Consider the following 115,343-nt stretch of genomic DNA (forward strand, 5'->3'; position numbering starts at 1 on the left):
CTGCCTTTGGGTGAAGCCTTGCTGATACTGACAGGTAAACGCCCGGCCAGCGATGCTGCTGCCGTACTGGAACGTGTCAGGTCAGAGTCGCCTACCATAGACCGCGCCCTCGCCCTGCTGTGGACTTACCGCGCTCTCGGTGGCAAGTCTGGCAGCAATGATCCTTTGTTGCGCAATAATATGGCCAAGGTAGAACTGGAAGCTGGCTGGTTGCCACGCGAAACCATCACAGGTCAAAGCGTGTATCGCTGGAATACCACAGCCGCGACGCCAGCCCCATCTGTAATCAAAATGGTGTCCAACCCAAGCGCAGGCATGATCGCCATTGCCCAGTTCGACAGCCGCGAGCCAGAAAAATCCAGCCTGCCAGTGAAAGTGGAGCGCCGTATTTACCGCCTGGTACCAGAAGCACTACCAACGCCAAGCAGTGCCAGCAAACCTGCTATCAACCCAGCTACAGGTGCGCCTGTGCAGCCTGTCGCAGGCAAAGCCGGCTTCAAGCTGGAATTGCTCAGTGACGGTGCAGCACTGAAAACAGATGAAGTTTATCTCGATGAAGTGGTACTCACCCGCACATCTGGCCCTGAACTGAACTTTGGCATTGTTGAAGTACCTCTGCCACCCGGCACCTCGGCTGACCGCTCCACTTGGGGTATCAGCCTGCGTTACCCTGGCGGCAAAGATATGGAAGCAATGGAACGTGCAAGCTACGAGCAGACACCACGCGGTTATGCCGTGCCAGTGGATGCACTGGATGGCCAGGTCGTGATACGTCATCTGGTGCGCGCAGCACAAACCGGTAAGTTCGCCCTGCCGCCAGCACGCTACTACCGCATGTACCAGCCAGAGCAGAAAGCCTTTGAGGATAAGCCACGTGCGTTTATGGAAATCCGCTGATTCTGCCTGCAAAGCGATCAGCACCATCATGCTTGCCAGCGCGACAGTAGTCACGCTGGCTGTATCTGCACAAGTTGCGCCAGTTGCTCATGCCGCAGATGCAGCCAGCACAGCCACGGTCGCCTGGCTGCGGGATGGCCAGGTGGAAGTGCGCTCCCTGAATTCTCAAGACAACAAAATCGCAGAACAAAAGATACCCCTAGGTAGCTTGTGGAAGTTATTTGTCTACGCTTACCTGCAGGACAATCATGTGCAGGAAGTTGCCTATACCTGTACAGCAAAAAAATATTTGCGCAAGAATGTACGTGAAGAACAAGAAAAAAACGAAGACCTGTATTGCTGCGAACCCGGTGAACAGGTAGAACGCGACTCTGCCCTGGCACGCTCTTGCGCGCCCTATTTTTCACCAGCACGCTTAGGTGTGAATGACAAGGCATGGAAAAGCTACTGGCAAACCCGCAGTGACGCCAATTGGCTGCAACGTACAGCGCAATTGCAGCCCGACACCCAGGTCAGCGTAAAAGAACTATTGGAAACCCTGAATAAATTCTCACCACAAGCCCGCGCTGCTGCCCGCACAGCCTTGCTGGAAACAGCGGTACAGGGCTATGGCCGCGAAGCCTGGACACAACTGGGTACAGGCATACGTTACAAAACCTATTCCTGGCATTTGCCTGACAACACTGCCTTTGGTGGCGCAGCAGGCTGGCTGGCAGATGGCACGCCGTTCTGGTTTGGTGCCCGTGGTTCCAGCCGCTCTACCCTTACCACCTGGGCCAGTGCGCTGGCAACGACCCTGCCCACTCCTCGCTGGACAGGCATCAATAATATTGACAATGTAGGTGACGAAGCACATTGCGTGGATGTGGACTTTTTTGCGCGCTACCCATTGCGCGAAGTATTGTCTGCAACTGCATTTGCAACAAACACTCCTGCACGTGCAGGTACACTGTCCGGCAAATACAAGCTGCAATTCGTCAACGGCAATGCCCTCGATATCAATAGCAATGGCAGCCTGACACTGCAACGCTTACCCGGAATGGCACCACAGATCACCGGGCGCGTCAGCATCAACGAATATGTCGCCCGCGTCATTGACCGTGAAGGTGACGCCAGCAATATACAAGTCTCCCGCAGTCTGGCGATTGCAGCACGTAGCTATCTGGTACAAAACGCTGCTCTCGATCATGGCTGCTGGCGCATTGCCGACAGCACTACCCGCCAGCGCGTCAGCGCCAATGCACCCAGCGATGCTGCCCTGGCCGCAGCCTGGTTCACTGACGACCTGATACTACAAGGGGCAAACGTGCGCTATCACAATGACAGTGCGGGCAATAACCGCATGTCATTGAAAGAAGCGACTAAGCAGGCAAACCAGGGCTGGAATTTTGAGCGTATTTTAGCCACCAGTTATCCCCAGGCCAACATCGCCAGCTTCAATGGCAAGTCTGATTGCAAGCCACTGGTAGCAGCGCAAACCTGGCTAAGTAATGCCAGCAACAAGTGGCAAAGCGTATTGCGCCGTGAGCCTGGCTTTGAGCATCCAGATACACCGCCAGCCATCTGCTCGCTGACTAGCGGCAATCCCTATTCAGACCAGAAGCGCATGCGCATCTACGCCCGCGGCTGGCGCAGCCTGGATGAGCGCATCACCCTCGCCCATGAGTATCTGCATCTCGCTTTACGATTTCATCCGAACGGAGCCAATGAAGACTATGTAGAAAAACTGGCACGCCGTCTCATAGAAGGAACAACATGATCAAGTTTCCCCCAAAACGACTCACTCTCTGCATGGCCAGCAGCCTGCTCGCTGTTTTCCACATGAGCGCATCGGCAGATTCCAATATAGAACTGCCGCGTGGCGGCTGGCGCAATAGTGGTGGTGAAGCTGCAGGCTTTAAACAGCCTGTGCACTACCCTGCATCTTCAGTCAACGCTGAGGGTCAGAATGAAATGACACTCATCAAAGGCCGTATCAGTACCAACAACAAGAAAAAACCGGGCAAGCTCATCGTCAATGGTGCAGCCATGCCGCTGGCTATTGGTGAAGGTGGCGAATTCTCCCGCCCTTATTCCTTCAGTTCCGGCTCCAATAATGTGGAAGTGCGTAGTCCCGATGGCAGTGAAGTTAAACGCGTACAGTTTTTTGATACCAATACCAGCCGCCCGAATGCGCGCCTGCGTGTAGTCTTGTCCTGGGACAGCGATGGCACAGACCTGGACTTGCACGTCATCTCACCGGATGGCCAGCATGTGTTTTACGGTAACCGCGTCGTGCCAAACGGTGGTGCGCTCGATGTCGATGTCACTACGGGCTATGGACCTGAAATTTATGCCAATACGGCGCCGCCCAAAGGCACTTATCACGTCTACGTGAATTACTATGGCAGCGGCGGCAATGAAAAAGACCTGACCATCGCCAGGGTTGCCATCATCAGCCAGGAAGGCACGCTCTCAGAAAAACAGCAAAGTTTTCAAGTGCCCATGCGCAAGCCTGGTGAGCTGACCCTGGTTAAATCCTTTACCTATCCGTAATGATCATGCAAACGATGTTGAAACCTGCTCTGCTGGCTTGCACGATGTTCGTCGCTGCCGCCAATTGTGTAGCTGAAGACCAGCCCACCATCAACAGCCCGCGTGGCGGCTGGAACTATGGCGGCCTGACTGATAAATCTGGCGATACGCGCGCCTCTTATCCCATGCCACCTATAGACCGTGGTACACAAAAAAACCGTACTCTCATAGAAGGCCATATACGCGATGCTGGCAAACAGCGCAAGCATACCCTCATCGTCAATGGCAACCCCATGGTACTCAACTATGGCACGGATGGCCGCTTTGAACGCCACTATGCTTTTGGCAGTGGTTCGAACAATATGGAGATCAAGGGGCCGGATGGTAAGAGCCTGCAACGTGTGCAATATTATGAAGCCAATACTCAACAGCTATCGCCGCAGTTGCGCATCATCTGCTCATGGGATGCGCCAGAGGCAGAAGTTGACCTGCACATTATCACGCCAGATGGCCAGCATGCTTTCTATGCTGCACCCATACTGAATGGCGGTGGTGGTCTCGATGTGGATAGCGTCGATGGCCCTGGCCCGGAAATGTTCACTACCATCGCCCCGCAGCACGGTGCTTACCATGTCTTCGTCAACTACTGGGGCAATTTTGGCGCAGGCGGATATAACTTTGATGAGGGTCAACGCAAGCAAGCCATCATCACTACCCGCGTCACTCTGGTGTTTTATGAAAACACGGCGAGAGAAAAACGAGAGAGCTTTGTCATTCCTCTGCGCAAGATAGGGGATTTGAATTTGGTGAAGTCATTCATGTTTTAAATAAAGCCAGACGCATCCATTGAACTACCTTGCACATTTATAAATTTCTTCCTTCAAGTTGCGCAGTTTATTCAAGTCGCCAACTTTTTTTTCAGTGATGCTAACGATTTAATCCTCAGGAGTAAATCGATGAAGCAGCTATTCTCTTACTGGTATGCGCCAGTATTTTTCTTTTCTTTTATAGGCCTAGCCACCTGGATGCTGCCAGCCTTTTCCTTGTCCAGCTTTTACCTGATCCCCTTGCTGTTACTGGCGATAGCTATTTCTTTTGTGGCAGAGCTTTATCTCCCTTATGAACAGCAATGGAATCTCGCGCACAATGACAGGAAGCGCGATACCCTGCACGGCCTGGTCAACGAGCTGTTTAACATACTGGGCCTGGCATTGATACCCAGTCTTGGCGGCTTGATACCTGTGCTGAATCTGTGGCCAGGCAACTGGCCACAGGCACTGCAATTAATACTGGCCATCGTCATTGCAGACTGCGGTATTACACTGGCACATTTTTTCAGTCACAAGATAGATTTGCTGTGGCGCTTTCATGCTGTACATCATAGCTGCCTGCGAATGTATGGTTTTAATGGCTTGATGAAACACCCTTTGCATCAGGCGATAGAGGCATTGGCGGGCATTCTGCCCTTGCTCTTGATTGGCATGCCTATGCAGATCACTGTGCTATTGACGTTCGCGATTGCCATACAATTACTGCTCCAGCACTCCAATGTCGATATCCAGATGGGAATGTTCCGCCATGTATTTGCCTGGGCACCATTACATCGTTTTCATCATATGAAGTATGGTGAAGCAGGCAATGTCAATTTCGCTCTGTTTTCTCCCGTATGGGATCAAATGCTGGACACTGCGTTTTATCCAGATTCCCGACTGACTAGCTGCGATCTTGGCATAGGTAGTCAGCCTGATTATCCCGTCGCTTATAGCCAGCAGCTAAAAGAGCCATTCCGCAAGAAGCAAGTGAAAAAGGATGCTGTACTTTCGCCTTCGTTCATGCCGCAACCACGCCATGATGGATGACTTTAATCAATCAGCTGCAAATGCATATGGCTGATGCTGTGATCAGCCCTTACCCCAAACATGCTACGCATGGTACGTGAGAAATGAGCAGAATCAGCAAAACCTGCAGCATGCGCAGCAGTGGTGAGATTCTGGCCTTCCAGAGTAGTCGCAATCGCCAATCGCAAACGCCGCCACAGCACCAGTCTGCGTACTGGCAAGCCCAGTTGCGCACTGAACAGGCGCTCTAACTGGCTCAGCGAGACATGCACATCATCCGCCAGCTTGCTGGCAGAAATCTTGCCAGACAAGAGCCTGTCCACCTGGGCCAGCGCGGTTTCTACCCGTGCATCCAGAACCGGCTTGCGTGTGGCAGTTTGCAAGGCAGCCATCAGTGTCGGCAACGATGGTTCAGTTTTTTCCATACTGGCTAACAATTCCTGCCCATTGTAAGCATAGGGTTCAGCATAGACAGAGTAATGACTGGCCAGTGGTGCCAGGATGGCGTGGCTGCACATGGATTCTATCCAGATACGAGTATCAGTGATGACTCTGGATTCCAGCGCCACACTTGCAGGCATATCCGGCGAGAGTATCAGTTGATGGGCGTGGTGCGCATGTACGGCACTCACGCCCAGGGCGCCATGCAGGACGGCATAGTCTTTCGCCAGCCATAATTCGCCATCCCAGTTACTGTCTTTCATCTGCCAGCTTTCCACAATTGAGCAAACCTGGTGTTCTGCTTTATACCCGGGTCACTTTCCGGAAATCCCGAGGCCGAAAACCCATCAATGCCAGCGCAACAAAATAAGTCACTGCGCAAGAGGTCATCACAAAACCCAGCGCAGCCATGCGCAAAACCGGGGTATGGCGCATCTCCAGCCAATGGAACTGGTCTTTAGTCCATAAGGCAACACCAGCCATCAACATCAACGCAGCAAGCAATTTAAGCAAGAACATGGGCCAGCCTTTTCTGGGCTGGTAAATACCGCGCTTGCGCAAACCTGTGTACAGGAAAGTCGCATTCACACACGCCCCCAGCCCCACAGACAAGGCCAGGCCAGCATGGGCAAAATAAGGAACAAAGACATAGTTCAATGCCTGAGTCACCAGCATGACAACCACAGCAATTTTTACTGGTGTACGTATATCCTGCTTGCCGTAAAACCCAGGAGCCAGGATCTTGACGACAATCAGGCCTAGCAAGCCCACACCGTAGGCGACCAGGGCATTGGAGGTCATTTGTACTGCGTGATCCGTGTATTTACTATAGTGATACAGGGTTGCAGTCAGGGCTTCAGGTATGGTGGCCAGCCCCACTGCCGCTGGCAAGGCCAGCAAGAAAGTTAAACGCAAGCCCCAATCCAGCAAGTCTGAGTACTCTGCGGCATCACCATCAGAATGCGCCTTGGCCAGGCCAGGCAATAAAATCGTCCCCAGGGCCACGCCCAGTAAGGCGGTAGGAAATTCCATCAGGCGATCAGCATTGGCCAGCCAGGTCGTGCTGCCTGTCGTCAGGCTGGAAGCAATGCTGGTATTGATGGCAATGCTGATCTGGGTCGCTGAGACTGCGACTATCGCTGGCACCATATTGCGCACGATACGGCGCACCCCCTCATCCTGCCATGCCGTACCCACGCGAAAGCTGATCTTCGGCAGCATGCCTATCTTGACCAGGGCTGGGACCTGGATGGCCAGTTGCAAAACACCACCGACAAACACTGCAATTGCCAGTGCATAGATGGGTTGAGCCAGATAAGGTGCAAGGAATAAAGAACCTGCAATGGAAGACAGGTTATATAAAACCGGCGTAAATGCAGCCACCTTGAATTCACGCCAGGTATTCAGAATACCGCCCGCCAGCGCCACCATGGACATGAAGCCTATATACGGAAACATGATACGTGTCATGATGATGGCAACATTGAATTCAGTTGCCCGGCCTACATAACCTTTGGCCATGAAGTACAACAATATGGGCGCACCTATGATGCCCAGCACGCAGGTGAGCACCAGTGTCCATGTCATCAGGGTGGCGACATGGTCGATCAGGTCCTTGGTAGCGGCTTCACCCTGTTTATTCTTGTACTCTGCCAGTATGGGCACAAAGGCTTGCGAAAAAGCCCCTTCGGCAAACATGCGCCGCAACAGATTGGGGATGCGGAAAGCAATATTGAATACGTCAGTATAGGCATCGGCACCAAAGCGAGTGGCAATCAATACATCACGGGCCAGGCCAGTGAGGCGTGACAGCATGGTCATGCCACTCATGGCAGCGAGGGTTCTTAATAGATTCATGGTCCGGCATTATACTTTGTCGTGCTGCCAGAGGCATATTTGCAGCACCGGCATCACTCTCCGACGTCAGAAAATTAACATTATTACCATATCAGCTAAAAACCGAGTATTTACTGATAGCTGGCAATTTCATTAATTCATCTTTGATCTCTTGCATGACAGCTGACCAGTCACCCGAGTATTTCTGGCGGAACAAACGCATGACGGCGGGATACCAGAGGCTGTCTGCCCTGTCCTTGAGCCAGCGCCAGTCTGCCTGGTAGGCAGGCAACATGAGCCAGCAAGGCTTGCCTAAGGCACCTGCAAGATGTGCCACGGCAGTATCTACTGTTATCAGCAAATCCAGTTGCATGATGATGGCTGCAGTATCAGCAAAGTCCCTGATATCAGATCCCAAACTAGTCAAGGCCAGGGGCATGTCAGAAGCTGCCCCCACCCCTTCAGCTTTTTGCAGACTGAACCAATGCACACCCGGTATGTCGACCAAGGTTTTGAACACAGCAAGATCATGTATGGAGCGATAGCCATCATTGTCAAAAAGTGGATTACCCTGCCATACCAGGCCTATGCGCAAATGCTTGTCAGGACCTTGCATGCGGGCAGCCCAGTGTTGCACATCCTGTGGATGGGCATGCAAATAAGGTAGCTTGGCAGGAATGCTATCGATTTGCGTATGGAATAATCCCGGCAAGCTGTACATAGGCACCCAATAGTCACAGGCACTGCCAGGGATATTTTCATCATAGGCAAAAACCTCATCCAGCCCTTCCAGGCTGGCAAACAGTCTTTTCAGTGCAGGATGGCAAAGGCAAGTGACGCGCGTGGCACCTGCCTGTTTTAACAGACTGGCGTAGCGGGTGAACTGTATGGTGTCGCCGTGGCCTGATTCAAACAGGATGATGATGGATTTACCGCGCAGTTCTTGCCCTTGCCACCGCAGGGCATGAGGCTGCTGACTCAGGTAATAATCCAGTATGGCAGGCGCCTCACGCGCCTCCAGCATGTGCCAGCCTTCGGCATAATGACCTTGCCGCAGTAACAGATAGGCCAGGTTGAAGGCTGCCTTGCGATACGCCGGGTCCAGTTCCAGAGCCCGGCGATAGCAGGCTTCAGCTTCAGTTTCATGCAGCGTACTGGCCAGCAAGACACCCAGATTACACAACGCAAAGATTGAATCAGGATGTTGCAGCAAGACTTGTCTGTATAACTGCTCAGCCTCAGCAAAACGCCTTTCTTGTGCCAGCATGACACCGTAGTTCAAACTGATTTGCACATTATCCGGGGCAAGCAGGCGGGCGCGCTGATAAGCTGCCCCAGCCTCTGCATACCGTTTTTGCTGCTGCAACAACCAGGCAAGATTGGCATGCACCTCAGCCAGGTCAGGCTCCAGTTGCAAGGCCAGGTGAAAACTGTTTTCGGCGGCATCCCACTGCCCTTGTGCCATCTGGTGATTAGCCTGATAAAACAGGGATTCGGCAGTATCAGTTTTCATGCGCGTAGCAGGGTTGCCTGGAATCTCATTATTATAGGAGCGCTTTAAATCCAGGCTCGCATATTTTTGTTCTACATTTGTTAAACTGTACAGGTAAAAAATTGCACGCCCTTGTCCATGAGTATCCCCACTACTTTTCACGCGGAGCCAGTTATGCCACGATTTAATCTATCAGTTCCAGGTCCCTTGCGATTATTGGCTGTCAGCCTGCTGGCCCTGGGCTTGCAGGCCAATCTCAGTCTGGCTGCCACACCCAAAGCCATCCCCAGCCTGGAAGACGCCGCCAAAAACCTGAAAAACAGTGGCTTTCAAGGTCTGGTCTTTGCCGCCCGTGGCGATAAGGTCTTGCTGGAGAAAGGCCTGGGCAAATTCACCGACACCAGGCAAAGCTTCCGCTTCGCCTCCATCACCAAGCAAATGACGGCCATCCTGGTCATGCAGGAAGTGGAAGCCGGGAAATTGCAACTGGATCAAAGCCTGGGCACTTACTGGCCAGACTACCCCAATGTACAGGCCCGCAGTGCCACCCTGAGGCAATTACTGACCCATTATTCCGGTCTGTATAATGAAATGATCAATCCTGCAGTACACATGATGGATGCCAATAGCGGCGACGACATACAAAATTTTGCCACTGGCCTGTGCGCGGGCCCAGCCAATGCCAAACCAGGCAGCAAATTTGACTATAACAATTGCGATTACATCGTCCTTGGTGCCTTGCTGGAAAAAATCAATAAGCAAAGTTTTTTAAGCTTGCTGCAACAGCGTATTTTTAGCCCGGCTGGCATGCAAAGCGCGGCTTACTATACCGCGGCCCAGCCGGATGTCAAAACCCATGTGCATGGCATCCTGGGTGGCAAGCCTGAACCAGCAGTGAATTTTGCCAGCTATGGCCCGGCTGGTTCCAGCTTTGGCACCCTGGCGGATTTATATGCTTTTGACCTAGCCTTCATGCGCGGCAAATATCTGTCTGCCAAAAGCCGCGACGAGATGGTCAAACCAAATAATGTTGGTGGTGCGATAGGTGTCTGGTCTTATCCCTTCAAGGCCAGCGATACAGGCAACCCGCTCATGATAGTCGAGCGCCAGGGCTGGATAGCCGGGGTACGTATCTTGAACCTGGTGGATTTGCAAAACCAGAATATCCTCATCATCGTCAGTGCCGATGGTGACCTGGATCTCTCGCAAACCTGGGCCAACAAGGGCATTGCCGCCGATTTATTGCGCTCATTAATCAATACACGCCAGCCATAATTAAAAAAACCGGGTGTCGCTTTTTTTGCAGACACCCGGTTTTTAGCTAAATTCCAAGCTTCCCATTAATCAAGGATTTCTTTTCGCCACTTCATTACCAACATAACCACCGCCTACTGCACCGGCAATCGTCGCCAGTGTACGGCCATTGCCATTACCTACCTGGCTACCAATCAAACCACCAAGTACTGCACCTACACCTATGCCCACCGGGCTATTCTGAGCCTGTGCTGGCTGGGTATGATAAGTCCTGGCTGGCTCTGTATAGGTACGCGCAGGCTGATGATGGCTGCTCTGTGCCACTCTGACTGGAGCCGGTGCGACATAGGCATTCTGCGCAGTATTCGCATAATTTACTGCTGGAGGATTCGTATTGTTGACATTATTGGCCAAGGGCAAAGAGGCATTATTGGCTGAATAGCCCAGGTTGGTATTGTTGTCCATGGCTGGCACAGCATTGCCCGCCGGGCTTACCGTACTGTGAGAACTTGGCAACACGCCTGTCAGGGCAGCAGCACCTAATAAGCTGACCAGAATGACAGAACAGGCTGCGCCTGCCACGAGTGGGTGTATGCGCTTGTTGGTAGTGGATACTTCCATGGTGCTCTCCTTCAGTTTAGTGATGACTCATGCACCAATAACGCGCCAAGCTGGCAAAAAGAAGACCCACATTATGTTACGGCGGTAAGCAAATGTAACAGGACAGGCATCCCAGAAGTATTAACAACCTGTACTTTTACGCTTGCTGACGAGTTTCAACAACTCCCCTTTTGCCGCTTGCCCGGATAAATACAAATGTAATTCCGTGACATTGTATTCATTGGATGCGTCTACGATGAAATCAAGCTTGCCATCATGATCAAGATCACCGATCCAGATAAGACGGCCATTATTGTCGCCATCCTGGTTTTCTACATGGTCAAACAAGTATTGTTCCCTGCCCTCATGTCTGAAATAGATTTTACCTTCCCGGTTTTGCAGGCTGTATTCACTGCCCTGTAAATGCATGATTCTTTCCTGCCCCAGCGATGGCAACGTAGTCAACTCAAACTCTTCATCAACAGAGCCGCTAACCAACTTCATTTCATCCGATAAACTAACTCGCCCCGCCTTTAAACCAGGGTCTGACAATAAAATCCTGACATTGGATAAACTCGTACTCACCCGCACACCTGCCCCGGATATGGGATCAGGCACATTTTTGAAGCGAGGTTTGGTCGCGACCAGACGCCACCCTCTACCCATTTGCTGCAAGCCCAGCCACGGCCCATTCTTGTCGACCTGGGCTTCGCTGGCATGGTAGTCTTGAATTTCCAGGATTTCAGAAGCCTGGGCATGCAGGCAGCAAGTAGCAAACAAAAAGGCTGCAGATAATGTTGATGTGCGCATCGCTATCTCCAGAAAAGAGTGGTCGAGATTTTAAGCACTTACTTTTTCGTGTACAGGCCATCGAATGCCACTGACCATATACCCTTGGCGTCAGTGGATTCCCATAACTGCCTTACTGAACCATTTGCATTGGGTGTCCAAGTAATGCGATGCAGGACTCTATGTCCTTCCGCTGCGAGGTTCTGCCCTTCCAGCACCATCTTGCCAGCTTGCAGCCGGCCTTCCAATAAGAGTAGAGTGCCACTATTGTCTACCCAGGTCTGATGCCAAAGCTGGCGCGGCGTGTCGTAGATATTCAGGCTCTCGCCACTATAGCCGCGTCCGGTAGTATATTTTTCATGGATGACGCAGCCATCATATTCACGCTTGATGCTATTCGTCCCCGCCAGTTTACCGTCGGGCGTATGCACATCCCATTCACCCAGCCAAAAATCAAATTCGCGCATGGCAGGATGAGTGCAGGCTGCAGCAGGAGCAGCGGCAACCGTTCCTGCATTCGCCGCTGCGGCACTGACCAGGCACCACCCCAGGCTGGCGACCAGGCGCAACAATGAACGCTGAAAACCCGATAAAATGCGCATGCGCTTCCCCTCTGTCTGTGAGCGTGGATATATCCTGAGTTTAATCCAAGGCACCATAGTTTGCATGAAAAATAAACCACAATCAGCCTTGCCCTATCGGATACGCGCCGACTTGCTCTTGCAACTGTCGGCACTAAGCCACGCCAGCATAGGTCCTTTGCAAGCCTTGCCCATGATCAAGCTGCCTGCGCCCTATCAGGAGCGCATGGTGGCTACCTTGCAAGCTGTCAAACGCGGCAAAAATCTGGCCGATGCAGGCCTGCAAAGCAGCTTATGGACACCCTTGGAAGCAGGTTTGATACAGGCAGCCCTGGCGGCTGGCGACCCGACGCCAACTTATCGCCATCTGGCCAAATATTATGAAGAAAGAGCCCAGCAAATCGCCAGCGTCAAGTCACGCATGATGCTACCGGCCATGATGGCTCTCATGTCGCTCTTCATCAGCCCTTTGCCGCAACTGGTTTCCGGTGCCCTGAGTCTGGGTGCTTATTTGTGGCAAGCATTGCGCAGCATCTTGCTGGCTGTTGGTTTGATAGCAACTGGCATTCACGCTTACCGGCGTTTCCAGATGCGCCCGGCAGATGCACCAGCCTCGGTACTGGATCAAATCCTGCTGGCGCTACCTATCCTGGGAAAGATGCACAAGCGCCGTAATCTCTGCGATTTTTGGCAAAGCATGGCCTTGATGCTGGAAGCAGGGCTGCCCATGTTTGAAGCCCTGCCGCTAGGTCTGCAAGCAGCCAGCAATGTCTTGTTGCGCCGCGAACTAGCCCGCATTTTGCCACTCATGCAAGCCGGATTATCACTGTCTGACGCCGTGCGTGCCATACCAGGCATCAATGACAGTGCACTTTTGGGCATGATACAAACTGGCGAAGGCAGCGGCAGCCTGCCTGAGATGCTGGCCCATTATGCCAGGGCAGAAAATGCCAGCCTGGCCCTGCAGCAAAGACAGGTCGCCGACTGGATACCCAGAATCGCCTATGCCCTGATCGCTGCCGTAATTGCCTATGGCATTATAAAGAGCGGTGCATTTAATCCACATGTACCAGCAGACTTGTAAACTTGTATTACAAGCAGAAAATTTAATCAGACTTTGAGTGGCTGTTCATTTGCCACCCACTATAATTTTTTGCATATCATTCGCAAATAAAATAGTCCCTGCATAATGCTTGCGTATCGCTGCCGTACTTTCCATCTCATGACCAAAGGTACGTTTCATACGGTGTGACAGCACCAGCTTGCCCACCTTGGCCGTACCAGCAATGCGACCTATTTCCGTCGGCATCATATGCAATAAACGGGCGACATTATCCGGATCATTTTCCCGAGCAGCATGATGGGCAATCAACACATCGGTAGCTTGCGCCAATATATCCAATGCCTGGTCAGTATTGCTGGTATCGCCGCTGAAAGTGACACTGCAACCCTGGCTTTCCACCCGCCATGCCAATGAAGGAACAGGGCCGTGCAAGACGCTGATGGCTTTCACAACCAGGCCATCATCCAGGGCATAGCGTTTGACTTCCTTATCCTTGCCTGCGACTTCTTCAATTTCCATTTTAAACTGACTACTGACATCGGGATCAGCATAATCCGCCAGATAGGCATAGGCACCTGTGTCGCGGTTGAACAAGGCATGGATAAATTCCTTGACCCCCGGAAAGACGCCACGCTTGGCAGGACCAAAAACCCGCAACTCTTTGTCGTAACCAGCAAATGGCAAGCCCTTGACCAGGGCAGGGAAATCAGCACTATGATCAACATGAAAATGTGAGAATAATACTGCATCGAGCTCAGCTGGATTGGCACCAGATTTCTCATAGTTCAAAGCAGCACCGCTGCCAAAATCGACTAGCACCCTGGCCTTTTGATTAATCCAGACCAGATAAGAAGTGGAAGCACGCTGATCATTTAGTTCTGGCCCGCCCGAACCCAATACTTGTACCATGATTTTGCCGGGTTGGCAGATGTCGGCAGCCCAAGTACTGTGCGAAAAACCTGCGATACTCAGGTAAAGACTGGCAAGCAGTAAAGGTTTAAGAAAACGATATTGCATGCTAGTTCCTTCAATTTATCCAAGAATTAGATGATAGAGCAGCCTATTATTCGTAACAATGCCGTTTGGCACTGACCAAGAAATTATTTTTTATTATTTAGGACTTACGCAAAACCGCCCCAGCTACGTTGCAGCGCCTGCATTTAGCAAATTAGGTACTAAAGTACCGTCTTCGTCGCTACGGTGTTTTGGGAGTTTCAGACAACATGTTGTCTGCCAACGAAACAAACATCCCCTGCAAGGGATGTTTCCCACAGCGATAGCCTTGCTGGGACAATTTTGCGTAAGTCCTATTATTCAATCTCATGATGCACCCAATGCGGCAAATTAAATTGCTCCGCATTCAGGGCATTTACCAGAAATGAGGGACGAATGTCTATATTACCGAGATCAGGCAGACTGAACCACTCAAATCGCAATTGCAAATGCCCTTCATTTCCCCAATAAGGGCCAAGCGTGTTGAGTAAGCGCGAATCGGGGTGCAAATGGCTTAAAAAATACAAACCCAGCTCATGATGCTTTTGTCCCCGGTATGCAAAGAAATTCTCTACCGTCCACAAGAGCTTTTCGCAAATCACCTGCTCGGATAACTCTTCCTGCATTTCACGCACTATGGTAGCTGCGGCCGACTCACCTGCATCCACACGTCCGCCGGGCACACACCAGAATGCATCACCTTCGATTTGATGCAAGAGCACTCTGCCACTATTGAGAATGATGGCGGCAGCCCGCAAGTTGTAACGATAATCATCAATAGCAAAAGAAATCATGGTCTTAGGCATGGAAATGTTGATCAGACTTGCTCAGACTTATCCGTCCACCAACAGACTTGTGGCAATCTGCTGGGTATCCTTCAGAGTCTGCAAGACTATATTTGAACGGATATCAAGCACACCAGTGGTTTTATACAGTCGTTCCAGCACGAAAGCCGAATAATGCTTGAGATTACGGGCACGCACCCGCAAAAGATAATTGGCATCACCCGTGATGATGTAGGAACCGATGACTTCCGGCCATTGTTGCAAAGCCTGAGAGAAATTTTCATGCCATTGCTCAACATCACGACGCATGGTGACCTGGACAAAAGCATCGACTTCGAGGCCAACAGCAGCCGCATCAATGACAGCGCAATAATGGTGGATGATGCCCGCCTCTTCCAGCATGCGCACACGACGCAGGCAGGATGAGGGTGACAGGAATACTTTGTCTGCCAGTTCCTGATTGCTGATACGGCCATCAGCCTGCAATTGCTGGAGTATCTTAAGATCGGTGGCGTCGAGTTGCATTTGGCAGTCTACTTTATTTGTTTAAGGCAAAACCCCTCAACACAGAGGCGCGAGGATGCGTTGAGAATAGAGAGAGCTAAGACTATTTGCAAGCATCCTTCTTTTCTGCACCGGTGGTGAACCGTTTTTTTAATCTATCATTAGCAAAAGCTTAAAAACAAGTGATTGCAAAAACATAAACAATCTGGTGCCTTTGCGCAATGCACAAACTCATCAATGCATTTTATATCAATATTTAAAATATAAATCGCAGAATATTCTATTAACTCCAATTTTCATACTGCAATTTGCAAGAAAAATTCAGACAATCCGGCATAAAATCTCTGCATGCTTTAAGCGGAGTCAGCATGTCTCTGCCCACCCAGCAAATCCGGGATATCACGCCACCTATATATGAGGAGCTTGTCGCAATGACACAAATGTCACCAACCACCACCATCACCCGCAGCGATTGCGAAAAACTGGATCAGCAAGACCCACTGGCCGTCCTGCGTGAAGAATTTGATTTGCCTGCCGGGGTGATTTACCTGGACGGTAATTCTCTCGGTGCCCGCCCCAAGGCGGCGCTGCAAAGAGCGCAAGACGTCATCACCCGCGAATGGGGAACTGATCTTATCAAGAGCTGGAATACTGCTGGTTGGTTCGATATGCCATCCACACTGGGTAACCAGCTTGCCCGATTGATAGGCGCAGAAGCCAATGAAGTCGTGGTAACCGATACCACTTCGGTCAATCTGTTCAAGGCCATCGCTGCAGCATTGCAGATACAATCAACAGACAGTAAACGCAAGACTATCATTACCGAACGCAGCAATTTTCCTACCGATATCTATATGGCGGAAGGCATCACCCGCTGGCTGGATCGTGGTTATCAAATCCAGTTGATAGACTCGCCGGAAGAACTGCCACAAGTCATCAATGACAGCACGGCGCTGGTGATGCTCACGCATGTGAATTACCGCACCGGCTACCTGCATGACATGGCAGCCGTCACCGCCCTCGCCCATCAACATGGTGCATTGATCTTGTGGGACCTGGCACATTCTGCCGGTGCCGTACCCGTACACCTGAATGTCGCGAATGCCGATTTTGCAGTAGGCTGCACTTACAAATACCTGAATGGCGGCCCGGGCTCACCAGCGTTTATCTGGGTGCCAGCACGTCATCAGGAAGCCTTCCGCCATCCATTATCCGGCTGGTGGGGCCATGCCAGCCCCTTTGCCATGAACCCAAGCTTCACTCCTACCCCAGGCATACGTCGCGCCCTTTGCGGTACCCAGCCTATCACTTCACTGGCCATGGTTGCCTGTGGCCTGGATACCTTTGGCAAGACAGATATGCAGGCGATACGCAAGAAATCACTGGCGCTGACGGACATGTTTATCACCCTGGTAGAGGCACGTTGTGCCACGCATCCACTGGAACTGGTCACGCCGCGCCAGCACCAGCAACGTGGCAGCCAGGCCAGCTTCAAACACCCACATGCCTATGCAGTAATACAGGCGCTGATCAAGCGTGGCATCATCGGTGATTATCGTGAGCCTGCCATCATGCGTTTTGGTTTTACGCCGCTGTACACCAGCTTCGTGGATGTCTGGGACGCCGCCGAAGGCTTGCGCGATATACTCGACAGCAAAGACTACGATGCCAACGCTGAACGCAATGCAGTGACTTAATTTAAAAACCCCTCAACACAGAGACACAGAGGGTCACAGAGAAAACCTCAAAAACAGATGGTGAAGAACATCGTCTCAACTGTAAAAGATTTTCTCTCTTTTATGCTTTTCTCTGTGTCTCTGTGCCTCTATGGTTAATGGTTTTAAGCATTGAAGACATTTAAGGAAACATCATGAGCAATAACGAACAAGCTGGAAAATGCCCTATGTCATGGCATGGCGCACAAATGGATTTCAGTGAATCCATGAGCTATGGCGATTATCTGGGGCTGGACCAGATACTGACGGCGCAGCATCCGCGCTCGCCTAATCATAATGAAATGCTGTTCATCATCCAGCATCAGACCAGTGAATTGTGGATCAAGCTGATGCTGCATGAATTGCATGCCGTGCGTCAGCATATACGCAGCAATGATTTGCCACCAGCTTTCAAGATGCTGTCACGCGTAGCCCGCATCATGGATCAACTGGTGCATGCCTGGGATGTCCTGTCCACCATGACACCTAGCGAATATACGGCGATACGCCCTTACCTGGGTGCGTCATCAGGCTTCCAGTCACATCAATACCGTGAACTGGAATACCTGCTGGGTAATAAGAACGCTACTTTGATGAGCGTGCATGAAAGCAAGCCTGAAGTACATGCCACCCTGGACGCATCCCTGCGCACGCCATCGATTTATGATGAAGCCATCATGCTCTTGTCACGCCAGGGTTTTGTAATTGATGCAGACCGCTTACAACAAGACTGGTCACAAGGCGTGGTCGCCAATGAATCCGTCAAGGCAGCCTGGCTGCAAGTCTATCAGACGCCAGAAAAGTATTGGTCTTTGTATGAACTGGCAGAAAAACTGGTGGACATGGAAACCGCCTTCCGCATCTGGCGCTTCCGCCATGTGACCACGGTAGAGCGTATCATAGGCTTCAAAGTCGGCACGGGTGGCACCGCAGGTGTCAGCTATCTGCGCAAGATGCTGGATGTGGTGCTATTCCCGGAATTGTTTGCTTTGCGGACGGCACTGTAAGTCTGCTTGTTGGTCAAGTCTCTCATAGAGACTTGACCGTAATTTTTCTAAACGTTAAGCTAATCCGCTCACCCACCGCAGCTTCTTTAGGAATGGCATGTAGCCAATCTTCTTGAATGGCGTTCGACATATACAACAGGCTACCTGGTGACAACGGGTAAACAAACTCCTGGCTTTTATCTTTTTTGCTGCGATAAGCAATATGATGCAAGCTGCCAAGTGAAATGATGACTACGCCGCTCCCCTCTGCCAAATTCTCAATAGAATCTGAATGAAAACCTATAGACGAATTGCCATCAGTGTAAAAATTCATTAGGCAATTATTGGGAAGAAACCCCAACTCATTTTCCACGGATTGACAAATCGTTTGCAAAAAATCTGGCATAGTCGTCGGTGCATACAATATTTGAGAATAATCATAGGCAACACCAAAACTTGCTGTTTTTCGGGCTCGCATTCTTTCATCCCAGGTGACCTCATTTTTTATTTTCTTAAATAATTGGTCAGATGCTGAGAGGAAATCCGGCTTCAAATAAACTGCTGGCGCTTGCATTTTATCGTTTTCAATATTAAAGATTTGGCGCTGCATTTGTGTTGCAAACAGCATTTTAAAATGCTGAGACCAATCGCCAAGGTGGATCTCATCTTCCTATCTTTAAGCCCAAGCCCTCGGCAGTCGATGGTTCCACTGCCTGCGTTTTATCTCCGACACGTTCAAGAAAAACGACACGGATATCACTCTTTCCAGCAAGGTAGTGAATCATGAGACTGGCAAAGTCGTCACGGACGAGATATATCTTGCCAATAAACTCAGGCGTAATTTTCCCATCACTGCGTTCAATTATGTCGGCTATCAGTGTATCAGTTTGTTGAACAAGAAATTCACGATATTGGTTTGTAAGAGGCCGCAATGCCACTCTGGTAGAGCGATTGTTTTCAGCGGGCAGTATGGTGCGTGTATAACCGGTCATGAATAGTAATGCGCATGGGCCAATACAAAACCCCCGTGCCGCGGTCGCCAGATGATATTGTTTTATTCTGTCGTGCAAGCCCATGATGGCATCAACATCGATCTCGGGGCCATCCATCACGCCATCAAATTCTAATCCAGTTATCTTGGGCTGAGTTTTGATAGCAAGATCAAATTTCTCCAGCAAAGCTTTATCAATTTTCTTTTCTACACGAAAATACTGGATCGTAGCTGGTGTAGATACACTAACTGGCACTGGTACCTGCGCCACGACTGGATAGAAAGCGGTGGACATGACTATGGCCAGGAATATATAGGCAATGCGCTTAAACATGGGTTGCGAAAAAATTTGACGGTTTTTAAAATGCTTAATCATCGACATTGATTCCTAGATCGGCAGGCGTGGCATCACTCAACTTGACGCGCTTGGCACCATATTGCGCTTGAAAGAAGATATAACCACCATCCACAGGCTTGCGATAAATGTAGATGCCGCCGCTTCTGTCTGTGGTTTCGTACATTTTATTCAGCAACTCCAAGGGAAACTTGCCAATACTGCGTTGATGCACGATAGAGATCAGGTCGTCGTTATAAGTGCGTTGAAATGCACCATCGATACCAGAATGGATGGAGTGCATGAGCAGCACAGTATCTTGCCCGCTCCTGGCAGGTAACAGAGTGCGCTCATGTCCCATCAAGAAAATGTAGGCACAAGTGGAGGCGCATAAACCTCTTGCAAACGTGCGCATTTTGTTTTGATTGATGCGCAATTGAAATTGATAGGCGACATCTGCCGCAATTTTACTTGCGCCAGGTACATCTACTAATTCTATCTCTTTCAAATCCGGATTTGCTTTCAATGCAACATCCAGTGCAACGACATGTTCCATTGTCAAGGCATCTGTCACCAAATGGCGGGTTGACGTCGGAAATTCAGCTGCATTCAATATACTTGTACTGAAACTCAAAACGATAATCGCAGCAATCTGCATAAGAAATTTCCGGCAATATCGCGCCGAGATTGAAGCATGTTTTTTGCTGAAGAGAATATTCATTGAATGTGGCCTATTTGAATGCGCCATATAGTGATTTAATGTAGTTAATTGTTAGTTTCTCATTTTACGACAAAGTAACAAAAGTACATTAAAAAAATTAAAACGCTACTCAGTATGAATTCAACAAAGGAAATGCAAAGTGGAAATTGCCCAGCCATTAGATCTTCATCCAGGTGACCTGATCATTCGTGAGAAAAAAGCCAGGATGGATAGCAATTAAAATTCTCGCCATGGATACTGGGCCTGATGGTGATGCCACAGCGCATTGCCTGACCTATGAATCAGCCTCCGGAAAACCTGATATCACCTCCTTGCAAAAAACCAAGGTGAAAGTATGGCATGCGCCAATCGATGCAAAACTTCGCTACAACTTGGGAACGCATAGGGAATAGTCAGGCAACAGAAGAAGAGTTAATTGGCTTTGTCGAGTACCTGAAACACACTGACTTTCCTCGCTATGCAAGCTTCACGAAACAAGATATATCGACAATCATCCGTCAGGCCAATGAGCATTACCAGCTTGCTCATGCAATGGGTGAGCAAGGAAAAAGAATTGATGCCATCCGTGAATATGGTAAAGCTGTTGATCTTTTTCCCTTGTTCTTTGAGGCAGTTGATAACCGTGCTTTCACCTATATGGAATTAGGCCTGTTTGAACAAGCACTCAGGGATTTTGAAGTTTCTCTCTACCTTAACCCGGATGGCATGAGTGCCTTTTTTTCCAAAGGTGAATGTCTGTTAGGACTGGGTAAATTGACGGCAGCGGAAGATATTTTTTCGGAAGGAATCAAGCGCTTCCCTGAGCATGCTGCATCATTTCAGCAATTTTTGCATCGTGCCAGGGAAATGCAAAAATAATCGAAGTTTTATACGTTTAAATTTGATTCTGCCTTTTCTAGCGAATCAAAAAATGACAGGCACCCAAACGACTTCCTTGCTCTGCTGAGCGTAAAAAGGTCAGACATTGATACCAGTGCCTGACCTTTTGCATCATGTCTGATGATCTGCTGCACCACCATCCACATTCGCTGCAACTTCAGGCGATGGAATTTCCGCTCGCTTAGCGCGTTGCTTTTGTTTCCACAAGCTCCCGCTGGCAAATGCCGTCCATCCCCATTTTAACCAGCCCAGCAAAGACCAGGCCAGCCAGAGTGCCCAGACCAGCATGAGGCCGCGATAGGCCAATATGGGCAAAGACAATACCCACGCTGTTTGCAGCTCGGCACTGGCTCTATCGACATACCAGATCAGATTGTCCGCGCTCGAGGCATTGCCACTGACTTGCATATCAGCTTGCCCCAATAAACCGCTTTGCACGGCAGCTAGTAAAACTCCCAGCAATATCAGAGTCAGCATTGCCAGGCCGATCTGACGCAGATTGAACAACCATCTTGCGCCTGGCTTATCGCTTGATTTTTCACGTAGTGCAAATGCATAAAACCAGGCTATCACCAGGGCCGCACTCCACCACTCGACTTGCGTCAACCCCAGCGCCAGCAACAACCACTGGCGGGTCGTGACTGGCAAACCGGCGAAACGCCCAAGGGCAGCAGCAACCAGCAGCAAGACGATCAGTTTGCCCCAAAACAGGATGGCAGGCCCCATGCCTGGGCCGCTGGCCAGCAAGAGCCAGCGATCATGCGGCAGTTTTAATTGCAGCGTATTATTGACACTGGCTTGCTGCAGATGGACTGCAGCTGTCGCATAGCTGATGTTCAAACCATGGTCCAGACGCCATGTCACTTCTATGTCTTGCCCGCCAGGCAGCACCGGCAACACCAGTTGCCGGCCATTGGCACGTAAGGGGCGGACTTGCTGATTGATGCTAACGCGTTGCAATACCGCCGCTTCCGGCAACGTCAGACTATACTCACCACCGCGGCTGCTGCGCACATGCAGCTTCAATAAATAGTCAGTTGCCCTGCTGCCTGGGCTGACGATCAACTGACTGGCATCAATGGTCAACGTCTGCCCTCGCATGGCTTGCGGACGCTCTACACTGATAAGCAAAGCCTCCCCGGGCCATGGGCGAAATACCATGTCAGAATCTGCGTCTTCATTGGCCTGAGGTGGCAGACCCGTAGTGCCTATATGCCAGATGCTTGATGCGGAAATAACCCAGGTTTCCACCCAATTGCTTTGCTGGCTGGCGTTCAGTTTAATCTGCGCAGATTGTGGCAGCTTGGAGTGCCACTCCATGCTGTCGGCCTGCGGCCCCAGATTGACGGCGACCATGCCATCTTTGATGTTCAAACCAGCCGTGATAACGGCCTCGCCAGGCAATAAGGGAATTTGTGCCAGCGCGGGTTGCCCCATAGGCGACTGGCGTGAGACCGTAGTTTCAACTTGCCATTCCTTGTCCAGTATCAAGCGTCGCGTGACATGCAAGAAATTTGGTAAGGCTGAAGCTTGTTCTTTATTGCTGGCCTTGATGCGGCGATTGAATTGCAGGGTATCGGCGATCTCTGCATCTTCAGACAAACCGGCCACATCCCAGCCGTCGGCATGGACTTCAACATGCCGGGGTTTTTGGGGTAAAGGCAGTTGCAGGGTGTCGCTTTGCATCAACTCACCAGACAGTTCCAGTCTGTGACGGCCAGCAGGTGCCAGCAACCATATCACGCCATCATTGCCGCGACGCATATAGGCTGGCTTGCCATCCAGTCTGGCTTCGGCTGGCAACCAGTGTTTGATGCCACCTGGCATGGGCAGAGCCGTTTCTATCGCGGCATCTATATCCAGCCCCAGCCTGACGCTATTGCCATTGATTTGCACCAGCATGCGCGGAATTTCCACACAATCCGGCAGGCATTCAGCTGGGCGTGTGAGCTTTTCCTTAAGTTCTTCCAACTGCTCTTTGCTTGGCATCTGAGCATGTGCGGGTTCGCTGTAAAGCCCACTCAAACCTGTCAAGCTAATGATGCTGCTCATAAGCAGGATGGACAGGATTTTGCTCTGACCAGGCCAGCGCCAGCTACGCATGGAAATAGTTGCACCAGTTGCGGGCCCTGAGCCCCTGCCTTTCCAGGCCCCACTTACACAAGCCAGTAACATGGCCAATGAAATCAAACGCAGCAAGACCAGCAATTTATTTTCCCAGGGTGACAATAACCATAAATCCAGCTGCTGATCTTGTTTGACTGGTCCATCAAACACCAATTGATGCGAACGCCAATTCCAGGCTGGCAAGCCCGGCCCGGTCTGCACCTTGGCATCCGGGTCCATAGTTTGATAGTTAGTCGCTCGTGAGCCAACAGATGACCTGGCCTTGGCAAGGCTAAATGATTTTGCTGCATCGGCTTTGGAAAGTTTGTCGACTGATCGGCTTTCCTCCGTCAAACTTGGACTTATCATCTTGGCAGGCGGTGGCGGCGGCGCATTGCCACCTTGCACTTCTGCTTCAGCCGCTGGTGCAACGGGTTCCGCTACTACCATTGCAGGTAGAGGTGCTTCATATTGCGCGCTTCTTTTATACAAGAAATCATTATTGCCGTCGTTTTCAAGCACAGGGTACAAGGCGGAACGCACTTGCTGCGTTGCGAATGATAATGTCAGCAATACCAGCACAAGCAAGCTGGCTTGCTGGAAACGCTTGATCCATACTTGGAAACGTCCATCCGGCGAGGCTCGCAAAATAGCCGTCAACACCAGCAAGACTATCCATGCATAGCGCGGCGCATCCATCTCTTGATATGATAAAACCAGGGCAAGTAAGGCCAATGTGCCCCATGGCTTACCCCATAATTTCCCCGTGGCCAGTGCGATCACCAGCACCAGGAAAAAGTCGAGTAAATTCCAGCGTGACAGCCAGGCACCTTCAGCTCTGTCCGTACCACCTGCATGCAATAAACGCCAGCCAGCAGGCAAGATCAATTCTATGCCTACTTTATCAAAATCCTGTTGCCATGCCACCGCAGTCAGCTTGCGTGCGCCATTGCCAATCACACTGTCGGCACTCAGATCGATACTGCCACGTTTGACTTCTATACCTGCCAGCTTGTCATTGCCCTGGGTGATCAATTGATCCTGCCCGGACAGGCTGACACGTCCCAGTTGTGCGATATTCCCCATCATAAGACGGCTGGAGCGACTGATATCGCCCTTGATCTGATCATTCATGGTCAAGGTGGACCCATCAAAGCTTAGCCACAAACGACGGTGCAAGGATAGTTTATCGGGTGCCGGATCAGTATCGCCGCGGCGTATCTCTTTGAACGCAAATGTACTACCAACATGCATGAGGTAGGCAGGCAAATTGCGCCACTCTTGTGGCAAAGTGGTTTGTTGCGGGTCAACGGTGGTCGGGCCTTCTATCGTCGCGGTACGTAGCAAGGGTGAGGCCTCATAGGACCAGACTTCTTCATCGGCGATGAAGCCCTTTCCCTCAGGCAGGGCAAGGTTCTTGGCGGGGCCAGGGTGACGTGCCAGCAGGCGAATTTCCCAGGTACCAGCCCTGACCTGTACCGTCATGCTGCCATCCGGCTTTAATGCGGCAGGCAAGGCCGATCGCAACTCAAGCGGTATCAAGTCTGGCAAAAGCGCGCGGCCCAGGCTGACTTCCCTGCCCTTGCCGGATACATCAAGATGGAGATAGGTTTCTACCGTGACAGGTACACCATCCGTGATCTTGCGAAAAGTCCTGAGCTGGATTTGCTCACCACTGTCGGCATCCGCCTTAGGTTGCAGCCATAATTGATTGCTTTCATCCCGTACCGGAAAGCTCACCAGCCTGCCATTCAATTCCAGCCTCAGCAAAGCAGCGCTTGCTGGCAAAGGCAAAAACTCTGGCACCGTACCCCAGATAAAACGCCCAGTCAATTTGTGGCTACCACGCTGCAGTCTGACAACCGGCATGTCATCGCGAACCATCACGGGCTGAGCTTTGCCATCTACGCTGACATCCTGGGGCCAGTGCAATGCACTGCCAGGCAAATAAACCCAGGTATCGCGAAACACTTGTAATTCCTGGTTAAAGCTCGCGCCCTGAGCCTGGACTTTAAGTTCGAGCATGCCTGGCCATGCACATTGTTTGTCATCGGCCTGGCCTTGCTGCGGGCAGCCAAGATTATCTACCCCATCCAATGCCCACGGCACCCAGGTCTTCAAAGGTTCTGGCACGGCATTCGCAGGAAAATCAGCAGCATTGCTGATTATAGAGGTGCAAGTGATGAATAAGGCTGCCATCCATTTTTTGAACATTTTTTTTCCTGGGTGTTGACTCTTGGTCGCATCAATTATAGTGATATATTTTGCAATGACCATCAAGTCCAGCAATTTTTTATTGCTGCCCAGTTTTCACTTGCACATTCATCTCCAATTTCTCATGCGAATATTTGACACTTGTATTTTTTCTCTTGCACTCGCTGGCGTGACTGGATTGACCGGGTTGATTTGCACCGATAGTGCTGCCGCAGCAGACTTGCAGATCACCGATGCATATAAAAATCCTGCATATGGGTTCAGTATTCAATTTCCACGCTTACTCAGAATTTGTACTACACCACCACCTGCACCCAATCACGGTTTTGTTGCCTTGCTACGCACGGATACTTGTACTGATGGTGCATTCGAGCAAAGCACACATCTGGAATTATTTGTCAGATATGACGCCCTCACCATGGCACTATCAACAGCAGAACTGGCGGGCGAATTGTGTGACAACAAGACTGCCAAACGCAGCAATATACGCATTGCCGGTTTGATTGTGTATCAGTGTCAGTCAGTACTTATCGGTGATTTGACGATGTGGCGCTATTTCTTCCTGCGCCCAAAAAAGAATGCCACAAGTCAGATATACAGCCTGGACCTATACTCACATCAGGCATATGAAAAACAGGATCAGTGGGTCCAGAAGCAAATGCTGAAGCGATTGAAGTTCACGCAAAAATAGTGCAACAAGGTATCGATTAATTGTTGCAAGTATTACCACGCGATACTTGTTGTTTTATTAAATAATACTTTGCACGAAAACATAGTCTATTGACAAATAAATAGTAATACTGCGCCCGCTGCATTGCCTACACGAAGTCACATTGAGATAGGCAACAACTGACCGTGGCGCAGCCTGTCTTCGTTTCCCTGCTGAAGATGCTGACGGCATACTTTTTAAGATAGGACTATGCATATGCGTTTGAATACCAAACTTATTGTCATCTGCCTTAGTGGCATGCTCGCTGCCTGTGGTGGTAGTTCCAACTCTTCAACGCCTGCGATTACTCCCGCCGTGGAAGTACAAAAACCAGTCGCACTATTATCTGGTGAAGCCTTGCGCGCCGAAGTCGAGCGCTTTCGCAGTAGCAATAACTTGCCGGCTGTTTCTGTGACTATCGTCAACCAGGATAAAGTAGAAAACGTCGTAACAGGCACCAGGCAGGTCAATGGAAGCCAGAGTCTGCAAAGTACCGACCTGTTCCAGTTGGGCTCGCTGACCAAAGCTGCCACCGCCACCATGATAGGTCGTTTGGTAGAGAAAAAAAAGTTACGCTGGGATAGCACGATAGCCGAAATATTCCCTGCCTGGCGCACGCAAATCCGTCCTGAGTATTTGAACGTCACCGTAGAACAATTCTTGCGCCACCGCTCTGGCCTGCCACGCGAAGTGAATGACAGTACTATAGAAAAAGCGCTGCCCTTGCTGACTGGTGACTTGCTGGCTGATCGTCGTTCGGTCGCAATATTGATATTGCAAGATGCACCTGAATATGCCCCCAATAGCAAGTTCGTGTATTCCAATATAGGTTACGCCCTGGCAGGTCTGATGGCTGAAGTTGCCGGTGGCGACAGCTATGAAAACCTGATGCAAAAAGAGGTCTTCACGCCGCTCAACATCAAAGGACGTTTTGGTTTTCCTGAAGATGTAGGCATCAACAATAATATTGGCCATACCCTGGTCGCTGGCAACTGGAAAGTCACGCCACCTGTAGTCGATCCCCGTTACGCATTTTTTATCAATGCTGCTGGCGGCATGAATCTGAACCTGACTGACTACGGTGTCTTTTTGCGTGAACACTTGCGTGGCTTGCAAGGGCAAAGCAATTATCTGAGTCAAGCCAACTTCACGCTGATGCATACGCCTATAGACAACTATGGCCTTGGTTGGGGTATCACCAACGTTAAAGGTCTGGGAAATATCAGCACACATAGCGGTACAGAGCTGACTTACTACGCAAGCAATAGAGTTATTCCCAGCAAAAACGTTGCGCTTGCTATCGCCTGCAATTGCTATGACACAGACACCATTAGCAAGCTGGATAATTTTACGGATTCTTTATTGCGTCCATTATTGCCGCAGCAGTAAAAACCAAGTAGAAAATTAATGCATCATCACACTATGGCATTGCCATTAATTTAATCGTAACAAGGAAAAAAATGAAGCTGACCTTTATTTCACTGGCTAGCAGTTTGTTAGTAATCTCATTAAGTGCTTCTGCTGCCGATGGCGGGGAAGAGCAAGGATTTTATGCGGGCCTGGACGTGGGAAAATCAAGCGTCTCGTCCAAAGTCATCAACGATGGCAAAGACCTCATCGGTGGTATCAATGCCGGTTATCAGCTCAATCAAAATTTTGCGGCAGAAGTGTTTTATCGCAGTATGAGTTTTCGCATGCTGGATGGTTTAATTGGTGACAAGAACTATTATCCCAACGGCCATATTGGCATTGCTGCCATAGGCAGGGTTTCTGTCTATGAAAAATTGGGCGTCTATGGCCGCGTGGGCATAGGCCAAACGAGCATGAAGGCGGATTCCAAATCACTTGCAGACAAACGCGAGACTGAAGGCAGCTATGGCATTGGTGCAGACTATCAGATATCACCAAAATTCAGCCTGAAGCTGGAAGCAACACGTTTTGCCAAAAGCGAAGTCACTACCACCACTTTGGGTGCACAATATCGATTCTGAGCACCAACGCTGGTTTCCTGAGTATTGGTTGAGCTTAAGTTGAGTTCTTCTTGCAGCCTGTGATACAGGCTGCCCCCTTGTCCAGCTTACCGATCAGGTAGCAATTTTTTCCTGCTATGAAGTTGATAAACACCTGCAGCAGGATCGTAGTGAAATACCTGCTTGTCGTGTTTTCTTTGAGCCGTGAGTTCATAATTGATATAGGACTCGCCATCCGGATCGGCATCCTGACCAATTTCTTTATTACTAAAGATTCTGGCAGATGTTTCCAGCATCAAGTCGCCAGGTGCAGTTTGCCCTTTTTTAATTGACCATGTAGTTTTCAGGTCATAGCACTGCACGGGTTGAGTCTCGATATCATTGTAGCGTTTGCGTAATTTTTTACCGGGCACTTGCTTCATTCTCTCTTCACAACCTAGCGTACCTTCTGTACTCGAACTAATCATTAAACCTCCCTCTGACGTGATAGTACTGACTTGCTGTTCGTCTATTTTAAAGAGTGATAAATTTGTCCCTTCCTCGCCACCACCGGCCTGATGCGAGTAGACTGCCAAAGCAAAATGACCTGGCCATAATTCATGGAGGCTGGTGTCATCAAAACGCCCAAAGATACCCAGAAAATCCACTTCTTCCTGCCTCTTATCCAAAGACCAGTTCTCGCCTGTACGCTTGAACCAATAGGCACTGAGCACACCTGGCATACCATGCCAGGCACCCACAGGCTCGGCAGCCAGCAGCAAGACAGCACGGCTATCATTTAATTTAAGAACATGCAAGGGTCGCAGCAGCATCTGCTCTTTACCCTTGTGGTCAGGGTTTAACTTGATGAATGGGTGTTCAATTGCCTTGTCTTTTTCAGCAGGCTTCCAATCCTTGAAAACCAGAGCAGTCAAAGCATCTTTTTCCAAAGTAGTCACTGAGTCGGTCCTGGAGCAAGCCATCATGACAAGACCAAAAAAACATAGTGCCAGCCTGGATGCAGGCAAACGTAAAGTATTAAGCATGATGAGTAAGGAAAAAACGGACCAAGGCCAGCGACACGGCAAATGCATAGCCGCAGGCAAAACGATACTTGAATATCCCAGGCGCATCCCCTGTACGCCAGGCAGTAAAAGCTCCAGCCAGGAAACCCATCAGCACAGGTGTCAGCAATAAATTGGCAATACGGGCGTGGCTGTCATGCAAGAACGCCTGAGGAAAGATCCATATGCTGACATAACCGGCAAGAACACCAAATGCGATATACACAATGACTGCCAACCAGGACGGCAAAAATTCGCGGCTACGACGCTCCACGCCTGAAGAAACGCCAAATTCCAATACTTCAAATACCAGTTGCAGTAAAACTTCAAAGATAAATTCTATCATCAGCTTCCATCATGCTAAGGTAATCCCACACCTGAGTATGCCTTACCTCTCGAAATATAACTTTGCCACCAGATCAATGACAAAGCCAGGAGTTTGCCCAAACCTGCAACTGCAAACAATTTAGTGCGTCAACAATTGCAAGGCCACCATGGCTTGCGCAACAAAACCAGAGACAAAGGCCAGTGTGCGCACCCAGGGTATGCCCAAGGTATAGCAGACAGCATGCACCAGTCGCGCACCAAAATACAGCATGCTGGCATTGGCGATAACAGCGTTGGACACATTCATGGCATTGGCGAGCAGGATCAAAGTCGCAAATACCACCAGGTTTTCTACCGCATTGCCATGCGCCTTCATCATGCGCAGTGCCCATTTGGACTGGGTCTTGCCGTTGTCGGGATAACCAACTGCGGCCAGCAAGCCACAAGTCAGTACCCGGTCAAGGATATAAGGTATCCACAATACACCTGTCAGTATGGTGACATAAACAAGGTATAGTAATTCTGTTTTCATGTTCGCTCCTCACTCGTCTGGTTTATCGCTGAACCGAAGAGCGGTCAATACTCTTCAGTGTCAGCGATTATGCTATGCATACAAAAAATATGCTTATTTTTTCAACAAGATGAGGGATAGGAACAACAAGCAAGATTTAGTCAAGACGGTTCAACACACCTGCTTTGTCAAGGTGGAAGCGGGCAAAATCCTCCGCCAGGAAGAGATTACCCTGATAGTGTGCCCTGGCCTCAGCCTCGATGTCACCGATGAAAGGTGATTTCTCACTATCAGCCTGATAGCGTGCACTGAAATGTGTCAACACCAGATTTGGCAAGCCAGCAGTCGCCGCAAAGCTGGCAACGGCTGCAGCCGAACAATGCTGGACACGCGCCCCGACTTTCTCAGCAACCTCCTCTGTATAAGTCGCCTCATGCACCAGTACCTGGGCATCCTGGCTGGCTGCCAGTAACAAGCCGGGTTCATCATTGTCACCGCCGACGATGATGCTGCGCTTGGGATGGGGATGATGCAAATAATCAGCGCTGGCTAATTTTTTTCCCTCGTGAATAATATCTTCCCCTTTTTTCAGGCGTCCCCACAATGGGCCTGCTGGCACACCCTCGACCTGTAATTGTTCCGTATTCAGCACTGCTTCGGTATGAAGCTCGCTGAAGCGATAAGCATGAGAAGGCACGCGGTGCGACAATTTGATTGCCTGCACATTCACGGCATGGTCTTGCCAGGTAATGGCGTCATCGACATCCGTGAAAATTAATTCATACGGCAGGAAAGATTCTGACATCGTATGGGTAGCGTGCAACCAGGCTTGTATGCCTGCAGGTGCAATGATATGCAAAGGGGTTTTACGACCATGCATGGCCGCACTGGCAAGCAAGCCCGGCAAGCCATAACAATGGTCACCATGCACATGCGTAATAAAAATCGCCTGCAAGCCATGTACCGACAAAGGCGTCTTCAATAACTGATGCTGGGTAGCTTCACCACAGTCGATCAAATACCATTCACTCCCTCGCTCAGGCAGCAAAGCCAGGCCAGTAACATTGCGCTGACGAGTTGGGGCACCTGCGGAGGTGCCTAAAAATAAAATATCCACAATATCCTTACACTTGATTACCTGCCTTAGCAACTGAGCTCATAGTGAGCAATAATTCTGCCATTGCTTTTTTTGAGTAGCGGTCGCTGTTGCAAATTCTAACAATACAGTCCCGCGCATGCTGTTCTGCATGCTGAAATGCGCTTATGATGCAAACTCATCATTCATATAAGCCTGAGACATGAAAATTCCTGCTGCCTTGCAATCCATTACCAGCGCTTTAAGGGAACGCCAAAAAGAACGCAAGCGTCTACGCGGCCCTGCTGACTTGTATTATGCCATTGCTGATTCCATCAGTATGCTTGACGCCAGCTCCTGGCAAGAATTGGCAGCTAATTCTGGTTTTTTCATGTCGCTGGAATACCTGACGGCGCTGGAGCAAGTGTTGCCACTCAATCTGTCAGCCCGCTATGCCCTGATCTTTGACGGCACAGGTATAGACCGGCGCGCCATCGCTGCCGTCTATATGCAAATTGCCGATATCAGCCTGGCACAAGCCAGGCCAGAAAAATCAGCGGAGACAGACAAGAAATGGGCACTGCCACTGGATCAACTGGCCCAGCACGCAAAACAACGCGTACTCACTTGTGGCAATTTCCTGAGCTTTGGCCAGCATGGCATTGCCTTTGCAAAAGAGGTGGATCCCCAATTGGCATGGCATGGCGTCGTCGAAGTCTTATACCGTGTACGCCAGGCAGAAAAACTTGCAGGCAAAACCCATTTTGTCATGATCAAGGATTTGCACGATCCCTATATAGATCAGGCCGCACATCTGGAAAATCTCAGTTATCGCTATATAGAAACCGAACCTAACATGGTGCTGGACCTGGTACCTGCCTGGAAAAATTACGACGACTACCTGGCTGGCCTGGCCTCCAAATACCGCAGCAGTATCCGCAATGCCATCTTCAAACCCATGGATGAAGCAGGCTGTACCGTGGAAAGACTGGCTGATCTGACACCAGTGCTCGATGAGATATTTACCTTGTACAAGGCAGTACAGGTCAATGCCAGCTTCCGTCCCTTTGAATTATTGCCAGAATACTTTCCCGTCCTGCAGGCCACCGCTGGCGATAAATTCCGGTGCAGCGTCATCAAACGCGAAGGACATCTACTGGGCTTCCTGATCTCCGTCGCCGATGGCGAAACGGCGATTGCCTATCACATAGGTTTTGATCGTGAAGCCGCCGAAGAATTGCCTATCTACCTGCGCCTGCTGCATGCGGGTATCGCCGATGCCATCGACCTGGGTTGCAAACGGATTTCTTACGGCAGGACGGCGCTGGAACCGAAAGCCGCACTTGGCGCCAAACCGCAAACCTTTGGCGTGTTTGTACGCCACCGCCAGCCAGTATTGAACAAGCTCATGAAACGCCTGCTACTGGGCATAGAACATGAAGATGCTCCTGACCGCAACCCCTTCAAAAAAGAGAAAGCGGCCAAAAACGAAGTGCAGGTTTAGTCATGTTTTCAAGGCTGCCATCATGTAAACGGCAGCCTTATTGATATCACTCAGGAAGCGCCACACACCATGCGTGCGCCACCACCACCCAAAACAGCCGGATGATCGGAGTGATTATCACCACCTTCATGTATCATCAGTGAACGACCTTTGAGATCAGCCATCTTCAAGCGCGGGGCCAGTACTGGCTGAGTGGCATTACCACTGCCATCAACATACAAAGCTGGCAGATCGCCCATATGACCATCACCCCATGGTGTGCCATGGTGATTACTGTTTTCAGGATCATAGTGACCACCCGCGGCCAGTGCAGGAACCATCTTGCCGTCTTTTTCCTTGCTGCTGCAATCTGCATTCTGGTGCACGTGAAAACCATGCGAACCTGGTGTCAGACCTGTCAAGGCCGGTGTGAACACCAGGCCATACTTGCTTTCTGAAACCACGACCTGGCCAAGCTTGGCACCAACACCAGCTTCACTGACTTGATTCATGGTGATAGTAATGTCAGCCGCTGCCACCAGTGGAAGCGCGCTCAATAAGCAAAAAAATAATTTAGTTTTCATGATGATATTACCTAAAAGAAACTCAAATAACGCCAGCATTGCGACGCGAACGGCGAAATATACGCGACTGGCATGAGAATGACAATTTCGAAACTAGGTTGATAATCATGAATTACAAGGCGTTACAAATATATCTTGCATTGTTACTACCCTTAGCAATCCAGCGTGACATAAGACCGTGCAAGCTTCGTCTTTTTGATAGTCAGGCCGAAATCTATGTTCGCTATGTAATTCCACAAAAAAGAGTTTAGACACTTAAACAGAATTAAAATCTGCCTGAGTCAGAATAGTCTGCGGTTCTCAAGGGCGCAAGATAGCAATTCGGGTTTGAAAGCTAAAACTATACAAATCATTGCGCTATAGCTAACGCATATTCAAGCCTCAAGTATTTGCCGGAATGCCTGCTGGCCTTTGGGAGTAATACTGAGCACGCGTGAACCCTGGTTGCGCAAGACCCAGGCTTCGCGGACAAACAAGGCCAATAATTCTGCCCCCAGCACGCCAGCCAGGTGAGGCCTACGCTGTGTCAGGTCTATGCAACAACGAGCATAGACACGACGGCCAGGCTGATGCTGACGACTATCAATACCCAGTCCTGCCAGCTTGTCATGACCATGAGCAGTCAGCTTGAAATCCTTGGCTTCTGGCTCCAGCCATTTGCCTTTCAACATGGCATCCAGCAATTGCACCGCCAGTTCACCCGCCAGATGATCATAACAAGTCCTGGCATGTACAAATTGGCTGGGCATGCTACGCACCAGTGCAGGCCGGGGTGGCTGGCGTGCATCAAGGGTATGGGTTACTGCACCGAGCGTCGCCATAGACTCTATGAGACTGGCGGCTTCAGTGCTGGCGATACGAAAATAGCGATGACGCCCATGCGCCTGCGACATTAACAGGCCACCATCCACCAGCTTGGCAAGATGGGCACTGGCCGATTGCGCCGAGACATTGGCAGCAAATGCCAGCTCCCCTGCCGGACGCGTGGTGCCATCGATCAAGGTCCAGAGCATGGCGGCACGCGCCGGATCTGCCAGCAAAGCAGCGATACGTGGAATATTTTGCGCATCATCCATACTTCATCCTGGGCTGAAATGTCGGGACTACATCTTGCCCATAATAGGCATCTCTGTCCACAACGAAAGATGAACATGCATATCATCCACAATATAGACGTAGCCAGCCAAATCGGTAAATACAGTGACGCCAGGGAAGTGAGCGGCCCGGCCCGCTGGTTATTCACCTCGGGCACACCGGGCCTGGATCAGAATGGTCATTTACCTGCAGATATCAGCAGCCAGGCAGATCTGGCCTGGCGTAATATTGTCAAACTACTGGAAAGCGCCCATATGACAATGGCGGATGTCGTCAAAGTCACGCATTACCTGATACGCGAATCCGACATGGCGGAGTATGTCAAAGTACGCGCCAAATACCTGGGGGATGCACGTCCTGCATCAATGATGCTGATTACCCCTGCGCTGGTGAAACCTGGCTTCTTGCTGGAAATAGAAATCATCGCTGCTCAGTATTGAGCTGCAAAATCACACGTGAAAAATCCCTGGTGCGAACACTTGTGCGCGCACCAGGGACTGCCCTGCACGTTGATTGATCAATATCAGTCTGCAAATGCCAATTGCATAAGACAGAATATTAAAAAACATACACAAAAACTATCGAAATAACAAAAGACGTTTATGCAGTGCCAATTCGATTACTATTTCTGATATTAAAACTACTGATTTACCCTCCGAATGCACTCATGCTCTCGCATTTTCACGCTATTTAGCTGACAATGCGGGTGATACTTTGCTGGTGGAGATTTGGGTGGAAATTGGGATGGACCTCGTATGGACCGTAGGTGTAACGGTCGTCGCCGTCGTGTTATTATTGCAAGTGCTGGTTCTGCTCATAGGCATGAACCGTTTACTCAAATTGCAGTTATGGGCCCCGCGCAAGACCGCCAGTCTGCGCACGGCCTGTGGTGATCTCTTACCTGTACTGGACGCTGCGCGCATAGAAATGGAAGCGGCAGGTTTTCGCTATATGCATAGCTGGCGCGAACGCTCCATGGTCGCTGCCAATGATATTCCAGCCAGCTACTGTGATGTCTATCATCACCTGGGCCAGGATGTGCATGCAGAAGTTTATCCTACTGAATCCCCTTACGATAAACGCCTGTATACCATCTATCTCTGGAATACCTATATTGATGGTAAAGCCTTACTCACCGTGAATGGTGGCATGCTACATACCATAGTGCCCTACCCATCACGTGTTACTGTCATCGATGATAAAAGCAAGGATTTTGCTGGTCAGCTAGCCACCCATTTGCATGTGCGCGAGCTGATTACCGTGCAACGTAGCGACCCTGCTGAAGCCCCTCAAATCGCACAAAACCTGGTTGAACGCTGGCTGGTACGACTGGAAAGAGAAGGCAAAGTGTATCAACGCAGCCAGCGTGGCGATGAAACGATCTATGGTTTTCGTATTTTGCCAGCCTTGAAAATGGCCTGGAACATGCGCAAGGCCAATCAACAAAAAAGATCCCAGGTCTATGCATCCAATACTAACCTCGCTGCAGATATTGCCGTAGCCCGCCAACTACGTGACCGCTATGCTTTTATGCGTACGCTATGCGCCTTGCGCTCCATGCAGGCTCCACGCTGGTATCAATATACTGGCTTTACCCTGTCTGCACTTGCCTTCCTGGCACTGGGTGCCTGGTGGTGGGGTCTTGCGGGAGCAGTGCTCATTGGTGCGATCATTGCACTGCATGAAGCCGGTCATTGGCTGGCGATGAAGCTGGCTGGATTTCGCGATGTACAAGTATTTTTCATACCCGGCATGGGTGGCGTCACCAGCGGTGAAAAACATGAAGCCCGCCCCCTGACACATATGCTGGTCTACCTGGCTGGCCCCATGCCTGGTTTGATATTATCACTTGCCAGCTTTGCCCTGATTGCCTGGCAACCAGATTTATTGAACACTACATGGGGGCCTTATCTCTCCATGGCCGCGCTGGCCTCACTATTGGTCAATGGCTTCAACCTCTTGCCAGTATTACCACTGGACGGCGGCCGCATCATAGAATTGTTAATCGTCGCCCGCCTGCCATGGCTGCGTTTTCTTTTCTCACTTGCCAGCGGCCTGGCCATGCTGGTCTATGGCTTGAACCTCGGTGACAAGGTGTTACTGGGAATAGGCATGTTGATCGTGTTCAGCGCCCGCTTTCAATTCAAGCTTGCCAGAGCAGCCTCTTTGTTATTACAGCAAAAAGTACCGCCTGCGAAAGGCAATAAAAATTTCGCCAGGGAAGCAGGTGATTTATTTGATTTCCTGAGTCATGCCAGCTTTTCAAAATGGAACTATGCCAGCAAGCTCGCAGTAGGCCAAAATTTATTAACACGTTATCTTGGTGGCTTGCCAGGCTGGAAGGAAAGCAGCGCAGGATTAGGTATTTATCTGGCTTGCATCATATTCCCCGTCGCGGCCTTACTTGGCTTATTTTACGCATCACCAGATGCCATGCTACACATGGCAGGGCAAGGTTTTTCTGGCATATTGGCGAAGAATGATACAGCTGAACCCGTGAAATTGAACCAGGCTCAGGCAAGCAAATCGTGGGAGGAAGAAAGAAATATCCTCAGGCAAACTCGCGCTGACAAAATCGCTGCCGCCCAGGGCGATGAGAGGGCTAGCATACTCAAAAATGCATTCGAAGAAGCCGGTGATGATGACCCCGAGGACGCTTTGCGCATCGCCAAAATTTATTATGCTGAAAACAATAACTCCGTGCAGGCGACTTATTTCCATGCAGACGCCGCATTTGCCATGGCTATCGCCCTACGTCAGTGGTCTGGTCAAGACGAACAGGACAATAAGAGCAAGAATGACACAGACATTGCCAATTACCTGCAAGAAGCAGAAGCCATCTTGCGCGCACGCCTGCATACCCAGGGTGATAAGAATGATGCGCGCTTATTGGCCGAGATATTACAAACGCGTGATAGCGATACAGATAACCCGACCCAGTTGATACTAAGACAGGAAATCGTCAAGCTGTTTGCCAAAGACAAAGACCAGGATGACACTCAGCTTCTGAGGGCACATCAAGCACTGGCCCGTAGCTACTACACATCTGGCCGGGCAGCCGAAGCCGCACAAGAATTGCAAATGGCAGAAACAGATTACGACTGCGCGACTAAGAAAACCGATAATTATTTATGTCACTCCTTAAAACTGAATCAAGCCTGGTTACTGGTCGGTGAGAAGAAATTTGAAGAAGCCAAGCAAGTACTCGCTCCCTTTGCCACAGTAACGAAAAGTCGGTCAACAGACCAGCAGTCCAGCCTGGAAGAGCATCAGATAAAATGGCTGATCGCCATATTACAAAAGAATTACAAGCAAGCCAAACAAGAGGCGTTGGCAGTCAATCAAGTGTTTTTACCAGATACAGGCAACTGGCTGACTGATGTACTCTTTCGACGCATGCGTCCCGCTAGCAGTTACCACGCAGATCTGATGCTAATTGAGAGTTTACGCGGTGCTGGTGATCAGGACGAAGCCACTAAAATAAACGAGCGACTGCTGGAAACGCAACGCAAAAAACATAGCGAATACGCCGACTCCAGATCTACCAACTCAGAACGGCCATGCACGATCAACACCTCTGGAAGCGCATGGAAAAACCCGTTACAACAAAGCCTGCTCAGTATTGAGCAAAGAGAAACCAAGTGCGTGCCGCGCTTGAATACGAATCAAATATCACGTTAACTTTTCATGCTGAAGCGATGCTTATGAAAATTGGCTAAGCTTCAGCATTTATTCTCATCCTCAACTTTAGCTGATAGAGGGAGCGTTTAAGTTCAATCAAAAAACAAGAGGCGTCTGCTATTTATTAATAAGCGTCCTCAACATCAATTTCCCTTCAAATATCAAGCACTCCACACCATTTGGCAAGCGACGAACAAAGCAGGCTACTTAAAAAAGATTTTCCTCAAAAGAGAACACATGCTGAAAGCCTGCCTTAACAAATACATCTTGCATCATCTTTCCAGCAAACGCGATATTGTAACAATGTTGGGTATACCACTGCGCCTCTGCACTATGCCGGCCATTAATAATAATCTGTGCTGTTTCTCCCAACTCCATGCACAGTGAGCGTACAGGATTGTATCGTTGGGGCATGCCATGAAAATTCTTGTCCCAATGCAGTCGCGCCAGTAATTGATTTCCCATCACCTCCACCAGCAAGCCATCAACTTTACAAGGCAAGGTCGATGCAATTCCAGTGCGCACAGATGAGCAAGTAAATTCTCCATGATGCGCCTCATGAAAATCACGTCGCTCTATCACTTGTGAAGAGCCTGCCTGCAGTGATAATGGAAATGCACGGGGAATTTGGTTACGCCTGTTTGCCGCGGGATAACTGCGGCTGCGTTTGCTCCAGCAAACACTGATGACTTGAATGGCAAACTGAAATTCTGCCTCAACTTTTCCTGTACTGCTTGTCATAAAAGACCTTTCCTCATATTTGCATTGATTTCCAAAGAGAAATACCCTCACCTTGGAGTAGTCAATACTGCTGCAAAATTCCGTGTATTTACCAGCAAATGTTCTATTCTGAACAGGATGGAAGTCATAGTAAGGGGAAAACAATCATGCACATACTGCGCACTTGCCTGGCCTTGCTTTGCCTGTTACCAATTATCCCTATCCATGCAGAAATACTGGTAACGGAAGATTATCCGCCCTTTAATATTGTCAATCCCAAAACAGGTGAGGTGACTGGAATTTCCACTGAAAAAGTGCAAGAGCTGATGCGCCGTGCAGGAGAAAAATATAGCATCACCGCCTATCCCTGGGCGCGCTCAATACAGATGGCGCAAAATAACCCAGATACCTGCGTTTTTTCAACATCACGCACCCCGGGTCGGGAACAATTATACAAATGGGTAGGTCCCCTGGTAAAAAACAACTGGGTCATCTTCGCCCGTGCCGATGACACTCGCCACCCCAAGAGCCTGGAAGACTTGCGTATTTATGTCATAGGTTCTTACCGCAATGACGCCATCGCAGAATATTTTTCACTGAAAGGCTTCAATACCGAACTTGCCAGCACAGACGCCGACAATCCACGCAAAATGCTGGCTGGCCGTTTTGACTTTTGGGCCAGTGGCGAATTACTTGGATGGGAAATTCTCAAACAACAAGGCCTGACCAAGATGGTCATTCAACTCTTCACTTTCAACCAAACTGAAATGTACCTCGCCTGCAATACCAGCATGTCGCAAGCAAAAATTGATAAATGGAATCAGATTTTGAAAGAGATGGAAAAAGATGGCACTAGCACAGCGATAGAAAAGAAATACAAGTAAACTCGCTTATCTGCGCATAGATGAAGAATTGAAACCTCGCGAACTGACTGTCTCTTGCGGCAAGTTTCGTTACACGCTGGTCTAACAGCATCGTGTAAAATCTGGCGTTCCCTGGCTTCTTTGCCAGCAATTGCATGCTGCCCTGGCTCCCTTCTTGAATGAAAAAAATATCACTTGTCCTGAGTTTGCTACTGCTCTGTCTGACATGTCAGGCTGCCGACCCACGTTTCACCGTAATCACGGTCGACACCGAACACGAAGAGCTGCAGCTTTTCCTGCGCGATGAGAATGGCAAAGGTTTCAAGCGTTTTGATACCTTGAAAACTTGGCTGGGCGCAAAAAACAAACAATTACGCTTTGCCATGAACGCAGGCATGTACCATGCTGATTATGCTCCGGTAGGTTTACTGGTGCAAAATGCAGAACAAGTCAGTCCTTTGAATTTGGCAGATGCCCGGGGAAATTTTTTCCTGAAACCAAATGGCGTCTTCCTGCTCACATCATCTGGCCCACAAGTGGTGGAATCTTCAGAATATCCAGCTCTTACCAAGGACGTTTTGCTTGCCACACAGTCCGGCCCCCTTTTGTTGCGAAACGGGCAAATACATCCCGCATTCAAAGCTGACTCTACATCTCGCTTGAAACGCAATGGCGTAGGTGTACTAGGCAAGAAAGCCATCTTCGTCATCACCGAGCAGCCCGTTAATTTCCACGAGATGGCAACTTTTTTTCGCGACATACTGCATTGCCAGGACGCCCTCTACCTTGATGGCAATATCTCTGGGATCTACTCTGTAGAGCTTGAAAGGAATGATGTGACAGTGGATTTGGGGCCAATCATAGCTGTGGTTCGGTAGATCAGAAATTAAGCGGTTTGCATCGAAATGGAATCAGCTATTTTTTGCATACCTGCACAAATAACAATTACCCATTTCCAGCACATGGAATGACTGTAAAAATCGTGGTGACAGAAATCTTTGTTCTTTCAATTAATCACTTGCAAGTTGCATTTAATGATTCATAACAAAACCTATGATCAGGCTGACACCTCCTTGCCGAAGGGTGCGCAAAAATTGCCATATTCACACTTTTCTGATAACTTATTTGTAAATTAGCATTTTTAATTAATCTATCTTTTTGCAAATACATTTCAGGATTATCCATGTTTGATCACGTCAAATTCGGAGTCAGCGACTTCGTCGCAAGCAAAACTTTCTTCCTCAAGGCATTAGAGCCTTTAGGTGTAGCAGTGATAGGGGAAGGGGTGCCGACATACGGCGTGGAGCTTTCTGCACAAGACGAGGTGTCATTGTGCCTGTTCCAAACCTATGAGAAACCAGCCCATCTTCACCTGGCCTTTAAAGCCAACAGCAGGCAACAGGTGGAAGATTTTTACCGTGCAGCACTTGAGGCCGGTGGCAAAGACAATGGCCCGCCTGGTCTGCGCTCACAGTATCAAGGAAGATACTATGCCGCTTTTGTGATTGGCCCTGATGGCCATAACGTCGAAGCGGTTTATCACGAACCAGAGGTGTGACTCCCCTACTCACGCCTGGAGCCTCGGTAGTATAGAACCCAGAATAGCGCACCAATGTAGTAGCTTAATACTCCGGGGATGAGCATTTCAATGGATAGACTGGGCCGTGGGATAGCGCTTGTTCTCCTGAAATGTTAGCGCTGGAACGGCATCTCAGCGGAAAAGTCCTTGCCAGTACCGATACAGTCCAGCAATATCAGATGAACACAGCAAAGGCATTGCCCCCTCTATCTTTTCAAGTGGCCAATCCCACCATACCATTTCCAGAAGCATCGAAATCTCCTCATCGGAGAAACGCTTTTTTAATGGCTTTGCGGGATTGCCTCCAACAATAGTAAATGGCTCCACGTCTTTCGTGACCAAGGCACGGCTTCCGATCACGGCACCATGTCCAATATGAACCCCAGACATGATCATGGCTTCCGATCCTATCCACACGTCGCTACCTATGACTGTGTCGCCCGCCTTTTGGAATGCGTCAGATGCATTTGAAAACGCAGATCCATCCTTCATGTAAAAAAAAGGAAAAGAGGATGCCCAATCGTAACGGTGGCCCTGATTGCCAGACATGATGAAAGATGCACCTGTACCTACGGAACAAAAACTGCCTATGATGAGTTGATCTTCGTCATTTTTAACTGGCGATAGATATCGCGCGCAATCATCGAAAGAATGACCATGATAGTAGCCAGAATAATAGCTAAACCGCCCAACCTTGATATTTGGGTTCTTCACTTGCTCAGTGAGCAGTTCACCCTTGAAGGGACTTTCAAAGTAGTTGGTCATCGATGTCAGCGCGGAATTTTTTCTGCCGCATGCAATTTGAAGTGAATGTAGAAGTACAGCAAAGCATAAGAGTAGAAAATATTATCACGGCTTCGCCCTGAAAAAGAACCATCACCGTGCCCGAAAATACTTGACCACCATAACGTCTCGACATTTTTATCTGACATATCCGCAAAATCACTCATTTCGTTTTACCTCCCCCATCACCCAATGAATAAGGCGTGAAGCGAATCACCTCCGCACCCAGCAACAGCAAAGGTGAAAACCTGCCCACCGTCCCCCTGGAACGCCACGACGGCGACAAACACCGCTACCACACTGCTAGCACACCGCTAGCCGCGACGCTTACAGCGGCGTCCGCGCTCAATGGCATGACCCCCAACGACGCCAAGGAAAAAAGCGAACTGATAGGTGAAGACGACAATCCCAAACGCCTGCGCCACACCTACCCCAATCAAGAGGCTGCAGAGCAAGCAGCAAAAGCAGAAATGAACCGGGTGAAGCGTGGCAAGGCAACCCTGCAATTTACCCTCGCCCTGGGCAGGCCAGATATTACCCCCATGATGGGTGTACACATCTCCAGCTTAAAAGCGCCTATCGGAGATACGGATTGGATAATTGTGAAGACCATGCACAGCGTAACGGCACAGGGATTTATCACTCAATTGGAGATGGAAACGAGAAAATTTGATGGCGAAAACAGAGAAACGGTCATATAAGATTTTGCAACAATAATGGTAAAGTATCATCCCTAGCCTTAATGCTGCCTTTTCACCAAACGCCTACAAGTTTAGGAATACCTACATGAAAAATATATTATTGAAAATTCTTTGTTGCGCCGCTTTTTTCACACACTTAAATTCATCTTGCGCTGCTGACTCTGATAGAGATACTGCCGCAAGAATGAAGGAACAACGATTAAATAAAGAAGCACAGCAGGAGAGAATTCAAATGTTATGCTCATCAGCATTGATCGAAGAGGCCTCTGCAGTGGCCGCAAGGGATTGGGAAAATCTCGAACGTTTGGCAAAAGTCTTTCTAGCCAAATGTGAAAAAACACTTGTGCCAGATGAATATAAGTTCATATCGTCGACATATGGAAACCTTGCGTTATCTTACGTAGAGAATGGTAAGTACAAAGATGCTCTAATTGCTTCTGATCGCTGCACAAAAACCAATTATAGTAACTTCAATTGTTTCATCGTGAAGGCACGAGCACTCACGGCGCTTGATAAGAATTTAGATGCGTCGAAAGCTTTAGATATTGGTGAGAGACTTGCTAAAAATTCATTAGAGACTGCTAGACGAGATCTAATCCTGTCTTCGAATGCAAGTGACAAAGAGGTTCAAAAGTCAAAAATAGTTGAAGCCGAGAGTAACTTAGAGTTTATCGATATATTTAGAAAACAGCTTGCATTAAAGCTTCGATGAAATTTGTCAAATATGTTAGCCCGCGTGTGGGCGATTAGCGAATGTCGTTCAACTTGCATGTACACAAACCTCTCTGTAATCGACCGCCGGGTTGGAAATGTATGAATGTTAGACCTGACCCGTCACCCCGGCAACAGATAAAAGTGAAAAGAATAGCGAAGACTAATTTGCCTTAATTTTGTGAGTATTAAAAAATTCAATAGCTAACAAAATAATTTTTTCGTTGATTTTTCCATCCATATCATCTTCAACACCTATGGTACTTAAGCCTGTTGATTTGCACTGAAACTTGACCCCCACTTTTGCTGGATAATTTGCATCTATTGTGACCCACGTTTAGCACACAATCCTACTTATCTTGATGAGTAGGGAGCAGGAGTGATTGACGTGGCATTACTAGGTATTATTCGACGCTGGCACATTCGTGACCAGATCCCATTACGCGAAATCGCCAGAAGACTGGGCATCTCTCGCAACACTGTCCGGCGCTATCTGCGCTCTGAAGTCACAGAGCCAGCCTATGCGGATCGACAAACAACCAGTGCTATCGACAAATATGCATTACAGCTTTCGAGCTGGCTTAAAACCGAAGCGGGTAAAATCGTAAGCAGAGACGAAGCTTAAAACAACTTCATCTGGATCTAAAAGAACTGGGATTTGAAGGGTCGTATGACCGGGTGGCAGCCTTCGCCAGGAAGTGGAAGGTGGATCAAACTGACAGGGTCAATTCAGCTAGCAAACGCACACACACATCCCGTTAAGGCGTTTTACTTCCCATTGATGGCCGCGTTTATGAACAGAAACTTCTTTTTCATATCGACGGCATGCATGATCTAGTGTTTTTCCATCAACTACACCAGTTGCAATATTATTACGAAATTCGGTTTCACGAATAGCTGCCCACGCTATCGCCTGGCTTTTTGTAGCAAAAACTTGTGAATCTCTTGTGCCTTTGACATAAACTTGCGCACGCCAGCCCGAAGCCCTTTTTTCAAAACTAGCCAAACCCTATCTCCCGTGGGTAATTGGTGGGTAAATCGTGGGGAGATACTAGCAGAAATTTACTGTTTTTTACGGGGCTTTGATGTTTTTGAAAGTGTACCAATCGGCTGGAAAGCCTTACTACGCTTGGCTTTACGAGGATTTGCGAGAATTCGCATTTAGGTGCCTGGTCCCGCCGACAGGAATCGAACCTGTATCTTACGCTTAGGAGGCATACGTTCTATCCATTGAACTACGGCGAGACACGGTGAAAAATGGCAAGTTTTGCTTGTGCATTTCTCAATCAGCCCGCCATCTTACCTGAGCTTGGGCCAACAATCAATTCAGCAGATGAGTTTAGCTGCCTAGCTAGCGTACAATACTGCTTTTCTCTAATTTATGTCCGCGCATCTACCTGATGCCGGTTCCACAGGGTTTTATGGCAGTTATCTCATTAAGCGATGCCCAATTGGCATTCGGTCACGTTGCTCTGCTCGATCATGCAGAGTTTTCCATAGAAGCAGGCGAGCGCGTAGGCCTGATCGGGCGCAATGGTACGGGCAAGTCTTCTTTGCTGAAGATCATTGCCCGCACGTCCAAGATTGATGATGGCCTGCTGGTCATGCAGCAAGGCATCAAGATCGCCTATGTCGAGCAAGAGCCGCAATTTGACATGGAGCTCAGCGTATTTGACGCAGTTGCATCTGGCCTGGGTGAATTGCCTGCCCTGTTGCAGGAATATGAAGCGTTGACTGGCCAGTTTGGTGGCGACAATGACGACGCCCTGATGGAGCGCATGCATGACATACAGGTCAAACTGGATGCCGCTGATGCCTGGAGCCTGGGTAACAAGGTAGAAACCACACTGGACAAGCTGAACCTGGCAAAAGACGCCATCATGGGCACGCTGTCGGGCGGTATGAAAAAGCGCGTGGCGCTGGCATGTGCGCTGGTCAGTGCGCCTGATGTCTTGTTGCTGGATGAACCAACCAATCACCTGGATTTTTCATCGATACAATGGTTGGAAGCCCTGCTGAAAGACTTTAAAGGCAGCGTGCTGTTCATTACCCATGACCGTAGCTTTTTGGATAATGTAGCCACCCGCATCATAGAACTGGATCGCGGCAAGCTGACTTCTTTCCCTGGCAATTTCACGACTTACCAGACTCGCAAGGCAGACTTGCTGGAAAATGAAGAAGTGGAAAATGCCAAGTTCGACAAATTTTTGGCGCAGGAAGAAATCTGGATACGCAAAGGCGTCAAGGCCCGTCGCGTGCGTGATGAAGGCCGCGTCAAACGCCTGGAACAATTGCGCCTGCAACGCAGTGCCCGTCGTGAACAGCAAGGCCAGGTCAAGCTGGATGTAGGCTCTGGCGAACGTTCAGGCAAGATCGTGGCCGAACTGGAAAATGTCAGCAAGAGTTTTGGCGAGAAAGTCATCATTGATGATTTCTCCAGCATTATTTTGCGTGGCGACAAGGTGGGCCTCATCGGTCAAAATGGGGCTGGTAAAACGACCCTGCTGAAACTGATTTTGGGCCAGGATGAACCAGACAGCGGCACTATCAAGCAAGGCAGCAAATTGCAAATCGCTTACTTTGACCAGATGCGCGCGCAACTGGATGAAGAAGCCAGCCTGGCAGACACGATAGCCCCGGGTAGTGACTGGGTAGAAGTCAATGGCCAGCGCAAGCACGTGATGTCTTATCTGGGTGACTTTTTGTTCGCACCAGAACGCGCACGCTCACCAGTTAAATCACTTTCAGGTGGTGAACGCAACCGCCTGTTGCTGGCCCGCTTGTTCGCCAAACCAGCCAACGCTCTGGTGCTGGATGAACCGACCAATGATCTGGATATCGATACGCTGGAATTGCTGGAAGAATTGCTGGAAGAATACACCGGCACTGTCTTCCTGGTCAGCCATGACCGTACCTTCCTCGACAATGTGGTGACCCAGGTTATTGTCGCTGAAGGCGAAGGCCAATGGCGTGAATTTATCGGTGGTTATAGTGACTGGGAACGCTATCGCAGCACAGTGCCAGTCACCAAAGCAGCAAAGACCGAGCAAAAACCAGCCGTAGCAGCAGTATCGACCATGAGTGCGCCAGCAGCAGTGAAGCCGAAAAAACTCAGCTACAAAGAGCAGCGTGAACTGGAAGAATTGCCCAAGCTGATCGCTTCTCTGGAAGCTGAGCAGACATCCATTACCGAAAAACTGGCCGATGCCAATCTGTATAAGAATGGTCCAGAGCAAGCCAATCTCTTGAATGCTCGCCATGCCGAGATTGATGAGCAATTGCTGGAAGCGCTGGAAAAATGGGAAGTGATAGAAGCCAGAAGTAAAGGTTGATGATTGTCCACAGCACATAGCATCCCTCGCAACTGCCAGGGATGCATTTGAGTAGGGTGCGCCATGCGCACCAACCTACCCTCTCCAAAAAACATCAATCCAACTCCATCTGCGAAAAGTCTTCACTCCGGTTACCATGCCGTGATGATGTATTTTCCACATTTTTGATGCATGATTCCACACATCAAATAAGAAGGAGTAGCCATGACAACAGTAGTGAAGCTTGCGAAGGTCGCTAAAGTCGCATTAGTCACAGGCGGCAGCCGCGGTATAGGTGCTGCCACTGCAAGACAACTGGCTGCTGCTGGCTACGCGGTCTGCATCAACTACCTGCACAACCACGCTGCTGCACAACAAGTTGTGCAAGACATACTGTCTCAAGGCGGCCAGGCCATCACCATACAAGCCGACGTCGCAATAGAATCAGAAGTCCTGCGTCTGTTTACCGAACTGGACCAGCAACTGGGCAGGCTGGATGCACTGGTGAACAATGCTGGCATACTCTTGCCGCAAAGTCGCCTTGAAGACCTGACGGCAGAGCGCATCAATCGTCTGTTCAATACCAATGTCTGCAGTTATTTTTTGTGTTGCCGCGAAGCGGTACTGCGCATGTCGACCAGGCACGGCGGCAAGGGTGGTGCTATCGTGAATGTTTCGTCTGCAGCTTCTCGTCTGGGGTCGCCGAATGAATACATTGATTATGCAGCGACCAAAGGGGCGATAGATACTCTCAGCAAGGGCTTGTCACTGGAAGTGGCAGAAGAAGGCATACGCGTCAATTGCGTGCGGCCTGGCTTTATCGATACCGATATGCACGCTGATGGGGGTGAGCCTGATCGCTTGCAAAGAGTCAAAGCAAGCATCCCGCTCAAGCGTGGTGGCGAGGCAAGTGAAGTGGCTGCAGCCATTAGTTTCTTGCTCAGCGATGCGGCATCTTATATCACCGGGTCTTTTTTGGATGTGGCGGGCGGACGTTAATTTCTGTGTTTGAAATGGTGTTCAGCCTTGCTGGTTTCACTGCGCTTCCTCAATCTTGAAGATCACGCCCTTGTCATAAGTAAGGCGAACATATTGTCCTTCATGGATGACGCCACCTTTGGAGGCGAGGACTTTATAACCATTGTTGCTATCAAATTCAGAGATTTGAAAACAAGTATCGATAACGCAAAAACTATCGAACTTTTGTCCATTGCCAGCCTGGCGAAATTGGCTGACCGGCCCTTCTACTGTGGGCAGTGTGCCCAATTCTTTTAGTTCTTGCAGGCGTCGGCCATCACGCCAGGCAAATAGAATGACGACAGCAATAATGGCGTTGAGTGTGCCAGCAATCCAGCCCGTCTTTTTTAATGACCATTTTTGTTGGTGAGCATGCAGGAAAAGTATCGCAAAACCGCCTAAGCCCACAACAATTGACCACGTGAGGATGAAACGCAGGCTTTCTGCATTGCTAATTACTCCCTCAAATAGAACTTTGAAATTCATGGATTTTATTAAAATAATATTAATGCCATTGTTTTTACTCCGACAATTCTAGCATTGAGGGTGGTAAAGTGCTGGTTTAGAGCATTCCATCATGAGCATAGTTACCATGTTTACACTCCCCCACTTTTCGATACCCTTGCGTGTATCCGTATTTTTATTCGCATGTGCAGGTCTTGGTGTTTCCTCCAATACTCATGCCCAGAATCTATATCGCTGCGGCAGCACTTATCAGGATAAACCTTGTGACAACGGCCAGACTGGCCAGATCATCAAGAAGAATCCCAGCCCCTCTCTCTCGGATAAACCACCTCTGGATGCGAATTGCATACGACGTGGCGAAGAAGCTAAAAAGATCATCTGGATGAAAGAAGCAGGTGCCTTCCAGGATAAATTGCTTGCTGATGCAAAAACAAGTGAACAGCGCAAAATCATTGCCGATGTCTACGCCCAGCGTGGTAACTCCAATGACATCCGGCTCAAGATAGAAAGCGATTGCATGGCAGACAAAGACAGCGAACGCAAACTTGGCGTTCGACCTGGCGATGAAGACCTCAAGCGCCAGGAAGCTGCTGAGCGTAAAGCGGCCAATGGAGACAAGGCAAAAGACAATACCAAGCCCGAAGCTGACGATGCCGCTCGCCTGCAAAAATTATGTGAAGGCGTGCGCAAGAAAATCACCGCTGCACAGAATGCTCAAAGATCAGGTGGGACTGCACAGGAAATGGAAAATCTGGCTGAAAGCAAGCGTGAAGTGGAGAAAATGCTCAAAGAAATGGGTTGCAGCAGATAAGACACGCGCCTGACAAGATCATATGAAATATAGAATCGGTGCAGGTCCCTATCTTCTCTGCATGTCGTCTTTAATGATCGCCTGGTCGCAAGCGACGCTATATACCTGCCAGGCTTTGATGCAGCAACAGTCATAAACAGTACAGAACTAGCGTACTATGCTTCTGGTTTTAGTACGCTTGTGGGCCTGGCTTTTTATCCACTATCAGCCGGACGCCCGCGATTTGAATTTCCCTGGTTGGGCTGCCAAGGTCCTGGCGTTGCCGTTTTTGGGTGTGATTTTGTACCCTGATGTGTTTTATGTCAGGGTCAAGCTGGAGTAATGACTTTGGTGATCCACCAGCCCCCTCAGGATTTGCCAGGCGCTGCCTGGCATTGCTCTTGTCTCTTGCTGCAATTGCCCAGGTGGCAACTACCCTGCCACAGTTCCATATGACGTGCTATCTCTTGAAGAGCAAGCTGGCCCAGGCCATCTGACTCCACCATCAATCACCAAACACTTCCTGCGTCGTGCGCACCATGATGCGGCTATTGACTGGTGTTGAGATATTCGCCCACACCCAGTTATGATGTTCAACAATTTTCTCTGCGCGTATATGTGGCCGGTCGCCCGTCGTATGTGCATCGGATAGTGCGATCACATCAAAGCCATGCGAGGCGGCAGAACGTATCGTGGAATCGACACAAAATTCCGTCGCCAAACCACATAAAATCAAATTGCGTGCACCAGTGATTTTCAAATGCGTCAACAAGCCAGTCTCAGCAAACGAGTCGCAGGCAGTTTTATCGACAAATACATCGCCTGGAGCAAACGGCAGTTCTGGTATCACTTCCCAACCGCCCGACCCTGCCAAGGCATCATCATTGGCATGGCGCACAAAAATAACCTGTCCCCCATGTCTGCGGGTATACTCAGCAGCATGGCGGATACGGGCTATAACATTGGCTTTGTCAAAACGCGGAGTCGGGCCATGCAGCCAGGCATTTTGCATATCGATAATAATTAGGGTATTCATTTGACAATGCTTTAATAGGCTAAAGTTATATGATACTGCTTTATATTGGTCTGCGTGCAGTGCAACATCGACGATTTGTCAGCACTTTTTAGCGCCATTATTTGTTGCCAGAGACAATCAGCTAGCTTAAGGTTGAAGCTAGCTCAGCAACACTATCCAACACTTGCAAAGCTTCTTCTATCATCTTTTCTGCACTTCTGCCTGGATATGCCGTGGCAGCAACGATAAGGCGCGCACTTAAGCACAAGCGCAAGGCGCTGACCGGCACTTGCTGGCGTACCCCACAAGTAACTGGCTGTCCTAGTTGCACATGTTTTTCTTTTTGCAATTGTTTATATATCTGCATGGTTTGATCACACCCTAGCACTCGCTGATTGCTGACATCATTGAGCAAGAAAGAGAAAATGGTGGGTAGATGATCCCACGATGTAATTGTTTTCAAGGCACTTCGATCTGGCACCGTAATAGGTAGCAGAGTTAGCTTTCTTTGATTCGCAAAATACGCTTGCACCGCATTCCCAAATTGCAATATAAAATCGCTGATAGCCGTATCGGACACTTGGCGAAATGCGCGTAATTCTGCCAGCGCAGCTACCCAGCGCAAAAGCAAACCCGTATTCGCATGCTTGTGCAAATGCGCAGCCCCTCGCCAAAGACGGGGCCATTCCGCCCGACTGCAGTAGGCTTGCAATGCCTGCGGCAGCGGCACTTGCCTGAGCTCGCTGGCGATACCTTGAGGAATAAACAGCGCACCAGAAAAACTGGGGCCGCTGACAAACTTGGAACCCGTCACGGCAAGCATGAAACCCTGGCGCAAATAGCCATGCACACTGGCATTCGAGAGTCGGAACTGACAGGCATCAACCAGCACCCTGAATTGCTTGGGATATCGTTGCTGCACACCTAAAGCAAGATTGATGGAGGGTGCCAACATGCCAGTCTTGCTGACATCTGCCAGCACCAGCATGACTTGCTTTTGCTGGGCAACAGCAGTGTCGACCAGAGCCTTGATTTCTGCATCCACCTCACCTGCATTGCGCGCCCTGCCCTGCACATCCCGGATGGCAATGCTCACCAGCTCTGTGGGACTGGCCCCGACCATTTTATCGCCCGCACCAACCGTCACACCCAGGGCAGTACGCTGGCTGAAGTGCTGCCCGCTCAGGGCAGCAGGTACTGAACTGCCGGTTTCGCCAGGTTCAACCATGATGACTAACATGGGTGCGTCTTGCTTACCCGACTGCGCCAGCAATTGCGCGGCAATCAAATGCAAATCTGTACCAGAGGCAGCAAATACAATATCTGTTTCCGCCAAACCTGCATCAGCTTTATCACCAGTTAAGCCACACAATTGCTTGAGTTCTTGCCTGGCTAGTTCAAATTCATTTTCTACCAGCGCATACAGGCTGACATGGTCATGTGCTGATTCCAGTTTTTGATAAACAGCGCAAGCAGCGGATCTGGCCATGGCTGAGATTGTCGAGGCGGTGGCTGAACCATAGGCCAGCGCTATGCTATCTGGTACGATGCCGCAGCCGTATTTGTTATAACCCTCATTATCCAAGGCAATACGCGCATCACCACCCTGGGTCAGGAGTTGTTCCAGGGGAGGTAAATTCATGCCTCTGTGAATTAACATATGATCTTGTCGCTCGCCCCGCTTATCCTTGATAGGCAGGTGACATTGAGGCCGCCTTGATGAGCAGATCGCGGAAGGCGGCAAACAGTTTTTTCATGGGCTCTTGCTTGTAAGGGAACATATCGACGGGGTCCATGGCATGCACGATCATGTCGCTGTCCACTTCAAATATCAACAACTTGCCATCCTGGGTTTCGCCACAGTCTATGCCCACATAGTCGAGATCAAGGCGCTTGAATATTTCAGCAAAGGCAGTGGCATGGCGTGGGGCAAAGTCTGCATCAAAGCTCTCCATGAAACGCGCCTCTTCTGCCCGCTTCTCTGCACTGTCTGTCATGCCAGCATTGAGGTAATGGATCATCCAGTGCTTGGAAATACCCATGTGCGAGATGAAAGGCTTGCCATCAATGAGGATAATGCGATACTTCCTGAATTGGCCATCAACACTGCGATAATCGACAAAACGCGCGATATAAAATTCTTCACTGGGAACAGCTTGCAGATAATCCGGCACATCCTCTGGAGACAATATCTTGCGCAAACCCTGCCCAGCATGTGAACCCAAAGGGCGGGCAATGATAGGGAAATCATCTCCTCCCAAAATACCGCTGACAGCCACTTCACCACTAGCTATCTGCTCCATTGTTTGCCGACTGATACGCGCCGAGGTCGGCATGGCGACTCCTGGCGCGTCTTGCAGCAAGGCGCAGGCACGGTCACGGCCCAGATGGGTGATGCGCTCAGGGGCATTCAATACCGGCGTTGGCCAGGTCTGGATAATTTCTTGCAGGTCAAGCAGCAAGTCATTCTTGTCATCGGCCTCGCCTACTGCAACAAACATTACGTCATGCGGCGGCACTTCCGGGATGGCTGGTATGCCCAAGCCTACATACAGCATTTCCAGCGCGATGTCAGAATCTTCCACCAAAAATTCCAGGGGCGTATTGGCCATCAGATCGCCCTCCGCCATGAGGGCCAGCAAACGCAACTTGGGTTTGCCAATCGCAGGAATCGAATATAGTGGCTGCAACTTCAATGCTTCCATCTGGGTGGACAAGGCAGCATCGCGATGCCCTAGCAAAAGCAATACGGTCGCCAGGTTCATCAAGGCATGGGCATCGTCGGGATGTTCCTGGGAATAGGCGATCAATTCTGTCCCCAGTGGCTTCAAGTCACCGCCGGAAAATGCCTGGCGCATCAAAGGAGCAAGACCGATTAATTTGCTTTGCGATTTCTTGCTACCGTCTTCACTGAGATTATTGTCCATATGAGTAGTCGCCTTAGTAGTCGTCTGAAAGGTGAATTTGTTCAGCAATGCTGAGGGTGATATCCAGCAAAGCATCGATGTCAGCAGTCGTGGTCCTGTGATTGACGATGGCTGCACGTATGGCCAGTTGCTCACGAATGATGGTGGTGGACGGTGCTGCGATACCTGACTCCTGCACCAGTACCACGACTCTGGCATTGAGGGCATCACACGCTTGCGCGCTTAGGCCGTCGACACGATAACGGAAGCAGACTATATTCAAGGCAACTGGCGCCAGCAATTCCAGCCTGGGGTTGGCCTGGATACGGTCTTTGAGGTACTGACCCAGCTCACAAGTATGGCTAATCATTTGGCCCAAGTGCTCAGTGCCATACACTTGCAAAGTAAACCAGGTCTTGAGGGCACGAAAGCCACGCGATAAATCCGGGCCAAAATCACAGGGCCAGGGGGAACCACCTGCCAAACCCTGGTCTTCACGACGCAGGTAGCTGGCAGGCGTGGCAAAAGTCGCATAATGCGCTGCACTATCACGCACCAGGATAAACCCGGCATCATAGGGTACTTGCAACCATTTATGAAAATCAAAGGCAATCGAGTCGGCACACTCAATACCGGCCAGACGCGGTGCAACCGTAGCAGACAAGATACCCATTGCACCAAATGCGCCATCTATGTGGAACCATAATTTTTCGGCACTGGCAATGTCTGCCAGGCCCTGCAAATCATCAATGGCCCCTACATCGACAGAGCCTGCTGTACCTACCAGCATGAAGGGTGTCTGGCCTGCGGCGCGGTCAGCCTCAATTGCAGCCTGCAATTGATTGGTATCCATTTCAAAATTCGCATTCATGGGTATCACACGCAAGGCATTCCTGCCCAAACCTGCGATATCCATGGCTTGCGCTATGCAGCCATGTGCACCAGCCGAAGTGTAGGCGACCAGTTTTTGCGGAGCAGCCCCCAGCCCCTGCTGCCTGACCTCTGCCCCCAGGGCGCGGACCCGGGCTACCAGAACGGCGATGAAATTTGCCATGGATGTGCCAGTCACAAACAAGCCGCTTGCGGTATCGGGAAAATGAAACAAGCTGCTCATCCAGCGCGTGATCTGGCGCTCGACTTCTATGGGTATATGGTCACGCCCCCCCAGGTTGGCATTCAAGCCTGCTGCCAGCATCTCTGCCAGTGTCCCCACCGGGTTACCACCACCCTGCACCCAGCCCATGAAACCGGGATGACTATTCCCTACTGAATAGGGCAAGATGTTATCCATGAATTGCTGGTGTACCTCTTGCAGTTCTGCAGGGGCAGTTGGCACTCCAGACTGGAATTTCGACCTGACTTGGTCCGGTATGGTTTGCCATACCGGCCTCTCACGTATCCGCTCGGCATAATCAAGGATATCGTCCAGCATGCGATGCCCCTGGGCACGCAATGCCTGCCAGTCTTCAGGGTCCAGCGAATTGTGGGGGGATTCTGTCATTCAAAGATCCATCTTTCATCGTTGCAGATACAGAGTGGCATAGACCTTTACTGTCTATGCTTATACGTATTATGGATGAGGGTATGGCGTATCAAGCGTCAAATAAAGCTTATTTTGCAGCTTTATTGCAGCAAACGAGGACTTCAACTCCCGGGAGTGGCGGGCGGGCAACAAACTGGCGGAGCTTTGCCTGGGATGAGTACGAAAAGAGTACAAGATAAGCGTCAGTCGCCCAGATATTCGGCAAAGAGCTGCTTCTTTGCCCTGGCGCGCGGACTGGACCAATAATCGCCTATCTCCATGATAATTTGATCGCCCGAAGCTACCTTCAGATGATAGGGCTTGCCCATGATGACAGCATGCACATACATGGCAAGGGACTCGGCAAAATCATCGTAGGCATTGGTCGCGGCATAAAGGCTGGGGAAACCGGTTTTTTCCAGCGCCTGATAGATCGCCAGTATCAAATCACCAGAAACTTGCTGCTTGCTATAAAAACGCAGCTCTTTGCGATGCGCAAAATCATGTCTGAGCAGAGGGATGATGTCACCATTCATGGCTATCTGCCAGCACAGACTTAGAAAAGTATATTCTTCACCAGGCTTGAATTTCTGTGCGCCTATCCACCAATCCGGCAAAAATTCGCTATTGGCAGTCAGCACATGACCAAATTCATGCAAGAGCAAGAACTGTATGGCATTTTTTCGATTATCGTTCTCGCTGGCTTCAATTTGCAAACTCAGTTGATAGGCTGAATCAGGTAGAAATGGGGTATTTTCTTTCCAGCTAGCCCATTCATTGGCGCTACGTTGCAAGAAAGCCGCATCATCCATGAGGATGACCATGCCCAATACTTGTCCGTCAGGCCCGACGATAACATCCGTGACAGCAGATGAGCCCAGGCCACGCCCAAAATACACGCCTAGCAAAGGTTTATCCAACAATTGCAAGACTGCAGCAGGCAGCTCAGCCATGGCAGCGCGCACATCAATTAAAAACTCGGGATGGGGTTCGACTTGGACGGGGGTGTACTCAGTACTGGTGTGCTTGGCTACATAGACCAGCAATTCCTCAGAGGCATTACCCAGCCGGTCGAGAAGGGGGAGTTGGCCTTGCCTGACCCAATAATCCACATCCGGTGTCTGGATCACGCATTCATCCGTTCAGGCAAGATCGTTGAGGAATATACCTTTTTTACCCTCAAGGTCTCGTGCAATCGCCAATACTTCTTTGGAAGGGATTTGCCTCAATACTGCCTTGGTTTCATTATCGACAATTTGCACAACCACTTTCCCGGAATCATGGTCAAGATTGAGATTAACGCTGTTATTAAAGCCTATGGCACGATTGATCTGCTCCACAGAGCTTTTTAGTTCGGAGGCGCTGATCTCATGCTGGGCATTATTGTTTTTTGCAACATCCTGACTAGCATCGCTGGCCGATACAGGCACAGCCGTAGTAGTGGTCTTGACCAGGATAGGGGCAGCCCTGACATCTTGTCGAGAGTCAACACTGACACCGCCAGCACTCCCGCTTGGTATTGAATTGATGCTCATTTCACTCTCCGACCCTCGAATTAAACAGCATGGCGGATTACCGCATATTGTGTATTACGGTCGATTTTGTCAAAAGTTTAGGCCCAGGCTACTTAGGCATGCAGATATTAATGTATGGAAATGTAAGTGCCCATACCAATAAATTAAATAATGTTAATATTTACAATACTTTAAAATAGCATCAATGCCAACTATTTTTTATAAATATGTAATTAATACCAAGTCAGCATGTCGCTCATCGCTTTACCGGCAAACAGGTCAATCAAACTATCTGCTACCGCCCTCACTCTGGGAGACCGACGCACATCCTCGTGCATGACCAACCAGAGTTTCCTGGCGACCAGGTCAACTTCCTGTTCCACCTGCAACAGACTACGGTGGGAATGGCGTAAATAATGCGGCAGCACCGTCACACCCATGCCTGAAGCGGCAAACTGGCTCAAGACCAATTGATCATTACTGCGCAAGATAAGCTTGCGCCCATTGATGTAGTTTTCCAGCCATTGATGGTGCGGGGTCGCAGAATTTTTTTCGTAGGCAGCAAACTCCCACTTTGCCTCTTCACGGTTTTTCAGGTAAGCCTTGCTGGAATACACGCCATACTGGATGGCAGCCAGCGGCTTGATCACCAGGCCTGCGGTTTGCGGCCGCACCATGCGCAAGGCAATGTCTGCTTCGCGCTTACCCAGGCTGACATGGTGACTTTCGGCGAATAATTCCAGTTCTATATCAGGCAATGCCTGGCTTAAGGTTTTTAATTGAGGTGCCAGCAGAAACGCGCTTAAAGCGGGTGGTGCAGAAATGCGCACTACACCTTCTAATTTTCCCATGTTCAAGGCTTTTCGCTCAAAAGAAAACCAGCGTTCCTCTACTTCCCTGGCCTGACTCAATAGCTCATGACCTTCTGCCGTCAATTGCCAGCCGCGCACCAGCCTGTCAAACAGGCGTAGCTGCAATGCCTTTTCCAGCGCATCAATACGACGGGCAACGGTAGTGTGCTCCACCTGCAGGCGGCGCGCTGCCCCGGTCAGTGTCGTGCTGTCGACCAGTGCCAGGAAATAACGTAAATCATCCCAATTCATCATGGTGCAATTATGCACAGTCCAGGCGAATTTTTCAGTAATTTTCTTTCTGCATGAGTTTGGCTAAGCTGCATCTCAGTACCCTATCCAAGGGGTGCATCGCAGCATCATTCAAACAGAGAGAGCAAATGCAAGCCATACAATTATTTTCGCAAGGTGGGCCAGATGTACTGGAAGTCCGCGACATCGCCATACCTGTCCCTAAAGAAGGTGAAGTGCTGGTAAGAGTGGACTATGCAGGTATCAACTATGCCGATGTGTATCAGCGCAATGGCCAGAACCCTGCTTCCCTGCCCTGCATACCCGGCGCAGAAGGGGCAGGCATGGTGGTAGAAGGCAATGCAGAACTGTCGGCAGGCAGCGCCGTTGCCTGGTTATCGCATGCAGGTTCTTACGCCGAATACGTCGCCATCCCCGTCTGGAAACTCATCGTTTTGCCCGCAAAATTGGGCACACAAGAAGCGGCGGCGGCCATGCTGCAAGCGGTCACCGCCCAATATCTGTGCGAAACCAGCTATCGTGTGCAAGCAGGTGATGCTGCCCTGGTGCATGCCGGCGCCGGCGGTGTGGGCCTGTTGCTGACGCAAGCCTTGAAGCACAAAGGGGCAAGCGTTATCAGCACGGTATCCAGCGCTGAAAAAGCGGCATTGGCACGGGCCGCCGGTGCCGATCATGTGATTCTCTACAATCAGACTGATTTCACTCTTGCAGTCAAAGACCTGACGCAACAAAAAGGCGTGCATGTCGTCTATGATTCAGTCGGTTTGAACACTTATCTCGGCAGCATGGCGGCGTTACGCCCGTTGGGCAGCCTGGTCCTGTTTGGTCAATCCAGTGGTAATGTGCCGCCCATAGACCCCATGCATCTATGTCGTCAGGGCTCGCTATTCCTGACTCGCCCTACGCTAGCCCACCATGTTGCTGATGCCGATAGCCTCAGATATCGCAGCCAGCGCGCCCTGCACTGGTTAGCCGAAGATATCTTGCACTTGCGCATACATGAAATTTACCCACTGGAACACGCCGCACTAGCACACGCAGCGCTGGAATCAAGGCAAACCACGGGCAAGTTATTGCTGGCGATCAGCCCTTCCGCAAAAAACACTATCAGGAGAAATCATCATGAATAAGTCTATCCAGCACCTCATCGGCATGAGCATACTCAGTCTCGCCGGCCTCAGCTTGCCAGCACAGGCTATCATGGATCAGGAAACAAACAGGAATGACGCTATCCAAAAACAATTGACTGGTACCTGGACCCTGGTTGCAGCGCCCGAAATCCATGCCGATGGCAGTCGCGGGGAAACCTTTGGAGAGCATCCGCAAGGCTTGCTCATCATCGACGACAGCGGGCGTTATTCACTGCAAATCTATAAATCCGGACGCAACAAGTTTGCAGCAGGCGACAAGCGCAAAGGTACGGATGCTGAGTTTAGAGCTGCAGCGCTGGATACCAGTTCTCACTATGGGCGCTGTTTTATCGATACTGAACGTAACGTGATGGTGTTCAGGATAGAACATGCCTCCTTCCCTAACTGGGATGGCAGCGAACAAGCCAGGCAATTTGAATTGAAAGCGAATGAACTGACTTACCGCGTCCCAGCCAGCGCCAGCGGCAATGGCACGACCGCAATATCATCATGGAAGAAAATACGCTGAGTGATGGCTGACAGGACAGGCGGATCAAAGAATATGATGTGCTCTCAGCGTCGCCTGCACTTCCTCAAAGCCATCGGTATGAAAAGCCTTGATACCCATACTGGCCGCAGCCAGCACATTTACCTGGGCATCATCAAAATACCAAACCACATCAGGGGTAGCCTGGCATTGTGCCAGGGCCATCGCAAATGCAGCTGGATCTGGCTTGATCGCACCGAGCAAATGGGAGGACAGGGCCAGGTCAAAATCCTGATCCAGCCTGCCAAACCTGGCCCAATGAAGCACATTGGAATTACTCAGGCAAACCAGTCGATAAGACTGCCGCAAGGCCTGCAACATGGCCAGTACGCCAGGATAGTAGCCCTTTGGCCAGGACATGAATTCTGCAAGGAAGGTTTGCTCGGTCAAAGGCAAAGACCATTCCAGCAGAAATGCCTGAGCAAATTCTTGCGGCAGGCATTGTCCTAATTCAAACCGGCGCACTGCATCTGACATCAGCCATTTTTGCTTTAATTCAGCCACCGACATGACATACGGTAGCAATGCCTGCAAGCGGCTGAAAGTGTCATTTTCTATCAACACTCCACCCAGATCAAACATCAACACTAGCGGCTGTTTCATCATGCCCACTCCTTGGGATTGCTGGCCTGGCTTGCTTACATCAGGATTGCGAGCAGTTATTTAACTGCTGCAGCGTTAGCAACCGGAGCCGAGGTCAAACGCTGCTCCAGCAACTTCAGCCTTGTGCGTATATGCTCGCCCACCGCAATTTGCGGATTGGAATACCCATCCGACTTGCCTGCTTCTTCTTCACGCTGCTTGATGATGGGCCTGGCCGCTGCATGCGCAACTTCAAAAGACAAGGTCTGGTTGCGCAATTGTTCATCATACATGGCACGCCCAAAGAAAGTCAGATCAGACTTGCTGCCGCAGCCATAGGAAGTATGATCCGCGTCCGATGCTGTCATGACCAGAGAATTTTCGTCCGACAAAGGGGCCACCCAGTTACCGGCATAGCAGGCAGAAATCGAGATAACCCGGTATTTGATACCCGCCTCATCCAGCCAGCGCTTCAAGTCTTCTGGTGTGACGGATTTAACGCTGAGTGGCCACATCCCGGCGGACAACACACCATCACTGGCACCATGCGAAGACATATGCAGGAACAGGATATCTTCATTGACATCCATGCGCTTGGCAATGTGCCGGATGGCTCTTTGCAAATTCAGTGGTGTAGCCCAGGGCAAACTATTCACGGTGCCGGGATTATTGGCCAGTTGCAAACTCCTGCCTTCGGCATCAAAACGTTTTGCCATCACTTGCGTGACCATGCTGGTCTCGTTCAGGAAAACATTTTCTTCGCCATAGGGGGCAAAACTCAGGCTGTATAGATCGATGATACCTGGTCTGTGGGGTTTCAACTCCTGGAGTTTTTGGTTTAACAGCGCTGCTTGCTGCTCGAATATTTCCTGTGTGATTTCGGGTGATTTACTCTCTGCTTCGTCATCATTTGTTTCTGCCCTTTCCTGATTTGGGTACCAGAATTGCGTTGCCCGCGTACTTATGCCCAATGCACAAGCCAGAGCCATGACAATGACGACCGATAACATGGCAAGCCTACGTCTATCACTAGCGCGCCAAAAAAATAAGAACTGTATGCATAAGACTACAACAGGTGGCGTAAGATACACCAGCCACTGCATACGCACGGATAATTTTGACAGGTCATACCACCCCAATCGTATAAGTAAAGCACCTACTGCACAGATCACCACATTCATGACCAAAGTTTGCGCAAGTGCCAATGCAAAAAAATGTGCAGCACTCGGTGCCTTGCTACCTTCGAGGTATTCGCTTGCTTGCATATTCGTCGGCCGCAAGCAATAACATGCCCAGGCGATAGCACCAAAATAAAACCAGCCAGTAGCAAAAACCTGCCAATAGAACTGTGCTGGCCCAAGAATCATGAGGCGCTGTATGCCTATATGGCTGCTCATGTATATCAATATCAATAGCAAGATCAACCAGGGCGATGCTGGCAATCCTTGCCACCTCGGTTTAAAGCAGATGCTGACGCGCAAGGCCTCCACCAGCAAACGGCGTACTGCATTAGCATTATTGTTGCCAGGGCATTGCTGGGATTTTGTAATAGGAGTTGCGGCCAGCACTTCTTGCTCTAATTCAGGTGTATTCCCGGCACTGCTTATTGTTAAAAGTTCCGTCATTCAATTACCTGTTAGAAAATGCTCAATCATGATATTCGGTACGTCGTTAAAAAAGGATTGATGAATAAATAGATTAAAAAAATACAGGTTCGACTTCCAACAGGACAGCAAACTTGCTCATGACATCGGCCTGCACAGCCTGTGCCAAGGCTTTTACTTCTGCGCCAGTAGCACCACCATGATTCACCAGCACCAAAGCCTGTTTTTCATATACGCCTGCCCGGCCTAATTTCTTACCCTTCCAGCCGCATTGATCAATCAACCAACCGGCAGCCAGTTTATAAGCGCCGCCATCCTGCACATAGCTGACCAAGTGCGGATGGTCCACCAGCAAGACATCGCGTTGAGCAGCAGGCACGATAGGGTTTTTGAAAAAGCTGCCGGCATTGCCTATCTTGGCGGGATCTGGCAATTTTGCCTGACGTATAGCGACCACCGCATTGCTGACATCTTTGGCAGTGGGACGATCAATGTGATGCTGATGTAAATATTGTGCGACATCGACATAGCCCAGCTTGGCTTGCCAGCGTTTAGGCAAGGCAAAGCGCACGCTGACGATGACCATGCGGTCTTTGTATTCATGCTTGAATACACTGTCGCGATAAGCAAAGCGACATGCGACCTTGTCTATCTCGACCAATTCGCCGGTTTCAAAGTCCAAGGCTGTCAGGCTGGTAAAGATCTCCTGGATTTCCAATCCATAGGCGCCGATATTCTGTATAGGTGCAGCCCCTGCTGTGCCAGGTATGAGGGAAAGGTTTTCCAGGCCACCCAGCCCCTGCTCCAGGGTCCACAGCACAAATTCGTGCCAGTTCTCGCCTGCACTGGCCTGCACATAGACATAGTCTTCGTCTTCGCCCAGGATTTGCCTGCCCTTGAGAGCCACCTGTAAGACCAGGGCATCGACCTGATCCGACAAGACCAGATTGCTGCCACCACCCAAAATCAGGCGCGGCATGGACCTCAGTTGCTCATCTGCCTGTATGGCTTGCAATTGTTCTATCTGTTCTACACGCAAAAACTGGCGGGCGCGAGCAGCGATACCAAAGGTATTCAGGCTTTGCAGAGAATAATCTGCTGAAAATGTGAGTAAATTCGTCATAAGACCCAAATTATAGCCTTTGCTCTCTCATGACTGCCTGCATTTGCTAAAATGGCGGCTAATTCATCATTTTAAGCAAGGAAGCAAGATGCCCTCTTTCGATACCGTCTCTGAAGCCAATATGGTTGATGTCAAGAATGCCATTGATCAAACCAATAAAGTGGTCACCAACCGCTTTGACTTGAAAGGCAGCAGCGCCAAAGTCGAACAAAAAGACCGCGAATTGACGATCTATGGCGACTCTGAATTCCATCTCGACCAGGTTCGACTGGAATTGACCATGACTTTAGCGAAACGCAATGTCGACGTGCGCTTCCTGGACATGGGCAAGATAGAAAAAATCGGTGGCGATAAAGTCAAGCAAGGCATTAAGGTTAAAAACGGCATAGAAACTGAAGATGCAAAGAAAATCGTCAAGGCCATCAAGGACAGCAAGCTGAAAGTACAAGGCAGCATACAAGGCGATGCAGTACGTGTCACCGGCACCAAGCGTGATGACTTGCAGGCGGCCATGGCCATGCTGCGCAAGGAAATCAAGGACTTGCCTTTGGAATTCAATAATTTCCGCGATTAAACCTGGAATTAAGCCAAGAATGTCCTTGCCTGTGAAAAATCTGAAACTATTGAGCACCCTGAGCCTGCTGGCTTGTTCCATGCTGGCCCATGCTACCGAGATATAGGGGTAGTTGGTTTATTCCCGGGCAAGGCTATTCTGGTCGTTGATGGCGCACCACCCAAAACTTATAGTGTAGGCAGCAATATAGGCAGCGATGCCAAGCTTGTTGATGCTGATAGAGAATCAGCCACTGTCATGGTCAATGGCAAACGCAAGGTCATTACCCTGGGCCAAACAGTACACAGGTCGGCAGCCAGCAGTAATAGTAGCGTGGTATTGAAGGCTGGGGACCGTGGGCACTTCATGGCCCAGGCCACGATAAATGGTGGCAGCGTGAATATGCTGGTCGATACTGGTGCCAGCCTGATCGCCTTGCCCGCTGCCGATGCCATCAGGCTGGGCATCAATTACAAAAAGGGCCTGGCAAGCTCCAGTCGCACCGCGGGCGGTATTGTCCCCATCTATATCATCAAGCTGGATTCAGTCAGGATTGGTGACGTGGAACTCAATCAAGTCGATGCCTCGGTGATAGAAGAAGGCCTGGATGTCCCTTTGCTGGGCATGTCTTTCTTAAATCGCATGGAAATGCGGCGTGAGGGGGATCAGATGACTTTGACGAAGCGGTATTGATCTCTCGCTATTTAACCCACCAATTGTGATTTTGCATTTACAAATCAAACTCATCTGCCAATATTCTGGCTTGCAAACTAGCGCAAGCCAGAAAGTATGGAAAATACTTTGGCCGTATTAATACAACTAATACGATTAATAAGACTGCTTCAAACGCCTTTGCCTGACAGCCTCAGCCAGACCTTCCAGCACCTTGATACTGGCTTCCCAATCTATGCAACCGTCTGTCACTGATTGACCATAGACCAGTTCCTTGCCTGGCATCAGGTCCTGGCGACCGGCAACCAGATGGGACTCAATCATGACACCGACGATGCGGGTATCGCCATCGGCAATTTGCTTGCCTATGTCAGCGCATACGGGGATTTGGTTAGCTGGATTTTTTGAGCTATTCGCATGCGAAGCATCTATCATCAGGCGCGAAGCCAGGCCACTATTGGCGATATCCTTGCAAGCGGCATCGACACTGACAGCATCGTAATTAGGTGTCTTGCCACCGCGCAGGATGATGTGGCAGTCTTCATTGCCGTTGGTGGAGACGATAGCGGAATGGCCGCCTTTGGTCACCGATAAAAAATGGTGGGGCTGCGACGAAGCCTTGATCGCATCAACAGCGATTTTGACATTGCCATCAGTGCCATTCTTGAAACCTACCGGGCATGACAAGCCAGATGCCAGTTCCCTGTGGACTTGTGACTCTGTCGTGCGGGCACCGATTGCACCCCAGCTAATAAGATCAGCAATGTATTGCGGGCTGATGACATCCAGATATTCCGTACCAGCTGGCAAGCCTAGTTCATTGATGTTGAGCAGCAGTTCGCGGGCAATGCGCAAGCCATCATTGATGCGGAAACTATTGTCGAGGTAAGGATCATTGATGAGTCCTTTCCAGCCTACCGTGGTACGCGGTTTTTCGAAATACACGCGCATGATGATTTCCAGTTCACCAGCAAAGCGCGGGCGCTCTGCTGCCAGGCGATGTGCATATTCCATTGCAGCCTTGGTGTCATGGATGGAGCATGGGCCGATGACGACCATGAGTCTGTCATCCTGACCATGCAGGATACGGTGCAGGGCGGTGCGGGCATTGGCTGCGGTTTCCGAGGCTTTTTCAGAGCAGGCAAACTCACGTATCAAATGTGAGGGTGGGACCAGTTCCTTCATTTCGCGTATGCGTAAATCATCGGTGCGTTGCATGTCTTCTCCTGAGAATTTCTTAAAAAATAATATGTTTAAATGTAGTAAAAATTCTGATCGGTAAAGGTAATTACTATTCAATTTCTTTTCGTGCCTGATCGCAACTTACTGGTAGTAAATGCAAGGGCAAAAAAAAACCGCCTGATCGGGCGGTTTTTTAGAATTTTGGTTTAGCTCTTTTTCTTCGAGTGCTTACCGTCTTTCCACCGCCCTTGGCTTGGAATAGCTAAAATAAAAGAAGAAAAAGAAAGCAATTTGTTTCATATCAATATTTTGCAATAGTCGCGTGTATATTCAGCTCAATTATTGTTTTTGCATGGTTTTACTCGTCAAAATGAGTATTTCAAAACCATAGTGCCTCAGAATTCAGCAATTTGCAAGAATGTTCCTGAAATAAGCTTATGCATTCTTTGATGCCTCTGGCGCTTCTAGCTATTTCTTACTCACTTTTTCCACAATGGTGGCGGTTCTGGCGGGATATCACCCTGATTGGGATAAGCACCGGGGACTGGGGCTTTTCTTTGCACGGCAGCCACTTGGGGCGTATTGCGATTCATCCAGTTGCGCAATTCATTGAGGTTGGCAACGATATCGGCACGATTAGGCGCAAGACGGTTTGCCCTTTCCAGCAAGTTCAGGGCTTTTTCATTGTCGCCTTGAGCTGCCAGGGCCACCGCCTGATTATTCAGTGCAGAAGCATCAAAGGGATTGATCTTGGCTGCCTCGGCAAATTTTTTACTGGCCGCGCTATTATTTCCTTCGGCCAGGAAGTTACGCCCTTCTACATTCGGGTCCTGTGCATGCGCAATAGCACTTACACTTAGCACCAGCAAACTGGCGCTGACAAGCTGATTTATGGATATCATGACTTTCATTCTGCTTTCTCAATTAGTAGCTTGCTAGCTTAATATCCCTGATAGTAAGCCTTGGGAGCAACAGGCGGGAAACCGACCGGGCTCTTGCGCGGCTCAAAGCTGTAGCGCAGGTAGACTGCCGCGGAGGTGTCGTTGAAATCACCTGAGTTGTCTGCACTGAGTTTGCCTCCCAGGAATAAATGCGGGCTTAACTGGTATTCGGCGGCCCCGCCTATCTTGAAGGCAAATGCCGTCCTGGTTTGGCCAGGGTAGCTGGTCTGGATGTTGACCGTAGGATTGGCTGCTGCGAATTGTTCGAGATCAGTCTGGTCTGCCGGTGAGTTGGGGTAGTAGGCTGCAGCCAGTTCTCTGAAGTGCTGGACGCCGAGTGAGGTCGCCAGCTGGTAGGAGAATTTGCCTTTGCGTCCTGCGATCTCCAGCGGTATGCCTACTGCGACATAGGATTTGGGGCTGAAGTAGCCGCCGTGTCCATAGGTGAAGTAGCGCAGGTTTTTGTTGTAGAAGAAGGAGGTCAGGCCCAGTCCTGTGGTGAAGCTGAAGTCGTTGCTTTTGTAGGCGCGCCAGTAGGCGCCCAGGCCAAATTCTGCTTCGGTGTTCTTGACGACGTTTTTACCAGTCAGGCTATAGTAGCCAAGGCTGGCGTAGACGCCGCCGTCTTCTCCATCGTAGGAGGTGTCTATCTTGACGCCGGTACGGGTGACGCCACCCCAGGTGAGTCCGTACAGGCTGTCTTTGGCACCGGCATAGGAGAGGTAGCTGTCAGTGACGGAGCGACGGGCGAGTTCTATGCCAAGGCTGGCGCCATCGTCGCTACCGCTCCAGCGCAGGCCACCGACGACGTTCTGGATGGGGAAGCCTATGGGGCTCGATCCTATATCGGCACGGACACCGGCAATTTCGTAGCTGAGGCTGAGGGCGACGCCTTTGGCTTCTTCATCAAGGCTGGCGACTGTGGGCAGGCCTTGCTGGCGGGCGATGGTGGTGAATGGGACTTTGGCGTATTTGGCGCGTTCTACTACGATCGCATTGCGGCCGAACTGGCCTGCAATATTGCTGTCGTTGAGGTTGAGGGTGCCTGCATCTGCTACGACGGGAATGATCTTGAGCCCGAACTGGCCCAGGCCTAAGGTGCTGAGGCGGGCTTCTATCGGGGTTTCAAGATCACTCAGGGCCGACAGACCTTTTTCTCCACTGCGTACTCGGCCCGCTACTGCGACCGTGATGTCGCTGTGATTGAGTTCATTGATAGCGTCTATTTCTTTGAGTAAAGCCGCTTCTTCTGCACTGACGTTGGCTGGCTTGCTGGCTTTGCTTCTGCTTGGTACTGCGGCATTACTGGTGTTGGCCGCTACCGTGCCAACGTAGTTTACACTGCTGCCACCAGACGCATATTGCTGAGGCACTGCCACTGGTGTCGCCGTATAGCTGGTCTTGGGAGGAATATAAGGTGTTGGGACTGCCGGTGCATTCCCCCCATAGCCACTACTCCCTGCACCATCATTATTTCTTGGTACTGCAGCCGGTGTTTGCAATGGATTAGCTTGTAACACTGGAGCTTGCGTCAGCGGACTACGCGTTAAATTGGCTGGTGGAATTTGATATACCGTGGCGGCTCCGCTGGCACTGCCAGTATTACCACTAGTGCCGCCCTGCACCGCTGCTGGCACAGCAGTTGGCGCATAAGCTTGTGGTGTTACTGCTGCAGGTGCCCTGGCATTTTGGACAATTGCAGGCAATTGCGGAATCGCAGGTGCAGGTGCAGGTGTAACTATCGCTGTTGCCATTGCCTGGTTGCCGGCGCGAGCTTGTGCACCAGCCAGGGCAGCGGCCGATAATTGCGGTATCACATATTGCGATGCTGGCTGAATATACTGCGCCTGAGGTGCAGGCACATACTGAGGCTGGGCATACTGCGGTTGCGCGTATTGTGGTTGCACATATTGTGCTTGTGGATATTGCCCTTGGAATTGTGCCTGCAATGGTGGCGCATATTGCGGCACTGCCTGCTGCATGGGTACACCTACTGGTGCAAATATGGCACTCTTGGAATTAGGTATTTGAGCTTGCTGTACAGGAGCATAATTGACTGCGGCAGCGGTTTGCGGCCTGCCACTACGATCGGCAAACGGGTTCACGCTGAAATCATTGGCAATGGCTGGCTGGGCCTGTGCCACCAGCCGTATGCCATTCGCCCCCATGCCGTTATTTGGCCTTTGCGCCTGCTCCATGGCCAGTGCCTGGCGGAAGTATTCCAGCGCCCGGCCATTATTGCCCTGGGCACGAGCAAGATTTCCGGCCAGGGAAATAAAGCGCGGATTATCTGGCTGTAATTGCATCAGGGTAGCCAGGTATTGTTCTGCCGAGTTAAAGTCTTTGACCTGTATTGCCGCATAAACCAGGGCTTGCAATACCTCGGGATTTTCTGGCTCGGCTTGCAATACGCGTTGATACAAATCCCTGGCCGTCTCGGTATCACCTGCCGATGTATAAATACGCGCCAGCGACAATAGCAAGAGATTGTCGTCAGGATCCGCCATCAACATGGGCTGGATAAAATTGAAGGCACTGGCATAATCACCGGCCTCACGTGCGCGTTCTGAATAGCGCATGGAGACTATGCGCTGCAAATCCTTATAGTCAGCCACTTCTGCCGCCGTCAGGTTGGGCATCTCCGTGACTTTGCGCATGACAGCCAGCAATTCAGCTTCCTGGTTTGCACGCAACAAGGCCATGCCGTATTGCAGCAGCAAACCAGCCTGAGGCTTGGGTGTACTATCCACAGCACGCTTGACCAGCGCCAAACCATGGGCGGGGTCACCCACTTTCATGTGGAAAGCTGCGATGATGCCAACAAACTCTGCATCATTGCCCGCAGCGTTTTCTATCAGGCCCAACAGCTCGCGGGATCGCAAAGTATCGCCGCGGTTGGCAAAGACATTCAGGCGGTCGACCTGCACCCTGGTCCACAGGCGTTTTTGCAGCTCAAACATTTCTGGTTTTCTGGCAGCAACGGGCAAACGCTCCAGTGTCATCAAACCTTCCCACCATAATTGCTGCATGGCGCTTAGCAAGGCACTAGCATACAGGGCTTCAGCCTGGGGATTTTCTACATTGGCGATCGCATCCATCAAGGCGCGCGCAGCACCCGGGGCATTCTGTCCAAGGTAAATTTTTGCCAGGGCCATGCGCAACCATGGGTTATCAGGGGTGATGAGCACCGCATCTTCAAGACTGGCCTGGGCTGTCGCAATATCCCCGGCTGCCTCAGCGAGCTTGGCCTTGTCCCATAACTGTGTGGCCTTCAATTCAGACAGCACCTGCATCTGGCGCGGCGACATGAAAGCGCTCAATTCTTCCAGATCCTTGATACGTTTTTGCAAAGCCAGCAAACCTATCAGGCTATCGAGTGCACCCAGATTTTTTGCATCATTTTTTAAGACCAGGCGGAAATTTGCCTCAGCTCCGACCGGATCATTTTCTGCCATCAGGGCATCGCCCAACTGCAGTATGCCTACACTTTCCTTGGGGTCCATTTCGACAGCCTTGCGCAACAAAGCTATACCCTTGGCACTATCACTGTTTTCAAATGCCGTGCGTGCGTCAGCTATCGTGCCCCAGTAATTGGCACGGTCAAAAGCGGGTTTCCATTGATCCTTGCGATTCGCTGGCGATAAGTCCACTGCTTTTTGCAATAGTGCCCGTGAATCAATAAACTCATCCTGGCGCATTTTCACCAGGCCCATGCCGCCATAACCGGCAGAATCCTTTGGGTGGGATTTGATCAAGGCTTGGAATGCAGTTTCTGCTGTCTTGAGATCATTCTCATCAAGCGCCTTGAAGGCAGCCATGCGGGTTTTTTCCAGGCTATCACCAGCGACTTTCGTATGTGCCTCTGCCTTGGCTTCTGCTTTGCTGGCGACTTTAGTTTCAGCTTTAACTTCAGCTTTAGATTCAGTCTTACTTTCAGCCTTTGCTACGATTTCTGCCTTGGGTGCAGCTTCAATTTTTTGCCTGGTTTCTGCCGCTGCCTTGACTGCAGTATTCTGCTTGGCGGCTGCCAGTACTTTGGCGGGATTGTTTTTTTCTTCAAGCACTGTTGGTGCTGCTGGATGACTCAAGCTGGCCAGACGTTCGCTGATGACCTGGTCTTCAGGAAACTTATCCAGATAACGGCGGAAGTGTCTGGCATTCTCATTTTTTACGCCCATCCAGCTCAGCGCCTGCCGCCAGGAGTCGCCAGCTTGCTTGCCGACATCTGCCTTGGCAGTCAATTGTTCCAGGGCTGCCATACCCTCTATGCGCGTAGGTTCGCGATAAGTCAGCACCTGGGCATAGGCCAGGGCATAACGGCTATTACCTGGATTTTCCTTGAGCAGTTTTTCCATTCCGCGCTTGGCATCAGGATAGCCAGCCTTGGTACCTGCCAGGACCTGGAAATATTCAAATGCGGCATCGCCCTTGAGTTTGGCAGGATCGCCCATTTGCTTATACGCTTCTACCGCACTGTCGGCATCCCCCTGCTTGGCCAGTTTGCGTGCCTCTTCGAGTTGCCCGCCACCTACTCCGTTATTGCCATGAAGCACGGCATTTTCAGCGGTACGCAATTGCGTGATTGTGGCTTGCGAGCCTCTCAGCTTGGAGTAATAGGCTTTGGCTTGCGTAGTGTTACCGGCCTTGGCTTCAAATAGTATCAAGGCCAGCAAGGCATCGACATTCGAAGGTTCGATTTTTAAGATCTTGCGCCAGGCATCTGCAGCATTTTCATCCTTGCCGCGCTGCGCCCAGAACTGCGCCTGCTCTTTCAATTGCTGCGTCAAAGGGGAATTCGCGAGTACTGCCCCGCTTTCCAGATATGCCGTCAAAAGCGCCATGACCAGCGCCTTCTTCTTAAAAGTCATTCATGTCCCCTTTTAACTACTTATTGCCTCGTGAATATATTGTGTATCAATGTCTTCAATGTCTTATATACAAACACTCACGTCACCTGCATTTTGAAGTAAGCCAGCCCAAATAGGAAGTATATGTGTGGCGCGAATTGTAAATCTATTGTAAATCCGATAAAAAAAACCGCCATATCCTCACAAATATGGCGGTTTTTTATCTTTTACAGACTGGCTATATCAAATGCTCAATTAGCTTAATACCCCTGATAGTAAGCCTTGGGAGCAACAGGCGGGAAACCGACCGGGCTCTTGCGTGGCTCAAAGCTGTAGCGCAGGTAGACTGCCGCGGAGGTGTCGTTGAAATCACCTGAGTTGTCTGCACTGAGTTTGCCTCCCAGGAATAAATGCGGGCTTAACTGGTATTCGGCGGCCCCGCCTATCTTGAAGGCAAATGCCGTCCTGGTTTGGCCAGGGTAGCTGGTCTGGATGTTGACCGTAGGATTGGCTGCTGCGAATTGTTCGAGATCAGTCTGGTCTGCCGGTGAGTTGGGGTAGTAGGCTGCAGCCAGTTCTCTGAAGTGCTGGACGCCGAGTGAGGTCGCCAGCTGGTAGGAGAATTTGCCTTTGCGTCCTGCGATCTCCAGCGGTATGCCTACTGCGACATAGGATTTGGGGCTGAAGTAGCCGCCGTGTCCATAGGTGAAGTAGCGCAGGTTTTTGTTGTAGAAGAAGGAGGTCAGGCCCAGTCCTGTGGTGAAGCTGAAGTCGTTGCTTTTGTAGGCGCGCCAGTAGGCGCCCAGGCCAAATTCTGCTTCGGTGTTCTTGACGACGTTTTTACCAGTCAGGCTATAGTAGCCAAGGCTGGCGTAGACGCCGCCGTCTTCTCCATCGTAGGAGGTGTCTATCTTGACGCCGGTACGGGTGACGCCACCCCAGGTGAGTCCGTACAGGCTGTCTTTGGCACCGGCATAGGAGAGGTAGCTGTCAGTGACGGAGCGACGGGCGAGTTCTATGCCAAGGCTGGCGCCATCGTCGCTACCGCTCCAGCGCAGGCCACCGACGACGTTCTGGATGGGGAAGCCTATGGGGCTCGATCCTATATCGGCACGGACACCGGCAATTTCGTAGCTGAGGCTGAGGGCGACGCCTTTGGCTTCTTCATCAAGGCTGGCGACTGTGGGCAGGCCTTGCTGGCGGGCGATGGTGGTGAATGGGACTTTGGCGTATTTGGCGCGTTCTACTACGATCGCATTGCGGCCGAACTGGCCTGCAATATTGCTGTCGTTGAGGTTGAGGGTGCCTGCATCTGCTACGACGGGAATGATCTTGAGCCCGAACTGGCCCAGGCCTAAGGTGCTGAGGCGGGCTTCTATCGGGGTTTCAAGATCACTCAGGGCCGACAGACCTTTTTCTCCACTGCGTACTCGGCCCGCTACTGCGACCGTGATGTCGCTGTGATTGAGTTCATTGATAGCGTCTATTTCTTTGAGTAAAGCCGCTTCTTCTGCACTGACGTTGGCTGGCTTGCTGGCTTTGCTTCTGCTTGGTACTGCGGCAGCTGCATATTGCTGCGGTACTGGCACTGGGTTTGCAGTATAGCTGGCCTTGGGCGGAACATAGGGCGTCGCTGGCGTATATTGCGCCAGCATGGTTTGTGCCGGATAAGGGTTTTGCATGGTCGCGCCATTGCTATAAGTATCCGGGCTATAGCGGTTGGGTTCAGGCGAGACCCCTCCAGTTTTAGGCAATGGCGGCTGCAAAATATTCACCGGTGCTGTTGCTGGTGGCAGACTTGAGCCTGCTGGCGCACTGGCTGGCACGGCCTGAGACTTGGGTGCGGGAGGCAGGGTCGGCAATGTCGGTATGGCCTTGGGTGCAGTATTAGGGGTAACACTATTGAGCGGTGCCGCTGCAGGGGATGGCTGCGATGTCAAAGGCTTGCCCACAGGTGCAAAAATGCCACCGGTATAGCTGCTGGCTGGAACCTCTTTCAAAGCCGGGGCATTACGGGTAACCGCCGCCGCATTTGGCCCTACCATTTGCAATTGTGGCTGTCCGGCTATCGCAGGTTTACGATCCGCAAAGGGATTGAGCTTGAAATCACTGACTGCGCTGGCGGGAGCAGAGTCCACCAGGCGCAAACCATTCGGGCCTGTGCCTGTAACGGTTTTTTGCGCCTTTTCCATTGCCAGTGCTTCTTTGAAATAACTGAGGGCGCGGCTATTATTACCCTGTGCCCGTGCAACATTGCCTGCCAGTGACAGATAGCGCGGATTATACGGCTCTTGTCGCAGCAAGACACTCAGATAACGCTCGGCATTGCCAAAATCACGGGCTTGTATGGCGGCGTAGACCAGGCCTTGCAAGACTTCTGTATTGTCTGGATCACTCTGCAAGACTCTGACATACAACTCCTTGGCTGCCTCACTATCCCCGGCAGCGTTGTATATCCTGGCCAGTGTCAGCAACAGCATATTGTCATCAGGATCGGCGATCAGCATGGGCTGGATATAGGCATAGGCATTGGCATAGTCACCCGCTTCGCGCGCGCGCTCGGCATAGCGCATGGCCAGCACTCTTTGCAATTGCATGAAAGCAGTGATCTCGCCCTCTTGCAAGTTCGGCATGGCAGCAACCTTGCGCATGACAGCTTCCAGTTCGGCTTCCTGATTGCTTTGCATCAAAGTACCTGCGAACTGCAACAATAATCCGGCTGATGGCTTGGGCGTATTTTGCACAGCCTGACGCAACATCGCAAAGCCACGCTCCTTGTCACCAAACTGTATATACAGATTGGCCATGGTACCGGTAAATTCCAGGTCATTGCCTGCCACCTGCTCTACTGATGCCAGGACATCTCTTGCTGCCGCTGTATTGCCGCGCTTGCCCAGCAAGGTGATGCGGTCTATTTGCACGCGTATCCACAGGCGTTTTTGCAAATCCACCATTTCTTTCTTGCGCGAAGGGACTGGTACTCTTTCCAGTGTCGTCAAGGCCTCCCACCAGAATTGCTGCATTTCACTGAGCAAGGCGCTGACGTACAGAGCCTCTGGGTCTGGTGCTTCTACATTGGTCATGGCATCGATGAGTGCCCTGGCCTGGCCTGGCATATCGCGCTTCAGGTAGATTCTTGCCAGTGCCATGCGCAACCAGGCGTTATCAGGCTTGATCATGATGGCATCTTCCAGCATCTTTTGCGCTGTATTGATGTCGCCTGCGGCTTCAGCCGCCTTGGCCTTATTCCATAAATCTTCCGACTTCAAATTCGCCACTATCGCCAGATGGCGTGGCAACATGATGTTGCCAAGAGCTTCAAGATCGCTGATACGTTTTTGCAAAACCAGCACGCCGATAACACCATCAAGTGCACGAATATTGCCATTGTCTGCATTCAACACGCGGCGATAATTTTCTTCTGCCCCTGCCAGGTCATTTTCAGCCTGCAAGGCATCTGCCAGTTGCAAGATACCCGCAGGTTCCTTGCTGTTGAGGGTAATCGCCTTGCGTAAAAAACCTATACCCTTGACACTGTCACCATCTTCAAAAGCAGTCCTGGCTTCAGCGACGATGGCCCAGTAACTAGCATCTTCATAGGCTTGCCGCCATTGGTCTTTGGATTGCCCTGGTGAGTAGTCCACTGCTTTTTGCAAGAAACCCCTGGCCTCTATGAATTCTTCCTGGCGCATTTTGACCAGACCCATACCACCATAGCCGGTAGGGTTCTTGGGATGGGATTTGATCAAGGCCTGGAATTCATTGGCAGCAGTATCTACATCATTCGCGTCCAGGGCCTTGAAGCCAGCAATACGGCTGGTCTCTATGGGGTTTTCTGCCACTGGTTTAGGCTTGGCTACAGCTTTTTCGGCTTTCTCTGGCTTGTCAGCCTTTTCGATTTTTTCGATTTTTTCGGTCTTTTCGATTTTTTTGTGTTCTTTGGCAGGCTTGCCTTCGACTGCCTTGCTGCCTTCAACTGGCGTTGCTGTTGGCGCGACCGTTGCCACGACTGCAGGTGCGGCAACGTTGGCAGGTCTGCTCATGCTGGCCAACCTGTCCTGTATCAGTTTGTCATCTGGATGTTTATCCAGATAATGACTGAAATACTTGGTATTTTCTGGTTTCAGCCCCATCCAGCTCAGCGCCTGACGCCAGGATTCTGTCGCCTGCTTACCGACCTCTGGTTTGTTGCCCAGGTTTTCCAGCAAGCTCATGCCTTCCACCCTGCTGGATTCACGATAGGTCAACACTTGTGCATAGGCCAGTGCATATTTGGTATTGGCTGGATTTTCCTTGCTGAGCTTTTCCAGACCTTGCCTGGCTTCAGCATGACCATTCTTGGTGCCCGCCAATACCTGAAAATACTCGTAGGCGGCATCGCCTTTCAGCTTGGAGGGGTCACCTATCTGTTTATAGGCATCAACTGCGGCTTCGGTATCACCCTGCTTGGCAAGTTTGCGTGCATTCTCCAGTTGCCCAACACCACCTGTGCTCCCCTGGCGCAAGGCTTGCTCTACGCTGCGTACTTGTCCCGATGTAGCTTGAGTACCGCGCAAGCGTGCGAAATAGGTTTTGGCTTGTTCAGGGTTGCCTGCCTTGGCTTCGAGTATGGACAGCGCCATCAAAGCATCGACATTATTGACATCGACCTTCAGCAACTTGCGCCAGATATCGGCCGCATTATCGTCGCGACCGCGCTGCTGCCAGAACTGTGCCTGTTCTTTTAATTGCTGCGTCAAAGCCGTTTCTGCAGACGCAGTTCCACTCTCAAAAAAAACCGTCAAAAGCGCTAATAACATCGCTTTTTTCTTCAAGACCATTTACATCCCCTAATGATCGCTTTTTTCTGTGAGCATATACTTTATTGCCAGCTCAGAAAATCAGCACTGTGTCAGATTTGACATGACCAGAGCAAAACGGGCAGCGCTATCTGTTTGCTTCGTATTCAGATAGTACGCTGCCCTCCTGGTCGGCTTTAATGAATTATTTCGTTTTGTCTTCCAGGGCCAGTCGTGATGCTGCTTTCTTACGCAAGAAGCGGAACAACATGGTTGCAGCAATCAGCGATGCCAGCATCAGGAAAATAATCATGATGAAAGGCTGGGTAGACAAATGCCATTTGATCCATATCCACCACGGCAGACTACCAGAGTAATAGGTATCGCCAATTTGCGCATTGGCGATACGTTCACCTTTGATCAATACCAGGTCGCCCTGGAATTTGCTGCGCAAGTCAGCCTTGTTCAAACCCATGGTCAGGTCGGACAAACTGGCAGAATCACCCGATGTCATGACGATCACGCTACGCCCGCTGGACAAGGGCGATTCAAATTGCATCATGGCGCCAAAGGCATTGCCCGTCTTGGCCAGCATCTCACCGGCATGGCGTTCCATGGTATCGAGATCACGGCCAGCCCAGCGCGTCACCAGGCGCAAGAAACCTGTTGGCAATTGCAAGCGATTGCCGTTTTCATCCATGCTCATGGGCATGTATTTCGACCATTGCTTGAGCAGTGGTAAATTGGCACTGGCACCTATCAGCAGGAAATCCTTGTCGCTGAATTTTTCTACATCCGCACTACGAATCAGACTGGTGTTCAAGACGGGATAACCTGTGGACTCACCCATGCGGCCCATGACATTGAGGAATAACTCCATCTCTTGCACATTAGGGCGATCCGGCATGACGATGGCCGTCTGTGCCAGATCAGCCATGCGGGTGAATGGGAAACCGGCATTGGCCATGTAGGCCAGATTAGGCATTGCTGCATAGTGCGGCATATTCGAAAAATCGATCGTCGAATCCGGATCAATGGCGGAGCGCACATTATCCAGGTAGACATCCTTACAGGCACCTTGTTTAGGGTAATCGTAAAAAAAGTGGAACTGCAGCTGGTTTTCTGCCCCGATACGGAAGGTCGGCACCTGGATTTCATCCTGGGCATAGCGCTGGCCATCCTTGAAGAACAGCATGACCGATTCCTTGATCTTGCCTTTTTCTATCTGACCTCCGGATAAAGGCAGGGAACGCACGAACTCATCATTGATGCCTATGTTCAGTGTTGACTTGTCGACCGTAGGACGAGGCGTGAAACGGTAACGCAAATCAATAGGCACGCCTTCTTTTTGCCAGGTGAACAAGTCAGGTGCCACACGCAAATTTACACGTATCAAATCTGGCGTCAAACCATTGACTCTGAGTGCTGGTGGTGCAGCCAGTTCACCAAACTTGACTGGCCTGTCTGTAGGCAACCATTTTGGTGCATCATAAGGTTTGCGTGGATCGATTTCTTTCAGGTTCTTGATCAGGGCAGACTCACCGGACATGGCGATCTGGCCCATGGTGAGTGCTTGCACGGCAATCTTGAGTTCAGCCACATCACGCCCCAGGACCAGCAACAACTTTGCTTTGGGATTGCTTGGGTTGGGCATGATCGCCAAAGTAGGTCCGGCGATTGCTGGCAGGGTCACGCCTGCCGGCGCTTCATTGGCAGTGGCGAACAAGACGGCATTGCCACGAGGCAGGGTATTTGCTTCTATGGGGAAGCGAGCACCACGATACGATGAAAGGTGACCGAACCAGGAAGCCACCACACCAGCATTACGCAAAACTTCCAGTGAAGGCGTAGCTGGCAAGATGAACGGCAGTTCCAGCAATTTGTTGTCGCGCCGGTCGAAGAAAGGTGCTGGCAACATACCCAGGTCATTCGCCAGTGCCAACGGGGATACGGTCAATTCCAGATTGGTGGTGTGGCTAACCTTGGCCCACAGGCTGGAATGATAGGGGTCTTCACAATCCCTGGTGTAATGGCCTATGAGTTTAAAACTGAGTTGATTGAAGTCAGCAAAAAAACGTGGGTCGATAACATCTTCACGCACTATGCCCTTGGAGGTTTCCTTGGGCAGAGGAACGACACTGACGAGTTCATTATTGACCAGGACCTGTATATGCGACAGATCAGGCAGCAGGGCTGGTGAATAAGCGATGCCATATTTGATCTTGGCCGCAGTGATCACCTCGTCGCTGCGTACTGTAAATGGAAAAGAGCGCTCGCCTTCTGTACCACGCAACTCAACGCTGGAGCCTACCCCTACCATATCTTTCAGGCTGAGGTTATAGGTCTTTTGTCCACCAACAACTGAAGTTGGTTGCAATTCTTCAATTGCCAGTTTTTCAGCGACCACAGGCTCAGCCGTAGCGGATACACTGGCGCGCTTGGATTTGGCCAGTACGTCATCCTGGTGGACAATCGCACTCAAACCGCAAAGTATGGCCAGAGCCGTGCCACTGCCTTTGCGCGATATTTTAGTTCGTATACTTGTCACGATGGTTTTCACGATGGACGCCTCATTTATTTTATTCATATGTTCTGTTCTTTCCACTACGTATTGCTTGATGCTGGTACCAAACCTGCTGAATCCACGCATGCTGTGGTAAGCGATTTCTTTCAAGCCGTTGAGCGGGTGGTCTATATCCCTGTCATTTGACCAACTCAACCAAACGTCGGCACGGCCTATGGTGCAGTTGATCAAATCCATTTCCTGTTGCAAATCCAAAGGCAGGAATTGCACACTAAGCAGATTGTCTTTGAAGAACACAGTCTTGGCAGGAAAAACTGACTCCCCATTGGTGCCATACAGCGACACCATCAAATCTTCATCCTTGCGCATCTGAAAACCATCTGGCACCCGGAAAGACATGCCACCCATGGAGAAATCTTCGGTCTTGCAGACGATGGAGTGGCCATTATTCAAGCGCAGGGTAGCACTCAATACTGCCCTGACCCTGTGGGTGCGCCGGACTTGCTTGGACTCTGTCGCCACCGCCAGGGTTGCCCCCAGGATGACCAGGTTATAGATAGTCCACAGCATATTGAGAATGACAGTATCCATCTCATAGGTATTCCACCACAGCGCCCGGCCAAAGCCGACAAAAAAACCAAGTATGTTCATGCCCAGCATGATCAGGTAGGGTTTGGAAATGGTCCAGTCAAAATGCTCTTGCTCTACCAGCCCCCCCTTGGCGGTCACATTGAACTTACCCAGCTTGGGGTTGATCAGCGCCACCAGCGTAGGGCGGAAGATATACCAGGCCAGTGTTGCCTCGTACACCTCAGCCCAGAAAGAATGCCGGTGTGCTCCCTGTATGCGTGAATTGGTCAGGTTGGCATGCAAGAGATGGGGTAAGGAATACGCGGCAATCGACAAGGCCGATGCCTTGATGATATGCACTTCAAAAAACAGATAGGACAGTGGTGCCAGCAAGAACACCATGCGGGGCAAACCATAAAAGAAATGCAGCATGGCATTGCTATAACAAAGCCGCTGGCCAAAACTAAGGCCCCTCCCCAGCAAGGGATTATCGGTACGGAAAATCTGCGCCATGCCACGTGCCCAGCGTATGCGCTGACCAACGTGGGCTGACAAACTCTCCGTCGCCAGACCAGCTGCCTGCGGCAAGGCCAGGTAGGCAGTGTTATAGCCGCGGCGCTGCATTTTCAATGCTGTATGTGCATCTTCAGTCACGGTTTCGACGGCGATGCCACCGACTTCTTCAAGATAAGTGCGACGCAGGATGGCGCAGGAACCACAAAAGAAAGTCGCGTTCCACAAATCATTACCGTCCTGTATCAGGCCGTAGAACAACTCACCTTCATTGGGCACATTGCGAAAGGTCTGCAGATTGCGCTCAAACGGATCAGGGGACAGGAAATGATGGGGGGTCTGTACCATGGCCAGTTTGGGATCGACCAGAAACCAGCCCATGGTGTATTGCAAAAACGAGCGCGTAGGCATGTGATCGCAATCGAAGATGGCGACGAAATCTCCCGTGGTACGCTTGAGGGCAGCATTGATATTACCGGCTTTCGCATGGTTATTATCGGCCCGGGTAAAACACTGCACTCCCACAGATTCGGCAAATTCGGCAAAGGCCGGGCGACGTCCGTCATCCAGGATAATGATATTGAGCTTGTCCTTGGGCCAGTCTATGCCCATCGCAGCCAGCACGGTAGGTTTGACCACGGCCAGGTCTTCGTTATAGCTGGGGATGAACAAATCAATGGTGGGCCAGCTGGAAGTATCCGTCGGCAACATCACCGGCTTGCGTTTCAAGGGCCAGGCTGTCTGTAAATATCCCAGCAACAGCACCAGCCAGGCATACACCTCAGCCATGATGAGTACCAGCGCGAAAAACAGGTCGATCAGATTGTCCGTACCTATGGTGTAAGTAATACGCCAGTAGATGTAGCGGCTGGTGGCGCTGATGGAAAACATCACCATGACCAGCGATATCAGTGTCCCCGTATAGCGACGCAAATACAGCGCAGTACTGAAAATGATAATGGAAAACAGTGTTTGCAAAGGCAAATCCAGCGGTATGCTGATACTCGACCAGTACAAAAAGACTGCAACCATCAAAGCCAGAAAACGCGGTGTCTTGCGTTCCCAGCCTGGCCAGTTGACCATGCTGCGCCCCAGGTCGTTGAGGCGACCATAGAGATATCGGGAATTGAGTATCGAGCGCATTTAATCAACCAATCTGAAATTTGTTTGCAGCCAGGATGTCAGTTCCTGCATATCATGGGTGGCAGAGCAATGCTGGGAGTAATAAGATACTGGTGTCTGGCAGGCCAGTGCTTCACTGACAGCTTCGTCCTTGTGTATGGTGACAGGAATGAAGCGTTTACCCAGGCTGCTGCGCATCATGCCAAAGACATCGCGACTGAGCTGCTTGGAAGCATCCATCTGATTCAGCAAATAACAATACCCCAAAAAATCTTTGCGACCAGCACAGTAGTAGTCTATCAGCGACTCTATCGAAGGTATGGTCGAGTAAGACGCAGCATCTGGTTTCAATACAACCAGGGCATAGTTGGCGACACTTAAAACTTGCTGCAGATAAATACTGGGGCCAGGTGGGGTGTCAATTAATACCACGCTGTTCTCAGTCAGTTTCAGGTTGGCAAGATGCTTAGCCAGCCATTTGGGCAAGTCTTTGATGTCTTGCTCGAAAACGCTACGCTGTACTTCATCCACGCTACCATAAGGCAAGAAATTCACGCCATAGGCGCTTTCAAACAAAACATTGGTCCAGCCACCGTCCATCGTCTCCTGTTGCGCTATGCCACTGGCATCGTCGTGCGCCATCCCAAAATGCAATCTCAGTGCATTTTGCGGATCAAGGTCAAGTATGGTAATGCGCGGCCCCAGCCGCGCCAGCGAGGCTGCCAGGTTAGCAGTCACTGTTGTCTTACCTACCCCACCTTTGGGAGAAATGACGGCAACTACCCTCATGGTTTAAATATCTTATTAAAGAATGAATTTGTCGCTGCATTGACAGGTTTGGCTTCTTCTTGCTTCCCAGCCAAACGCCCAAACACGGCGCTCACAGGTTTTTCTATGGTCGCTGAGGTCGCTGTATTACTCACCATCGCCGGAACGGCTACCTCCTCATTGCTGGCCACCGCCAGTTTTTCCGGCATGGCATGACCGGCTATGCCATGTAGAAAACCTGGCGTGGCAGTTTGAGTGAGTACAGTGGGAGACTTTGCGTTTTTTTGCCCAGGAAACACAGGCGCACTGCTTTTGACAGCAGTTGCAGTCTGCACCGGTGCTGCTTCATGCCCATTTGAGGCCTGTTCGCGGTTAGCAAAGAAACTGCTGGCCACATCACTCTTTTTTTGTTCGCTGACATTTTTCCTTTGTGCAGCGGGCATGATCTTGGAAAGAAAGGCTGGTGCTGGCGCTGGCTCAACTTCAGATTCTTCCATCACCGGAGGCTGCATCAATAATTGCTTCAGGGGCAACTGCACAGCAGACTTACTGTTTGCTGCCGTGTTGGCCACAACAGGCGTCGCCGATGTTGCCTTTACCAGCGTAGCCCTGCTGGCTGTCGACTTGATGGCTGCTGAGCGGAATGCGTCTTCATGGTGATGAACCGGTGCCGGTGGAGTGATTTCTTCTACCCTGGGCATGGCTCGTACAGGTGCCGGTGCAGCGTGCAAATGCACATCACGCAATAAAGGCCAGCGCTGTTTAGCCAATTCACTGTCTGCATCCCGATTGATCTCGCGATAGGCATCAGTAGATTGCCCGAATTTCTGAAAAAGATTTTTTACATCATCATCCATAGTGTCCACCAGTTCCGGTTACTTGTAGCGTCAACAAGACATTAACGACGTGTGAAATAAGACGGCTCTTCTGACTGCTTCTTCAAATCAAATACAAACAACTGCCCTTCATCAAATACCCCTTCACGCTGTATCAAGCGCAAGGTTTTATCCATTCCCAGACCTTCAAACCACTGGGCGTAGATACCTTCCAGCAAGGCTGGTGTCCAGTCCAGAGCCTTGTCACCAAAAGCTACTTTCAGTGGGGCGGCATGATGGGCTACCACCAGGGAATCAGCTTCCTCCACCAATTCCACCCATCCCCAGTTCATGTCTGACCAGACACGGTTCATGCATGCTTCCAGCGCCTGCAGACTGCTACCATCAGTGACATTGAAACCTGCCGCCATGGTGCGTCCCAATTGATGCATGAAAGCACGTAAATCTTTAACATCCCCCTTGGAAGCAAATTCGGTAGAAAATGCCCCGAGGAAAGATCTCCACTGAATTGAGCATTGATGCTCTTCGTAATAACGAATGGTATTTGTCGACATGCTTTGGCGCCCTTGCGTTGACTTTTTCTCTATGGCTACTATCGTGACACGCAAATCATAGAGAGTGTTGATTCGTTGTGACTTTACCACTCGCCAATATTGCTAGTCCAGCCAAAATGGATGGTGAAATGTCAACAATTAATAATAAGATCAAGGATTTATAGATATTTAATTATGTTGAATAACATTTTTACAATTCACTGCTAAAACTGCTCAGTTTGCTGCTTATTCCAGTGAAAAATCTATATTTCGCGGAAAATTCAATTGCAGTTCAAAAAATCAAATTTCTGCAAGCATGCGAAAAACAAACATGTCTTGCATTGTCAAGTTCAGCGGCCGCTCTTTAAGCCAGCCAGTAACCAGTCTATAATTTTTTGTATGCTTAAAGACGCAGGATTATCCGGTTTATATTCGAGCACGGGGCGCTCATAAGCGAGGGCCTCCTCGACTTGCGGACTTTCCTGGACGATGAAGGGGACCATGCGCTTACCCAGGCGGTCGGCAATCAGGGTCAGCACATCCTGCGCAAGTTGCCGCTGCGACCCCTGGTTGACGATATAGGCTGAGCCAACGTCAGCCTGACTTCTATGGCCATAAGTGGATATCAATTCTTCCATCTCGGGCAAGGTTGAATACGAGGCGGCATCTGCCAGCACAACCACCAGTAAAAAATCTGCCGCGTGGATCGCCTGTTTCAGGTAAACGGAGGGGCCAGGCGGCGTATCCAGTAAGACGATAGCATTGGCTGGTAATTTGGCTGCCTGCAGTTTTTTGCGCAGCCAGACTTCCTGTTGCTCAAGCAGGGTTTCAAAGCGCATGCGCTGCTTTTCACCCCCATTTCCAAAAGGGACGAAATTCACCCCAAATGGACTGTTATAGCAAGCATCCATGAGCTTGGCACGGGCAGCAGTCAAGAGGCTGATGCCATTGGCTTCGCCCTGCTCCAGCCCACCCAAATGCCATTGCATGGCATTTTGCGGGTCAAGATCAAGTATCGTCACGGGAAAACCACGTTGCGCCATACCGACACCAAGATTGGCAGTAATGGTGGTCTTGCCCACGCCACCTTTCGCAGAGACGATAGCGACTACCAACATGTGCACAGCTCCAGTTTGTCAATACATGGGCTGACACTGCACATCAGGCAGTTCCCCCGACTGTCAAACCCTCTATGCGCAAACTAGGCTGACCTACACCAACCGGCAGGCTCTGCCCTTCTTTGCCACAGACGCCAATACCGGCATCCAGGCGCAAATCATTGCCTATCATGCTGACATGATTCAGGACTTCCGGGCCATTGCCGATCAGGGTAGCGCCCTTGACCGGATAACTGATCTTACCGTTTTCTATCATATAGGCTTCACTGGCTGAAAACACGAACTTACCATTCGTTATATCGACCTGACCGCCACCAAAGTTGAGGGCGTAGAGACCATTTTTAACAGATGCAAGGATTTCTTCGGGATCTTTGTCGCCTGCCAGCATATAGGTATTGGTCATGCGCGGCATGGGCAGGTGGGCAAAGGATTCGCGCCTGGCATTACCGGTCACTGGCATTTTCATCAGACGGGCATTCATGGTGTCCTGCATATAGCCTTTCAGGATGCCATCTTCTATCAGCGTGGTGCATTGAGTGGGGTTGCCCTCATCATCCATGTTCAGGGAGCCGCGACGGTTCAGCATGGTGCCATCATCAACCACGGTCACGCCTTTGGCCGCCACACGCTGGCCTATGCGGCCAGAGAAAGTGCTTGATCCCTTGCGATTAAAATCACCTTCCAGCCCATGGCCTATCGCCTCATGTAGTAAGACACCTGGCCAGCCAGGGCCGAGTACCACAGTCATCGGGCCTGCTGGTGCCGGACGTGCATCGAGGTTCACCAGCGCTGATTTGACAGCTTCATTTGCATATTGCTCCAGCAAGGCATCAGTAAAATAAGAATAATCATAGCGACCTCCACCGCCGCTATTACCCATTTCACGACGACCATTTTGTTCGGCAATAACTGTCAGAGAGACCCGCACCAAAGGACGGATATCAGCAGCCATGACACCATCACTGCGCGCCACCAGCACCACATCATATTCACCGGCCATGCTGGCCATGACCTGGACTATGCGTGGGTCTTTCGCCCTGGCAATTTTCTCCAGTTTTTCCAGCAACTGGACTTTTTGATTGGCATCCATGGAATGCAAAGGATCATCGCGCAGATACAGGGAGCGGTTGTCCAGCCCTTGCAGGCTGGATGCCACCTGGATTTTGCCTGCGCCCTGGCGGCCTATCGTGCGGGTAGCCTTGGCGGCATCAAACAGGGCTTGCTCAGAGATTTCATCTGAATAGGAAAATGCCGTCTTGTCGCCAGACACGGCGCGCACGCCTACACCCTGGTCTATGGAAAAACTGCCGGTCTTGACTATGCCCTCTTCCAGGCTCCAGCCCTCGTTACGAGTGAACTGGAAATACAGGTCGGCATAATCCACCTTATGGGTAAACATGCTGCCTAATACCTTACTAAGCTTGGCCTCATCCAGGCCAAAAGGGGTCAGTAAAATGTCACGCGCAATGGCGAGATGACTAATAGCAGGATCAAATGGAGTCATAGAATAAATTATTTATACAGCAGATCAAGTTAGCGCACTTTGCTCGCAAAAGTTATGGCGCACATAGTTACATTGTAGAGCATCTGCCAGATTCGCTGGGCCTTATGCGTGACAACAGGCCAGGCTCAATCCAGCCTTATTTCATAACTTGCGATGGCGCAATGCCGGCAAGCTTTCGCGTATGCTGGCAATGAGGCTTTCATCAATCTCACCACTGACTATGCCTTCGCCTTCTTCCAGCACATCCAGGACTTTACCCCAGGGATCTATCAACATGCTATGCCCCCAGGTACGCCGGCCATTGACGTGCTTACCACCCTGGCCACATGCGAGTACATAACACTGGTTTTCTATGGCGCGGGCACGCAACAGGATTTCCCAATGGGCCTGGCCGGTGGTATAAGTAAATGCAGCTGGCACGACGATGAGTGAAGAGGTCCCAAGTGCCCGGTACAGTTCAGGAAAACGCAAGTCATAACAAATCGAGAGTGCTACTTTGCCAAAGCCCGCATCAAAGCTGCTGACTTGATCGCCAGCAACAATGGTGCGCGCTTCCTCATAAGACTCTTCACCCTTGCTAAATCCAAATAAATGTATTTTGTCGTAGCGGGCCACTAGCAGACCCTCTGGATTAAATACCAGCGTTGTATTTAAAACCTTATCAGGCTCAGCAGCCTTCAGGGGTATGGTGCCGCCTATCAGCCAGACGCCAAGGCTGGCGGCCATCTCCGCCAGGAAATTTTGCATCAGGCCTGATCCCGGAGTTTCGGCAATTACTACTTTATCGGTTTCCTGCAAGCCCATCAAAGGCCAGTACTCAGGCAACAACAATAATTTTGCCCCACCATCTGCTGCTGCTTGCAACAAACGCCTTGCTGTAGCGATGTTTTCTGCCAGCACTGGCGTGGAAATCATTTGTATCGCTGCAATCTTCATATCTACCTCATTTATCCCTAGTATGCGATCCCAATCTCAAGGTTTGCTGGCTGCCTTAATACTTGCCTGACTGTCTCGCCCTTCGATCTTGGTTACAGTGGGTTCTTTCCATGATCCACTGACCTTGTATTCAAACGTAAACGCCTTGCTCAAAGGCTCCTTCAAGAATAGTTGCGCCAGAAAAGTTCCCAGGCCTATCACCGGATTCACGGCCAGTCCATACAGTACGGATGCAGTGCCAACATTGACTATGGGGATGACTGTGACATGCAAATCCTGCGCTTCGTGGACGATATCAGCATTTCCCTGCAAGAGCACAGTGGCATTTACCCCCAGCATTTTCAGGTTATCAGTTTTCGCCACACCCTGCTCTATCTGGGCGATACCAGCGATAGAGTCAAAAGCAAATCCCTCAGAAAACACATCACGAAAATCCAGCGTCAAGCGACGCGGCAAGGATTGCAGGCTGAGCACGCCCAGCAGTTTAGCAGCGCCTGGGTCTACCTTTAAAAATTGCCCGCTCGACAGCACCATCTTGATTTGCCCATTCATACTGGGCATGTCCATGGCGAAAGGTAAGCCATTCCAGTGCACTTCCCCTTCCAGCTTGCCCTTGCCACCACGCAAAACATCAGCAAAACCCAGGCGATCGAGCAATTTGCCGGAGTTTGCTACATCCAGTACATAATTGAGCTGGGTACGCCCTGCGCCGCCCTGGCTAATCCATTTACCGTAGGCATTGAAATCTGCATCCGGGTTTTTCAGCATCAATCGATTAATCTGCCACTCACGTGCCCCTCCCTGGCTACTGACTTGATTCACGGCCTGCAGTTCCAGATGTCCCAGCTTCTTGTTCAACAACTCGAAATTTTCAGCGACGATGTCCAGACCAGGCATTTGCGTCGTGGTATTTTTCCCTTCCAGCAACTCGCTGACTTCAGCCGCAGCAGACTGGGGAATGATGAGATTACTCAGACGTGCCGTCACATTGGCCACGCCTTGCCCACCCGTCCCTTCACTCCAGGTCAGGTAACCCGCAGCTTGATTGGAATGTATATTCGCCTGCCAGACTTTATTTTGCCGGGAAACGCCGACCACGACATTGTCCAGTTGCTTACCCATGATGCGTAATTCTGGCGTTCTGGCCGCCATGGTCGTTGGCTCAAGATAAGGCGACAGATCCAGTTCGGCAGTGTCCCTTTCACCTGTACTGACATTGGCTTGCTGTATCGTCGTAGCTGGCGACATCAGTCGTCGCCATTCATCAATATTCAGTGATTTTAATTCTATATTGGCGTTCAAGCCGCTATCCGGCTCTGGAGCTGGCGCATTCACGCCTATGCCACCACGCAGCACTTGCCAGGCCGCAGTACCTTGTTTTTGGCGGAAGTATCGGGCATTGATGGCATTACCTAGGCTGACCCGGATTTCATCACGCCAGGTTTGTGCATCCAGGCCTGCTTGTGGCAACAATTCAAAATGCAAAGGCATTATTTCAGCCGCACTTTTTTTCAATGGCACAGGGAAATTCAAGGCCACGCCTGCCAGAGTAGCGTCTATGATGATTTCCGGCTGCCGCTTTTTAACATGGATACTGGCGCTATATCTGCTGCTACCGCTGATACGATCAGCCAGTTTATCTGCCATCGAGGCTGGCATGATCTTGCGTATGCCCTCTGCAGTGACGTTGCCATCCAGCCTGACCTTGACGCTATTATCTTTTTGCGAGCCGCCGCTGATTTGCACAGTGCCACCGAGTGCAGTGCCTTTCAGTGTACCCAGGTTAACCCCGGTCTCGTTGAATTCCAGCTTGCCATTCAAACCCGTCACCTGAGGTATGCCTGGCTGCAATACCACGTCGTTATTGGCGAACTGCAAGACTCCCAATACCTTGGACTCTATCAGGTGCTGCAGGGGTAATTGCAGCTTGAGTTGCAAAGCCGCCGGAGCGGAAGTTTTGGCCTCTTTTAAAAAATGCCCCAGCCAGCCACTCACCGGGCTGGCACTGACATAGGCCAGCATGTTTTGCAGACTGCCGCTGACGGCACCGTCGATACTGAGTATGGCACCATGATGTGAAAGATCGGGAATGATGGCTTTGACCTTCTTCAAGTCCACCCCCAGGGTCCTGGCGGTATCTCCCGTAATTTCCATCCTGGCCTTATCAAAGACGAAACCACCTTTGATATCTTCTATCACCGGCCAGACGGGCTTGCCTTCTTCATTCAAAGCCCCGGCGGTAAAATCGAGCTTGGCCCCGCTCAAATTGCCCTTGATGAGGAACTCCCCCTTGTGGGCTTTTTTACCATCCGTGCCATTAAAAGGAAAATGGGCAAGATCTCCACGTATGCGCACGCTGACATCATCAGCCTTGCCTTCCAATATGGAATTCAACAGCCAGTGTCGTAAATGCTCTTCTGCCACCGCAGGGATATAGCGATCCAGCTGTTTCAGGTCAAAACCGGAAATACTGCCAGTCAAATCAACTTCCCCAGGCTGGGCATCGGCCCCATGACGCATGGACATGATGTGCTTACCAGACAAGACAGCATGCATGCCCTCTTGCTGCGCGTCCATTTTATGTATCTGGAAAATCAACTTATCCTGCTCAACAAACTGCCATTGCGCATGCATATTCAGACGTGAAAATGGCATGAGCGGATCAACAAAATAACTAGGCAAGCGCAGTGACAGGTCTTTCGAGTCCAATATAAAACTGCCACCCTTGTCATTTGCTTCCAGGCTACCTGACAGATTTTCAAATCCCGGGATGGCTGGCACCGCCGCCTTGGCAGGCAATTGTGCAGTTTTGGCCCTGGCCAGTTGTGCTGGCTGCGCCTGCATGGATAAATCGATGAACTGGCCTTTGACACTATAAGAAGAAACATCGGGATAAGTACCCTGCCATTTTGCAGTGAATTCCCTGAGTTGCCCCTTTGGGGCAAAATCTATCATCATCTGGCGTTGATCTGCTGGCAGCGGCAGATGTTCGGCAAAATTTGCCAGAGTTTGCAAGTCCAGGGTCTTGGCATACAACTCCACTTTTTCCGGCTGCCCCTTTTCACCAGGTGTAAAAGTCTCCTTGATGGTGGTTGCCGGCAATTGCTGACCTTCGCGATTGCGCATGGAAAAATTGATGAGCGAGATACTGTGCCCCGCTTGTCCCATGAAAGCAGCCAGGAATTTTTGTTTGGCTGTCTGGGTTTCGCTGGCAATCAGGCGACCACTGACCAGGGCCATATCCAGCTCAGGCAAGTCTGCACGAAATTTACCGCGTACATCGGCCAGACTGAGGTCCGCCGTCAAATCAGCCAATCTACCTTTATCCAAATGTAGCCAGGCACGCACAGACCCATAGGCTTTTTTGACATCCGCCGGGTAATCTATATAAGTCTTTAGTGCAGCCAGGTCGGTACGGTGCAGATCGGTATATAAATCACCTGTCCACAAAGAAAAATCAGAAATCTTTTTGGCAAAGACAGGATGCTGGAAGTCACCGCGTATGTCGAGTGGTGCAGACAGACTGGCATCCGGCGTCGCCTTCAGCGCAAACCGATGATGCCGCCACTGATTTTGCAAGAGAAAACTGACATCGGGCATGGATAACTCTGCTGCTTTGCGCGTTTTATCCGTCCAGCGCAACGAGCCATTACGGATAAGAATCTCATGTTGGGCCAATACCCAATCCAGCCCCTGCCCCTTGCCTTCTGCACTGGGGTCTATATAAAAACCGCCAATATAGAATTTACCGTCGACCTCTCTTTGTATATCCAACGAGGGCTTGTTGATGACGATACGTTCAAAACGCAATTCTGCGACGGCCAGCGTCCACCAGGACATGGTTGCCGACACTTCAGGCAAGACCAGGGCGTGGCCACCCTGCTTGTCATACAGGACCACATTTTCCAGCATCAATTGCGGCTTCAAGCCCTGCCAGGACGCATGCAAGTGGGCAATCTTCAATTGCCGCCCCAGGGACTTTGAGATCGTCTGTTCTATATCGGGTTTGTATCTGTCTACATTGGGCAATACGGCATAGCGCAGTATCAGCACCAGAATGCAGAACAAGAAATACAATGAAAGAATAAGCTTGACCGTAAAACGCAAGCTTTTGTCGCAGGTACGCCAGGTGAAATGGCAAAGCCGCCAGAAATGGCCTGGCTTTTTATCCTCATCCGAGGTGTTAGCAATGTTCTCTTGATCTGCTTGTGTCATTGCTAAGATTTATTTTGTTTGTAAGTAAAACTTGCGTAAAAACAATGCAATTGCATAAAAACAATCTCATTATTCTTGCGTAAATCCTCACATGCTGAAAAGCATGGTAGCAAAATCCAGAAAATTTTACACATACTGACTACTCAATCACTGTCTCTATTATTTTTTAATCATTAGCCCCGCTACTTTTGGTAAATCTCCCCTCTTTTCCCAGTGATTCCTATACTCCCAAGGAGTATAAATTCAATTCCAACTTTTTGCACAAATCCAGTGCTGCATAGCCCGAAAGCTCCTGATCGCTTAGAATTAATAACAACACTGACCAGACTGCGCCCCATTATGACTGCAAGCATCACTAATCTCGCTGAAATTCTTCAGGCTTCCCGTTTTTTTACACATTGCATGCAGGCAGATGCAAGCCGAAATGCGCAGTTACAGCAAGTTTCTGAATTATCCCTGAGCCCGGAACATTTTGCGCAGTTTTTACAAAAAGAAATATGCCAGGGTGCCAGTCTTAACAAAGCCATGCGTCGTTTGCGCAAACTGGTGGTGTGCAGCCTCATCAAACGTGATTTGTGCGGCCAGGCGGATCTCAATGAAGTTGTGACAAGCATCAGCTTGTTTGCTGATTTTGTCGTGCAACAGCACTTGCAAGCCCTGAGTGCAGAAATGCAGACCATGCATGGCAGGCCTATCGGGGAAGAAAGCGGTACAGAACAAGCCATGATCGTACTGGGCATGGGCAAACTGGGGGGGTATGAACTGAATGTTTCTTCTGACATAGACTTAATTTTTTGCTATGCAGAAGATGGGGAGACGAGAACCACAGATTCGACACAGCGCAGCCTGTCCAATCATGAATACTTTAGCCGTCTGGGTAAAAAGCTCATCGCCGCCATTTCTGAAGTGACTGAGGATGGGTATAGCTTTCGCGTCGATATGGCCTTGCGCCCTAATGGCGCATCTGGCCCGCTGGTGGCCAGCTTCAATATGATAGAAGAGTACTTTCTGATACAAGGGCGTGAATGGGAGCGTTATGCCTGGGTCAAGGCCAGGGCCATGACGGGCAATGCCGAGGATATCGTTGCCCTGGAAAAAATCATCCGCCCCTTCGTCTATCGCCGCTATCTCGACTATGGTGCGATTGACTCCCTGCGCTCCATGCATGCCCAGATCCGCGCCGAAGTCGTTCGTCAGGAAAGCAAACATCCCGAGCGCAGCAATAATGTCAAACTCGGGCGTGGCGGCATACGTGAGGTGGAATTCCTGGCCCAGGTCTTCCAGCTGATAAGGGGTGGCCGCGACGCCAGCCTGCGTGACCGCTCTACCCGCCTGACTCTGCAGGTCCTGGCCGAAAAAGGCATCATGGATGCACCCATTATAGAAAAACTGCTGGAATCCTATACCTTTCTGCGCAATCTCGAACACAGACTGCAATATCTAGACGATGCCCAGACCCATACATTCCCGGCCAGGGATGAAGACCAGCAAAGAATCGCGCAGATGATGGGCTGCGCCAGCGTCACTGAATTGCTTGAGCAATTACGCCCACACCGCGAATTCATCGCGGAGCAATTTGATGCTATTTTCCGCGACAAGGCGGAAAACAATAGCGAGAATGAGCAAGGCATGCTGGCAGTCAGCCTGTCCAGCCCGGACAGTGATGAATTGATCTCTGCCCACCTGGCAGGTTTGGATTTTTCAGCCCAGGATGCCAGCGCATTCAGCCAGCGACTCCAGGCGACCTGGCAATCACCCAAGGTGCAATCCTTGTCTGAAGCCAGTCGCATGAAACTGGTTGCCCTGGTCAACAATGCCCTGAACATCATTGCCAGACAAGGCAGCAATCAATTACTGGCCTGGAACCGCCTGCTGGATTTCATGGAAGCCATTGCCCGCAGGGCGGCCTACCTGGCTCTCTTGACCGAATACCCGCATGCACTGGCACGCGTGATACGTATGATGGCGGCATCCGACTGGGCTGCCAAATTCCTGACCCGTCACCCCCTGTTGCTGGATGAATTGCTGGATGAGTCCTCACTCCACCAGCGCCCAGACTGGCCGGCGTTCCGCCTGGATTTGCAAGAACACCTGGCGCAACATGCGGGCGACACCGAAAGGCAGATGGAAACCCTGCGCGAGATGCACCACGCCATGCAATTTCGCTTGCTGGCGCAAGATCTGGAAGGCCAGCTCAGCGTAGAGCATCTGGCCGATGAATTATCGCAACTGGCTGACATCATCGTTGCGGCGGTATTGCAGTCAGCCTGGCTGACCGTCGCCAGCAGGCATACAGCAGAACCCAGTTTTGCCGTCATCGCCTATGGCAAGCAAGGTGGCAAAGAACTGGGTTATGCCTCAGATCTAGATGTGATTTTCTTGTATGAAGATGAAGACCAGGAAGCCCCAGCCAATTATGCCAAGCTGGCACAGCGCTTTATCACCTGGATGACCAGTCATACACCGGCAGGCATCCTGTTTGATATTGATATCGCCTTGCGCCCCGATGGTGCTAGTGGCTTACTGGTTTCTTCAGTCTCTTCCTTTGCCCGCTACCAGGAGAAATCTGCCTGGTTGTGGGAACATCAGGCACTAACCCGCGCCCGCTTTTGCGCAGGCAGCGTCAGCATAGGCGAGCAGTTTGAGCAAATACGTGAAACCGTCCTGCGCCAGCAAAGGGATACAGACAAGTTGCAAGATGAGGTCATCAGCATGCGCAAGAAAATGCAAGATGCAAATGTCAATCGCAGCGATCTTTTTGACCTCAAGCATGAGGCTGGCGGCATGATAGACATAGAATTCATCGTGCAATATCTGGTCTTGAAATATGCCTGCCAGTACCCTGAACTGACTGCCAACAAGGGCAATATCGCCCTCTTGAAACGCTGTGGCGAACTTGGTCTGATAGATGCTCAGTTGGCGAAGAAAACTGCCGATGCCTACCGCCTGTTCCGCAAACTTCAGCATGGCATACGCTTGCAGGGAGAAGACCGTGCCAGGGTCACGCCGGAAGTGGTAGAGCAAGAGGCCGGCGCCGTCAGGGATTTGTGGCGTAAGCTGTTTGTGAATACTTCCCCCCAGGGCACAGGGTTTTAGCGTCTCATCAACTGAAGTAATTGCTACAGTACGAGGAGAGGAAATCCACTCCCTGTACTGCAGCAGCCTCATGTGCAGTGCACTTTCCGTTGTGGAAACTGGCACTCAAAGAAAACCACAATGCTTTACGCCTGTCCCCATATTAATATCGTCTATCCCTGGCTTTGCACATTTGACGTCAATTATGTCAAAGTAAGACCATTGTCAGGCGAGTGTCAAAATGCTTTATAAAAACCATACCTAGTTTCCCAACAATGAGCAAGCAAGCGCTCTCTATTGAGCAAGCCAGTTTCACGCTGTCGCCAGTGCCATGGTGGAAATCAACTGCGATCATTATCATGGTCTGGAGTATTTTCGCGTTCATATGGGCATCGACCAGCTATGTAGACGGCTTTGCAGAAAATACCGTCAATCAGCGCGATTGGGACTTCAAGCTCAATTTCACTGTACTTGCCCCCTATATCCTGCTCAATAGCATATTGGCGGTGTTTTTTAATAAGTATGCTGAAAAATTATCACGCCCCCATGTTTTGGGCTTGTTGCTCTTCACGCTGATCTTGCTGTTCGTGCCCATTGCCGAATTCTATCAATTGATTATCTTCGTTCAAAAGGGCTCAAATCGCTGGCCTGATATGCAAGACATAGAAAGAAGTTACAGGCCTGAGTATTTTTCCCAAAGTGCGATGCATACCAGCCTGGCCTTTTTTGGTCAGGTTTTCTATACCCACTGGTTGCTACACCACCAGCGTGAACTTGCCTTTGAAAAAGCGATACAACACAATCTGTCACTCAAAATCAGGATATTGCAAGGTAAGCTGGAGCCCTATTTTTTACTCAGCTCATTGGAAAATATACAAAAACTGATACACAACACAGCCCAGGCAGAAGCCAATACTGCCTTGGTGCGTCTCAGCAATTTGCTGCGCTATGTACTTGAAAATGACGCCAATGAAGCGATCCCTGTCGCCGACGAGATGCAGTTTTTACGTGACTACTTCAATCTGCAAAAGTTATGTCTGGGGCAAGGTTTTAGCGTTACCTGGGATAAGGAAGAAAGAGACTGGCACTCTTATACCTGTCCGGGCCTGATCTTGCTGAGTCTGGCTGACTCCAGTATCTGCCAGATGTTGAAGGGATATGCGAACGACAATCAGATACTTGAACTGCAATTCAAGTGTTTTGTAGCCAATCGCCAGTTTTGCGCCAGCTTTAGTTTTCCGCAAACAAAAGTCTTGCCGCAAGACGTTAATCCCGGCTACATCATGGTGGGGCAAAGACTGGAGATTTTATTTGGTGGAAAAGCACAATTAAGCATGCAAAGCAATCTACAAGAACAAAGGCAAGCCATTTCCATACACTTTCCTTTGCAGACAATCTCAAATGACTAGCACAGGTATGACAAAAGCACCCGGCAAACTGCCCCTGGCTTTTCTGGCAGTGCTGCCATGGTTGGTATCGACTATCGTACTTGGCATCGTCATGTTGACACCAAAGCCGGGAGCCGATTTACCAGTGAACTTTTGGACCATTTTGCTCTGGCACGTGCTGGGCATGCTGGCCCTGGCCATTATCAATACTTTGATGGCTTATGCTTACTATCACCATTGCAGGCAAATGCTGCGCCTGAAAAATATGCTGATGACTGCCTTCTTGCTGCTCGTGGCAGGCCTGCCCTTATTGGTGACCAATATACTTGCGACAAAACTGGCGCGCAACGGCCTGAATCTAGGCGTGTTGCCAGACATGGTCTTGCGCTATAAAGCGGATGACTGGTATTACTTTGCCTGTGTCTTGTTGTGCATATTCATGTTTCATACCAGCTATGCTGCATGGCGGCAGGGGTATGAGAAAAAACTGCAGTTGCAAATTGCCGAAAGTGAAAATCTGGCACTACGGCTGCATTTTCTGCAAGGCCAATTGAAACCACACTTTCTCTTTAATGCCCTCAATAGCATCAGCGCCCTGGTACGTGGAGAAGATCGAGAGCTGGCCGGCAAAGCCTTGCTACAATTAAACAACTTGTTGCGCAATGCGGTGCGGGCCAGCCAGTGCCAGTGGCTCAACATGGCAGAAGAAATCGCCTTTGTACAAGATTACCTGGCCATGCAGTCTTTACGTTTTGGCGACCGCATGTGCATCTGTTTTGACATAGCAGATCAAGAATGGAGTAATATCGCCGTCCCGCCCTTGCTACTACAGCCACTAGTGGAAAATGCAATACATCACAGTGTAGAAAAAAGCCAGGAGTATTGCACCATCACCCTGGCACTACGCTTACAAGACAATATCGTGATATTTGAAATCCGCAATCCTCATCTCCCCCACATTCCGGGCCGTAGCGGACATGGTCTTGGTATAAGCACCATAGGGCAACGCTTGCTGATACTTTATCAGCAAAATGCCAGCTTGCAAGTGCATGCCGAACCAGATCTGTTTACGGCCAGACTGGAATTTCCGGCACGCGCGCATGCACAGTACATCACACAATAGTCTTCCTGTTCACAAACGCTTTTCATGAAAAAAATCCTGGCTGTCGATGATGAACTTCCGGCACTGACCAATATACAATTGACCCTGCAAGCACACCGCGACTGGCAACTGCTGGCGAGTTGCCATTCCACCGCGCAGGCACGAGCAATGCTACAAACCGAGCATGTTGACCTGATTTTGCTCGATATAGAAATGCCCATGCAATCCGGTCTGGAGTTTGCTCGCGAACTCAGCCACCAGCCCAAACCACCACTGATAGTTTTTATCACTGCCTACAATAAGCATGCCGTCGCTGCCTTTGAAGTATTTGCGCTTGACTATTTGCTCAAGCCATTTGAAGACGAGCGTTTTGCCACCATGCTGGAACGTGCCAGTCTGAGTATAGAGATGGATCAGCAAGTCGCCCAAAACGCGGCAATGCAAGATTACTTTCGGAATCAGGATGCCATACAAGCTGGCGAAAAAGCACCTCTGCTGAATCACATTGTCGTGCGCTCTGTGGGACATATAGAGCGCATAGGCATACATGAAATCATCTGGATCAGTGCCGCGGGTAACTATGTTGAACTGCACTTGCGTGACAGAGTGGTCATGCATCGCTCGACCATCGCTTTTATGGAAGCACATTTGTCCACCGACTTGTTTGCGCGACTGCATCGCAATTCCATCATTCGCTGCGACGCAATGCGCAGCATAGGTATCAATAGCGAGTATGGTTATTTCACTGCACTCAGCAACGGCGATAAAGTGAGTATCAGCGTCAGAAATTATAAGCGGGCCAAGAAATTACTGGATAAGTAATCGCCTGTCTCGAACCATATTACCTAGTGCTGCGCAATGCCACCCACTCATTATCCAGGAATTTACGCAAGTTACCCCAATCAAGAAGCAGTCTACAGCTGCTTCAGACTTGCGCCTGTCCCCGCACTCCTGACGCCCATCCCTTTTATTTAACTTACAACACGCACAGACCAATTTCCTGAAGGCTTGTCCCTGTATGCATGTGTTATTCACGATTACAGGACAAAGTGCTATTGACGAAATGGGCATACACGGAAGTGACTGCGTATCAGCAGATGTCCGTCAACAAACGGGATAAAAAAACCCGCCATTTGCTGCAGGCTAAGTGTCATGACTATGTGCAGAGATACTGAAGCAGCATCATGCTATCGGACCACAAATCAGATTGGCTTGATCGTGCATTTCAAATAAACAATTTATTTAAGGATGTCGTCAATGATGCAAGAAAAAATAATAGCCTGTTCCGTGCGCCTCATGTTTATAGGCGGTGTTGCCATGGGCAGCGGTTTATTTGCACACTCAGCTTTGGCTCAAGAGGCAAAAACCGAGGCAGAGAAAGTTCAAAAAGTGACAGTCACAGGCTCTGCCATTAAGCGTGTGGATACGGAAACCGCAGCCCCTATAGAAATCTATAGCAAGAAGGATATAGAACGCACTGGAGCGACTACGGTTTCTGAACTGATCAAGAATCTGGCCTCGCTGGATGTGAATGATAGTGGTGAGCAAACGGCCAATTCCCCTGTTGGCTCTGGCGTAACCAATGTCAAAATGCGCGGCCTGAGCGAGCGCAATGTTTTGATCTTGTTGAATGGTCGTCGCTTGCCAGCCAATGCGCTGGCCGATGGCACAGGTGCCGGGGCAGCAGTGGATGTAGGCAGCATCCCACTGAGCGCCCTGGAACGGGTGGAAATATTGAAAGATGGTGGCTCAGCCATCTATGGTGCCGATGCCGTGGCAGGGGTAATGAATTTTATCACCAAGAAAAACTACCAGGGAGCAGAAGGCAAGGTCGGCTATGGTAAAAGCTCACGTTCAGACGGTCAGGAAAAAACCGCCAGCCTGGTATTTGGTTTTGGTGATTACGAACAATCTGGATTTAATGTATTGGCCAGCCTGGATGTGATCAAACGCGACCCCATCATGCGAAATGCACGTGAGATCAGCCGCTCAGCCGACTTTCGCCGTTTCTTTGGTGGCACTGATAATCGCAGCCAATACTCACCTTATGGCAATATCAAAGATGGTGGACAGTTAAAAGCCTGCCCGCAAGAAGACCTGGCAGGTGACACTTGCCGCTTCGATACCAACAAGACCCTGTTGACTGCAGTGAATGGTGCAGACAGATTCAATGGCATGTTCCTGGGCAGCTTGAAAGTCAGTAATGACATTCGTGCCTTTGCTGACTTCACTTATTCGGAAAGCAAGGATCATTTTCAAGCCCAACCGGCACCCGGAGTTTACCAGGATGACAAAGGTCGCAATATCAGTGGTCGCTTCATGCAAATTGGGCCGCGCACGACCGATAAAAAAGCTACTTTGACACAAGTCGCTGTTGGCCTGGAAGGCAATACCAGAGGGATAGACTGGGATATCTCAGCTGGCAAGGGCATCAGTGAAGTCAGCAACAAAGACTCCAATTATGCGCAAACCGAACTCTTTAATGCGGCGATTGCAAATCACTTGATCGACCCAACCAGCATGACAAATTCCGAAGCCGAGATTAATAAATTCCGGTTGACACCACTTCGTACTGGCAAATCAGAATTGAGCTTTGTCAATGCGAAAGTATCTGGGGCCATCATGGACCTGGCAGGTGGTCCTTTGTCTTATGCAACGGGTGTTTCTTACTTGAAGGATACGCTCGCTGACAATCCTGATCAAAACCAAATCGACAACCTGGTCTTTGGCAGCATACAACAGGCCAAAGTCAATGCCAGCCGCTCTTCAAAAGCCGTCTTTGCTGAATTATCCATACCCTTTATCAAAAATGTAGAAGCACAGGTTGCGGTGCGTTATGACTCCATCGATAAGGTTGGCAGCAAGGCCAGCCCCAAACTGGCTATCCGTTATCAACCACTCGATAGCCTGATGGTGAGAGCGTCCTTTGCTGGCAGTTTCCTGGCGCCCACACTCAAGCAAATGTATGGCGGCCTGGACGCTGGCGCGGAAGCGACGAATCTTCCCAGCATTTGCTCAGCCTTTCCTACGCTTTCAGGAAAATGCGTGAATTTCCCTTATTTAAGGGTCAGCGGCTCTAATCCTGATCTGAAGCCAGAAACTGGAAAGACCTATAACCTGGGCTTTGTTTTTGCCCCAAGTAATGTCGTCTCGCTTGGTGTAGATTACTTCAAGATCAGTAAAAAGAATGAAATTGGTGTATTGGAACTGGAAAAAGCGATTGAACTTGGTCGTTTTGAAATCAAGGCTGGGGAGGCACGCATCTTGTTGAATAACCAGAACCTGGCCAGCACGGATGTGTCCGGCTTTGATCTCGATTTTCGCTTGAATCTGGCAAAGACAGCTTACGGAAAATTCAGCCTGCGCAACTCCATGACGATATATACCCAGCTTGATTCTATCCCAAGTGCGGGAGAGCCAACAAAAAATAGCCTGGGCATATTTTTGAATCCGCGCTATCGCAACACCTTCACGCTCAATGCCGAATATACCGATTTCAATCTCGCACTGATTGCCCGCACAAGTGGTGAAACCCTGGATTCAGATCTGGGCAAGGAAAAAATCCCGGCAGGTACGCCAACGATCCCTTCATTTACAGAAGTGGATTTCGGTGCACAATATACAGGCATAAAAAACCTGACACTGAACTCAGGCATCAAAAACATGTTTGACAAAATGCCCCCTTATAGCCGCATGGGTTCACTGGGACAATACGGTACTTTAGGATACTCGACCACTCATAATCCACGTGGTCGCTTCTTCTATATGAGTGCAAATTACAAGTTCTATTAAGATGGAAATCACAATCCTTAAAAACTTGTGACCAAGATTTTATCGTATCTCCTGTTTAGCGTTTTACAATGAAAAAATGTCGTTCAGCATGACACTGAACGACATTTTTATCTGATTACCTGCTCCTTCCTTAACGACGTGAGCCCACCACTTCTACCGTTACCCGGCGATTTTTTGACCGCCCCTCACTGGTCTTATTGTCGGCGATAGGCTGGGTTTCACCCTTACCTTCAGTGTAGACGCGCGAAGCATCTATACCTTTACTAATCAAGTACGCCTTTACCGCTTCAGCACGACGGATGGACAATTTTTGATTGTAAACATCCGAACCAACCGAATCAGTATGGCCGACTGTAATCATCACTTCTGTATTCATGCCCTGCAATTTACTCAACAAATCATCCAATGCCCGTTTCCCCTCGGGTTTGACGATGGATTTATCAAAGTCAAACAACGCTTCTGCATTGAAGGTGACTTTTTCAGAGACTGGTTGCGGCCTTGGCGGTGGCGCACTCTGTACGACTGGTGCAGGAGCTTGCTCCATCACTGGTGCAGGCGCTGAGGGCGCTGTATAAGCAACTGGTCGCGCATAGGCGGGCTTACCCAGTTTGTAGACCAGACTGAATGAATAAAAATCGACATCGCCGCGATTATGTACCGCATCATTGATGCGATATCGCTCTCCTTCGGCGCGCATTGCCAAGGCTTCGGTGAATTTATATTCCATCCCCAGCCCGACTTTTGGATTCAGTTTCTTCTCGGTGGGATTAGGGTCAGTCACAGCTAACAGCCGATTTCCAGTGAAGTGCGCATCGGCCCTGGCAAAATTGGCACCGACTCGACCTAGCAGGGAAAAACGTTCGGACAAAGGTAACTGTCCAACTAAATCAAAATTAAAGCCTCGAAAACCAACCTCTCCATTGATAGTTCCTGCAGGAGTGGTGGTGGCATTGAAACCAAATTTACCCAAGTCAAAATAACCCGCTTCCAAAGCAAAATATTTATTCATTTGCTTGCCCATAAAAAGTTTATAGGCGGTGTCACGTTCATCTGACCTGAATCCCACAGAACTGGCCCCATTGTCCATCAAGCTACGTATTATTCTCTCTCTGTCAATGCTGGTATTTGCACGACCTGCGCCTGCGCCTATATACCAGGCGCTATCTGCCCAGTCAGCGTTATTCCAGGGTTCATCTGCCTGTGCCAGTTGACTGATCAAAAGTGCGCAAGCAAACAAGTTAAGTTTTGCTATATTTTTTGGCAGCGCCATGTATTTCTCCCGGTGAGTTTACTTAAATTTTTGTAAGGGATCAACATGATCCCTTACATGTATTCATCAATGATTAGCGTGCAATCACATTATTTTTGAGTGTTACTGCACTCCCACTCAGGACGCGACCATTCTGCAAGGTAGCAGTATCACCCATGGTGATCGCTGCCTGTCCCAGAAGGGTTCCTTTAAATGCACTGTTAGCACCCAATGTGGTTGCTGCAACTGGTAACCAAAACACACTGGCAGCAGATGCACCGCCACTTAAGGCAACAATAGAGTTTGCTGCAGTGTTCAAAGTTGAACTACTGCGGAACAGGTATAGACCTGGACCATTCATAGTCACAGTACCGGTAATCGTGATGGCGCCTGTGTAGCAATACACGCCTGGTGTAAAGGTCAGGCCACCAAGATCAATCCCGCCAGGAGTATTGACGGTACAAGCACGGCTATTGCCATCCGCAATTGCCACTTGCAAATCAGCCAGGGCAGTAGTCAGGATAGATCCGGATTTGTAGTTGCTGTACCCAGCTACCTGAATAGGATCAACCGTCTGCGACACTGAACCTACATCACCTGAAACCAGCGTCAAGCCACCAGAATTATTGGTGATGGAGGTACCAGCCAGGACAGCAAAACTGGCCGCACTACCAAGATTAATACTGGCGACTGGTACAGCGGTGACAGTAAAGCTGGTAGTAGTTATCTGACCAGCTTGCGCCGCAGAAATATTCGTCACGCCCGGGCTAACTGCCGTTACTTGCCCGGTAGATGAAATGCTGGCGACACTATTGACACTGGAAGTCCAGGTCACAGCACTGCTGATATTACTTGTCGAGCCATTTGAATATGTGCCAGTCGCTGTGAACTGCTGCAATGAACCCACTAAGGCGCTTGCACTGACTGGCGCAACGCTGATGCCTGTCAATATAAATGCTGGGGAAACTGCCAGATTGGCGCTGCCTAGCTTGCCAGAGAAACTGGCTGTGATCGCTGCTGCTCCGCTTGACAGGCCATTGGCTACTCCAGTAGCTGACACGGTAGCAACTGCCTGATTACCTGAGGCCCAAGTCACCACATTGCTGATGTTGACGTTGCTGCCATCTGAATAACTGCCAGTAGCGACAAAACCCTGTGCAGCGTTGACAGCAATGGTCGGCGTTGCTGGCGTCACCGTAATGGAATTTAAAGTAGCGGCCGGCAATACGTTGAGCGTGGCAGATCCTGACTTGCTGCCAAGAATGGCGACAACAGGTGTAGTACCCACGCTGGCCGCATTCACCACACCACTTGCGTTGACTGAGGCAATCGCATTGACGCCAGAACTCCACGTCACGCTATTGGTTATATTGGCACTGCTGCCATCCGAATAACTACCAGTTGCCACCAGGTTTTGTGTGCTACCTACAGCAATGTTGGCACTTGCCGGCGTCACAGCTATCGAAGTCAAGGCCGCGCCCGATGAAACAGTCAGGTTTGCTGAGACTGTTTTAGTACCGGAAGTTGCGCTTATGCTTGATGTCCCCGCTGATACTCCCGTGGCTATACCGCTCGACAAAATTGTTGCGACAGCCGTGTTGGCAGAACTCCAGCTTACGGAGTTCGTCAGAACGACATTACTGCCATCAGAGTAAGTACCGATCGCTGAAAATGCCTGAGTTGAACCCGCAGCTACATTGGCAGTCAAGGGCGTAATCGCCAGCGAGTTCAAAGTAATGGCAGGTATGATGGTCAGGGATGCAGAACCAAACTTACTACCCAGCGTTGCTGTGACCAGAGATGTTCCAGTCGCCACGCCTGTTGCCATGCCATTGGACAAGATCGTCGAGATCAATGGAGGACTGGTCGTCCAGATCACGCCGCTCGTAATATTCGCAGTAGTGCCATCCGCATAATTGCCGCTGGCATTGAATTGCTGCGTACTACCCACCGCCAAATTCACATTCGGTGGCGTCACTGTAATGGACAGCAAAACAGCCGAACTGACATTAACCGTAGTCGTCGCGCTTAAGCCATTGTAAGTTGCTGTCATTATCGAGGAACCAGTAGCCAGGGCTGTCACCAGACCATTGCTTGCGGCAATCGTCGAGACTGTGGCGACGGCCGGTGTAGCAGAGAAAAAACTGCTATTACTAGTCACATTGCCGCTACTGCCATCAGTATATTTTGCAGTAACAGTCAATTGCTGCGTCGTCCCGATTTGCAAACCTGGATTTGCTGGTGTCAACGCGATGGAAACCAAACTCGCTCCAGCCACCGTCAGCTTGGTACTGGCCGTGGTTGTGCCTGATGCCACAGTAATCACGGAAGAACCTGCCGCCACACCTGTAGCGAGGCCTGTATTGCTGATGGTGGCAGTGACAGGCGAAGCCGAAGTGAAGCTGGAAATCGCTGTGATGTCACTAGTCGTGCCATCAGAGTACGTGCCCATCGCTGCAAATTGCTGTTTGCCCCCTATCGCCACGGAGGGGTTGGCAGGAAGTAAGTTGATGGACTGCAGGGATGCTGGTGAAACTGTCAGATTCGCAGAAGCCGATTTACCGCCAAAACTGGCAGAAATCACCGCTGTACCACTGACGACACCTTTGGCAATACCAGAAGCGCTATCCACGGTCGCTATAGTCGTGCTACCAGATGTCCAAGCTGAAGTTGTTGTGACATCACGGGAAGCGCCGTCGGCAAAAGTTGCCGTGGCCACAAATTGCTGCATGCCACCGCTCGCTACCGTGGCTGTTGCGGGGCTGACTGTCAGTGTTGTCAGTGTTGATGAGGGCAAGCCCAGAATTGGATCACGGCCTTGATCACCACCACCGCCGCAACCGGCAACAAGTGAGGTGATGAGCATTGCAGAGACGCACGCAAGCGGTCTCAGATAGCGCTGTAGGATGTTCATTATTGCCTTTTTTCAGGTAAGTTCGGTGCCGAGTAATTTCGGTGTGGCCGCAATGCAATTCTTTCTGCTTCTTTATGCCGTATTCCCGATCGCTACCTGAGGTGAGATGACTAGTCTGAGTCGATATCACTTATTGGAGGCAGTCTGTATTCTTGAGTGCGCTGACAAGTAGACCAAAAGTCTTGAGCTCGAAAACGTATCAAGCATCTCTTATCTCTTTTTCATCAGACTTGATCTGTGCGATAGCGCACTCAACATCAATTGAATTTATTTAAACAACAGATGTAGATGCATGTAGCGAGTAGTATCCGGAGGGGCATTGCTATGCTATTGGCGATGCATCTGAATATGTGAACATTGCTGCTTGCAAATGCGCTCAATAAAAGACTCGCAGAAGGTAAGTCGTCACCTGAGCATAGAGACTAAGAGGGGGAGCGACAAATATCGACAAGCAAAAAAAAACCGCATTTAGCGGTTTTTAAATATTTAAACAACACCAGTTTTTCAACTGAGGCCTTATTCTGGTTCAAATATGCGGCTTGATCGTTTCCAGCCATTTCTTCATACGGTCAGCGTCTGCCAGTCGCGAATACTTGCCTTTGGAATCGAGAAATACCATGACGATATTGCGTCCCTCTATGATGGCTTGCATGACCAGGCAACGACCAGCCTCAGAGATATAACCGGTTTTTTGCAGGCCAATTTCCCAGGCGGGATTAATCACCAGCTTGTTCGATGTGCCATATTCCAAAGGCCTGCCACCAGGTGCGACGACATATTTGGAATCTGTCGAATACTGCCTGATGACAGGATGCTGATAGGCGGCATTGACCAGCTTAACCAGATCACGCGCACTAGCCCGGTTTTGGCTGGAAAGACCGCTGGAATCAACATAATGCGTCTCTGACATACCCAGTTGCTTGGCTTTGGCATTCATGGCAGCGACAAATGCTGGCAATCCCCCTGGATAACTGCGTCCCAATGCAGAAGCAGCACGGTTCTCCGAACTCATCAGGGCGATATGCAACATGTCAGAACGCGAGAGTTTGGAACCTATCTTCAAGCGGGAGCTGGTATTTTTTTCCTTGTCGATGTCCTCATTCGTGACTTCTATCTGTTCATCCATGTCTTGATGTGCTTCTACCACGACCAAACTGGTCATCAATTTGGTGATGGAAGCGATAGGCAGTGAGACATCTGAATTTTTTTCAAACAAGACCTTGGAGCTATCCTGGTCAACCACATAGGCGACATTTGATTTTAATTCCAGTGGATCCTGGGTGTTTTTCAGGCCTACGCTATCACCCATGCTTGGTTTTTCTGGCACTTCACGCACGACGGCAAGACGTTCGGTAATGACTTTGCGTTTACCATGCACCATGACCGTACGCTTGACCAGCTTGCCAGATGCAGTAGTGATAATGATTTTCTTATGGGATGCTGCATGCGTCTTGCTGTGAGCCGCATGCTTTTTGGATGTATTTTTGTGTGCGTGATTTGCTGCCAGCACACTCGCCACAGGCAAGAGGGCGATGAATGAAAAAACCACCGCATGTCGGGCAAATTTCACCATTAATGACTCCAGATTTAATATGCCAAAAAGATAGTGCAGTGTAGCAAAATTCGGAAATTCCGCAAGGAAAATAAGGAGTTATAGATACTTATTGATATGGCGCCTTAAACAAAGTTGCAAAATTTTGTCAAACTTTTGACCAAATTTAATCATGCCATGCGCAGGCTTATCATATAAACAATTTTCATTCCAAAAACTGTGCAAATTCTGCGATACTGGCGCGCTCCGTAATCAGGGTGTTTTCGATTTTACTGAGGTCGGCATAGCCAAGTGACATGCCACAGACCAACATTTCATCTGCTGGTAATTGCAATTGTTCAGCAATGATTTTGTGGTACTGGGTAAACGCCGCCTGAGGACAGGTATCAAGACCACGGCCACGCGCTGCCACCATGATACTTTGTAAAAACATGCCATAGTCCAGCCAGGAACCCTGCTCCATCACCCTGTCTATGGTGAATATCAGACCAACAGGTGCATTGAAGAAAGCGTAATTACGGCCATGCTGGGCATGCATGCCGGCCTTGTTTTCACGCCCCAGCCCCAGCAAGGCATACAGATCCCAGCCTACTTTGCGGCGACGCTCGAGATAAGGTGTTACCCATTTGACGGGGTAATAGTTATATTCCTCCTTATGCCCACCCTGGGCTTCGCTGTTGTGGGCAGTCAGGATGGCATCTGACAAGCTTTGCAGCCTATTGCCTGTCAGCACATACACCTTCCATGGCTGGGTATTGCTACCAGAAGGGGAGCGTGCAGCCACTTCCAGTATGCGCTCGATATCGTCGCGAGCGACTAACTTTGGTAAGTAAGCCCGTACGGAACGACGTGAAGTAATCGCCTCATCAACGATTTGCTGAGTTGCCGAAATAGTCATGAGTATCAAGCCTCGATAGTTTGCAAAAGCTGGCGCATGGCCTCAGGGATGGCGGTAGGGCGACGACTTTCCCTATCAACATAGACGTGGACAAAATGCCCCTGGGCCGCTGCCGTATCTTCGCCATTTTTGAATATCCCCACCTCATAGCGCACACTGGAATTACCCAGTTTGCTGACACTGACGCCCGCCTGTACCTGATCCGGAAAAGCAACAGAGGCAAGATAATTGCATTGGGTTTCTATGACCAGACCGATGACAGGGCTATTTTCTATGTCCAGCACCCCATTACTAATCAGGAACTGATTCACCACCGTATCAAACCAGCTGTAATACACCACATTATTGACATGGCCATAAGCATCATTATCCATCCAGCGGGTAGTAATGCCATGAAAGTGCTTATAGTCTTTTCTAGTTGTTGCCGCTATCGCCATCGCCTGCCCACCTCTCTGGATAGAAAAAATGAATTGCCCGGACGCAAATCTCCGCACGAAAGTCTAACATAGGCTGAGCACTTCATTTTCTGGTCATAATTGCCATACATAATTACCCAAGGAAAAGTGTCTTCACTGCTTTCTCATTTTCCTGTTGGAGTAATGAAGTGATTTAAAACAAGTATTTTGTAATGCGTAATTATTATATTGCGACGCACAAATATGACTTGACTTCATTTGATGAATCAATAAAATGTGACTTATTGCATCGCACAATTTCATGGCTTATTAATCAAGTTTAGCGCTGCAACATTTCACTTAGCAATCGCCAGGTTTCTTGTATTTCACTTTCCTTAGGAGATTTCCATGTCTACTGCACCTGAACAATTTTCTGCAGCAACCAAAGCCAATTTTGATGCTCAACTTGCCCTGTTCACAAACTTGACAGGCAAAGCATTTGAAGGCGTAGAAAAATTCATAGAATTGAATTTGAACGCTGCCAAATCTTCTCTGGAAGAAAGCACTGCTGCCACCAAGCAATTGCTCGCCGCCAAAGATCCACAAGAATTTTTCAACCTGACAGCAGCACAGGCTCAGCCTACGGCAGAAAAAGTGCTGACATATAGCCGTCATCTGGCCAATATCGCTACCAGTACTCAGGCAGAATTCACGCATGCAGCAGAAGCACAAATCGCTGAAACCAATCGCAAAGTATTGTCACTGATCGATGAAGTCTCCAAAAATGCCCCTGCCGGCTCTGAGCAATTTGTCTCCTTCTTCAAAACATCGATAGACAATGCCAACGCCAGCTACGACCACATCAGCAAATCCACCAAGCAAGCTGTTGAAGCACTGGAAGCCAATCTGAACAATGCAGTCACTACAGCCAGCAAAGTAGCAGCTCCAAAAGTTGTCAAGAAATAAGTAGAAATAATAAGTTTAAGCGAGTCTGGCAGGAAGCTCCCCCTCCCTGCCCTGACGAGTAAGCAGCAAGCAAAAGCCCCAGACCAAGCTGGGGCTTTTGCTTGCTGCAAGAACAGCTTATGCAAACATGGCCACGACTTTCATCGCCGTCTGCCAGACACCCCATCCCAGAGGGACACAGGCCAATGCCCAGTAAAAAATGACTTTCCCTGTCATGCTGGGATCAATATGCTTATTTACGTCTTCCATGATTACTCCAGTAAGAATGATGATTTCTGAGGTTTTATTGTGTCGCCAGTTGTGCTGGCATTTCCAGGCTGGCATTTGACTCCGGTGCCTTGACGAATAGATTCAAGGCAAACTCGGCAACCAGCAAACCACCCAGGATATACACCACCGTCGAATAGGCAGCTGCATCAGCCAGCCCCTGGTTCTTGACCAGATAATCGCGACCTGCATTCACCACCAAAGGACCGATGACGCCCGCCATGGACCACGCAGTCAGCAGGCGGCCATGTATGGCGCCCACTTCTTTTTTGCCAAACATATCCGCCAGATAAGCAGGTATGGTCGCAAAACCCGCACCATAAAAACTCATAACCAGCGCAAACAAGGCCACAAACAAGAGCATATTGCCAGCCGCCGCCGCACCTGGAATCGCCCAGTATGCCAGCGCACCAACACCGGAATACATGGCATAAGCCCACTTGCGACCTATCTTGTCAGAAAAACTGGACCAGATAAAACGACCTGCCATATTACACAGCGATAGCAAGCCAACAAAACCTGCCGCAGCTGCCGGAGAAATACCCACCATCTTTTGTGCCATCAATGAAGCCTGGCCCAGAATACCTATACCAGCGGACACGTTCAACAAAAGTATGCCCCACAATAACCAGAACTGCGGTTTGCGTATGGCTTGTGCAACGGAAAAATCATCTGCCCCCTGAGAAGCGATGTGATCAGCTTCCGTCTTGCTGGGTACCCAGCCTGCTGGCAAATAACCAGGGAAAGGCAGACGGGCAATGCTGACAGCTGCTAGCTGGAAGCACAGATACACCACGGCCATCGTCACAAAGGTTGCCGGAATGCCTCCATACAACGAACCTTCACTGAAATACTTCATCAGATTCACGGCCAATGGTGAACCAACCAAAGCCCCACCACCAAAGCCCATGATGGCCAGGCCAGTCGCCATGCCACGCTTGTCCGGGAACCACTTGATCAGGGTTGACACTGGCGAGATATAGCCTATACCCAGACCCGTACCACCTATCACACCATAACCAAGAATGACGATAGGCAAGGAGGCTGCGACCACGCCCAAAGCAGAAACCAGGAAGCCAACAAAAAAACATAAGGCTGAAGCCAGCATGGCTTTGCGTGGCCCGACTCTTTCTACCCATTTGCCAAATATCGCTGCAGACAAGCCCAGGAAGATGATGGCAGCAGAAAAAATCCAGCCTACGCTGGTCAGGCTGGACCCCAACACTTTAACCAAGGGACCATTGAACACCGAGAAACCATAGGCCTGGCCTAATGGAAAGTGTATCAACAAGGCTGCTGCTGCCATCAGCCAGCGGCTATATCCTGGTGCCGCTACAGCAGCCTCTTTACCGATTGCTACATTTAATTTTTGTAAAATCCCCATGCGCGTTTCCTTTGTTATTTTAGTCAAACTACTTAAAAACAAAGGGTATAACTGTTGACTCACATCAAGGTCAAGCTTGGAAACATATGCTTGCAACAAACAAGCAAATACTTACATTAAGATACTCATTTGCATGAGGTTTTACCTATGAAATTAAATATTCGCGCAATGAAATAACACACTATTTTATGCCCGATTGATTGAGGTGACCTAGTAAAATTACATCATTTTCAAGGCGACATTTGCTTGGGTGATATCTCCCAAGGTAAAGACCGGGTCAGTAATACATTCAAGAGATTGTCTTGAAAATTGATGTTATTCGTCAATTGCACATGGTTCTCACATAGAAAAAACCAGTAGGCGATAGGAATGAAGCTGTCTTCACTTTGCTCTGCAGATGGGTCCAGGGTTTCTCTGGCCAATAAAGAAGGTTTGGTAACGCGACCATCACCCGGTTCCAGCATCAGCTCTGCATAACGTACACCGGCGACCGGCTTGCGTATATGTGCAGGATCCAATCTGGTTAATAATTGTCCCTCTTCTTTTTCCAGCATCAGGCGGGCGGGCGTCAGGCTACAATCACCGCCAAACAAGACATAGCGTATGGGCGTCTCCGGTTCCGGCGTGGACAGGGCCCACATGAAACGACGCGCCCGCTCCAGTCTATAGATAAAGAAACGTTGCAAATCGGCCAGGGCCAAGCCGGACATGGAGGCTCCCTTTGCTTGCACTCTTGCTTGAATTTCAGGATTGAACAAACTCCAGCGATAGCGCTGCCAGGTCGCCACGTCAAATAAATTATCCCCAAGAATATTGCCATCCGCATCAATCAGCCAACTCACCAGGGGATGAGGAAATAACTGATAGCCACTAGGCATGGTTGCCAGCACTTCTGGCAATATGCGCCCAAAGCCTACTGGCTCACCGCTTAAGAATGCATGCAGTGAAGAAGCTGAGCCCAGATTGGGGGTCCCCAACAATACCAGCTTGCGTACGCGCGTCGTCCCATACAGCGTCACTTGCTCATGCTCACCATTCAAAACATCGGCGACACCATAGCGCAAATAATAACGGGCAACCAAGCCACCCATGCTGTGCGCGACCAGATCCACACGTAACTGGGGATTGCCATAATCACGCCGCACCTGATCAATCAAGGCTTCCAGGGCAACGGCATGAAGGCTGTTATCTTGGCGGAAATCATATGGAAATAAATAGTAGCGACGCTCCCCCTTGCGTACGGCTGTTCCAGGAACGCCTTTGACATATCCTGCAAATTTCTCCAGCGTGGTAATGATGGGACCGTAAATATCTTGCCCAAGCACCCGGTCAGCAAGATCAAATGCCTCGAGATCATCGGGTAAGACCTGCAAAGTTTGCGGGTCAAAATGCAGGGCCAGATGCCCGTAGTCACCAAATAATATATCACTTGCAGAACCTGGCCAGACTTCTTTGCCGGTCGAACGACTGCGCAGTTTCGAGCCGAACAAACCTGGTATAAGAATGACAGGCGTATTATCGACAGCCTGATCGCCCAGCCTGTATAAGCGCGACAAATCTGGTCTGGGAGCAGATGCACAAGAAAGCAGCAAGCCACAAAAAACCAGGCAACTCAATATGGAAAGGTAGCGAGGATGGCAAAAACGGAACAAGCGGCTGAACTGAATTGACATCGGCATACTCCTCGCTAGATATATTCACTGGGTAGTTTGCACTTTCTTTGCCACTCTAATTGTAAATGACATAAGCGGCTTTATTTTTCATTCACAAAAAAATAAGAAAAAAAATACCTGCAATTACTTGCAGGTATTTAAAATGCCTGATCACAGACTTGCTGCGCACCAGGCTTACCTTACTTCATCATCGCATTAACCTTCACCCAGATAAGCTGCCTGGACTTTAGGATCATTCAGCATGTCTTTGGCATTGCCGCTCATGGTAATGGAACCGGAATCCATCACATAGCCGCGGTGGGCCGCCTGCAAAGCCAGCTTGGCGTTTTGCTCGACCAGCAGGATGGTAATACCCTGAGCTGACACATTACGCACTACTTCAAAAATCTTTTCCACCATGATAGGCGACAAGCCCATCGACGGTTCGTCCAGCAACAGCAGATTAGGATGACTCATCAAGGCGCGTGCCATCGCCAGCATCTGTTGCTCACCACCAGACAAGGTTCCTGCCAGTTGCGCGGCACGCTCTTTCAAACGTGGAAAAATGGAGAACCATTTTTCTATATCGGCATTGATAGCCTCTTTATCATTGCGGATATAGGCACCCATCATCAGGTTTTCCAGAATCGTCATGCGCGTGAAAACTCCGCGTCCCTCTGGCACCATGGCCAGATGGTTTTTGACCATTTCAAAAGAATTGACATTACGGATGGAAGCACCCATGTACACAATTTCACCTTCTACCTTGCAGGCAGGTAGGGTGCCAGTAATGGCTTTCAGTGTCGTGGTCTTGCCTGCACCATTGGCACCGATCAAGGTGATCAATTCACCCTTATTGACTTCCAGGTCGATTCCTTTAACGGCCTTGATGCCGCCGTAAGCAACTTTCAGATTGCTTATCTTTAATACGTTCTCAGCCATTAGTGACCACCTCCCAAATACGCTTCGATAACTGCCGGATTTTTCTGTATGTCTGCTGGCAAGCCTTCTGCAATTGGCTTGCCGTAATCCAGAACAGTCATCCTGTCACATAATCCCATCATCAATTTGACGTCATGCTCGATGAGTAAAATGGTTTTTCCTTCGGCCTTGATCTTGACCAATAATTCGCGCAGAGCGAGTTTTTCAGTCGCATTCATACCGGCAGCAGGTTCATCCAGTGCCAGCAATTTAGGATCAGTTGCCAGTGCACGGGCGATTTCCAGGCGACGTTGATCACCATAAGACAGGAACTTGGAGGTACGGTCTGCAAATTGCCCTATACCAACAAAATCCAGCAGCTCTTGCGCGCGCTTGCGGATGTCCAGCTCTTCCCTGCGTGCCGACGGATGACGAAATACCGCACCAAAAACCCCCTGATGCGTACGGATATGCCGACCTACCATGACATTTTCCAAAGCGGTCATTTCACCAAACAAGCGGATGTTCTGGAAAGTCCTGGCAATACCCGCCTTGGCCACTTCATGCGGCGCCGAAGGTGAGTAAGGCTTGCCATCCAGTTCAAAAGTGCCGGTATCAGGCTGATACAAGCCAGTAATGACATTGAAGAAGGTCGTTTTGCCTGCGCCGTTCGGACCTATCAGGCCATAAATCTGGCCCTTCTTGATATTGATGCCGACATTTGACAGCGCCTGCAAGCCGCCAAAACGTTTATTGGCGCCTTCGATTTTTAAGATAGTCTGTTCAATCATCTTGATCTTCCTTATGCTGCCGCTTCGTTATTCTTGGCCATACGATCTTCATGCTTCGGTGCTGGCCACAGGCCGGCAGGACGATTGAGCATGATGGCAACCATGGCGAAGCCGTACAACAATTGACGCAATACTTCAGCCTCTATCCAAATTTTTCCAAAGATCAGGTTTTGTACTGGTTCAACCACGTGACGCAATACCTCAGGCAAGGCCGCCAACAAAACAGCGCCAAGAATGACACCGGGGATATGACCAATGCCTCCCAATACCACCATCGCCAGAATCACAATGGATTCCATCAAGGAGAAGGATTCCGGGGACACAAAACCCTGGAAGCTCGCAAACATCGCACCAGACACGCCACCGAAAGAAGCTCCCATGGAGAAGGCCAGTAATTTGATATTACGGGTATTGATACCCATGGCCTTGGCAGCAATTTCATCTTCACGTATCGCAACCCAGGCACGGCCCAGACGAGAGTCTTGCAAGCGCAGGGAAACAATGACAATCGCGATACACAAGAACAAGAACAGGAAGTAATAGGCATTTACCGAAGGCATGCTTAACCCCAGGAAGTGCACAGTCGCATTTGAGCCTTCTTCGCCTTTCAGTGATACACCAAAGATACGGATAGGGTCGATCAGGTTGATCCCTTGCGGGCCATTGGTGAAGTTGATCGGTGCATTCATGTTGTTCATGAAGATACGGATGATTTCACCAAAACCCAAAGTCACAATGGCCAGGTAGTCGCCACGCAATTTCAGTGTAGGTGCACCCAGCAAAGCACCGAACAAACCAGCGATCGCCGCCGCAAATGGCACAATGATCCAGACTGAAAGGTGGATACCATTTTTGGTGATTTCTGGTCCGCATACAGCAACCAAAAATTCCCCTACGGCCGGATAATTATTGACAAAGGATTCAAGGATGACAGCAAATTGCTGTGACCCGAAAATCGCTGCCAGATAGGCCCCGACTGCATAAAACGCGATATACCCCAGATCCAGCAAGCCGGCAAAACCGACCACGATATTCAGACCCAGCGCCAGCATGATATACAAGAGCGCGAAGTCAATAATCCTGACCCAGGAATTACCGAAATTAGACGCCACAAAAGGGAACAACACCATGACTATGCCCAACACCGCGAAGCTGGTGTAGGCCTTGGTTGGATTGGCTTTTACATCAAATATAGTTGACATTGATTTTCTCCTTACGCACGGTCAGCAACACGCTCACCCATGATGCCGGATGGACGCAAGGTCAGTACGATAATCAAAACGACGAAAGCGAAGATATCCTGATAATGACTACCGAGGATACCGCCAGTCAGATCACCAATATAACCGGCGCCCAGGCTTTCAATCAGACCAAGTACGATACCACCTACCATCGCACCGTAAATATTACCGATACCTCCCAGCACCGCAGCCGAGAAGGCTTTCAGGCCAGGTACAAAACCCATAGCAAACTGTGCGGAGGAGTAATTGGCTGCCCACATCACACCTGCGATAGCAGCCAGTGCAGCACCAATCGCAAACGTAGCAACAATCACCTTGTTGGAATCAACGCCCATCAGACCAGCGACACGCGGATTTTCTGCTGTTGCCCGCATAGCCCTGCCCATTTTGGTTTTTTCAACCAGCAAGACCAAGCCTACCATCGCCAGTGTCGCCAGTATCAGCAAGAAAATCTGGGTCTGGGAAATCACGGCTCCACCAATTTGCACAGGAATGGAAGGCATCACGGAAGGGAAGGAAATAGGACTGCGGCCCCAGATCATCATGGCAAAAGTCTGCACCAGGATGGAGATACCAATTGCCGTGATCAAGGGTGCCAGTCGCGGCGCATTGCGCAGTCGACGGTAGGCGACACGTTCAATCAGGACATTCACCGCGATACAGACAGGGACTGCGCCCAGAATCGCGATAATGAGTTTGATGATGCCAGGTAAATCAGGTGCAATTACTTGCAATCCTTTAATGATACTCAGACCAGCCATCGCACCCACCATCAGTACGTCGCCATGCGCAAAGTTAATCAGATTGAGTACACCATAGACCATGGTGTAACCCAGAGCGACCAAGGCATACATGCTGCCCAGCACCAGACCGTTAATAATTTGTTGGATAAAGGTATCCATATTTTGCTTCTCACTTTAAGAACGAAACGAATTTCTGAAAAAACAGGAGATGAACTGTTTGCCATCTTGCCATCCGATAAAGCCAGATAACAGCAGGCAGGTTTCAGCAAAAATCATTCCTGATAATAAAAGCGGCACCCTGGTTTGGGTGCCGCCGGAATTCGAACGCGCGCTATCCGAACAGGCGCGTCATCAAAGTAGAAGCAATAATGGCGTAATTGATACACATAGTAGTACTCTCCTCAGCAACTTTTGGTAAAAGTTTTTGTAATATATTTTGACTTAAAGGTTATCCCAGTAAAGTCGGCGGGATTATACCTAGTTTGCTTGTTCTTCCAGTGGTAAAAAAGCCACCGCAAGCTACGTATTTTCCACAACCGTCACTTACCAGCATACACGTTTTGACAAGTCCGGCAAGTACCGAGCTTGATTGTGCCGCAATCTTAAACACGTATTTGCAAAATAAAATATCGAAAACAACAGCCAAAACGAATTTTTAATCAAATTCATTTACTAAAGGAGTTAACTAACCTTAAATCTTCGGTGCGGCAAGCCCCTTGGGCATGGGAAAAGTCACGGCTTCTTCCACACCATCAAGGGCGCGTACACTGCGTGCGCCCAGTTGGCGCAAGCTGCTGATCACTTCCTGCACCAGCACTTCTGGTGCAGAAGCACCAGCAGTGACACCAATACGCATACGGTTTTCCAGCCATTCAGGTTTAATCTGGCTGGCATTGTCCACCATATACGCCGCCACCCCTTTTTTTTCTGCGACTTCACGCAGGCGATTGGAGTTTGAGCTATTCGGGCTACCAACCACCAGCACCAGATCAACTTGCGGTGCCATGAATTTCACTGCTTCCTGGCGATTGGTAGTAGCGTAACAAATGTCACCCTTCTTGGGTTCACTAATTAAAGGAAAGCGTGCTTTCAAAGCCATTATGATTTCTGCTGTGTCATCAACCGACAAAGTCGTTTGCGACACAAAGGCCAGCATATCTGCATTTTTAACCTGCAGGTTTGCGACATCGGCCACGGTTTCCACCAGATACATACCCTCTTCTGCCTGCCCCATCGTGCCTTCGACTTCAGGATGTCCGTGGTGGCCTATCATGATGATTTCGCGGCCTTCCTTGCGCATCTTGGCGACTTCTATATGCACCTTGGTCACCAGCGGACAGGTCGCATCAAAAATCGTCAAGCCGCGGGCTTCAGCATCCTGGCGCACACTTTGTGAAACCCCGT

Annotated in this window: 95 protein-coding genes, 1 tRNA gene and 1 pseudogene (2 of these 97 cut by a window edge); 37 read left to right on the forward strand and 60 right to left on the reverse strand. The window is 50.0% G+C overall.

The window, feature by feature from the left end; translation table 11 throughout:
- The 5 genes from ACO0LC_RS12165 to ACO0LC_RS12185 form a co-directional block, all read left to right on the forward strand.
- Positions 1 to 897 carry the 3' end of an alpha-2-macroglobulin family protein gene (locus tag ACO0LC_RS12165; RefSeq protein WP_423003337.1) on the forward strand. 3,783 nt of this gene lie to the left of the window's left edge, so 897 of the gene's 4,680 nt are visible here — the last part of the coding sequence; its start codon lies off the left edge, out of view; its stop codon occupies positions 895 to 897.
- A complete protein-coding gene (locus ACO0LC_RS12170) occupies positions 875 to 2,656 on the forward strand; it encodes a DUF2300 domain-containing protein (protein ID WP_423003339.1) in 1,782 nt (593 codons plus the stop codon). The genes ACO0LC_RS12165 and ACO0LC_RS12170 overlap by 23 nt, the downstream gene beginning before the upstream one ends.
- The gene (locus tag ACO0LC_RS12175; RefSeq protein ID WP_423003341.1) at positions 2,653 to 3,432 is read left to right on the forward strand and encodes a YfaP family protein; all 780 of its coding nucleotides are present in this window, start codon (positions 2,653 to 2,655) and stop codon (positions 3,430 to 3,432) included. Before ACO0LC_RS12170 ends, ACO0LC_RS12175 begins: the two co-directional genes overlap by 4 nt.
- Positions 3,433 to 3,446: 14 nt before the next feature.
- On the forward strand, positions 3,447 to 4,238 hold the full coding sequence (locus tag ACO0LC_RS12180; RefSeq protein WP_423003610.1) for a YfaP family protein: 792 nt from the start codon (positions 3,447 to 3,449) through the stop codon (positions 4,236 to 4,238).
- A gap of 129 nt (positions 4,239 to 4,367) precedes the next feature.
- Complete coding sequence (locus ACO0LC_RS12185; protein ID WP_423003343.1) at positions 4,368 to 5,270, forward strand: sterol desaturase family protein; 903 nt, start codon at positions 4,368 to 4,370, stop codon at positions 5,268 to 5,270.
- Positions 5,271 to 5,272: 2 nt separating this feature from the next.
- Here ACO0LC_RS12185 and ACO0LC_RS12190 read toward each other — a convergent pair whose 3' ends face one another.
- From ACO0LC_RS12190 to ACO0LC_RS12200, 3 genes are all read right to left on the reverse strand, one after another.
- On the reverse strand, positions 5,273 to 5,953 hold the full coding sequence (locus ACO0LC_RS12190) for a helix-turn-helix domain-containing protein (RefSeq protein WP_423003345.1): 681 nt from the start codon (positions 5,951 to 5,953) through the stop codon (positions 5,273 to 5,275).
- A 40-nt stretch (positions 5,954 to 5,993) separates the two neighbouring features.
- Positions 5,994 to 7,547 carry a murein biosynthesis integral membrane protein MurJ gene (gene murJ / locus ACO0LC_RS12195; protein ID WP_423003347.1) on the reverse strand — a complete coding sequence of 518 codons (1,554 nt, stop codon included), beginning with the start codon at positions 7,545 to 7,547 and terminating at the stop codon, positions 5,994 to 5,996.
- Positions 7,548 to 7,638: 91 nt separating this feature from the next.
- Positions 7,639 to 9,039, reverse strand: a complete 1,401-nt coding sequence (locus ACO0LC_RS12200; RefSeq protein ID WP_423003349.1) for a tetratricopeptide repeat protein — start codon at positions 9,037 to 9,039, stop codon at positions 7,639 to 7,641.
- 153 nt (positions 9,040 to 9,192) lie between these two features.
- Here ACO0LC_RS12200 and ACO0LC_RS12205 point away from each other — a divergent pair, with 153 nt between their 5' ends.
- Entirely contained in the window at positions 9,193 to 10,293 is a 1,101-nt protein-coding gene (locus ACO0LC_RS12205) for a serine hydrolase domain-containing protein (protein WP_423003351.1), read from the forward strand.
- A 69-nt stretch (positions 10,294 to 10,362) separates the two neighbouring features.
- On the opposite strand, the gene ACO0LC_RS12210 is transcribed toward ACO0LC_RS12205, so the two are convergent.
- The 3 genes from ACO0LC_RS12210 to ACO0LC_RS12220 all read right to left on the reverse strand — a co-directional run bounded on the left by ACO0LC_RS12210 (position 10,363) and on the right by ACO0LC_RS12220 (position 12,263).
- A complete protein-coding gene (locus ACO0LC_RS12210; RefSeq protein WP_423003353.1) occupies positions 10,363 to 10,893 on the reverse strand; it encodes a glycine zipper 2TM domain-containing protein in 531 nt (176 codons plus the stop codon).
- Between the two features lie 120 nt (positions 10,894 to 11,013).
- A complete protein-coding gene (locus tag ACO0LC_RS12215; protein ID WP_423003355.1) occupies positions 11,014 to 11,682 on the reverse strand; it encodes a hypothetical protein in 669 nt (222 codons plus the stop codon).
- A gap of 38 nt (positions 11,683 to 11,720) precedes the next feature.
- The gene (locus tag ACO0LC_RS12220; protein ID WP_423003357.1) at positions 11,721 to 12,263 is read right to left on the reverse strand and encodes a hypothetical protein; all 543 of its coding nucleotides are present in this window, start codon (positions 12,261 to 12,263) and stop codon (positions 11,721 to 11,723) included.
- A 64-nt stretch (positions 12,264 to 12,327) separates the two neighbouring features.
- Between ACO0LC_RS12220 and ACO0LC_RS12225 the strand changes: the two genes are divergently transcribed.
- Positions 12,328 to 13,326, forward strand: a complete 999-nt coding sequence (locus tag ACO0LC_RS12225) for a type II secretion system F family protein (protein WP_423003359.1) — start codon at positions 12,328 to 12,330, stop codon at positions 13,324 to 13,326.
- Positions 13,327 to 13,371: 45 nt separating this feature from the next.
- Here the strand turns inward: ACO0LC_RS12225 and ACO0LC_RS12230 are convergent, their stop codons facing one another.
- From ACO0LC_RS12230 to ACO0LC_RS12240, 3 genes are all read right to left on the reverse strand, one after another.
- Positions 13,372 to 14,322, reverse strand: coding sequence for an MBL fold metallo-hydrolase (locus ACO0LC_RS12230; RefSeq protein WP_423003361.1), 951 nt, complete (start codon positions 14,320 to 14,322; stop codon positions 13,372 to 13,374).
- Positions 14,323 to 14,615: 293 nt separating this feature from the next.
- On the reverse strand, positions 14,616 to 15,104 hold the full coding sequence (locus ACO0LC_RS12235; protein WP_423003363.1) for an NUDIX hydrolase: 489 nt from the start codon (positions 15,102 to 15,104) through the stop codon (positions 14,616 to 14,618).
- Positions 15,105 to 15,131: 27 nt separating this feature from the next.
- Positions 15,132 to 15,608 (reverse strand): Lrp/AsnC family transcriptional regulator, encoded by a 477-nt coding sequence (locus ACO0LC_RS12240; RefSeq protein WP_423003365.1) that lies wholly within the window; start codon positions 15,606 to 15,608, stop codon positions 15,132 to 15,134.
- 419 nt (positions 15,609 to 16,027) lie between these two features.
- Here ACO0LC_RS12240 and kynU point away from each other — a divergent pair, with 419 nt between their 5' ends.
- Both kynU and kynA read left to right on the forward strand, forming a co-directional pair.
- The gene (gene kynU / locus ACO0LC_RS12245; protein WP_423003612.1) at positions 16,028 to 17,284 is read left to right on the forward strand and encodes a kynureninase; all 1,257 of its coding nucleotides are present in this window, start codon (positions 16,028 to 16,030) and stop codon (positions 17,282 to 17,284) included.
- Positions 17,285 to 17,457: 173 nt separating this feature from the next.
- Entirely contained in the window at positions 17,458 to 18,309 is an 852-nt protein-coding gene (kynA, locus tag ACO0LC_RS12250; protein ID WP_423003367.1) for a tryptophan 2,3-dioxygenase, read from the forward strand.
- A 22-nt stretch (positions 18,310 to 18,331) separates the two neighbouring features.
- Here kynA and ACO0LC_RS12255 read toward each other — a convergent pair whose 3' ends face one another.
- The 3 genes from ACO0LC_RS12255 to ACO0LC_RS12265 are packed head-to-tail and all read right to left on the reverse strand — an operon-like array spanning position 18,332 to position 20,169.
- The gene (locus tag ACO0LC_RS12255) at positions 18,332 to 18,916 is read right to left on the reverse strand and encodes an alpha-ketoglutarate-dependent dioxygenase AlkB (RefSeq protein ID WP_423003369.1); all 585 of its coding nucleotides are present in this window, start codon (positions 18,914 to 18,916) and stop codon (positions 18,332 to 18,334) included.
- Between the two features lie 34 nt (positions 18,917 to 18,950).
- Positions 18,951 to 19,661 (reverse strand): hypothetical protein, encoded by a 711-nt coding sequence (locus tag ACO0LC_RS12260; RefSeq protein ID WP_423003371.1) that lies wholly within the window; start codon positions 19,659 to 19,661, stop codon positions 18,951 to 18,953.
- Complete coding sequence (locus ACO0LC_RS12265; RefSeq protein ID WP_423003373.1) at positions 19,648 to 20,169, reverse strand: hypothetical protein; 522 nt, start codon at positions 20,167 to 20,169, stop codon at positions 19,648 to 19,650. Before ACO0LC_RS12265 ends, ACO0LC_RS12260 begins: the two co-directional genes overlap by 14 nt.
- 504 nt (positions 20,170 to 20,673) lie before the next feature.
- Between ACO0LC_RS12265 and ACO0LC_RS12270 the strand changes: the two genes are divergently transcribed.
- Positions 20,674 to 21,192: a tetratricopeptide repeat protein gene (locus tag ACO0LC_RS12270; protein ID WP_423003375.1), complete on the forward strand. Its 519-nt coding sequence runs from the start codon at positions 20,674 to 20,676 to the stop codon at positions 21,190 to 21,192.
- 132 nt (positions 21,193 to 21,324) lie between these two features.
- On the opposite strand, the gene ACO0LC_RS12275 is transcribed toward ACO0LC_RS12270, so the two are convergent.
- Positions 21,325 to 25,533 carry a hypothetical protein gene (locus ACO0LC_RS12275; RefSeq protein WP_423003377.1) on the reverse strand — a complete coding sequence of 1,403 codons (4,209 nt, stop codon included), beginning with the start codon at positions 25,531 to 25,533 and terminating at the stop codon, positions 21,325 to 21,327.
- A gap of 124 nt (positions 25,534 to 25,657) precedes the next feature.
- Between ACO0LC_RS12275 and ACO0LC_RS12280 the strand changes: the two genes are divergently transcribed.
- The 3 genes from ACO0LC_RS12280 (at position 25,658) to ACO0LC_RS12290 (ending at position 28,233) form a co-directional block, all read left to right on the forward strand.
- On the forward strand, positions 25,658 to 26,224 hold the full coding sequence (locus ACO0LC_RS12280; protein WP_423003379.1) for a hypothetical protein: 567 nt from the start codon (positions 25,658 to 25,660) through the stop codon (positions 26,222 to 26,224).
- A 234-nt stretch (positions 26,225 to 26,458) separates the two neighbouring features.
- Positions 26,459 to 27,631 (forward strand): serine hydrolase domain-containing protein, encoded by a 1,173-nt coding sequence (locus tag ACO0LC_RS12285; protein WP_423003381.1) that lies wholly within the window; start codon positions 26,459 to 26,461, stop codon positions 27,629 to 27,631.
- Positions 27,632 to 27,702: 71 nt separating this feature from the next.
- The gene (locus ACO0LC_RS12290) at positions 27,703 to 28,233 is read left to right on the forward strand and encodes a porin family protein (protein WP_423003383.1); all 531 of its coding nucleotides are present in this window, start codon (positions 27,703 to 27,705) and stop codon (positions 28,231 to 28,233) included.
- 86 nt (positions 28,234 to 28,319) lie between these two features.
- On the opposite strand, the gene ACO0LC_RS12295 is transcribed toward ACO0LC_RS12290, so the two are convergent.
- From ACO0LC_RS12295 to ACO0LC_RS12310, 4 genes are all read right to left on the reverse strand, one after another.
- Positions 28,320 to 29,150, reverse strand: a complete 831-nt coding sequence (locus ACO0LC_RS12295; protein ID WP_423003385.1) for a hypothetical protein — start codon at positions 29,148 to 29,150, stop codon at positions 28,320 to 28,322.
- A gap of 79 nt (positions 29,151 to 29,229) precedes the next feature.
- Positions 29,230 to 29,601: a hypothetical protein gene (locus tag ACO0LC_RS12300; RefSeq protein WP_423003387.1), complete on the reverse strand. Its 372-nt coding sequence runs from the start codon at positions 29,599 to 29,601 to the stop codon at positions 29,230 to 29,232.
- Positions 29,602 to 29,721: 120 nt separating this feature from the next.
- Positions 29,722 to 30,114, reverse strand: coding sequence for an MAPEG family protein (locus tag ACO0LC_RS12305; protein ID WP_423003389.1), 393 nt, complete (start codon positions 30,112 to 30,114; stop codon positions 29,722 to 29,724).
- Between the two features lie 136 nt (positions 30,115 to 30,250).
- Positions 30,251 to 31,210, reverse strand: coding sequence for a ribonuclease Z (locus ACO0LC_RS12310; RefSeq protein ID WP_423003391.1), 960 nt, complete (start codon positions 31,208 to 31,210; stop codon positions 30,251 to 30,253).
- 181 nt (positions 31,211 to 31,391) lie between these two features.
- Between ACO0LC_RS12310 and ACO0LC_RS12315 the strand changes: the two genes are divergently transcribed.
- A complete protein-coding gene (locus tag ACO0LC_RS12315) occupies positions 31,392 to 32,672 on the forward strand; it encodes a GNAT family N-acetyltransferase (protein ID WP_423003393.1) in 1,281 nt (426 codons plus the stop codon).
- Positions 32,673 to 32,722: 50 nt separating this feature from the next.
- Here ACO0LC_RS12315 and sodC read toward each other — a convergent pair whose 3' ends face one another.
- Positions 32,723 to 33,235 carry a superoxide dismutase [Cu-Zn] SodC gene (gene sodC / locus ACO0LC_RS12320; RefSeq protein WP_423003395.1) on the reverse strand — a complete coding sequence of 171 codons (513 nt, stop codon included), beginning with the start codon at positions 33,233 to 33,235 and terminating at the stop codon, positions 32,723 to 32,725.
- Positions 33,236 to 33,609: 374 nt separating this feature from the next.
- Entirely contained in the window at positions 33,610 to 34,311 is a 702-nt protein-coding gene (locus tag ACO0LC_RS12325) for an ArsR/SmtB family transcription factor (RefSeq protein WP_423003397.1), read from the reverse strand.
- 75 nt (positions 34,312 to 34,386) lie between these two features.
- Between ACO0LC_RS12325 and ACO0LC_RS12330 the strand changes: the two genes are divergently transcribed.
- Positions 34,387 to 34,770 carry a RidA family protein gene (locus tag ACO0LC_RS12330; protein ID WP_423003399.1) on the forward strand — a complete coding sequence of 128 codons (384 nt, stop codon included), beginning with the start codon at positions 34,387 to 34,389 and terminating at the stop codon, positions 34,768 to 34,770.
- 304 nt (positions 34,771 to 35,074) lie between these two features.
- Positions 35,075 to 38,011 (forward strand): site-2 protease family protein, encoded by a 2,937-nt coding sequence (locus tag ACO0LC_RS12335; RefSeq protein ID WP_423003401.1) that lies wholly within the window; start codon positions 35,075 to 35,077, stop codon positions 38,009 to 38,011.
- 207 nt (positions 38,012 to 38,218) lie between these two features.
- Here ACO0LC_RS12335 and ACO0LC_RS12340 read toward each other — a convergent pair whose 3' ends face one another.
- Complete coding sequence (locus ACO0LC_RS12340; protein WP_423003403.1) at positions 38,219 to 38,752, reverse strand: hypothetical protein; 534 nt, start codon at positions 38,750 to 38,752, stop codon at positions 38,219 to 38,221.
- A gap of 146 nt (positions 38,753 to 38,898) precedes the next feature.
- Between ACO0LC_RS12340 and ACO0LC_RS12345 the strand changes: the two genes are divergently transcribed.
- The 3 genes from ACO0LC_RS12345 (at position 38,899) to ACO0LC_RS12355 (ending at position 41,152) form a co-directional block, all read left to right on the forward strand.
- The gene (locus ACO0LC_RS12345; RefSeq protein WP_423003405.1) at positions 38,899 to 39,615 is read left to right on the forward strand and encodes a substrate-binding periplasmic protein; all 717 of its coding nucleotides are present in this window, start codon (positions 38,899 to 38,901) and stop codon (positions 39,613 to 39,615) included.
- A gap of 158 nt (positions 39,616 to 39,773) precedes the next feature.
- Positions 39,774 to 40,472 carry a phosphodiester glycosidase family protein gene (locus tag ACO0LC_RS12350; protein WP_423003407.1) on the forward strand — a complete coding sequence of 233 codons (699 nt, stop codon included), beginning with the start codon at positions 39,774 to 39,776 and terminating at the stop codon, positions 40,470 to 40,472.
- Between the two features lie 305 nt (positions 40,473 to 40,777).
- Positions 40,778 to 41,152, forward strand: a complete 375-nt coding sequence (locus tag ACO0LC_RS12355) for a VOC family protein (RefSeq protein WP_423003409.1) — start codon at positions 40,778 to 40,780, stop codon at positions 41,150 to 41,152.
- A 153-nt stretch (positions 41,153 to 41,305) separates the two neighbouring features.
- Here the strand turns inward: ACO0LC_RS12355 and catB are convergent, their stop codons facing one another.
- Both catB and ACO0LC_RS12365 read right to left on the reverse strand, forming a co-directional pair.
- Entirely contained in the window at positions 41,306 to 41,938 is a 633-nt protein-coding gene (gene catB, locus ACO0LC_RS12360) for a type B chloramphenicol O-acetyltransferase (RefSeq protein WP_423003411.1), read from the reverse strand.
- Positions 41,939 to 41,943: 5 nt separating this feature from the next.
- The gene (locus tag ACO0LC_RS12365) at positions 41,944 to 42,123 is read right to left on the reverse strand and encodes a hypothetical protein (RefSeq protein WP_423003413.1); all 180 of its coding nucleotides are present in this window, start codon (positions 42,121 to 42,123) and stop codon (positions 41,944 to 41,946) included.
- Between the two features lie 36 nt (positions 42,124 to 42,159).
- On the opposite strand from ACO0LC_RS12365, the gene ACO0LC_RS12370 reads away from it, so the two are divergent.
- The 3 genes and pseudogenes from ACO0LC_RS12370 to ACO0LC_RS12380 form a co-directional block, all read left to right on the forward strand.
- The gene (locus tag ACO0LC_RS12370) at positions 42,160 to 42,657 is read left to right on the forward strand and encodes a hypothetical protein (RefSeq protein WP_423003415.1); all 498 of its coding nucleotides are present in this window, start codon (positions 42,160 to 42,162) and stop codon (positions 42,655 to 42,657) included.
- Between the two features lie 85 nt (positions 42,658 to 42,742).
- Positions 42,743 to 43,369, forward strand: a complete 627-nt coding sequence (locus ACO0LC_RS12375) for a hypothetical protein (protein ID WP_423003417.1) — start codon at positions 42,743 to 42,745, stop codon at positions 43,367 to 43,369.
- Between the two features lie 378 nt (positions 43,370 to 43,747).
- Positions 43,748 to 44,085, forward strand: a pseudogene (locus ACO0LC_RS12380) (helix-turn-helix domain-containing protein); the annotation flags it as partial.
- 16 nt (positions 44,086 to 44,101) lie between these two features.
- Here ACO0LC_RS12380 and ACO0LC_RS12385 read toward each other — a convergent pair.
- Both ACO0LC_RS12385 and ACO0LC_RS12390 read right to left on the reverse strand, forming a co-directional pair.
- Positions 44,102 to 44,374: a hypothetical protein gene (locus tag ACO0LC_RS12385; protein ID WP_423003419.1), complete on the reverse strand. Its 273-nt coding sequence runs from the start codon at positions 44,372 to 44,374 to the stop codon at positions 44,102 to 44,104.
- Between the two features lie 164 nt (positions 44,375 to 44,538).
- Positions 44,539 to 44,613 (reverse strand) — tRNA-Arg (locus tag ACO0LC_RS12390).
- A 176-nt stretch (positions 44,614 to 44,789) separates the two neighbouring features.
- Between ACO0LC_RS12390 and ACO0LC_RS12395 the strand changes: the two genes are divergently transcribed.
- Positions 44,790 to 46,700, forward strand: coding sequence for an ATP-binding cassette domain-containing protein (locus ACO0LC_RS12395; RefSeq protein WP_423003421.1), 1,911 nt, complete (start codon positions 44,790 to 44,792; stop codon positions 46,698 to 46,700).
- 204 nt (positions 46,701 to 46,904) lie between these two features.
- Complete coding sequence (locus ACO0LC_RS12400; protein WP_423003423.1) at positions 46,905 to 47,678, forward strand: SDR family oxidoreductase; 774 nt, start codon at positions 46,905 to 46,907, stop codon at positions 47,676 to 47,678.
- Between the two features lie 36 nt (positions 47,679 to 47,714).
- Here ACO0LC_RS12400 and ACO0LC_RS12405 read toward each other — a convergent pair whose 3' ends face one another.
- Complete coding sequence (locus ACO0LC_RS12405) at positions 47,715 to 48,182, reverse strand: hypothetical protein (protein WP_423003425.1); 468 nt, start codon at positions 48,180 to 48,182, stop codon at positions 47,715 to 47,717.
- Between the two features lie 106 nt (positions 48,183 to 48,288).
- Here ACO0LC_RS12405 and ACO0LC_RS12410 point away from each other — a divergent pair, with 106 nt between their 5' ends.
- The 3 genes from ACO0LC_RS12410 to ACO0LC_RS12420 all read left to right on the forward strand — a co-directional run bounded on the left by ACO0LC_RS12410 (position 48,289) and on the right by ACO0LC_RS12420 (position 49,448).
- On the forward strand, positions 48,289 to 48,972 hold the full coding sequence (locus ACO0LC_RS12410) for a hypothetical protein (protein WP_423003427.1): 684 nt from the start codon (positions 48,289 to 48,291) through the stop codon (positions 48,970 to 48,972).
- A 157-nt stretch (positions 48,973 to 49,129) separates the two neighbouring features.
- Positions 49,130 to 49,294, forward strand: coding sequence for a hypothetical protein (locus ACO0LC_RS12415; protein WP_423003429.1), 165 nt, complete (start codon positions 49,130 to 49,132; stop codon positions 49,292 to 49,294).
- Positions 49,272 to 49,448 carry a hypothetical protein gene (locus ACO0LC_RS12420; protein WP_423003431.1) on the forward strand — a complete coding sequence of 59 codons (177 nt, stop codon included), beginning with the start codon at positions 49,272 to 49,274 and terminating at the stop codon, positions 49,446 to 49,448. The genes ACO0LC_RS12415 and ACO0LC_RS12420 overlap by 23 nt, the downstream gene beginning before the upstream one ends.
- Positions 49,449 to 49,456: 8 nt before the next feature.
- Here the strand turns inward: ACO0LC_RS12420 and ACO0LC_RS12425 are convergent, their stop codons facing one another.
- The 7 genes from ACO0LC_RS12425 to ACO0LC_RS12455 form a co-directional block, all read right to left on the reverse strand.
- The gene (locus ACO0LC_RS12425) at positions 49,457 to 49,987 is read right to left on the reverse strand and encodes an isochorismatase family protein (protein ID WP_423003433.1); all 531 of its coding nucleotides are present in this window, start codon (positions 49,985 to 49,987) and stop codon (positions 49,457 to 49,459) included.
- A gap of 121 nt (positions 49,988 to 50,108) precedes the next feature.
- Positions 50,109 to 51,608, reverse strand: a complete 1,500-nt coding sequence (locus ACO0LC_RS12430; RefSeq protein WP_423003435.1) for a hypothetical protein — start codon at positions 51,606 to 51,608, stop codon at positions 50,109 to 50,111.
- A 40-nt stretch (positions 51,609 to 51,648) separates the two neighbouring features.
- Entirely contained in the window at positions 51,649 to 52,893 is a 1,245-nt protein-coding gene (locus ACO0LC_RS12435; protein ID WP_423003437.1) for an ATP-grasp domain-containing protein, read from the reverse strand.
- Between the two features lie 13 nt (positions 52,894 to 52,906).
- A complete protein-coding gene (locus ACO0LC_RS12440; protein WP_423003439.1) occupies positions 52,907 to 54,373 on the reverse strand; it encodes a pyridoxal phosphate-dependent decarboxylase family protein in 1,467 nt (488 codons plus the stop codon).
- Between the two features lie 224 nt (positions 54,374 to 54,597).
- Positions 54,598 to 55,524, reverse strand: a complete 927-nt coding sequence (locus ACO0LC_RS12445; RefSeq protein WP_423003441.1) for a hypothetical protein — start codon at positions 55,522 to 55,524, stop codon at positions 54,598 to 54,600.
- A gap of 12 nt (positions 55,525 to 55,536) precedes the next feature.
- Complete coding sequence (locus ACO0LC_RS12450) at positions 55,537 to 55,929, reverse strand: flagellar protein FlaG (RefSeq protein WP_423003443.1); 393 nt, start codon at positions 55,927 to 55,929, stop codon at positions 55,537 to 55,539.
- 212 nt (positions 55,930 to 56,141) lie between these two features.
- Positions 56,142 to 57,014 carry a LysR family transcriptional regulator gene (locus ACO0LC_RS12455; protein ID WP_423003445.1) on the reverse strand — a complete coding sequence of 291 codons (873 nt, stop codon included), beginning with the start codon at positions 57,012 to 57,014 and terminating at the stop codon, positions 56,142 to 56,144.
- Between the two features lie 125 nt (positions 57,015 to 57,139).
- Here ACO0LC_RS12455 and ACO0LC_RS12460 point away from each other — a divergent pair, with 125 nt between their 5' ends.
- Both ACO0LC_RS12460 and ACO0LC_RS12465 read left to right on the forward strand, forming a co-directional pair.
- Positions 57,140 to 58,141, forward strand: a complete 1,002-nt coding sequence (locus ACO0LC_RS12460; protein WP_423003447.1) for a quinone oxidoreductase family protein — start codon at positions 57,140 to 57,142, stop codon at positions 58,139 to 58,141.
- A complete protein-coding gene (locus tag ACO0LC_RS12465; RefSeq protein WP_423003449.1) occupies positions 58,134 to 58,670 on the forward strand; it encodes a lipocalin-like domain-containing protein in 537 nt (178 codons plus the stop codon). The genes ACO0LC_RS12460 and ACO0LC_RS12465 overlap by 8 nt, the downstream gene beginning before the upstream one ends.
- A gap of 24 nt (positions 58,671 to 58,694) precedes the next feature.
- Here ACO0LC_RS12465 and ACO0LC_RS12470 read toward each other — a convergent pair whose 3' ends face one another.
- The 3 genes from ACO0LC_RS12470 to murB form a co-directional block, all read right to left on the reverse strand.
- Positions 58,695 to 59,294, reverse strand: coding sequence for an HAD family hydrolase (locus ACO0LC_RS12470; protein WP_423003451.1), 600 nt, complete (start codon positions 59,292 to 59,294; stop codon positions 58,695 to 58,697).
- A 53-nt stretch (positions 59,295 to 59,347) separates the two neighbouring features.
- Positions 59,348 to 60,895, reverse strand: a complete 1,548-nt coding sequence (locus ACO0LC_RS12475) for a C13 family peptidase (protein ID WP_423003453.1) — start codon at positions 60,893 to 60,895, stop codon at positions 59,348 to 59,350.
- A 73-nt stretch (positions 60,896 to 60,968) separates the two neighbouring features.
- A complete protein-coding gene (gene murB, locus ACO0LC_RS12480) occupies positions 60,969 to 61,997 on the reverse strand; it encodes a UDP-N-acetylmuramate dehydrogenase (RefSeq protein ID WP_423003455.1) in 1,029 nt (342 codons plus the stop codon).
- Between the two features lie 88 nt (positions 61,998 to 62,085).
- Between murB and ACO0LC_RS12485 the strand changes: the two genes are divergently transcribed.
- Both ACO0LC_RS12485 and ACO0LC_RS12490 read left to right on the forward strand, forming a co-directional pair.
- Positions 62,086 to 62,571 (forward strand): YajQ family cyclic di-GMP-binding protein, encoded by a 486-nt coding sequence (locus ACO0LC_RS12485; protein ID WP_186957195.1) that lies wholly within the window; start codon positions 62,086 to 62,088, stop codon positions 62,569 to 62,571.
- Positions 62,572 to 62,643: 72 nt separating this feature from the next.
- Positions 62,644 to 63,243: a retropepsin-like aspartic protease family protein gene (locus tag ACO0LC_RS12490; protein WP_423003458.1), complete on the forward strand. Its 600-nt coding sequence runs from the start codon at positions 62,644 to 62,646 to the stop codon at positions 63,241 to 63,243.
- Positions 63,244 to 63,378: 135 nt separating this feature from the next.
- On the opposite strand, the gene aroG is transcribed toward ACO0LC_RS12490, so the two are convergent.
- The 12 genes from aroG to ACO0LC_RS12550 form a co-directional block, all read right to left on the reverse strand.
- Positions 63,379 to 64,440 (reverse strand): 3-deoxy-7-phosphoheptulonate synthase AroG, encoded by a 1,062-nt coding sequence (gene aroG, locus ACO0LC_RS12495; RefSeq protein WP_423003460.1) that lies wholly within the window; start codon positions 64,438 to 64,440, stop codon positions 63,379 to 63,381.
- A 443-nt stretch (positions 64,441 to 64,883) separates the two neighbouring features.
- Positions 64,884 to 65,306: a tetratricopeptide repeat protein gene (locus ACO0LC_RS12500; protein WP_423003462.1), complete on the reverse strand. Its 423-nt coding sequence runs from the start codon at positions 65,304 to 65,306 to the stop codon at positions 64,884 to 64,886.
- A gap of 38 nt (positions 65,307 to 65,344) precedes the next feature.
- On the reverse strand, positions 65,345 to 70,213 hold the full coding sequence (locus tag ACO0LC_RS12505; RefSeq protein WP_423003464.1) for a cellulose synthase subunit BcsC-related outer membrane protein: 4,869 nt from the start codon (positions 70,211 to 70,213) through the stop codon (positions 65,345 to 65,347).
- Positions 70,214 to 70,452: 239 nt separating this feature from the next.
- On the reverse strand, positions 70,453 to 74,991 hold the full coding sequence (locus ACO0LC_RS12510) for a cellulose synthase subunit BcsC-related outer membrane protein (protein ID WP_423003466.1): 4,539 nt from the start codon (positions 74,989 to 74,991) through the stop codon (positions 70,453 to 70,455).
- 184 nt (positions 74,992 to 75,175) lie between these two features.
- The gene (gene bcsA, locus ACO0LC_RS12515; protein ID WP_423003468.1) at positions 75,176 to 79,720 is read right to left on the reverse strand and encodes a UDP-forming cellulose synthase catalytic subunit; all 4,545 of its coding nucleotides are present in this window, start codon (positions 79,718 to 79,720) and stop codon (positions 75,176 to 75,178) included.
- Complete coding sequence (gene bcsQ / locus ACO0LC_RS12520; RefSeq protein WP_423003470.1) at positions 79,721 to 80,488, reverse strand: cellulose biosynthesis protein BcsQ; 768 nt, start codon at positions 80,486 to 80,488, stop codon at positions 79,721 to 79,723.
- Positions 80,485 to 81,324, reverse strand: a complete 840-nt coding sequence (bcsP, locus tag ACO0LC_RS12525; protein ID WP_423003472.1) for a cellulose biosynthesis protein BcsP — start codon at positions 81,322 to 81,324, stop codon at positions 80,485 to 80,487. The genes bcsQ (ACO0LC_RS12520) and bcsP overlap by 4 nt, the downstream gene beginning before the upstream one ends.
- A 41-nt stretch (positions 81,325 to 81,365) precedes the next feature.
- Entirely contained in the window at positions 81,366 to 81,857 is a 492-nt protein-coding gene (bcsD, locus tag ACO0LC_RS12530) for a cellulose biosynthesis protein BcsD (RefSeq protein WP_423003474.1), read from the reverse strand.
- Positions 81,858 to 82,186: 329 nt separating this feature from the next.
- Positions 82,187 to 82,954 (reverse strand): cellulose biosynthesis protein BcsQ, encoded by a 768-nt coding sequence (gene bcsQ, locus ACO0LC_RS12535; RefSeq protein WP_423003476.1) that lies wholly within the window; start codon positions 82,952 to 82,954, stop codon positions 82,187 to 82,189.
- Between the two features lie 43 nt (positions 82,955 to 82,997).
- Entirely contained in the window at positions 82,998 to 84,458 is a 1,461-nt protein-coding gene (gene tldD / locus ACO0LC_RS12540) for a metalloprotease TldD (protein ID WP_423003478.1), read from the reverse strand.
- Between the two features lie 141 nt (positions 84,459 to 84,599).
- Positions 84,600 to 85,394 carry a carbon-nitrogen hydrolase family protein gene (locus ACO0LC_RS12545; RefSeq protein ID WP_423003480.1) on the reverse strand — a complete coding sequence of 265 codons (795 nt, stop codon included), beginning with the start codon at positions 85,392 to 85,394 and terminating at the stop codon, positions 84,600 to 84,602.
- A gap of 36 nt (positions 85,395 to 85,430) precedes the next feature.
- Positions 85,431 to 89,609, reverse strand: a complete 4,179-nt coding sequence (locus ACO0LC_RS12550) for a YhdP family protein (RefSeq protein ID WP_423003482.1) — start codon at positions 89,607 to 89,609, stop codon at positions 85,431 to 85,433.
- A 339-nt stretch (positions 89,610 to 89,948) separates the two neighbouring features.
- On the opposite strand from ACO0LC_RS12550, the gene glnE reads away from it, so the two are divergent.
- The 5 genes from glnE (at position 89,949) to ACO0LC_RS12575 (ending at position 98,966) form a co-directional block, all read left to right on the forward strand.
- A complete protein-coding gene (gene glnE, locus ACO0LC_RS12555; RefSeq protein WP_423003484.1) occupies positions 89,949 to 92,705 on the forward strand; it encodes a bifunctional [glutamate--ammonia ligase]-adenylyl-L-tyrosine phosphorylase/[glutamate--ammonia-ligase] adenylyltransferase in 2,757 nt (918 codons plus the stop codon).
- Between the two features lie 254 nt (positions 92,706 to 92,959).
- Positions 92,960 to 94,093 carry a histidine kinase gene (locus ACO0LC_RS12560; protein WP_423003486.1) on the forward strand — a complete coding sequence of 378 codons (1,134 nt, stop codon included), beginning with the start codon at positions 92,960 to 92,962 and terminating at the stop codon, positions 94,091 to 94,093.
- A gap of 7 nt (positions 94,094 to 94,100) precedes the next feature.
- Positions 94,101 to 95,195 (forward strand): sensor histidine kinase, encoded by a 1,095-nt coding sequence (locus tag ACO0LC_RS12565; RefSeq protein ID WP_423003488.1) that lies wholly within the window; start codon positions 94,101 to 94,103, stop codon positions 95,193 to 95,195.
- A 24-nt stretch (positions 95,196 to 95,219) separates the two neighbouring features.
- Positions 95,220 to 95,996, forward strand: coding sequence for a LytR/AlgR family response regulator transcription factor (locus ACO0LC_RS12570; protein WP_423003490.1), 777 nt, complete (start codon positions 95,220 to 95,222; stop codon positions 95,994 to 95,996).
- Between the two features lie 435 nt (positions 95,997 to 96,431).
- A complete protein-coding gene (locus tag ACO0LC_RS12575; protein ID WP_423003492.1) occupies positions 96,432 to 98,966 on the forward strand; it encodes a TonB-dependent receptor in 2,535 nt (844 codons plus the stop codon).
- 130 nt (positions 98,967 to 99,096) lie between these two features.
- On the opposite strand, the gene ACO0LC_RS12580 is transcribed toward ACO0LC_RS12575, so the two are convergent.
- The 5 genes from ACO0LC_RS12580 to ACO0LC_RS12600 form a co-directional block, all read right to left on the reverse strand.
- A complete protein-coding gene (locus tag ACO0LC_RS12580) occupies positions 99,097 to 100,236 on the reverse strand; it encodes an OmpA family protein (protein WP_423003494.1) in 1,140 nt (379 codons plus the stop codon).
- 73 nt (positions 100,237 to 100,309) lie between these two features.
- A complete protein-coding gene (locus ACO0LC_RS12585) occupies positions 100,310 to 103,081 on the reverse strand; it encodes a beta strand repeat-containing protein (RefSeq protein ID WP_423003496.1) in 2,772 nt (923 codons plus the stop codon).
- 574 nt (positions 103,082 to 103,655) lie between these two features.
- Positions 103,656 to 104,702: a D-alanyl-D-alanine endopeptidase gene (pbpG, locus tag ACO0LC_RS12590; RefSeq protein ID WP_423003498.1), complete on the reverse strand. Its 1,047-nt coding sequence runs from the start codon at positions 104,700 to 104,702 to the stop codon at positions 103,656 to 103,658.
- 184 nt (positions 104,703 to 104,886) lie between these two features.
- Positions 104,887 to 105,579 carry a nitroreductase gene (locus tag ACO0LC_RS12595; protein ID WP_423003500.1) on the reverse strand — a complete coding sequence of 231 codons (693 nt, stop codon included), beginning with the start codon at positions 105,577 to 105,579 and terminating at the stop codon, positions 104,887 to 104,889.
- 5 nt (positions 105,580 to 105,584) lie between these two features.
- Positions 105,585 to 106,016, reverse strand: a complete 432-nt coding sequence (locus tag ACO0LC_RS12600; protein ID WP_423003502.1) for an acyl-CoA thioesterase — start codon at positions 106,014 to 106,016, stop codon at positions 105,585 to 105,587.
- Between the two features lie 366 nt (positions 106,017 to 106,382).
- On the opposite strand from ACO0LC_RS12600, the gene ACO0LC_RS12605 reads away from it, so the two are divergent.
- Positions 106,383 to 106,940 (forward strand): phasin family protein, encoded by a 558-nt coding sequence (locus ACO0LC_RS12605; RefSeq protein ID WP_423003504.1) that lies wholly within the window; start codon positions 106,383 to 106,385, stop codon positions 106,938 to 106,940.
- Between the two features lie 117 nt (positions 106,941 to 107,057).
- On the opposite strand, the gene ACO0LC_RS12610 is transcribed toward ACO0LC_RS12605, so the two are convergent.
- The 8 genes from ACO0LC_RS12610 to ispH form a co-directional block, all read right to left on the reverse strand.
- On the reverse strand, positions 107,058 to 107,189 hold the full coding sequence (locus tag ACO0LC_RS12610) for an MFS transporter small subunit (RefSeq protein ID WP_423003506.1): 132 nt from the start codon (positions 107,187 to 107,189) through the stop codon (positions 107,058 to 107,060).
- 34 nt (positions 107,190 to 107,223) lie between these two features.
- Positions 107,224 to 108,591 (reverse strand): OFA family MFS transporter, encoded by a 1,368-nt coding sequence (locus ACO0LC_RS12615; RefSeq protein ID WP_423003508.1) that lies wholly within the window; start codon positions 108,589 to 108,591, stop codon positions 107,224 to 107,226.
- Positions 108,592 to 108,821: 230 nt separating this feature from the next.
- Positions 108,822 to 110,264 carry a lipase/acyltransferase domain-containing protein gene (locus ACO0LC_RS12620; RefSeq protein ID WP_423003510.1) on the reverse strand — a complete coding sequence of 481 codons (1,443 nt, stop codon included), beginning with the start codon at positions 110,262 to 110,264 and terminating at the stop codon, positions 108,822 to 108,824.
- 195 nt (positions 110,265 to 110,459) lie between these two features.
- A complete protein-coding gene (locus ACO0LC_RS12625; RefSeq protein WP_423003512.1) occupies positions 110,460 to 111,185 on the reverse strand; it encodes an ABC transporter ATP-binding protein in 726 nt (241 codons plus the stop codon).
- Positions 111,185 to 111,955, reverse strand: coding sequence for an ABC transporter ATP-binding protein (locus ACO0LC_RS12630; protein ID WP_423003514.1), 771 nt, complete (start codon positions 111,953 to 111,955; stop codon positions 111,185 to 111,187). Before ACO0LC_RS12630 ends, ACO0LC_RS12625 begins: the two co-directional genes overlap by 1 nt.
- Before the next feature lie 11 nt (positions 111,956 to 111,966).
- Positions 111,967 to 113,157: an ABC transporter permease subunit gene (locus ACO0LC_RS12635; RefSeq protein WP_423003516.1), complete on the reverse strand. Its 1,191-nt coding sequence runs from the start codon at positions 113,155 to 113,157 to the stop codon at positions 111,967 to 111,969.
- An 11-nt stretch (positions 113,158 to 113,168) separates the two neighbouring features.
- Positions 113,169 to 114,098 carry a branched-chain amino acid ABC transporter permease gene (locus tag ACO0LC_RS12640; RefSeq protein ID WP_423003518.1) on the reverse strand — a complete coding sequence of 310 codons (930 nt, stop codon included), beginning with the start codon at positions 114,096 to 114,098 and terminating at the stop codon, positions 113,169 to 113,171.
- 532 nt (positions 114,099 to 114,630) lie between these two features.
- A protein-coding gene (gene ispH / locus ACO0LC_RS12645; RefSeq protein WP_423003520.1) for a 4-hydroxy-3-methylbut-2-enyl diphosphate reductase crosses the window boundary here: on the reverse strand, positions 114,631 to 115,343 show its 3' portion. The gene runs 226 nt beyond the window's last position; only the last 713 of its 939 coding nucleotides appear in the window; its start codon lies beyond the right edge, outside the window; its stop codon occupies positions 114,631 to 114,633.

The organism is Undibacterium sp. JH2W, assembly GCF_049340425.1.
GTDB lineage: Bacteria > Pseudomonadota > Gammaproteobacteria > Burkholderiales > Burkholderiaceae_D > Undibacterium.

Excerpts from the sequence above, each read along its gene's own strand:
- ACO0LC_RS12175 (WP_423003341.1), top strand. The coding sequence starts at position 2,653 with ATGATCAAGTTTCCCCCAAAACGACTCACTCTCTGCATGGCCAGCAGC.
- ACO0LC_RS12180 (WP_423003610.1), top strand. The coding sequence starts at position 3,447 with ATGTTGAAACCTGCTCTGCTGGCTTGCACGATGTTCGTCGCTGCCGCC.
- ACO0LC_RS12185 (WP_423003343.1), top strand. The coding sequence starts at position 4,368 with ATGAAGCAGCTATTCTCTTACTGGTATGCGCCAGTATTTTTCTTTTCT.
- ACO0LC_RS12190 (WP_423003345.1), bottom strand. The coding sequence starts at position 5,953 with ATGAAAGACAGTAACTGGGATGGCGAATTATGGCTGGCGAAAGACTAT.
- murJ (WP_423003347.1), bottom strand. The coding sequence starts at position 7,547 with ATGAATCTATTAAGAACCCTCGCTGCCATGAGTGGCATGACCATGCTG.
- ACO0LC_RS12200 (WP_423003349.1), bottom strand. The coding sequence starts at position 9,039 with ATGAAAACTGATACTGCCGAATCCCTGTTTTATCAGGCTAATCACCAG.
- ACO0LC_RS12205 (WP_423003351.1), top strand. The coding sequence starts at position 9,193 with ATGCCACGATTTAATCTATCAGTTCCAGGTCCCTTGCGATTATTGGCT.
- ACO0LC_RS12210 (WP_423003353.1), bottom strand. The coding sequence starts at position 10,893 with ATGGAAGTATCCACTACCAACAAGCGCATACACCCACTCGTGGCAGGC.
- ACO0LC_RS12215 (WP_423003355.1), bottom strand. The coding sequence starts at position 11,682 with ATGCGCACATCAACATTATCTGCAGCCTTTTTGTTTGCTACTTGCTGC.
- ACO0LC_RS12220 (WP_423003357.1), bottom strand. The coding sequence starts at position 12,263 with ATGCGCATTTTATCGGGTTTTCAGCGTTCATTGTTGCGCCTGGTCGCC.
- ACO0LC_RS12225 (WP_423003359.1), top strand. The coding sequence starts at position 12,328 with ATGAAAAATAAACCACAATCAGCCTTGCCCTATCGGATACGCGCCGAC.
- ACO0LC_RS12230 (WP_423003361.1), bottom strand. The coding sequence starts at position 14,322 with ATGCAATATCGTTTTCTTAAACCTTTACTGCTTGCCAGTCTTTACCTG.
- ACO0LC_RS12235 (WP_423003363.1), bottom strand. The coding sequence starts at position 15,104 with ATGCCTAAGACCATGATTTCTTTTGCTATTGATGATTATCGTTACAAC.
- ACO0LC_RS12240 (WP_423003365.1), bottom strand. The coding sequence starts at position 15,608 with ATGCAACTCGACGCCACCGATCTTAAGATACTCCAGCAATTGCAGGCT.
- kynU (WP_423003612.1), top strand. The coding sequence starts at position 16,028 with ATGTCACCAACCACCACCATCACCCGCAGCGATTGCGAAAAACTGGAT.
- kynA (WP_423003367.1), top strand. The coding sequence starts at position 17,458 with ATGAGCAATAACGAACAAGCTGGAAAATGCCCTATGTCATGGCATGGC.
- ACO0LC_RS12255 (WP_423003369.1), bottom strand. The coding sequence starts at position 18,916 with ATGCTGTTTGCAACACAAATGCAGCGCCAAATCTTTAATATTGAAAAC.
- ACO0LC_RS12260 (WP_423003371.1), bottom strand. The coding sequence starts at position 19,661 with ATGTCGATGATTAAGCATTTTAAAAACCGTCAAATTTTTTCGCAACCC.
- ACO0LC_RS12265 (WP_423003373.1), bottom strand. The coding sequence starts at position 20,169 with ATGGAACATGTCGTTGCACTGGATGTTGCATTGAAAGCAAATCCGGAT.
- ACO0LC_RS12270 (WP_423003375.1), top strand. The coding sequence starts at position 20,674 with ATGCGCCAATCGATGCAAAACTTCGCTACAACTTGGGAACGCATAGGG.
- ACO0LC_RS12275 (WP_423003377.1), bottom strand. The coding sequence starts at position 25,533 with ATGTTCAAAAAATGGATGGCAGCCTTATTCATCACTTGCACCTCTATA.
- ACO0LC_RS12280 (WP_423003379.1), top strand. The coding sequence starts at position 25,658 with ATGCGAATATTTGACACTTGTATTTTTTCTCTTGCACTCGCTGGCGTG.
- ACO0LC_RS12285 (WP_423003381.1), top strand. The coding sequence starts at position 26,459 with ATGCGTTTGAATACCAAACTTATTGTCATCTGCCTTAGTGGCATGCTC.
- ACO0LC_RS12290 (WP_423003383.1), top strand. The coding sequence starts at position 27,703 with ATGAAGCTGACCTTTATTTCACTGGCTAGCAGTTTGTTAGTAATCTCA.
- ACO0LC_RS12300 (WP_423003387.1), bottom strand. The coding sequence starts at position 29,601 with ATGATAGAATTTATCTTTGAAGTTTTACTGCAACTGGTATTTGAAGTA.
- ACO0LC_RS12305 (WP_423003389.1), bottom strand. The coding sequence starts at position 30,114 with ATGAAAACAGAATTACTATACCTTGTTTATGTCACCATACTGACAGGT.
- ACO0LC_RS12315 (WP_423003393.1), top strand. The coding sequence starts at position 31,392 with ATGAAAATTCCTGCTGCCTTGCAATCCATTACCAGCGCTTTAAGGGAA.
- sodC (WP_423003395.1), bottom strand. The coding sequence starts at position 33,235 with ATGAAAACTAAATTATTTTTTTGCTTATTGAGCGCGCTTCCACTGGTG.
- ACO0LC_RS12325 (WP_423003397.1), bottom strand. The coding sequence starts at position 34,311 with ATGGATGATGCGCAAAATATTCCACGTATCGCTGCTTTGCTGGCAGAT.
- ACO0LC_RS12330 (WP_423003399.1), top strand. The coding sequence starts at position 34,387 with ATGCATATCATCCACAATATAGACGTAGCCAGCCAAATCGGTAAATAC.
- ACO0LC_RS12335 (WP_423003401.1), top strand. The coding sequence starts at position 35,075 with ATGGACCTCGTATGGACCGTAGGTGTAACGGTCGTCGCCGTCGTGTTA.
- ACO0LC_RS12340 (WP_423003403.1), bottom strand. The coding sequence starts at position 38,752 with ATGACAAGCAGTACAGGAAAAGTTGAGGCAGAATTTCAGTTTGCCATT.
- ACO0LC_RS12345 (WP_423003405.1), top strand. The coding sequence starts at position 38,899 with ATGCACATACTGCGCACTTGCCTGGCCTTGCTTTGCCTGTTACCAATT.
- ACO0LC_RS12350 (WP_423003407.1), top strand. The coding sequence starts at position 39,774 with ATGAAAAAAATATCACTTGTCCTGAGTTTGCTACTGCTCTGTCTGACA.
- ACO0LC_RS12355 (WP_423003409.1), top strand. The coding sequence starts at position 40,778 with ATGTTTGATCACGTCAAATTCGGAGTCAGCGACTTCGTCGCAAGCAAA.
- catB (WP_423003411.1), bottom strand. The coding sequence starts at position 41,938 with ATGACCAACTACTTTGAAAGTCCCTTCAAGGGTGAACTGCTCACTGAG.
- ACO0LC_RS12365 (WP_423003413.1), bottom strand. The coding sequence starts at position 42,123 with ATGAGTGATTTTGCGGATATGTCAGATAAAAATGTCGAGACGTTATGG.
- ACO0LC_RS12375 (WP_423003417.1), top strand. The coding sequence starts at position 42,743 with ATGAAAAATATATTATTGAAAATTCTTTGTTGCGCCGCTTTTTTCACA.
- ACO0LC_RS12395 (WP_423003421.1), top strand. The coding sequence starts at position 44,790 with ATGGCAGTTATCTCATTAAGCGATGCCCAATTGGCATTCGGTCACGTT.
- ACO0LC_RS12400 (WP_423003423.1), top strand. The coding sequence starts at position 46,905 with ATGACAACAGTAGTGAAGCTTGCGAAGGTCGCTAAAGTCGCATTAGTC.
- ACO0LC_RS12405 (WP_423003425.1), bottom strand. The coding sequence starts at position 48,182 with ATGAATTTCAAAGTTCTATTTGAGGGAGTAATTAGCAATGCAGAAAGC.
- ACO0LC_RS12410 (WP_423003427.1), top strand. The coding sequence starts at position 48,289 with ATGTTTACACTCCCCCACTTTTCGATACCCTTGCGTGTATCCGTATTT.
- ACO0LC_RS12415 (WP_423003429.1), top strand. The coding sequence starts at position 49,130 with ATGCTTCTGGTTTTAGTACGCTTGTGGGCCTGGCTTTTTATCCACTAT.
- ACO0LC_RS12420 (WP_423003431.1), top strand. The coding sequence starts at position 49,272 with ATGTCAGGGTCAAGCTGGAGTAATGACTTTGGTGATCCACCAGCCCCC.
- ACO0LC_RS12425 (WP_423003433.1), bottom strand. The coding sequence starts at position 49,987 with ATGAATACCCTAATTATTATCGATATGCAAAATGCCTGGCTGCATGGC.
- ACO0LC_RS12430 (WP_423003435.1), bottom strand. The coding sequence starts at position 51,608 with ATGAATTTACCTCCCCTGGAACAACTCCTGACCCAGGGTGGTGATGCG.
- ACO0LC_RS12435 (WP_423003437.1), bottom strand. The coding sequence starts at position 52,893 with ATGGACAATAATCTCAGTGAAGACGGTAGCAAGAAATCGCAAAGCAAA.
- ACO0LC_RS12440 (WP_423003439.1), bottom strand. The coding sequence starts at position 54,373 with ATGACAGAATCCCCCCACAATTCGCTGGACCCTGAAGACTGGCAGGCA.
- ACO0LC_RS12450 (WP_423003443.1), bottom strand. The coding sequence starts at position 55,929 with ATGAGCATCAATTCAATACCAAGCGGGAGTGCTGGCGGTGTCAGTGTT.
- ACO0LC_RS12455 (WP_423003445.1), bottom strand. The coding sequence starts at position 57,014 with ATGATGAATTGGGATGATTTACGTTATTTCCTGGCACTGGTCGACAGC.
- ACO0LC_RS12460 (WP_423003447.1), top strand. The coding sequence starts at position 57,140 with ATGCAAGCCATACAATTATTTTCGCAAGGTGGGCCAGATGTACTGGAA.
- ACO0LC_RS12465 (WP_423003449.1), top strand. The coding sequence starts at position 58,134 with ATGAATAAGTCTATCCAGCACCTCATCGGCATGAGCATACTCAGTCTC.
- ACO0LC_RS12470 (WP_423003451.1), bottom strand. The coding sequence starts at position 59,294 with ATGATGAAACAGCCGCTAGTGTTGATGTTTGATCTGGGTGGAGTGTTG.
- ACO0LC_RS12475 (WP_423003453.1), bottom strand. The coding sequence starts at position 60,895 with ATGACGGAACTTTTAACAATAAGCAGTGCCGGGAATACACCTGAATTA.
- murB (WP_423003455.1), bottom strand. The coding sequence starts at position 61,997 with ATGACGAATTTACTCACATTTTCAGCAGATTATTCTCTGCAAAGCCTG.
- ACO0LC_RS12485 (WP_186957195.1), top strand. The coding sequence starts at position 62,086 with ATGCCCTCTTTCGATACCGTCTCTGAAGCCAATATGGTTGATGTCAAG.
- aroG (WP_423003460.1), bottom strand. The coding sequence starts at position 64,440 with ATGCAACGCACCGATGATTTACGCATACGCGAAATGAAGGAACTGGTC.
- ACO0LC_RS12500 (WP_423003462.1), bottom strand. The coding sequence starts at position 65,306 with ATGATATCCATAAATCAGCTTGTCAGCGCCAGTTTGCTGGTGCTAAGT.
- ACO0LC_RS12505 (WP_423003464.1), bottom strand. The coding sequence starts at position 70,213 with ATGACTTTTAAGAAGAAGGCGCTGGTCATGGCGCTTTTGACGGCATAT.
- ACO0LC_RS12510 (WP_423003466.1), bottom strand. The coding sequence starts at position 74,991 with ATGTTATTAGCGCTTTTGACGGTTTTTTTTGAGAGTGGAACTGCGTCT.
- bcsA (WP_423003468.1), bottom strand. The coding sequence starts at position 79,720 with ATGCGCTCGATACTCAATTCCCGATATCTCTATGGTCGCCTCAACGAC.
- bcsQ (WP_423003470.1), bottom strand. The coding sequence starts at position 80,488 with ATGAGGGTAGTTGCCGTCATTTCTCCCAAAGGTGGGGTAGGTAAGACA.
- bcsP (WP_423003472.1), bottom strand. The coding sequence starts at position 81,324 with ATGGATGATGATGTAAAAAATCTTTTTCAGAAATTCGGGCAATCTACT.
- bcsD (WP_423003474.1), bottom strand. The coding sequence starts at position 81,857 with ATGTCGACAAATACCATTCGTTATTACGAAGAGCATCAATGCTCAATT.
- bcsQ (WP_423003476.1), bottom strand. The coding sequence starts at position 82,954 with ATGTTGGTAGTCGCTATCGTCTCTGCGAAAGGTGGCGTGGGCAAGACC.
- tldD (WP_423003478.1), bottom strand. The coding sequence starts at position 84,458 with ATGACTCCATTTGATCCTGCTATTAGTCATCTCGCCATTGCGCGTGAC.
- ACO0LC_RS12545 (WP_423003480.1), bottom strand. The coding sequence starts at position 85,394 with ATGAAGATTGCAGCGATACAAATGATTTCCACGCCAGTGCTGGCAGAA.
- ACO0LC_RS12550 (WP_423003482.1), bottom strand. The coding sequence starts at position 89,609 with ATGACACAAGCAGATCAAGAGAACATTGCTAACACCTCGGATGAGGAT.
- glnE (WP_423003484.1), top strand. The coding sequence starts at position 89,949 with ATGACTGCAAGCATCACTAATCTCGCTGAAATTCTTCAGGCTTCCCGT.
- ACO0LC_RS12560 (WP_423003486.1), top strand. The coding sequence starts at position 92,960 with ATGAGCAAGCAAGCGCTCTCTATTGAGCAAGCCAGTTTCACGCTGTCG.
- ACO0LC_RS12565 (WP_423003488.1), top strand. The coding sequence starts at position 94,101 with ATGACAAAAGCACCCGGCAAACTGCCCCTGGCTTTTCTGGCAGTGCTG.
- ACO0LC_RS12570 (WP_423003490.1), top strand. The coding sequence starts at position 95,220 with ATGAAAAAAATCCTGGCTGTCGATGATGAACTTCCGGCACTGACCAAT.
- ACO0LC_RS12575 (WP_423003492.1), top strand. The coding sequence starts at position 96,432 with ATGATGCAAGAAAAAATAATAGCCTGTTCCGTGCGCCTCATGTTTATA.
- ACO0LC_RS12580 (WP_423003494.1), bottom strand. The coding sequence starts at position 100,236 with ATGGCGCTGCCAAAAAATATAGCAAAACTTAACTTGTTTGCTTGCGCA.
- ACO0LC_RS12585 (WP_423003496.1), bottom strand. The coding sequence starts at position 103,081 with ATGCTCATCACCTCACTTGTTGCCGGTTGCGGCGGTGGTGGTGATCAA.
- pbpG (WP_423003498.1), bottom strand. The coding sequence starts at position 104,702 with ATGGTGAAATTTGCCCGACATGCGGTGGTTTTTTCATTCATCGCCCTC.
- ACO0LC_RS12595 (WP_423003500.1), bottom strand. The coding sequence starts at position 105,579 with ATGACTATTTCGGCAACTCAGCAAATCGTTGATGAGGCGATTACTTCA.
- ACO0LC_RS12600 (WP_423003502.1), bottom strand. The coding sequence starts at position 106,016 with ATGGCGATAGCGGCAACAACTAGAAAAGACTATAAGCACTTTCATGGC.
- ACO0LC_RS12605 (WP_423003504.1), top strand. The coding sequence starts at position 106,383 with ATGTCTACTGCACCTGAACAATTTTCTGCAGCAACCAAAGCCAATTTT.
- ACO0LC_RS12610 (WP_423003506.1), bottom strand. The coding sequence starts at position 107,189 with ATGGAAGACGTAAATAAGCATATTGATCCCAGCATGACAGGGAAAGTC.
- ACO0LC_RS12615 (WP_423003508.1), bottom strand. The coding sequence starts at position 108,591 with ATGGGGATTTTACAAAAATTAAATGTAGCAATCGGTAAAGAGGCTGCT.
- ACO0LC_RS12620 (WP_423003510.1), bottom strand. The coding sequence starts at position 110,264 with ATGTCAATTCAGTTCAGCCGCTTGTTCCGTTTTTGCCATCCTCGCTAC.
- ACO0LC_RS12625 (WP_423003512.1), bottom strand. The coding sequence starts at position 111,185 with ATGGCTGAGAACGTATTAAAGATAAGCAATCTGAAAGTTGCTTACGGC.
- ACO0LC_RS12630 (WP_423003514.1), bottom strand. The coding sequence starts at position 111,955 with ATGATTGAACAGACTATCTTAAAAATCGAAGGCGCCAATAAACGTTTT.
- ACO0LC_RS12635 (WP_423003516.1), bottom strand. The coding sequence starts at position 113,157 with ATGTCAACTATATTTGATGTAAAAGCCAATCCAACCAAGGCCTACACC.
- ACO0LC_RS12640 (WP_423003518.1), bottom strand. The coding sequence starts at position 114,098 with ATGGATACCTTTATCCAACAAATTATTAACGGTCTGGTGCTGGGCAGC.